The sequence below is a fragment of the Microbacterium sp. ARD31 genome (assembly GCF_031844425.1).
Window position 1 is genome coordinate 56,166 of the sequence record NZ_JAUZVE010000021.1, and the last position, 88,689, is coordinate 144,854.

Consider the following 88,689-nt stretch of genomic DNA (forward strand, 5'->3'; position numbering starts at 1 on the left):
CCGTCAACAAGATCGACCTCACCGGCTTCGACGCCGACACCTTCGCCACGGTGTCGTCCGACGCCCACCGGGTGGCCGGCGAACTGGGCATCGAAGACCTGCACGTGCTGCCGGTCTCGGCGCTCGAGGGCGACAACATCGTCGACCGGTCGCCGCGGACCCCCTGGTACGCGGGTCCGGCACTCCTCGAGCTCCTCGAGACGCTCCCCGGCGCGGACGAGCTCGACCAGGAGCACGAGCCGCTGCGCCTGCCGGTGCAGCTGGTGCTGCGTCCCCAGGGCGGTCTGTCGCCCGAGCTCGCCGCCGACCCCGTCGCCGCCGAGGGCCTGCGCGACTACCGCGCCGTCGCCGGACGCATCGCCTCGGGGACCGTGCGCGTCGGCGACCGCGTCGAGGTCTTCCCCTCGCGGGTTGCCACCACCGTGACCGGCATCCGGATCGCGGGCGAAGAGGCCGACGAGGCGGTCGCGCCGCAGTCGGTCTCGCTGGAGCTGGCCGATGATGTGGATGCCGCGCGCGGCGCCCTCGTCGTGGCGGCCGGCACCCTGCCGGACGGACGACGCGACATCGACGCCGAACTGTTCCAGCTCGACCGGCGCACGCTCGCCCCGGGAGCCCGCGTGCTCCTCAAGCACGGCACGACGACCGTGCAGGCGCTCGTCGCCGACGTCTCGTCGCGCTACGACCTCGACACGCTGACCCACGAGCCCGCCGAGGCGCTCGCGACGAACGACATCGGCCGGGTGCGACTGCGCCTGGCAGCGGACCTGCCGGTCGAGCCGTACGCCGACAACCGGCACGGCGGATCGTTCCTCGTCATCCACCCGACCGACGGCGCGACCCTCGCGGCCGGCATCGTGCGCGACAGGGTCGCCGAGGCGGGCCTGTCGGGCGGCACGGAGTGGGCGATATGACCGGCGCGACCGGCAAGGTGTGGCTCGTCGGAGCGGGTCCGGGCGACCCGGGGCTGCTCACCGTCCGCGGACTCCGCGCGCTCGAGCGGGCCGACGTCATCGTCGCCGACCGTCTCGGCGCCCGTGCCGTGCTCGACGGCCTCGCCGCCGAGGGCGTCATCCTCACCGCCGAGGTCGTCGACGTCGGCAAGCTCCCCGGTCACCACGCCGTACCCCAGGACAACATCAACGCGCTCCTGGTGCAGCTGGCCGGCGAGGGTCGCAGTGTCGTGCGCCTCAAGGGCGGCGACCCGTACATCTTCGGCCGCGGCCTCGAAGAACTGGCGTTCTGCCAGGCGGCGGGGGTCGAGGTGGAGGTCGTCGCGGGCATCACCAGCGCCATCTCCGTGCCCGCGGTGGCCGGCATCCCCCTCACGCATCGTGGTGTCGCGACCGCCTTCACCGTCGCGACGGGCCACGACCAGATCCGAGAGATCGGCGGCGGCGCCGATCACACCGTCGTCCTGCTCATGGGCGTCGGAACCCTCGCCCACTCCGCCCTGACCCTCGCGCGCGGCGAGCGCGGGGTCGACTGCCCCGTCGCCGTCGTCGAGGACGGCTTCGGCCCCGGACAGCGCGTGACCGTCGGCACCCTCGCGACCATCGCCGCGCAGGCCGCCGAGCGCGGCGTGCGTTCGCCCGCGGTCGTCGTCGTCGGCGATGTCGTGCGGCTGAGCCCGTACGCCCCGGCCGAGCTGGCCACCCTCGATCTCTCTTCGTTCGATCCGCTCGCCGCACCCGGCGGGCGCACCCCTCGAAAGGCCCCTTCGCTGTGACCCACACCCCTTCGTCCCTTGCGAATCTGCGCGTCGCGATCATCGGCGCGGGCCCTGCCGGCATCTACGCGGGCAACATCCTCTCGGGCTCCGTCGCCGAGGCCGGCGGCTCGGTCGCGATCGACCTCTTCGAGTCGCTCCCGGCGCCCTACGGCCTGATCCGCTACGGCGTCGCCCCCGACCACCCGCGCATCAAGGGCATCGTCACCTCGCTGCACGAGATGCTGGATGCCGGTTCGATCCGCTTCATCGGCAACGTCGAGGTGGGCCGGGACATCGCCCTCGACGAGCTGCGCGAACGGTACGACGCGGTCATCATCGCCACCGGCGCGATCCGCGACGCCGTCCTGGACATCCCCGGCATCGACCTGCCCGGGTCGTACGGCGCTGCGGACTTCGTCGCCTGGTTCGACGGCCACCCGGACGTGCCGCGCGAGTGGCCGCTGGATGCCCCCGAGGTCGCCGTGATCGGCAACGGCAACGTCGCCCTCGACGTCGCCCGCATGCTGGCGAAGCACCCCGAAGACCTGCGCTCGACCGAGATCGCGGACAACGTGCTCGGGGGTCTCGAGGCCTCGAACGTCACCGACGTGCACGTCTTCGGCCGCCGCGGTCCCGCCGACATCAAGTTCACGCCCATCGAGCTGCGCGAGCTCGGCGAAGTGCCGAACGTCGACATCATCGTCCACGACGAGGACTTCGGCGACGCCGACCCCGCCGACGCCAAGAACAACCAGCTGAAGGTGATGCTGCGCGTCATGAACAGCTGGCGTACGCGCGAGCGCACCGGCGCCAGCCGCCGCCTGCACCTGCACTTCTACCACTCGCCTGTCGAGGTCATCGGAGCCGACCGCGTCGAGGGTGTGCGCTTCGAGCGCACCGCGCCCACCGGCGACGGCAGCGTCATCGGCACCGGCGAGTACCGCGAGATCGCCGTGCAGCAGGTCTACCGCGCCGTGGGCTACTTCGGCACGCCCGTGCTCGGGGCGCCGTTCGACGAGGTGCGCGGCGTGGTCCCGAACGTCGAAGGCCGGGTGACCGACACCGCCTCTGCGGCGACGGCCGAGGACGGCGGCACCGCGTTGCAGGGCCTGTACGCCACCGGCTGGATCAAGCGCGGGCCCGTGGGCCTCATCGGCCACACCAAGTCCGACGCGATGGAGACCATCGCCCACCTCGTGTCCGACGCGCAGTCCGGGCTGCTCGCGGCTCCCGCCGTCGCGGGTGACGTGCTCGACCTTCTCGGCGAGCGCGACGTCGCCTACACGACGTGGGATGGCTGGCGCGCCCTCGACGCCCACGAACGCGAGCTCGGCGCGACCCACCGCCACACGCGCGAGCGCGTCAAGGTCGTGCCGCGCGACGAGCAGGTGGCGATCTCCCGTTCGGGAGCACTGATCGAGTCATGACCTACGTCATCGCCCTTCCCTGCGTCGACGTCAAGGACCGCGCCTGCATCGACGAGTGCCCCGTGGACTGCATCTACGAGGGCGAACGGTCGCTGTACATCCACCCCGACGAGTGCGTGGACTGCGGCGCCTGCGAGCCGGTCTGCCCGGTCGAGGCGATCTACTACGAAGACGACCTCCCCGATGAGTGGCAGGACTACTACAAGGCCAATGTCGAGTTCTTCGACGACATCGGCTCGCCCGGGGGCGCCGCGAAGGTCGGCGTGATCGCCAAGGACCACCCCGTCATCGCAGAGCTGCCTCCCCAGGCGGAAGGCCATGACTGACCCGCACCCCGCCGAGACCAGCACCGAGGTCGACGCGCTCATCATCGGCGGCGGCCCCGCGGGGCTCTCGGCGGCGCTGAACCTCGGTCGCGCCCGCGCGTCGGTCGTCGTGGTGGACGCCGGCCGGCCGCGCAACGCCGCGACCCTGCGGTCCCACGGCTTCCTGACCCGCGACGGCGTCTCGCCGTTGGAGCTGCGCAAGCTCGCCCGCGCCGAGCTGACGGCGTACCCGAACGTGCACGTGATCGAGCGCGCCGTCGTAGCGGGCCTGCGCCCGCACCCCGGCACCGACGGGCTGCGTTTCGTCGCCGGCATCAACGCCCGCACACCGCGCACTCCACCGGCCGTCGCCGCCCGATCGGTTCTCGTCGCCACCGGCCTGCGAGAGACGCTGCCGACGATTCCGAACCTGCGGTCGTACTACGGCATGTCGATCTTCAGCTGCGCGGCGTGCGACGCATGGGAGCTGCAGGACCGTCCGCTCGCGCTCATCGGCGAGACCCCCGACCTCGCCGCCCGCGCCCGCCTGATCGCCCGGTGGACCGACCGCCTGACGGTGTTCACGAACGGTGCCGACGTGGTGTCGACGGTCGAAGAGGCCGAGCTCGCGGCATCCGGGATCACCGTCGAACGATCCAGGATCGCGGATCTCGAGGGGGAGCGCGGCGCGGTCACCGGCGTACGCCTGGGCACCGGGCGTCTTGTGGCGATCGACGGCGGGTTCGTGCGGCCGGTGTGGCATCCGGCGCTCGACTTCCTCGGCGCGGTCGAGGCCGAGCGCGACCCCGACGGTCACCTGGTCGTCGACGGATCCGGCCGCACCACGGTGCCCGGTCTCTACGCCGCCGGCGACGCCGCCGCGCCCGGCCCGCAGCAGCTCATCGTCGCCGCCGGTCAGGGCGCTCGAGCCGCAGCGGTGCTGGTGCACGACCTGGTCGGGGTGCAGACCGCGCACTGAGCGGCATCCGGTCGGCGGGTGCCGGGCGCCCGAGGATCACAACTCCTGCACCGCGAGTGCGGCCCGGCTGGCAAGTGCCCTATTTCCCGCGAATTCCCGCCGTGCACGGCGCGCGGCGAGCCGGGACCTGCAGGAGTTGTGATCCTCGCGGGTCCTTATATGGGGCGGGAGCCGCCTGTCAAGGCCCCGATCGAGTGCTCGGCCAGTGCGAAGCTGGGTTCATGCCCGCACTCGTTACTATCCTCATCGTCGTCGGAATCGTCCTGCTGCTCCTCGGCATCTTCGTCGAGGCCGTGAAGTTCCTGCTGTGGCTGGGCCTGGTCCTGCTGGTCATCGGCGTGATCGTCTGGCTGCTGAAGTTCATCAAGCGCAAGGCCTGACACACCACTTACCGGCTGCTCGTGGGTTCGCCCACGAGCAGCCGTCTCTTTAACGCCCGTCCGGCGATGAGGCTGAGGCGGCGGAGCGGTCAGTTGCCGCGGGAACCCGCATCCGTCGAACCGACGTCGGTGCGATGGAAGTTGTGGAACGAACGTGATGCCGTCGGCCCCCGCTGTCCCTGGTAGCGGTTGCCGTACGGTCCTGAGCCGTAGGGGTTCTCGGCCGCAGACGACAGGCGGAAGAAGCAGAGCTGGCCGATCTTCATCCCGGGCCACAGCGTGATGGGCAGCGTGGCGACGTTGGACAGCTCGAGCGTCACGTGCCCGGTGAAGCCGGGGTCGATGAAGCCGGCCGTGGAGTGGGTCAGCAGGCCGAGGCGGCCGAGGGACGACTTGCCCTCGAGGCGCGCGGCGACGTCGTCCGGCAGCGACACCTGCTCGAAGGTCGAACCCAGCGCGAACTCGCCCGGGTGCAGGATGAACGGCTCGTCGGGCTCGACCTCGATGAGGCGGGTGAGCTCCGGCTGATCCTTCGCCGGGTCGATGAACGGGTACTTGTGGTTGTCGAAGAGCCGGAAGTAGCGGTCGAGGCGCACATCGACGCTCGAGGGCTGCACCATCGCCGGGTCCCACGGGTCGAGTCCGATGCGTCGCGCCTCGATCTCGGCTCGGATGTCTCTGTCGCTCAGCAGCACGCGATCAGCCTATCCGGGCGGGGCTGTTATGCTGTCCGGGCGCCGTAACGCGGCGTTCGGGGCTGTAGTTCAATGGCAGAACTTCTGCTTCCCAAGCAGACAGCGCGGGTTCGATTCCCGTCAGCCCCTCTGTGTCACTTCTCAAGTCAGGTCGGACATTCTCGAATCAGTCCGGACTGTTAGGCTTCTCGAGCACAGCAATGGGCCGACCGCAGTACGGGGATCCGTGCGGACTCATCCGCGGAGCTCGTCTCAACGGACTCGACTCCGACTCAGAGTGACGGACGCAGGTTGTGAGGACCCTCTCGATCAAGACGTGATCACTGGCTCTGCGATCGAACGGGTCAAAGTCCCGCGCACGATCGTCGATCGCAGCAGACCGGAGCGAGTGGCATTGCCCCGATTGATATCGTGCGCAGATGGCTAGCGGACGAGTGGGTGCCCCCCGGAGCGAGTCGTCGAGGAAGGCCATCCTGCGCGCGGCAGCATCGCTCATTGAGGAAAAGGGCTTCGACGCCGTGACGATCGAGGGCATCGCGGCCCGCGCAAACGTCGGTAAGCAAACGATCTACCGGTGGTATGCGACGAAAACCGCGGTGGTTGCGGAGTGCTTGATGGAAGGCCTTCTGATCGTCGACGAATTCCATCTGCCCGAGACCGGCGACGTGAGATCCGATCTCCGAACCTGGATGGTAGGTGTCTACTCGTTCCTCTCACAGGGCAGTAACGTCCACCTCCTCAATTCTCTGCTGTCCGCCGCGACGCACGATCCGGCGGTCACGAATGGGATCGGCGAACGCCTGGGTGCGGCCGGCCCGGCAATCCTCGACCGCCTCGAGCAGTCGAAGCTCAAAGGTGAGCTGCCGACAGACTTCCCCTCCGATGCGTTCCTGCATGCCCTGTTCGGCTCGATCGTGGCCCGCGCGCTGACCGGCGCTCCTTTTACGACGTCGGACGCAGTGTCGACGGTCGATCTCTTACTCGGCCGCTGAGGGGTCGCTCGCAGCCGTGGTGCTGGCTGTGGTGATTACGAGTCGCAGCGTCTAGCAATTTCTCAGCGAAGGTCCGTACATTACGAGACGCATCGGTTCGCAATGGCGCGGCAGCTCACAATCTCCGAAAGGCTTCGCTGTGGCATCACTGCTCTATCGACTTGGCGGGTTCTCGGCCCGCCGCCCCTGGATCGTCATTACCGCGTGGCTGGTCATCCTCCTCTCCGCGGTGGGTGCGTGGCTCGGCTTCCGCGGCGTGCTGACCTCCGAGATCACCGTCCCGGGCACGGCAACCGAACAGGTGCAGGACCGCCTTGTGGACATCCTCGGCGGCGGCGAGCAGGGATCGGGCACCGTTGTCGTGCACACCTCGGACGGCACAGCACTCACTTCCGACACCCAGGCGGAGATCTCGACGCTCATCTCGGAGGTTGACGCCGTCGAAGGGGTCGACTCAGTGGTCGACCCCTTCGTGACCTCGCAGCAGCGGACCGCGCAGGAACAGCAACTCTCGGATGCCGTAGCGCAGATCAGCGATGCACACACTGACCTCGACGCCGGCCAAGCACAGCTCGACGCTGCCGTTGCGCAGGCGCGAGCCGCAGGCGCCTACGAGCAGGTAGCCGAACAACTCACGCAGCAGCAGGCTGCGCTCGATGACTCCGCAGCCGAGCTGAATGACCAGGAGACTCAAATCAAGCAGGGCCAGGCCCTAGCGGCGCTTTCGGAAGACATCCGCCTGGTCTCAGAAGACTCCAGCACCGCGATCATCTCCGTGACCTTTGAGGCGACCTCCACAGAGGTCAGCGATAGCACGACTGAGGAGATTCGCACGATCTTCGACGACGCCGATCTCAGCGGAGTCGAAACGGACTACTCCGCTGAGATCGCGCCGGCCGCTGCCGCGCACGGCGCGTCGGCTGAGGCGGTCGGCATCGTCATCGCCGCAATTGTGCTCTTCATCATGCTCGGGACGATCGTCATGGCCGGATTGCCGCTGTTGACCGCGCTGATCGGCGTGGGGGTGAGCATGCTCACCGTCCTGGCCTTCTCAAGCCTGGTTGAGATGAGCGATACCACCGTTGTACTCGGGCTGATGCTCGGTCTTGCTGTCGGCATCGACTACACCCTCTTCATCGTCGATCGCCATCGCCGGCAACTACGCAGGGGTCTCGATATCAGAGAGTCGATCGCCCTGGCGAACGGTACGTCCGGCAGCGCAGTCGTCTTTGCCGGCGCCACCGTCATCATCGCGCTCATGGCTTTGTGGGTCACCGGAATCCCCTTCCTGGGCATGATGGGCACCGCGGGCGCGGCAGCCATCCTCGCTGCCGTTCTCGTCGCGGTCACCCTCACCCCAGCCGTGCTCAGTCTGATCGGACGGCGCGCACTACCCAAGCGCATCTGGACGACGCTGGCGGACGGGCACGTCACGGAACGCCCGGTAAAGGAGATGAGCACCACACGTGCGATCGTCACCACCGTCGCTGCGGTCGCCGCGCTCGGCGTGATTGCCCTGCCCGCGATCGACATGCGGTTGGGACTACCCGACGGATCATCAGAAGCCCACGATTCCACTCAGTATCGGGCATTCGCAGCGATCGAAGAGGCGTTCGGTCCGGGACAGAACAGCCCATTGTTGGTCGTGGCGGATCTGCCCTCTGCGGTCGCCGACGAAGACCTCGTCTCGACGAACATCGCGATCGCCGAAACGCTCGCGGCACAAGAGGGGGTCGCCGCCGTCGCCCCCGCAGGCGGTTCGGACGACAATGAGGTTCTGCTCTACCAGCTGCTGCCCACCGAGGGCCCCCAAGGAGAAGTCACGGAGCAGCTGGTTCACGACCTGCGCAGCCTGCAGATGACCAACAGCGACGTCGCGTTCTCCGTAGCCGGCGCCGCGAGCGGAAACATCGACATCAGCGAGAAGATCGCCGACGCATTGCCGCCTTACCTCATGATCGTGGTGGGGTTGTCGTTCCTCATCCTGATCCTGGTGTTCCGATCGTTGCTCGTGCCATTGATCGCCACCGGCGGATTCGTCCTGTCACTCCTCGCGTCACTCGGAGCGGTGACGGCGGTCTACCAGTTCGGCTGGCTCGGTTCCGTCTTCGGCGTCGAGAGCGCCAGGCCGGTGCTCAGCATCCTCCCCACCTTGCTCGTGGGCATCCTGTTCGGCCTGGCGATGGACTATCAGCTCTTCATCGGCTCCGGCATCCGTGAGGCATACGCGCACGGATCGCCCGCACGACTCGCGGTGGCCAAGGGCGTGAACGGCGGGCGAGCAGTCGTCACGGCGGCGGCAATTATCATGGCCGCGGTCTTCGCCGGCTTCATCTTCGGAGACGCGACCGTGGTGCGGCCTCTCGGCTTCGGACTGGCGTTCGGAGTACTGGTCGACGCCTTCGTCGTGAGGATGCTCCTTGTCCCCGCTGTGCTGCACCTCTGTGGCAATGCGGCCTGGTGGCTGCCGAAGTGGCTTGACCGACTGCTGCCTGATGTTGATATCGAAGGAGCCCGTCTCGGCGCGCGCGTCTCGCCCACGCCCTAGTCTCCGTCGCGCGGGGATCAGCTGACGATCGGGAGGACACCGTGCGGTGTCCTCCCGATCGTCAACTGACTCGTAGCAGTGCGCCCGCCTGGCTCGAATTCACTGACGCTGGTGGGCGTGCTACCTCTCACAAGACCGCGGCGATCTTCGTGATCGTCTTCGCGGAAGGTCGGCCGGCGAACTGTCCGCCAGCAGTGCTCCAGCTGGCATTACACCGTTTGTCGCTTCTCAGCGGTAGTCGGCCCACTCCGGGCCACCGAACAACGTCCGCTCGACCCTTGCCCAGAGACTGATCGCGCTCTCGCGAGGATCGGTGAGAGCTTGCAGCTGCACCCCATCGAGAGCGCTCAACGACGTCCGGACGAGATCCGACGTGGCACCGTCGCTCCGAAATCTCTCGGGTAAGCGCCACGGCCTGTCCCTGAAGACGGCTGTGATGCGCGCGTGCCTTTCGACGTAGTAGTCATGGGCGGGATGGTCCGCGGCGTGAGCCTCGACGGCGAGGAGCAGGTACACGGCCGTCAACTGCGGGCGCTCCGAGTTTCGCTGGACGATCGCCCGTAACAGACCCGGGAGCGACGTCGAGGGGTTCGCCACCGCCTCCGTCAGCGCCCCGCTCGGGTCGTCGTCGAACTGCGTCTCGACGATGAGGGTGAGGAGTTCGTCCCGCCCACCGACATGATGCGAGAGGCCGGGAAGCGTGAGTCCGACCGCATCGGCGACCTGCCGCATCGTCACGCCGTAGCTGCCGTACCGCGCCACGAGCTCGACACCCCGCTCCGCGATCTGGCGCCTCCGGTCAGCTATCGAGAGTCTGCGTCTCGGCTCGGCGTCGGTCATCTTGTCATCCTTGCAGGCCCTCTTTCGCGCCTTATCTTATTTTAGTAAGATAGAGCGCGAGGAAAGGCAGATCATGACGATCAAGATCGACCCGGACGCGCTCGCCCATCGGATCCCGCCTGAGTTGCACGGTCAGTTCATCGAGTATCTCGGGCAGTGCATCGACGGCGGCATCTGGGTGGGGCGCGACAGCGACATCCCCCACACCGATGGCGTTCGTCAGGGTGTGCTCGACGCACTCGTCGAACTTGCGCCGCCCGTTCTGCGCTGGCCGGGTGGCTGCTATGCCGACACGTACCACTGGCGAGATGGCATCGGGGAGGCGTCTCGACGCCCGGTCACGTTCAACGAGAACTTCGGCACGTACGAGCTCGACAATCACGCTTTCGGCACCGACGAGTACCTACGGCTGTGCGAGCAGATCGGCGCGCAGCCGTGGATCAACGTGAACATGATGAGTGGAACCGTGGCCGAGGCGACGGACTGGATGGAGTACTGCAATCGCAGCCAGCCCACCGACCTCGCTCGCGAGCGCGCGCACAACGGTCACCCGGCTCCGTACGGCGTTTCCTACTGGGGTATCGGGAACGAGCCGTGGGGTGGTGGAGGTACGACGACCGCCGGGTCCTACCTCGATGCCTACCGGGTCTTTGCCACTGCCATGCCCAGATTCACACTCGGCATCCTCGAGCAGACCTCGATGTACGCGATCGCGAGCGGGCCCGACGGCAACAAACCTCTCGAGCGCGTGCAGTGGACACGAGACTTCTTCCGCGGGCTAGCGGAGTACCGCGTACCGCCGATCAACGGCTACGACCTGCACTTCTACAACTGGAACCTCACCGAGGGTGAGACCGCGGTCTCCTTCGACGAAGCCGGGTGGGACCGAGTCATCGAATCGTCGTTGGAGCTCGAGGACGTGCTCCTCGAGCAACGGCACCTGATGGATGAGGGCATCGCCGAACTGCCGACCCCGGAGTCCGACTTCTTCGCGCCGCCGGTGTCGGTCGATCTCATCCTCGGGGAGTGGGGGAACTGGCATCGCGATGCGTTCTCGGCTCGTCCCGCTCTCTTTCAGCAGATCACCATGCGCGATGCCATCACGACTGCCCTCAGCCTGGACATCCTGCATCGCAATGGCGACTCGGTCGCGATGGCCTGCAATGCCCAGACGGTGAACGTCCTCAACGCATTGCTGCTCACGGACGGGGCGCACACGATCCGGACGCCCAACTTCGACGTGTTCATGATGTACAAGCCGCATCAAGGCGCGACGGCGGTCCACGTCGACGCAGACCTGCACGAACCCCACATCCACGTCTTCGCATCGAGGGCTGCCGACACGGTGACCATCAATCTCGTCAATACGCACATCGCGGATGAGGCGGACGTCGACCTCAGCTTCGCGACCCCCGTCCGGGTGACGGCTCGCGACGTACTGACGTCGGACTCCCCCACCCGTCACAACACTGCAGCCGAGCCCGATGTGGTCCGTCGGACGGCGGTCGAGGTCAGGCCCGATGTCGACACCGATCACCGCGTCCACCTACCGGCACGATCGGTGACGGTGCTCCGCGTGGATCTCGTCGGCGCCAGCTGACAAGTTCCACCACCTCGGGATCACGGGGCCCAGGCCGGAGATGTCTCCGACCCAGGCCCCGTGATGCGCCTAGGCCGACGCGTGCGGGGGCGGGGCCGACTGCTGGGATCGCCGCGACCAAACGATCCGTCGGACGATCCAGGCGACCAGCAGCGCTACGACGATGAGCAGCAGCACCGAGGCCGCCACCATCCCCCCCTGCCCAGGCGTGAGCGGCTCCATGGAGGAGGCGAGCGTCGACGTACCCTCGGTGAACTGCTGCGAGCCGTCGTCATAGGTCACCATCCCGTCAGACAACTGACGGGCACCGTCCGCCAATGCGGTCGTGCCGTCTGCCAACTGCGTGACGCCGTCGGCCAACACGACCCCGCCGTCGGCCAGTCGAGCGGTGCCATCCTGCAAGAGGCCTCCGCCGTCGGCGAGCTGACCCATGCCGTCGCCGAGCAGGTCGCCGCCCGAGGCGAGCTGACGGACACCGTCGTTCAGGACGTCCCCACCGTCAGCGAGCTGACCCATGCCGCCAGTGAGCTGATCGCCACCCGAGGCGAGTTGACCCACCCCCTGCGCTCAACCGACGCGAATCGCTCCTCCACTACCTCAAGACACCACTCACCGCCCCCGAACCACTCTCCGAGGACGCGACGAAAGCGGACCGCCTCGCGTGGGACCAGGCCAGGATGGACTACCTGTCCGGGGGCATCTTCCTCGCCACCACCGCCTCCAAGACCGGGATGCAGCTGCTCACACGTGCGTTCCAGGAGAACCGCGCACGGAATTCCGGGCACGCCGGCGTGATGCTCTCCGGCAACTCCACCCTCGGGAAGACGACCACCAGCGCCCGGACCAGCTGATCGACTTTGCGAGTGGACACCCCGTCGATCCACGCCTGGCAGATCACCGCGTAGAGTGCCTTGTCGACCCGGCGGCGGGGGCTGAGCAGCGACGGGAAGAACGACCCCTCGCGCAGCTTCGGGATCTGAAGGTCGACCTCGCCGGCCGGGGTCGGGCGGGTGCCGTTACGACGCGTGGTCCGCTCTGGGGTGCGCTCGTGCGGGCCCGCGCCGATCTTCACCGTCGCTTCCGCGTTGATCAGGTCCTGCAGGCCGGCCTGCAGCATCCGTCGGAACACGTCCGAGTGGGCGAGGTCGGGATCGGCGAGGACTTCGCCGATCAGGGTCGTCAGGGCAGACTGGTGGTGGGTCATCGTGGGATCTCTGCTTTGCTTCTTGCCGGAAACAACTGGTCATCCCACGGTGGCCCTTCATCGTCTACGACGACGAGACCCCCGCGGGAAGTGACACCACGCTATGGGACTCACCCCGGAATCTTCAGTCCGAACTAGCGCCATGCCCAGAGAACCTGTCTGAAGAAGATCTGGAAGTGACACTCTGAAGGCCCTCGTGCCGCCTAAGGCGATGCGACGAGCCTTTCGTGCGAGCGGTCGGGCCGGAACGGGTCGTCTCGAATACGATTCGGGGATGGTGAACCCGGCTGCGATCGACGACGTCTCCATCGGCGGCGAGGCGATACGCCTCGGGCAGTTCCTCAAGTTCGCGGGGCTTCTGGACTCCGGCGGAGATGTGAAGGAAGCGATCATCGACGGCTACGTGACCGTCAACGGCGAGGTCGATCGCCGCCGCGGTCGGCAACTGCAGCTCGGCGACGTGGTCGGCTTCGAGGGTCACCGGGTACGCGTCTGCCGGTGAGGCGTGCGCACGCTGCACGCGCGGAACGCTGCCCACGCGGCAGGCTGCACGCGCGGCTGCCGGTGAGGCGTGCGCACGTTGCCCATGCCGTCACGCCGCCAACGCGGCTGCCGGTGTAGCGTGCGCACGCGCCCCACGCGGCAGACTGCCCACGCTCTGCCGGCCGCACCCCACGGGTCGCCCGCCTCAGCGCGCCGGCGAGCTCGGCGCGACCGCCACGCGAACGATGTCGCCCACGTCTTTTCCCAGTTGCTTCCGCACCTTCGCGCTGAGCGAGATCATGTGGCCGCCTGTGCCCGTGACCATCGCTCCGACGTTCTCCAACCGGATGCCGTCGACTTCGGCGTCCACCCGGACGGACTTCCCGGTCCCGAAGAAGTCGACGGACGAAGGGATCTCCACACACGACCACATCTCGCCCTTGACGTTCGCTCCGATCGGCGCTTCGAAGCGCAGGTCTTTCGGTGTCATGCGGATCACTGTAGCGATCACCGGGATCGCCCCTGCGAGCCGTCACCGAGAATGGTCTGGTGGAGCCGTGGGAGATGCGCGAGTGGTACGCGGACTACCTCGACGCCTGCAACCGGCACGACCTCGATGCCATCCGGTCCCTCGTCGACCCCGCCGTGCGCCGCGCGCACCTGCCCGGAGGCGCCGATGCATGGATCGACGACCTGGCCGAGTTGTTCCATGCGTTCCCGGACTGGCGGTGGCGCCGCATCCAGCTCATCGTCGAAGACGACCGCGTCGCGGCGCACCTCCGCGGCAGCGGGACCCACCTCGGGCCCTTCCGCGGTATCGCGCCCACCCGCCGACGCGCGAACGTCGCCGAATGGGGCATGTACCGCATCGCGAAGGGCCGCATCGTGGAGTTCTCGGGCACCGAGCCGATCGAGCTTCTCGCGCAGCTGGAGGCGTGAGGCGTCGGCTCCTCGAGTCCGGTCAGCGCGCCTCCGCATAAGCCGCTTTGAGCCACGCTCTGACTTCCTCGTCGACGTCGTCCACCGTCTTCAGCTCCACGTGGTGCATCCAGACCCGTGCTGAAGAGTGCGCGACTTCCTTGAACCGCGGCGACGAGAGCGGCTGTCGCAAAGCGAATGAGACGACGACCGGCACCACGCTGCGCACGTACCGCCCCGGCGCCCAGGCGAAGGCGAACGCGCGTCGGGCCCGGAAGGCGACCTGGCTCTTCGTCACCCTCACGGCGACATCCTCGCCCGCCACGAGCGGCGCCGCGAGCGCCCGGTAGATGGCGACGGCGGACTCGTCCGGCGAGAAGAACTCCTCCCCCTCGACGCTTCCAGTCATGGCGTAACCCTAGGCGCGGGTCAGCACGACGTGTGCGAAGACCTTGTCCGTCCCCGCGGGAGAAAGAGAGAACACTCACGTCGGGGCTCGTGCGCGGCACGGCTGGAAGGATGAGCGGGATGACGGACGATGCGAGGGCTCTCTGGGATGCCGAAGCGGAACACTTCGACGAGGCTGCCGACCACGGGCTGCACGACCCGGAGGTCCGTCGCGCGTGGGCAGACCTGCTGCTTCCTCTGATCCACGGCCGCGGGCTTCAGGTGGCCGACCTCGGCTGCGGGACCGGCACACTGTCGATCCTGCTCGCCGACGAGGGCGGGCACGCGGTCACCGGTGTCGACTTCTCGCCCGAGATGATCCGCCGGGCGCGCGAGAAGGCCGGGACGACGAACCCGAAGCCGACGTTCATCGTGGGCGACGCCGCCCGCCCGCCATTGCCGGCGGGATCGTTCGACGTCGTGCTGTCGCGCCACGTCCTCTGGGCGATGCCGGATCCCGCCGCAGCCCTGCAGAACTGGCTCGGACTGCTCACTCCGACGGGCGTGCTGATCCTCGTCGAGGGTCGATGGCACACCGGGGTCGGGCTGACGGCCGACGAAGGCGTCGCGCTCGTCGGCGGCTTCCGGAGCCACGTGGACCTGCGGAGCCTCGACGACCCCCGCTACTGGGGCAGCCCGACCTCCGACGAGCGGTATCTGATCGTCAGCCGCACCTGACGCGCAGCATCCGAGACCGGGTGCCTTCCGCGAGACCGAGGGCCACGTCCCGCGTTTCGCGGCGGATCCCCTGCCCCACCGGATGCCGGGGCTCGCCGCGCCGCCGGTGGCCTCCACGATCCCGCGTCTCACCTACGATCCCGCGTCTCGCGGCCGATCCCCTGCCCCACCGGATGCCGGGGCTCACCGCGCCGCCGGTGGCCTCCACGATCCCGCGTCTCACCTACGATCGCGCGTCTCGCGGCGGATGCCGGGGCTCGCGGAGCCCACGTCACCGCGCACCCCCGCGCCCGAGGGTCAGGGCAGCCGGGGGTCGACCATCGTCATGCCGGCCGGGGCCGCCCGGTCGAGCAGCGGCAGCCGGGCGGCCGCTTCCTGCAGCCCGACCACCTGCTCGACGAGGTCCTGCGGGCGCAGGGCGCCGCTCTCGATGAGCGCGAGCATGCCGGGATAGTCCGCGGCGGCCATGCCGTGGCTGCCGAGGATATCGAGTTCCCACGCGATCGCCCGCGCCATCGGGATGCCGGACAGCCCGGTGGGTGAGGGCAGCAGGCCGACCTGCACATGCCGACCCCGGCGCCGCAGGCTGAGCACCGCGTCGGCCGACGTCTGCTCGCTGCCGACCGCGTCCACCGAGATGTGGCTGCCGCCGATCAGATCGTGGACCCGAGCGGGGACGTCCGCACCGTCGGCGAGCACGACATGCTCGGCTCCCAGCGCTCGCGCCGCCGAGAGGGCTGCGCCGGTGCGGTCGACAGCGACCACGTGCGCACCGAGCGCCCGCGCGATCATCACGGCGCTGAGGCCGACGCCCCCCGCGCCCACGACCGTCACCCACTCGCCGGCGCGCACCCGCGCTCGCGCCGTGAGCGCGCGGTACGCCGTCGCGAACCGGCAGCCGAGCGCCGCCGCGGCCTCGAACGACACACCGTCGGGGATGGCGACGACGTTCGTGTCCGCGGCGTGCAGCGCGACCCGCTCGGCGAACGAGCCCCAGTGCGTGAAACCGGGCTGCTCCTGATCCGGGCACACCTGCGCCTGGCCGGTGCGGCACCATTCGCACCGGCCGCAGCCGCACACGAACGGGACGGTGACCCGATCGCCGAGCGACCACCGCTCGACGCCGGCGCCGACAGCGACGACGACGCCGGCGAGCTCATGGCCGGGAACGTGCGGCAGGGCGACGTCTTCATGTCCCGCCCACGCGTGCCAGTCGCTGCGGCACAGCCCGGTAGCCCGTACCTCGACGACGACCCCGCCGGGCGGGAGGGCGGGATCGGGAACGTCGCGCACCGAGAGCGGCTGACCCACGGCATCCATCACGACGGCGCGCATCAACCGGCCGGCTGCTGCCCGATTCGCGCGTCAGTCGTGCCCGTGAGACCTCGACCCGCCGGCTCCGGCCGATACGCCTCAATGACCAGCACGGCAACGAGCGCGGCGAGTCCGACGCACAGCAGACCGAGCCCGATGGGCCAGATCGCGACGACATCCTCCACGTTCGAGGACACCACACCGCCTTCGACGGAATATTCGTCGTGCCCCACCACGATCTCGCGAACGGACGTCATTATCGTCCCGGTGATGGTCAGCCCGATGCAAAGGACCCACACAGCGGCGCGGGCGAGTCTCCGCACGGTTTTCGTCTCTGTCACGTGATCACGGTACCGAAGGGGTGCGTGGCAGACGCCAAGGGCACCACGGGGAGGTTCTGTGGCGGAACGATGGCCCTGACGTAACCCGGCCGTGGATCAGCCGTTGACGGCACCTTCGTAGTTTCGGTGTCAGGAGCTTTTCCACACCCGATGAAGAATGGACAACCCCATGAACGCCACCTCGCTCGAAGCCGCCGCCGCCAAGCCCACCCGCTCGCGAAAGCGCATCCTGGTACCGCTCGCCGGTCTCCTCGTGGCCGCGGCCATCACCGCCGGGTCCGGGGCCGACTTCGTCTCGAACTCCGTCAACACCGGCAACGCGTACAACTCGGGAACCCTGCTGCAGAGCAACTCCAAGGCCGGCACGTCGATCTTCAACCTGTCCAACGTGAAGCCCGGAGACACGGTGAACGGCAAGGTCACGATCGCCAACACCGGCACGCTGGATCAGGCGTTCACGCTCACCGAGAACGCGGTCAACGGCTTCGCCACCAAGTCGAACCTTTCTCTCGTCATCACTCAGACCGGTGTGGCCACGCCCATCTGGTCCGGCACCTTCGCGGACCTCACCGCCGCGGGCCCGCTGCCGCTCGGCGTCTTCGCCGCCGGCGAGTCGCGCGAGTACATCTTCTCCGTCACGCTCGCGCAGGCAGCGACCAACGCCGAGCAGGGCAAGTCCGCCTCGGCGACCTACACGTGGAACGGCACCCAGACCGCACCCACTGTCACAAACCAGTGACCTGAGATCGAACGAGGAACGAGCATGAGCGCCGGGAAGACGGCCCGCACCGCGGGCAACGCAATCGTCACGATCGTTGCCATCGTCGGCACGGCCATCGCGGCGCTCATGTTCGTGCCGAGCTTGTTCGGACTGGATCGGTACGTGATCACCGGCGGCTCGATGTCGGGCACCTTCGAGCGCGGAGCCCTCGTCTTCGAGCGCCAAGTACCCGTGTCGGACCTTCGCGAAGGCGACATCATCACCTATTTACCCCCGAGCGACTCGGGCATCACCGAACTGGTCACCCACCGCATCGTGTCGATCACCGCGAGCACGGACCCGCACGCCAGCCCCACGTTTCAGACGCGCGGTGACGCCAACGACAGCGTGGACCCCTGGACGTTCACTCTCGCAAGCGCGGTCCAACCCCGCGTTGACGGCTGGCTGCCGGAGGTCGGCTGGGTATTCATCGCCCTCGCCCAGCCCGGGATCCGGATGCTGGCGATCGGGGTTCCCGCAGCGCTCATCGGGCTTCTCTTCCTGAAAGACCTGATGATGGCCTGGCGCCGCCCTGACTCACCCGCCGCGGGCGCTGCCGCGGTCACCGACGGAGACGTATGGACATCCCCCGCCGGACCGCGGGCCACCGCGCCCTGACCTGGTCGGTTCCCGCCGCCCTGGTCGTCATCTCGGCAGGGCACCTCGCATCGACGGTATGCGTCGACCTTCGCCTCGACCCTTTCGCACTGCTCTCGGCCGTCCTCGGCGTCGTCGGCATCCTCACCGCCTCGCGGCTCGCCGTCGCGCGTTGCTTCGAGTCGCGCCTGGCTGCCCGGCTGATAGCGGGAGCCACCCTCCTTGGAGCGGCCCTGAGCCACACGCTCGGTCTGCCGGGATCCGACCCTCTGCCGTGGACGGGCGGGGATGTGGTGATCGTCGGTCTTTCCACCGCCGTCATCGCGGCGCTCGCGCATCGCGAGGTCACCGGCAACCCCCGCGAGTTGTAGCGCCACTGAGGCCCGACTGTGGCGCCGTTGTTGCCGGCTCGCACGTAACGTCGTACGCATCCTCTACCCGAAGGACCCACCCGATGATCGGAACGGCACTGCGAACGCTGGCGATCGCCGCGTTCATCGCCGTGCTGGGCGCCACCGGTGGCGGCGGATCACCGAAGTTCTCGTCCGCGGCGTTCGTCACGCAGTCCACCAATCTCGACAACAGGGTCACGGCCGCCGCGGATTGGACGCCCCCGACCGTGAGCGTTCAAGCCCCCGGGTCCGGCCTGAAGGACACGGTCTGGATCACTGCACTCGCGTCGGACGCCGAAACGGGGATCAAGACGGTGTCGATCTTCGCCCAGCCTGTCGGGGCTTCGACCTGGACCACGCTGTGCACCACGACGACGGAGCCGTATCGCTGCTCGTGGGACACCCGCACCCTTGCCGACGGCACCTACGACCTGCGCGCATCCGCAACGGACAACTCCAACCTCACCACCACCTCATCGGTGGTGCGCACCACGATCGCCAACGCCTTCGCGGTGCTGCTGGCAGACCCGGGCGACGCCGTACGCGGCTCCGTCGCTCTGCCCGTCACTTTGCAGAACGCCGGCACCGGCTCGTACAGCGTGCGCGTCGAGTACTACGCCAACAACAAATGGAACAGCCTGTGCGTGAACATGCCCGCACCGTACACCTGCACCTGGGTCACCACCTCCGGATTCGCCAATGACTACTACGACCTGCGAGCGGCAGCCACCCTCGGGTCGGTGACGACATACTCGGCTGTGATCCCCGAGGTCTTGGTCGACAACGTTGCGCCGACCGTCACGATGACGGACCCCGGCACACCACTGAGCGGAACGATCACCCTGGCCGCGGCCGCCAATGACACGCACTCCGGCGTCGCAACGGTGACCATCCAGTACGCCCCGAGCAGCAGCGGGGTCTGGACCACGGCCTGCACCGTCAGCGCCACACCTTTCAGCTGCCGTTTCGCCACCACAGCGCTGACAAACGGCACCTACTCGTTCCGAGCGGTGGCGACCGACGCCGCGGGCAACACAATGACCTCTTCGGTGGTCTCCAATCGGTTCGTCGACAACACTGTGACATCGATCTCGCTGGAAGACCCGGGCGCGTTCCTCACGGGATCGGTCACCCTCACCGCCAATGCCTCCTCCACCGCCGGCATCATGAGCGTCGCAATCCAGTACGCACCCGCAGGCACCTCGGCCTGGACGACCGCATGCTCCATCACCGTCTCCCCGTATCAGTGCACGTGGAACACGACGTCCGTCGGCGATGGGCTCTACGACCTGCGTGCCATCCTCACCGACGGCTCCGGTCGGCAGACCACATCGACCATCGTCGCCTCCCGTCGAGTCGACAACACACCGGTACGCGGGTTGGATGTCCAAACTGCCAACGGCGCCGGCACCGCGGGACGCCTCGATCCCGGCGACACGCTGACCTTCATCTTCAGTGAGCAGATGGCTCCGGCCAGCATCACCCAGGGCTGGAACGGCTCCGCAGTCCCGGTGACCCTGCGACTGCGGGATGGCAACCTCGTCGGCGGGGGCAATGCCGGCGACACCGTCGACATCCAGCGCTCCGGCGCTGCGGTGAACCTCGGTTCGGTGAACCTGCGCGGCGACTACATCCGCAGCAACAAGACCACGGTGTTCAACGCCACCATGGTCTCCAACGTGATCACGGTCAATGGGATGCCGGTGACCGCCGTCACGGTCACGGTGGGTACGAACGTGTCGGGGGGCTCGCTGCGGACCGTCTCGACGGGCGGAACGATGACATGGTCACCGTCTGCCTCGGCGACAGATCTCGCCGGCAACAAGAACTCCACCGCGCCGGTGAACGAGTCCGGCGCCATCGACAGGGAGTTCTGATGGACGACGCGGCGGGCGCACCGCACGGCGGCCGTGGCACGAGGGACGACCTCGCTAGCATCGACGTCGTGGGGCGACGCATCCTGATAGTCGAGGACGATGATGGCATCGCGGTGCCTCTCGAGCGCACCCTGGCGCGGGAAGGGTACGAGGTCGAGCGGGTAGCGGAGGGTGCGCGCGCGCTCGAGCGATCCGGGGACGGATTCGACCTGGTAGTGCTCGACCTGGGACTGCCGGACATGGACGGACTCGACGTCTGTCGGCGGCTGCGCGAGGACGGCTTTGTCGGCGGCATCATCATCCTCACCGCAAGGGACGGCGAGCTGGATCGGGTCGTCGGACTGGATGTGGGCGCCGACGATTACATCGCCAAGCCGTTCGCGCTGGCTGAATTGCTCGCCCGCCTGCGCGCGCTCCTCCGGCGCAGCCCCGCGGTTTCGGCCGCCGCCTCGTCCGAGCCTTCATCCGCAGACCGGTCCCTCTCGGTCGACATCGACGCCCGTCGAGCGTTCGCCTCTGGACGTGAAATCGCCCTCAGCACCAAGGAATTCGACCTGCTGGCCCAGCTCGACAAGCGGCGAGGGACCGTGGTGACGCGGGAGCAGCTGATGGACGAGGTCTGGGACGAAAACTGGTTCGGGTCAACGAAGACCCTCGACGTCACGGTGGCACGGTTGCGCCAGAAGCTTGACGACGCGGGGGCTGGGGTGAGAATCACGACGCTCCGAGGGGTGGGGTTCCGCCTCGACGAGGGGAACGGGGATGCGTGAGCGTCTGATCGCCGCATTCGTCGCCCTCGCGGTCGGCATCATCGCGCTCTACGGGATACCCCGCGCGTACATCGTGGCCGACCTCATCGAGACCAGCGAGACGCAGCGTGTGGTGCGCCTGGCGGACTTCCTCGCCGTGCTGATGGAGGAACGGGACTCTGTCGGAGACGTCACCGAAGACTTCCTTGCACCCCTCCTTCGGGAAGGTGAGCGGATCACCTACACCGCCCCCGACGGCGCGGTCGTGAGTGCGGGCGCGGCCCCGGCGCACGACGACATCGTGTCCTCGGCGGAGACTCCAGATGGAGGGATCGTGGAATTCAGCCGATCCGCCGACGTCGTATCCGGCCGCGTGGAACAGGCCGTCATGCCAGTTGTCGTCCTCGGAATCGTACTGATGGTCGCGTCCGCCTTCGTAGCGGTCCTGCTCGCGCGCCGACTCGCCCAACCGTTCGTGCGCCTCGCCGAGACGGCTCGCGATATGGGCCACGGCGGGTTGCGGTCGACCGAGGATGACCTTCGCATTCCCGAGGCCCGCGCGATCGACAGCGCCCTCCGCTCCAGCGCAGACACGCTCGAACAACGGATTCGCCGAGAGCATGAATTCGCCGCGAACGCGTCGCATCAGTTGCGGACGCCCATCACAGCCCTACGCCTCGAGCTGGAGGACCTCACGCTGTGGCCCGAGACCCCACCCTCCGTGCGCGAGCAGCTCGACCACGCGATCCACGAGATCGACCGCCTCGCCGACGCCATCGCGCATCTGCTCCAGCTCGCCCGTGGTGGTTCACCCGGCACCGATGACATGCGTCCTCTGGATGAGATGATCCTGGCAGCCGCCGAGCGCTGGTCGCCGCACGCGCGACGCGCCGGCCGACAGATCGTCATCGCAAATGCTCCGGGCGCGCTCGGCACCGTGCCCGCCCCGACAACGCAGATCCTGGACGTCCTGATTCACAATGCGCTCACGCACGGCCGTGGCGAAGTGCGACTGCGGGGAATCCCACGCGCGGGCTACGTAGCCATCCAAGTCTCGGATGAAGGTCCACGACCGCACGGCAATGCGGTATTCGAGCGCCGGGCGGAGCAGCGCACCGCGACATCGGGCGAAGGGATCGGGCTGGCCTTGTCGGCTGAACTCGCCGAATCACTCGGCGGCCACCTGCTTCTCGAAAGCGCCCCCCACACGACATTCTCGCTCATCCTCCCCGTGCGCGAAAGGACTGACGCTCCGGTCACCGAGCAGTAACGACCTCACCCGAGCGGCTCCGCCGTGCGGCGCGCAGCCCGCGTCGATGCGCGGACAGCTCCGATGCTCGCGACGATGACCAGGGCGATCCCCACCAGTTCGAGCCAGGTCAGGTGCTGGCCCAGCAGCACGAATCCCGCGAGCGCCGCGGTCGCGGGGGCCAGCGACATGAGGATCGCGAACGCCGCCGCGGGAAGGCGCCGGAGCGCGAACAGCTCCAGCGCGTACGGGATGGTCGACGAGAGCACCGCGACGGCCGCGCCCAGCGCGACGAGGTCGATCCGCAGCAGTGCGCCTCCGGCATCCATGATCCCGAAGGGCAGGGCGAGCAGCGCGCCGACCGTCATCGCCAGGGCGAGACCGTCGAGCTTCGGGAACTCCCGTCCCACGCGAGCCGACGCCAGGATGTAGAACGCCCAGCTCGCCGCGGCACCCAGGGCGAAGAGCACCCCGATCGGGTCGAGGCGATCCCACCCTCCGCCGCCGAGTGCGACGACTCCGACGAAAGCGACCACCGCCCAGACCCAGGCGGACCGTCGGCGGCTCGCGACGATCGAGAGCACGAGCGGCCCGAGCACTTCGATCGTGACGGTCACGCCCAGCGCGAGGCGCTCCAGCGCCAGATAGAACAGGCCGTTCATCACGGCCAGGACGACACCGAACCACACCACCGAACGCCAGGCGACCGCGTCGTGACCACGAAGTCGCGGCCGGGCGATGGCGAGCAGGAGGACGGACGAGAACACCAGCCGCAGCATCACCATCCCGAGCGGGCCGACCTCGGGGAACAGGAGCACGGCGAAGGACGCGCCGATCTCCTGACAGGCGAGACCGGCGACGACCAGCAGGACGGCGGGGGTGCTGCCCGCGCGCGCGCTCACTCCCGGGACGTCACTCGGACGGCGCGGAGCAGATGGCGTTCTCGGCGATGGGCTGCGCGAACTGCTCGGCAGTCCACGGCAGACCCGCGCTCGGGGTCTCCTGCCCCGACGCGGCAGGCGCCTTCGATGCGATCGCGGCGAGCTGGAGAGCCAGCCACGTCACGTGATTGGGCGTCGCTGACGAGTTGTTGAGGACGATCACGACGGTCAGGCCCGACTCGGGGTCGGCATACGCCGCTGTCATGTAACCCGGGACCGAACCGTGCTGACCGACCAGCGAACCCGCCTGGAACGCGCCGCCGGCAGCCGTGAACCACGACGACGACGACCGCGACGGCGGCCGGCCGTCCTCGAAGCGCTGAGTGCCGGTGAGCGCACCGGTGGCGAGCGCCCGGACATAGCGCGCGAGATCTGTCACGTTCGTCATGACACCGGAGTCGCTGTAGCCGGTGGTCAGCGAGACCGGCGTGACGTCGGTGGGCTCGGCGCAGTTCCACACGCCCTCGATCCGCGGCGAGCGCAGACCGTTCAGCTGGGGGGCCTCCGTGGGGCCGGCGGCGAGATAGGTGTTCTCGAGGTCGAGCGGGTCGGTCACGTACTTCTCGATGAGGGCCGGCATCCGCTCGCCCGATGCGTTCTCGAGCGCGAGGCCGAGCAGGAGATACCCGGAGTCCGAGTCGGTGTACTGCGCGCCCGGCTCGGCGACGCGGCCCTGCCCGAGACCGTAGCTCGCGAGCTCCAGCGGCACCCACGTCCGCTCGGGGTTCGACAGCCACAGCCCCAGGAGCTTGCTGGAGTAGGAGGCCAGCCCGCTGGTGTTGTCGCACAGCATCTCGAGGGTGACGTCGGTGAGGTCGGCCGCACCCGAGACCCATTCGGCCACCTCGTCGTTGCGGCCGACGACGCCTTCGTCGACGAGCTCGTAGAACACGTCGCACGTCATCGCGCGCGTGACCTTGCCCGCGCGGAACTGCATGTCGGCGGACACCTCGGCGCCGCCGGGCGTCGTCGTCCCGACGCCATCGACCCAGCTGCCGCTCCACGGCGCCCACACGCCCACGATGGCGCCCGTGGACCCCGTCGCCGTGATCGCGCGGGACACCGCATCCTGCAGCTGCGTCTGCGTCTCTTCGGGGAACGCGCCGTCGACTTGTTCGGGCACGTCGATCGACACCGACTGGTCGGGAGCGCACGCAGCGAGTCCGATCACGAGCCCGAAGGCCACGCTGATCGCCACGGCTGCCCGCCGCACTGAGGGTCGAACCGGCATATCACTCCCCGAATTGGTGCGTACCGATTCAAACACACCCCGGTCCCGCCCGGTTGCGGGGGCGCGTGCGCACGTGCCACCCCCGTGCGTGAGAATCCCGCACGCGGGGGCGGCGTGCGCACGTGCCCCCTGGGCAACGCACCCTGGTCCCGCCCGGTTGCGGGGGCGCGTGCGCACGTGCCACCGGCGTGCGTGAGAATCCCGCACGCGGGGGCGGCGTGCGCACGTGGCCCCTGGGCAACACACCCCGGTCCCGCCCGGTTGCGGGGGCGCGTGCGCACGTGCCACCGGCGTGCGTGAGAATCCCGCACGCGGGGGCGGCGTGCGCACGTGCCACCGTGGCCACGCCCCGATCCCGCGCGGTGCGCGCCCTCATAAGCTGGCAGGATGCCGCACCAGTTCGACGAGGCCACTCTGACGGGGGTCCTCCGCCACATGAACGCCGATCACGTCGGCGACAACCTGCTCATCGTGCGCGCATTCGCCGAGCCCGACGCGGTGTGGGCGACGATGACGGGATTCGACGGGGATGCCGGAAGGTGGCGCGCCCGGAGGCCCGACGGCGCGGAGTCGGACGTCTCGATCCCGTGGCCGGGGGGTCCGATCTCGGCGCGACCCGAGGTGCGGCGAGAAGTGGTCGCGCTGTACGACGAGGCCTGCCGGCGCCTGGACGTCGAGCCTCGTCCGCACGCGTGACCTTCGGCGGTCGCGCGCGGTCGCAGCGATCCGAGGCTAGGTTAGGTCGCCCTAACTCGCCTATCATGGCCCCATGAGTGACCCGACCCCGTTCTCGGCCGCGCTGCGCGAGCGATCGAGCCGCGCGCACTCCTCCAGCGAGTCGGCAGGGTTCATGTCCGACCTCGTCGAGGGCCAGGGCACCCGCGAGGACTATGTGGCTCTCGTCGCCCAGCACTGGTTCATCTACGACGCGCTCGAGCGTGCGGCATCCGAGATGAAGGACGACCCGGTCGCGCGCGTATTCATCACCGACAAGCTCACGCGCCTGCCCGCCCTCGAGGCCGACCTGGCCTACCTGGTCGGACCCGACTGGCGGGACCGCATCGAGCCGCTGCCGACCACCCGCCGCTACGTCGAGCGCATCGCCGAGGTGGGTCGCACGTGGCCCGGCGGCTTCGTCGCCCACCACTACACCCGTTACCTCGGGGACCTGTCGGGCGGGTTGTTCATCGGCCGTCTCATGGCCCGCCGGTTCGGGTTCGACACCAACGGCATCGGCTTCTACCTCTTCGACGACATCGCCGACCCGAAGGCGTTCAAGGACGTCTACCGCGAGCAGCTGGACGCCGCTCCATGGGATGCCGCCGAGCAGGAGCGCGTGATCGACGAGGTGCTGCTGGCGTACCGCTTCAACACCGAGCTCTTCGAAGACCTCGCGGCCGCCAAGCGCGTGCGCGTCGCCTGACCCGGGTCAGGATGCCGGGGGTCGCGCCGCGCGCATCTCGGCCATCCAGCGCTGGACGTCAGGGTCGACGCGGATGTCGCTGGGCCGCAGCGGCCGGGAGAGGTACAGCCCGTCCAGCGACGTGAGGCGCGACAGCGCGACGTACGTCTGACCGGGCGCGAAGGCGCCGGAGCCGAGATCGATGACCGCACGGTCGTAGGTCTTGCCCTGGGACTTGTGGATCGTCACCGCCCACGCCAGCCGGAGCGGGAACTGCGTGAACTCCGCGACGATCTCGCGGCTGAGCGACTTCGATCCGGGGTCGTAGGCGTAGCGGAATCTCTCCCACACCGCCGGTTCGACGTCGACCTCTTCACCGTCGATCTCGACGCGCACCGACTCGCCGGCGATGCGGGTGACGGTGCCGATCGTGCCGTTCACCCAGCGCGGCGGCTCGCCGAAGGACGAGGTGTCGTTGCGCAGGAACATGACCTGCGCGCCGACCTTGAGCCGCAGCTCGGCGTCGGCAGGGTAGGCGGCCTCGCCGCGTCCGAAGTCGCCGTTGACCTCGGCAGCGGCCGTCTGCAGCCGGCCCGGCAGCGCGTCGAGATGGCGCCGGTTGATCGCGTTGACGATGTCGTTGCGGGTGGCGAGCGTGATGATCGGCGGCTCGTCGTCCGCGGCATCCGGGGGCGTGCGCGCACCGGTGTCGTTGAGGATCTGCGCGATGTCGGCGGTGACGCGGCCGTAGCGCACCGCGTTGAGCATGGCCTTGAACGACTGATCGGACTGCCGGTGGATGTCGATCAGCTCACGCACCTGAAGGTCGGCGCCGTACGACCCGACATCGAGGATGCCGTCGCTGGCCGCCTCGCCGTTCCACACCTTCGCGTCGAAGAACCAGAAGGACCGGTAGTGGTCGCGGATGTACCGCAACTCGTCCCCTCGCGGCGGCACCGGAGCGAGCTGGTACGGGTCGCCGAACATCACGATCTGCACACCGCCGAACGGCTCGGAGCGCCGGCCGCGGGCCTGGCGCAGGGAGCGGTCGATGCCGTCCATGAGATCGGCGTTGACCATCGAGATCTCGTCGATGACGAGGGTGTCGATGGCGTTGAGGATCTTCCGCGTTGCGTCGGACTGGTCGAGCTGCGTGTTGGCGATGAGCCCGATCGGCAGGCGGAACAGCGAGTGGATCGTCTGCCCCTCGACGTTGAGGGCGGCCACCCCGGTCGGCGCGCACACGGCGATCTGCTTCGACGTGTTCCACGCGAGGTGCTGCAGCAGCGTGGACTTGCCCGTTCCGGCGCGTCCGGTGACGAACACGTGCTCGCGGGTGTCTTCGATGAGCCGGTAGACCGCCTCCTGTTCGGGCGAAAGCGGCGGCCTGGTCACCGGTTCATGGTAATCGGCGGTAGCACCTGCCGATTCTCAGGTGGGGTTTTCTAGACTGACCCCGTGGACCAAGGGGCGGTGGGCACTTTCTCCGCGCGCGCATCGGCGCCCGCGGGTGTCGCGCCGAGCCCGACGCCGGGCGCCTCCAGCGCCCCGACCCCCGCGCCGCGCAAGCGCCGCCTGGGGCTGGGTGCGTATCTGACGATCCTCGGCGTGCTGTTCGCCCTGCTCGCAGGCGCCGTCTGGGCGTCGGTCGGCTACCTCTACCGCGAGCTCTACAGCCCCACCGCGTTCGTCGAGCGCTACCTCGGCCTCCTCGTGGACGGCCGCGCGGCCGACGCGCTCGCGATCCCGGGCGTGGCTGTCGACTCCGCCGCTCTGGAAGAGGCGGGACTGCCGGCGACGGCATCCGAGGCACTGCTGCGTCGCGACGCCCTCGCGCAGCTGAGCGGCGTCGATGTCGTCGCCGAGACCACCGATGCCGAGACCGGAGTGACACGCGTGACCGCGGAGTACCGCGCCGCCGGCTACGACGGCACGACCACGTTCGCGGTCGAGCGCGCCGGCTCGATCGGGGTCGCACCGACATGGCGGTTCGCGACCAGCCCGCTCGCGGTGCTGGACCTCACGGTGCGCGGATCGATGAGCTTCGACGTCAACGGGTTCGCCATCGACAAGCGTCAGGTGTCGGTCGACGGGGTGGATGCCGATCCCACAGCCGCGGTTCCCCTGCTGGTGTTCTCACCCGGCGTGTACTCGGTCGCGGTCGACACCGCGATCTCGGCGACACCGGGAGTCGTCGTGCTGTCGGACAGCCCGTTCAAGAACGTGTCGGTCACCGTGCAGGCGCAGGCGACCGACCAGTTCGTCGAGGTCGTCCAGGAGCGCGTGAACGAGTTCCTCACCGACTGCGCATCGCAGGAGGTGCTGCAGCCGACCGCGTGCCCGTTCGGCTTCGTGCTGCAGGACCGCGTCGTGTCGCTGCCCGACTGGTCGATCAAGACGTATCCGAAGATCGACGTCGTGCCCGACGGCGCCGGCTGGCGCATCCCCGCGACCGAGGCCGTCGCCCACCTGGACGTCGACGTTCAATCCCTCTTCGACGGCGCGGTGTACGGGGTGTCGGAAGACGTGGGCTTCGCGGTCACGGCCGACATCACCGTTCTCCCCGACGGCACGGCGTCGATCGTGGTCAGCGGGCCCTAGCGCCGCGGTCGCCTGAGCGCGGGGCCGCGCCCGGTTCGGTTGTCGTCGCCGCGCCAGGTTCGGTTGTCGTCGCCGCGCCAAGTTCGGTTGACGTCGCCGCGCCAGGTTCGGTTGTCGTCGCCGCGCCAGGTTGCGGCATCCGCTGTACCGATCGATGGCGCGGACGCCGCAAAGTGGCGCGTCGGGGGGATCAGGCGCCGCGAGTTGGCGCGGATGCCGCGAGGTCCCGCGGCGGTGGGGTCCAGGCGCCGCGAGGTGGCGCGGGAGCGGAGTGCGCAGCGGGTTCGGGGGATATCGCCGCGCCAGGTTGCGGCATCCGCTGTACCGATCGATGGCGCGGACGCCGCGAAGTGGCGCGTCGGTGGGATCTACCCGCCGCGAGCTGGCGCAGATGCCGCAAGGTGGCGCGGTGGCGGGAACAGGCGCCGCGAGCTGGCGCGGACGCCGCGAGGTGGCGCGCCTGGTGAGGACAGGCGCCGCGAGCTGACGCGGGAGTGGAGTGCGCAGCGGGTTGTGGGATGTCGCCGCGCCACGTTGCGGCATCCGCTGTACCGATCGATGGCGCGGATGCCGCGAGGTGCCGCGGCGGCGGGGTCCAGGCGCCGGGAGATGGCGCGGACGCCGGGAGGTGGCGCGTCGGTGGGATCTACCCGCCGCGAGCTGGCGCGGACGCCGCAAAGTGGCGCGGTGGCGGGAGGGGACCTTCCGGCAGATGCCGCGGCGGCCTCGAGGTGCCGCGGTGGCCTCGAGATACCGCGGATGCCGCGAGGTGCCGCGAGGTGCTGCGGCGGGGGGACCGCCTTCCGGCGCCGTCAGCGGTGGGCGCGGGCGTCGCGCTCGGCCAGGCGCGCGAGCTGCTCGTTATAGGCCTCGAGCTCGGCGTCGCCCGTGCGGTCGGCGTGCCGGTCGCGCCGACGCGTCTCGCGGGTGTCGCTGCGCGACCACTGGATCGCCACCATCACGGCGAGGATCAGGGTGGGGATCTCGCCGATCGACCAGGCGATACCGCCGCCGGTGTACTGATCCTCGAGCGGTGTGGCACCCCAGGTGCGACCCATCGACCCGAACCAATCGGCGACCATCAGCCCCGACTGCATCATGATGGCGATGCCGAAGAACGCGTGCATCGCCATCACACCGATGAGCAGCAGCAGCCTGCCGGCGTAGGGAAGCCGCCACGGCACCGGGTCGATGCCGATCAGGGAGAGCGCGAACAGGTAGCCGGTGATGAGGAAATGCGCGATCATCCACTGGTGGCCGAGGTGGTCGTATAGCGACCAGCGGAACAGGTCGGTGTAGTAGAACACCCACAGTGATCCGATGAACAGGGCGGCCGCGACGAACGGGTTCGTCAGGATGCGGGCGACGGGCGAATGTACCGCCCACAGGATCCACTCCCGCCCGCCGCGGGTGCCGTCGTCGCGTTTGCGGATAGCCCGGGCGGCGAGCGTCACCGGGGCGCCGGCGACCAGCAGCACCGGGATCGCCATCGTGAGCAGCATGTGCCCCACCATGTGCATGCTGAACAGGTAGTCCTGGTAGACGTTGACGACGCCGCCGGTGACCCAGACCAGCAGCACCATGCCGGCGACCCACATGATCGTGCGATACACCGGCCACGCGTCGCCGCGACGGCGCAACCGCCACACCCCGGCGAGGTAGAAGAAGATCGCGAACCCGGCGAGCACCGCCCACAACATGTCCACGTTCCACGCGGTGACCCACGACGCCAGCGTGGGCTCGGGCGGCAGAGGCCCGCCGGTGAGGATCTCGGCCGGCGTCTGCTGCAGCGGAAGCCCTGCGTCGGCGGGTGGGGGCGTGCGCGCCAGGGCCGCGGCCGCGCCGCTGGCGACGCCCATGAGTGCCAGCTCGAATGCGATGAGACTCCAGAAGGCGCGCGAAGCGGCATCCTCGTGCAGGCGCGTGATGACCCGGCGGCGGTACCACGCGCCGAGGACGCCCATGGCCACGAGCGCGCCGACCTTGACCATGAGGATCAGTCCGTAGGGCGACAGCAGCGCATCCCAGACGCGCAGGCCGACCGCGGCCCGCACGACGCCCGAGACCGACACGACGACGAAGGCGGCGAGGGCCAGGCTCGAGTAGCGCGCGACGATGCGGGCGAGGCGCGAGCGTTCGAGCGCGGGTCGCACGATGACCAGCGCGAGGAGCCCGCCGAGCCACACCGCCGCGGCGATCATGTGGAGCACCAGCGCGACGACGGCGGAGTTGTGGTCGGCCTCGTCGCCGGAGTGTCCCTGCGTGCCCATCGGCACCAGCGCCGCTGCCGAGAGCAGGGCGACGAAGAACACGGCGGTGAACGAGCGGACGGCGAAGGTCAGGATCGTCAGGACCGCTCCGGCCACCGTGGTGATGAGCCACGTGCGGCCGACCTCGGTCTCGACCAGGAAGCGCGCAAGCTGCGCCCCGAATTCGGGCCCCGCGCTCACCTCGGGGTTGAAGGCGTCGACGAAGGTGAGGAACCCGGTCGCGGCGGCCGCGACGGTGAAGATCGACGCCGAGACGGATGCCGCATCCAGCGCGACGTCGAACTCGCGCTCGCCGGCGCGCAGGGCGAAGAGGGCGAGGACGAGGACGCCGACGAGCCCGGCGGCCGACAGGTTCACCAGCAGCTTCGCCACCGGCAGCCCCCAGCGCACGAGCGGCCCGGGGTCGCCGATCGCCAGCGGCTCAGCCGCGCCGCCGTACGCCAGCGCCCACGTCAGGACGACCAGCGCCGACCCGACCAGGATCAGGGGACCCGCGATGCGCAACCGGCCCGCGGATCCGGCGCGTTCCCGCCCCTCGCGCGGCCCAGCGGCGGCGGGCGAAAGGGCGGTCGGGTTCACCCTGCAAGCCTAATCGCGCAACAGAAGGGGGATGCCGCGCGGTGCGGCATCCCCCTTCTGGCGAGGCGTGGGGCGTCTTACTTGACGGCAGCCTTGAGCTTCGAGCCGGCGGTCACCTTGACGCGCTTGCCGGCCGGGATCTTGATCTCTTCACCGGTCTGCGGGTTGCGGCCGGTGCGAGCCGACGTGTCGACCTGCTCGAACGCGATCCAGCCCGGGATCGAGACCTTGTTGCCCTTGGCGACCGCGTCGGACACGGTGGAGAAGAGGGAGTCGAGCACGCCCGAGACAGCGGACTGGCTCTGGCCCGTCGCGCTGGCGATGCTCGCGACGAGTTCGGTCTTGGTGATGGACTTGTCGGCCATAGGTATGTCCTCCAAAGGCGCGGGATCCGCCGCCTTCTTCATTGCTCGGACCGGACGGCGCATGCCCTCCGGCTGGTCGGATCGACCGCCTCGACTATAGCCAGAAACCGCGGAAATTCGCGGATTTTGACCTGTTTACGGCCTTTCGCCCCGGCGTGTCGGGGTCTGGAGTGGCCAAAGGGACACGTGAGGTGAGGCGCGGCCGTACGCTGAGGCCATGGTCATCGCGAGCACCGTCGTCGGCACGGCGCTCATCCTGATCGCCCTGAACGACGTGTTCCAGACGCTCCTGCGCCCGAGCGCCACCGGTCGCCTGACGCATTTCGTCTTCCGCTTCGGGTGGGCTCTGGCGCGGCGTCGCCGCCGGTCGCTGGTCTCCAGCGGGGCACTCACCGTGCTCGCAACGATCGGGCTGTGGCTGGGACTGCTCACCGTCGGCTGGGCGCTCCTGTACCTGCCGCACGTGCCCGAGGGGTTCTCGTACTCCGGCGTGGATCCCGAGCGTTACGCGCCGTTCGTCGAAGCGCTCACCTTCTCGATGGTGGCCCTGACCACCTTGGGCCTGGGCGATGTGATCCCGGCCGAGCCGTGGATCCGCGCGCTCTCGCCACTGGAAGCGCTCACCGGGTTCGCGCTGCTGTCCGCGTCGGTGTCGTGGTTCATGCAGCTGTACCCGGCGCTCGCCCGTCGCCGCGCCTTCGCGATCGAGCTGACGGCGATGCACGAAGCCGGAGTGACCACCGAGCTCGACCGGCTCGGCTCGGCGGACGCCGTGGCCACGGTCCGGTCGGTGACCCAGTCGCTGGCCGCCGTGACCGCGGACCTCGTGCAGAACACCGAGATCTTCTACTTCGCCGAACGGGACGCCCGCCTCTCGGCGGCCCGCGCCCTGGCGTTCACGATCGATCTGCGCGACGCCGCCCTCGCGTCGCACTCGCCCGAGCTGAGGACGGCCGGCATGGTCCTCGAGCGCGTCATCGACGAACTCGTGCGCGTCCTGCGCGCCCAGTATCCGCATGTGCGGGGCGAGTCGCCGGCCGAGGTGCTCGACCACGTCGCGAGCAGCCACGGGCACTCCGCCGACGACTGAATCGTCGATGGGGGGCGCGTGCGCACGCGTCCCCGCCGGGGTGCCAGGGGGGTAGGTTTCGGGGCGCGTGCGCACGCGTCCCCGGTTGGGTGCCAGGGGGGTAGGTCTCGGGGCGCGTGCGCACGCGTCACCGCGAGACGGCGCGCTCGTCAGGTGTGCAGGCGCCGCAGCGCTGAGACGACATCGTCGTGCCAACGGCGGGCGGCGGGCAGCGCGCCGGTGAAGACCGGGGTGTCGTGGGTCACCCCCTGGTAGCGCACGACCGAGGCGTCGACGCCGGCCGTGCGCAGCGCCGCACCATAGGCGTCGCCGTCACCGCGCAGGGGGTCGTATTCGGCCGTGAGGATCACCGCCGGCGGCAGGTCGGCGTGCGAGGTGGCGCGCAGCGGCGACGCGTACGGCTCGCGAGCGAGCTCGGCCCGGGGCAGGTACGTGCGCGCAACCGAGCGCAGCTCGCGCCGGGCGAGAACGTTCGGCACCCCGAGGGCACGCGTCGCGCGCAGATCGAGCATGCGCCCGGTCAGGTCGACCACCGGCACCTCGAGCACCTGCAGTCGCAGCGGACGACGCCCGCGATCGCGGTTGAGCAGCGTGAGCGCGGCGGCGACGTTCGCGCCCGCCGACGTACCCGCCACGGCAATGCGCCCGGCGTCCACCCCGAGCGCGTCGGCGTTGTCGAACAGCCACTCCAGCGCCGCGTGCGCCTGCTCCACCTGCGTGGGGTAGCGGTGCTCAGGTGCCAGGGCGTAGTCCACGGCCACCATCGCGACTCCCGCGTCCGCGGCGCGACGCCGGAATGCGGCATCCGTGGTCGGGTAGTCGATGCCCCCGATGCGGAACGCTCCGCCGAAGAACGCCAGCACCCCCGGAACCGGCCCATCGGCGTCGGGGTGGTAGATGCGCACGCGCACGGCCGGATAGCCGGGCACGTCGACCTCGTGCTCGGTGGTCCGGATGCCGGGGCCCGGCGTCCCGACCGTCCGAAGCTCGGTGCGATCCCACGCCAGCGCCGCCCTCCGGTGCTTCGCCCGAGCTCGTGCGCGCGGCCCCGGCCCGGCCGCACGTGCGCCTGCCGCGGTGCCCGCCGGAGCCGCGCCTGCCGCGGTGCCCGTCGGAGCCGCGTGCGGCTGCCGTGATGCGGACCCCTGCCCGGAAGGCGCGGACGCGGCCGACCAGGGCAGGCGAAGCGGGTCGAGAAGGCTGCGCACGCGCGAGCGGACGGTGCCGAGCGCCTGGTCGAACAGGTAGCGGCGGTGCACGCGCAGGCGCTCCGAGAAGAACGGGTCGAGCGGCATGCGCCTATCCTCACCCGTCGCGGGGGCGTGGACCCGGTGGTTGACAATGCGAAAGGCCCGGAGTTCCGAGGAACTCCGGGCCTTCAAGCGAAACGTGCTGGCTTACCAGCTCGCCCGTGCCGTATGCGTGCTGGCTTACCAGCTCGACTTGGTCACGCCGGGCAGCTCGCCGCGGTGCGCCATGTCACGGAAGCGGACACGCGAGATGCCGAACTTCGTGAGGACACCGCGGGGGCGGCCGTCGATGACGTCGCGCGAGCGCAGGCGAACCGGCGACGCGTTCTTGGGAAGCTTCTGCAGACCGAGGCGAGCGGCTTCGCGCTCCTCGTCGGTCGACGTCGGCGAAACGAGCGCCTTCTTCAGCTCTGCGCGCTTGGCGGCGTAGCGGTCGACGACCTCCTGGCGCTGCTGGTTGCGCGCGATCTTGCTCTTCTTGGCCATGGATCAGCGCTCCTCTCGGAATTCGACGTGCTTGCGGATGACCGGGTCGTACTTCTTCAGCACGATGCGGTCGGGGTTGTTGCGGCGGTTCTTGCGCGTCACGTAGGTGTACCCCGTGCCGGCGGTCGAACGCAGCTTGATGATCGGACGGACGTCCTGAGCCTTCTTGGCCATCAGAGCTTCACACCCTTCGCGATCAGGTCCTTCACGACCGACTCGATGCCGCGGACGTCAATGACCTTGATGCCCTTGGCCGACACGTTCAGCGTGATCTTGCGACCGAGCGAAGGAACGAAGTAGGTCTTCTTCTGCACGTTCGGGTCGAAGCGACGCTTCGTCCGGCGGTGCGAGTGCGAGATGTTGTGACCGAAGCCGGGAACTGCTCCAGTCACCTGGCACACTGCTGCCATAGTGATTTCTCCCTAGTACCGTGGAGCCGGACGGCCCCACCCAAGATCCCTTGTCTGCATCTCGTCGCACACGTCACCCACGCCCGGAACACCGGTCGTGGAGCGAACGAAGAGAGACGAAACGCGAACTGCGTGCTGGAGTGCGCGCAGACAAAGAGTCAGTCTAGCACGGGAGCTGCCCCGCCCCCTGCGCCGCCTGCCCCCGACGGCCCTGCGCCCCGCCCCCAGCGGAACACCGACACGGTCGGCTCGTCCGGGATCCAGAACCGCCACGGGAACGTCTCGCCGCCGGCCACACCGGCGACCCCGACCCGAGGTCCTGTCGCGACGCGCTCCAGCGGCTCCCGCCGAAGGTGAAGGCGCGCGACGGCGCCTGCGCGCTCCTCCCCGGTGACGGCGTCGATGCCGTCGTGGATCGGATGCCGCAGGCCGACCGCGTCGCCGAGGCGACCTGGACCCCGGGCGAGGTCGATCGGACGCCGCGCCGCCGGGCGACGCCGGAAGGCGGCATCCCGGCCCTCGACGATCTCGCCCCCGCGCAGCAGCACACCGCCGGCCACCCCGTCGGGCCCGCATACGACGTTCACGCACGAATGGATGCCGTGACTCAGGTACACGTAGAGATGGCCCGGCTCGCCCCACATCGTGGCGTTGCGGGCTGTGGGTCCCATCCGCGCGTGCGACCCGGGGTCGGGCACCTCGCCGGTGCCGCGCCCGTGATATGCCTCGACCTCGGTGAGCCGCACGGTGACGTGCTCGCCGTCGACGACGGTCGACAGGTGCGCGCCCAGCAGTCGTGGTGCGACCTCGAGCGGAAGCGCGCTCAGCTGCTCCCGCGTCGCGGGCACAAGAGGCGGCGCAGACATGGCGAGCAGTCTAGAACTCCGCGGCGATAGTCTTCGCCGCCGATCGGGTCCCGCCTACTGGGGCGGGGTCTGGCACCACGAGATCGAAGAGCCGGCGAGGGCGACGACCTCATCGCCCGTCGTGAGGTCGAGCACGCGGGTCTCGAGCCGCTCGGGCAGCGGCAGCAGGTACGTGTCGTAGCGGTTGTCCACGACATCCGGGGCGACGAGGACGCTCAGATACCGCGCGCTGGGCGAGACGCACGTCTGCAGCACCGCTTCGGTGGATGCCGCCTGGTACACAACCTCGGAAGCACCGTCGGGGGCCACCACCGCGATCGCGGTCTCGCCGGTCGGGACGTCGTCCTCGAGCACGGCGGCGGAGCGGATGGTCCCGCCGTCCGGCAGCGGCGTGAGGGAGTCGAGGGGACCGAGGGACGGCTCGGCGTCGACGACGGGTTCCTCACCGGCATCCGTGAGATCGATCGCCACGAGACTCTCGAGCCGCTCGACGACCGCGACCGACGAGCCGCGCGCGATGCCCTGGATCGACAGCGCGTTCCCCAGCGACGTCGCGTTCTCACCCTCGGACCCGGTGAGCAGCAGCGATCCGTCGAACGACAGCAGCAGGATGCTGTCGGTGTCGGGCACGAACCGCCACTCCGCCACACGCGGGTCGGCGCCCGACGGAGCCACGGCCCGCGGCTCGAGCGCGTCGTCCGCGAGCGAGACCGTGAACAGCTCGCTCTCGCGTCCGCCGTCGGCACCGAGATCGGCGTCCGAGAACACGAAGCCGACGAGCTCGCCGCGGTCGGCCGATTGCAGCGCCGAGACGAAGCCGTCGCCCGGGAGCTCCACATCGCGAGCGTTCCCGCCGTCCAGATCGGTGACGATCAGTGCCGCCCGGTCGTCGTCGGTGCGCACCGACACGATCAGATGACCCGCCGTCGTGCGGAAGTCCTCGATGTGCGGATGCCGGAACACCGGCACCCCGTTCTCACCGCCGAGATCGGTCGAGAACACGACGTCCTCATCCGCGCCCCGCTGGAGCAGGTGCGTCTGCGTGGCCGGCGTGCGGAACGTGTGCTCGAGCGACGCGTCCGGACCCCCGCCCACCCCGGTGACACCGTCGATGCGCACCGTGTACTCGGTCTCGTCCCACAGCGGAAGGGTGAAGCGGATGCCGACGCTGCGACCCGAGGTGTCGACGGCGAACGGCGTCGCGGGCTCGACCGTGACCTGCGCAGGGTCGACCTCGGCGAGCGACTGCGACGTCGTGAAGATGAGACGCGAACCGGATGCCGCGACCGCCGCCTCGGCATCGACCTGCACGCTCGAGACCCGCGGCCCCTGGATCACCGTGATCACCGCGCCGATGAGGCTGAGCACCGCGAGCACACCGACCACGAGGCCGAAGCTCGCGGCGAAGGCGCGTCCGCGGCGGCTCCGTGTCTGAGCGCGCCGGGTCGAGCCGTCAGTACTCATACGGGTCCTCGGGCTCGTCGATCACCGCAAGCTCCGTCGCGTCGATCGTGAGCCGGCCGTCGGAGGTCGACCGGACGGTTCCGGTCACCGTGACCCATTGACCGGTCGAGGGCACGTCGTCGGCGCTCACCGGCACGCTCGCCGACTGGGCGTCGATGACGCAGTGGGTGATCACCAGGCGGCTGAGGTCGAAGTCGCCGTCCTCACCGGGCGTGACGAAGCCGGTGAGCTCGACCGTCTCGCCGTCGAACGCCTCGGGATTCGTCGAGGTGGCGAACACCGCCGACCACTCCCCGACCCCGAACGACGCCGTGTCGCCGGTGGAGGCCAGTGTGACGGCATCCGATCCGGCGAACAGCGGCGGTGCGCCGACGTCGCGTGAGATCGCGAGCTCGGCCGACAGCGATGCCGGCGGCAGCAGCAGGGTCAGCAGCACGACACCCGACGCGAGGGCGCCGCCGGTGACCGTGGCGACGGTGCCGAGCTTCGTCGTCGGGTACGTGTGTCCGTGGGCCTCGCCCGGCGAGTCGTCATGCGAGGCGGGCGTGCCGTGGTCGTGCCCGTGGTCTTCTTCGGCGCCGAGCGGCAGCGCGAACGACGCGACCGCGCCGACGACGACGAGGACCGACATCGAGATGGCGAACCAGGTCGAGTCCGGGTTGATGTAGAGACCGAGACGACCGGTGAGCGCGAGCGAGATCGTGACGACCGCCATGACTGTCGACAGCCCCACTCCGAGCCAGCGGGTGGCGAGCGCGTGACGCCTAGACAACGAGGTTCACCCCCGTCCCGATCGCGAATGCGGCGAGGACGACCACGACGACGATGCCCGCAAGCGTGCGCGTCGTGAAGGTCGTCCGCAGCAGCGCGAGCATCTTCACGTCGACGAGCGGCCCGACCAGCAGGAACGCCACGATCGAGCCCGGCGTGAAGGTCGATGCGAACGACAGCGCGAAGAACGAGTCGACGTTCGAGCAGATCGACACCACCATCGCCAGCGCGATCATCGCCACGATCGACAGGGCGGGGTTCGAGCCGATCGCCAGGAGCGCCTCGCGCGGCACGAGCACCTGGACCGCACCTGCGATCGCCGAGCCGATGACGAGGGCCGGCATGACCGCGCGCAGCTCGACGACGAACTGGGCGAGGGTGCGCCGCCAGCGGCTGCCCGGCTCGTGGGTGACGAGTGCGCACGTGTCACGGAAGCGGTCGGTGAGCAGGGCGTCGGGCGAGGGATGCCGGCTGTACAGCCACCCGATGAGGTTGGCGATCAGGTACCCGCCGATGAGGCGCACCACCAGGATGCCGTCGTCGAAGCCGAACGCCTGGTGGGTGGTGATGATGACGATGGGGTTGACGATGGGCGCCGCGATGAGGAACGACAGGGTCTCGGAGACGGTGAACCCGCGCATCAGGAGGCCGCGGGCGAACGGCACGTTGCCGCACTCGCAGACCGGGATGAACATGCCCAGAAGCGAGAGGACCGCGCGGCGCGCCCACGCCCGGCGCGGCATCCATCTCTCGATGACGCCCGGAGGAACCCACACCTGCACGACGATCGACAGCACCACGCCGAGCGCCACGAAGGGCAGCGACTCGATGAGCACGCTGATGGCGAGGGTGAGGCCGTCCTGCGTGCGGGTCGACAGGGGCGCTGGAAACAGTGCCGGAGCGAACGCGTCGAGCACGAACAGCACGGCGATGACCGCCGCACCGATGCCCAGTGCGGCGAACGCGCGCGCCGTCGGAGTCGGATCCAGGCGCGCGGTGCGGGGCGGGTCAGTCCGCGTCACGCTTCTCGGCCGCGTCGGTCACGGGTGCCTGGGAGCACGCGGCGCACAGCCCGAAGATGTCGACGATGTGCTCGGCGTCGCGGAAGCCGTGGGTCGCGGCGGTGCGCTGCGCCCACTCTTCGACGTCGGTCGCGGCGATCTCGACGGTGAGCCCGCAGGAGCGGCAGATCAGATGGTGATGGTGGCCGGTGCTGGTGCACGCGCGGTAGAGCGATTCGCCCTCGGGGCTCTGCAGAGAGTCGGCGTCGCCCTGTGCGGCGAGTCCGGCGAGTGCGCGGTAGACGGTGGCGAGTCCGATGCCGGTGTTCTCGTCGCGCAGTGTCGCGTGCAGAGCCTGGGCGCTGACGAACCCGGGCGCGCCGGCGAGCGCTTCGCGCACGCGTTCGCGCTGCCAGGTGTTGCGCTGAGCCATGGCGGGGAGTCTACCGGCGCGTCCTGATCAGGTTCCTGGGAGCGAGGTGGTGCTCACGCGTTCTCGGAGGCGCGCGCGTACCGGCCGCGACGCGAGCCCACCGCGCGGCAGACGAGGTAGATCGCGAACGAGATCGTCGTGATGTACGGGCTGACCGGGAGCGTGCCGGCGATCGCGAGCAGGATGCCCCCCACCGCCGAAACGAAGCCGAACAGGGCGGACAGCACGGGAACCGACACCGGGCCCGACGCGACGCGCATCGCCGCTGCGGCGGGCGTGACGAGCAGGGCCATCACCAGAAGCGCGCCGATGATGTGGACGGCGACGGCGACGATGAGCCCCAGCAGCAGCATGAACGTCAGCGAGACCGCGGTCGTGGGGACGCCGCGGGCGGCCGCGGCCTGGGGGTCGAGCGAGTCGAAGCGCAGGGGCCGCCACACGAGCACCAGCCCGAGCAGAACGACAGCGCCGATGCCGATCAGCCAGCCGAGCTGTCCGCTCTGCACCGAGACGATCTGCCCGGTGAGCAGGCTGAAGCGGTTGGCGCTGCGGCCGTCGTAGAGCGACAGGAAGAGGATGCCGAGGCCCAGACCGAAGGGCATGAGCACGCCGATGATCGAATTGCGCTCGCGGGCCCTCGCCCCGAACCAGCCGATGAGGGCGGCAGCGACGAGGGATCCGACGATGGAGCCGGTGACGACATCGAAGCCGATCAGCAGCGCGGCCGCGGCGCCGGCGAACGACAGCTCGCTGATGCCGTGCACCGCGAAGGCCATGTCCCGCTGGATGACGAACACGCCGATCAGTCCGCCGACGAGGCCGAGGACCGCGCCCGCCCACACCGAATTCGACACGAGCGCGAGGATCTCGCCGTAGACGGGGAGGCCCCCGAACATGGCGTCGCCGATCTCGTCCCAGTTCACAGGTGTCCCTCGTGGTGATGGTGGGAGGCCTCGGCGTCGGGGGCGCCCACGACGACCAGGCGGTCGCCGGCGCGCAGCACGAAGACCGGAGCGCCGTACAGGTCGGTGAGCACCTGCGAGGTGAGGACGTCCTTGGGCTTGCCGAGGGTGAACCGTCCGCCGGCGAGGTAGAGGATGCGGTCGACCTTGCCGAGGACGGGGTTGATGTCGTGGGTGACGAGCAGGACGGCCGCTCCGGTGTTCTTGCGATGGCGGTCGATGAGGTTCACGACGGCGCGCTGGTTGGCGAGGTCGAGGCTCGTGAGCGGTTCGTCGCACAGCAGCAGACGCGGGTCGTCGGCCAGGGCCTGCCCCACGCGGAGGCGCTGCTGCTCGCCGCCGGACAGCAGGCCGACCGGCCGATCGGCGAAGTCCTGCGCGCCGACCGCGGCGATGAGCTCATCGACCCGGCGGGCGTCGCCTCGACGCGGGAGCGGCGGTCCGAAGCGGTGGCCGTCGACGCCCAGGCGCACGAGATCGCGACCGCGCAGAGCGGTCTCGCGCGGCAGCGGACGCTGCTGGGGGATGTAGCCGATCCGGCGATTGCCCTTGCGGTGCACGGGCTCGCCGAGGGCGGTGATGGTTCCCGTGCTCAGCTGCTCGAGGCCGAGGATGGCGCGCAGCAGGGTCGTCTTGCCGGAGCCGCTGGGCCCCAGAACGGCGATGAGCTCGCCGGGCTCGACGGTCAGGTCGAGCCCGCTCCAGAGTTCGCGGTCCTCGCGGTGGAGTCCCGCCCCGCGGATCTCGAGGGGAGCGGCGTCCGTCACGCCTCGAGCGCTTCGCCGAGCGCTGCGATGTTCTCCTGCATCCACGAGATGTAAGTCTGGCCCTCGGGAAGGGTCTCTGCGAACTCGACGACCGGGATGGATGCGGTTTCGGCTTCGTCGAGCACCTGCGTGGTCTCGGCGCCACCGGTCTGCGCGTTGGCGATCACCACGTCCACTTCGCCGTCGCGCAGCAGGGTGAGCGCCTCGAGCAGCGTCGCGGGGGGAACGTCCTGCCCCTCCTCGACGGCCTCGCTGAACGCATCCGGCGTGACGATGTCGAGACCGGCCGCTGCGGCGAGGTACACCGACACGGGCTCGGTCACGAAGACCTGGGCGCCGCCGACGGAGGACTCGAGCTGGGCGAGCTCGGACTCGAGTCCCTCGATCTCAGCGAGGAGTGCGTCGGCGTTGGCGCTGAACGTCTCGGCGTCGTCGGGGCTCAGCTCTGCGAGCTCGGCCGCGATCTCCTCGACGACATAGCCCATGGTGTGGGGGTCGTACCAGACATGCTCATTGAAGCCCTCGACGTGGCCGTGGTCCGCGTGCGCTTCCTCAGCGTGCTCTTCCTCGGCGTGCTCGTCCTCGGCGTGCTCGTCCTCGGCGTGCTCGTCCTCGTGGCCGGCGTTCTCGGGCCACGAGTGCGAGAACTCCACCGCCGTGATGACATGGGCGTCGCTGCCGCTGGACTCCAGGAGGGCGTCGATGAAGGCGTCGTACCCGCCGCCGTTCTCGATGACGAGCTGCGCGTCGGCGACGGTCAGCTGGTCGCGGGCGCTGGGCTCGAACGAGTGCGGGTCCTGCGAGGCGGAGTCGACGATCGAGGTGACCTCGACCAGGTCGCCCCCGACCTCCTCGGCGAGCTGGCCGTACACGTTCGTCGACGCCACGACCGCGATCGCACCGTCTGCGGCGTCCCCGCTCGCGGGGCCCGTGCCGGAGGCGCATCCGGCGAGAGCGAGGGAGGCGGCGGCGGTCAAGCCGAGGATCGTCGAGACGCGATGACGTGCGGGCATGCGCCCAGAATAGCGGTATTGATAATCGTTCTCAAACCAAAGGGGGTGGTTCAGTCGAGCAGCAGCGCGGGCTCCTCGAGGATCGACGCGACGTCGGCGATGAAGCGCGACATGCCGTCACCGTCGATGACGCGGTGGTCGAACGATCCCGCGACCGTCGTCACCCAGCGCGGGCGCACCTCGCCGTCGACCACCCACGGCTTCTGACGGATGGTGCCGAGTGCGACGATGCCCGACTCTCCGGGGTTGATGATCGGGGTTCCGGCGTCCATGCCGAACACGCCGATGTTGGTGATGGTGATCGTGCCGTTCTGCTGATCGGCCGGCGAGGTCTTGCCCTCGCGCGCGGTCAGGGTGAGGCGCTCGAGCGCGCGAGCGAGGTCGCGCATCGACAGGTCCTGGGCGTCCTTGATGTTCGGGACGAGAAGGCCGCGCGGGGTCGCCGCCGCGATCCCGAGGTTGACGTAACGGCGCACGCGGATCTCGGCGCCGGCCTCGCTCTCGACCCACGCGGCGTTCACCATCGGGGTGCGCCGCGCCGCCCAGATGACCGCGCGGGCCATGATGAGCAGCGGCGAGACCTTGACGTCTGCGAAGTCGGGCGACGCCTTCAGCCGCTTGACGAGCTCCATCGTGCGCGTGGCGTCGACGTCGGTCCACACCGACACGTGCGGGGCGGTGTAGGCGGACTGCACCATCGCGGACGACGTGGCCTTGCGCACGCCCTTGACCGCGATCGTCTCCTCACGGTCGGAGTCGGCGGACGCCGGCGGACCCGACGAGACGGATGCCGCGGCGGACGGCTGTGGGGCGGCGGGCGCCGCGGGGGCGCCTCCCCGCGACGACGGCGCCCCGACCGGGATGGACTCCTCGCGGACGTCCCCCCACTCGGGTGTCTGGATGTTGCGGAACACGCTGGCCTGCGAGGCGTGGCCGAGGACGTCCGCGCGCAGCACCTCTCCTGCGGGGCCGGTGGGCGACACCGCGGCCAGGTCGACGCCGAGGTCGCGCGCGAGCTTGCGGATGGGGGGCTTCGCGATCACCCCGACCGAGGATGCGACGCGCTCGGTGGCGCTCGGAGCCGGCTTGCGGCGGCGGGACTGGACGTGTCCGCCGGTCCCGTAGCCGACCAGCACCGCCCCGTCGCCCTCGGGCGTGGCGGGCTCGGCGGGTTCACCATGCTCGCTCTGACCGATCGTCGCGGGCTGGGCCGCGGCATCCGGTGCCGATTCGATCGTGATGATCGGTGCGCCGACGTTCACCGTCTGACCTTCGGCCGCCACCAGCTCGCCCACCGTGCCGGCGAAGGGAGACGGCAGCTCGACGAGCGACTTGGCCGTCTCGATCTCGACGAGCACGTCGTTGACGGCCACCGTGTCGCCGGGCGCGACCCGCCACGACACGATCTCGGCCTCGGTGAGGCCCTCGCCGACATCGGGGAGGACGAAGGTCTGCGTGCTCATGAAGATCTCCTCTGCGGGATCGCTCTGCGGGATCGGTGGCGCATCCGGTGACGGGTTCAGTAGGCGAGCGCTCGATCGACGGCTTCGAGGACCCGGTCGGCGTCCGGCAGGTAGGTGCCCTCGAGCTTCGCGGGCGGGAACGGGGTGTCGAAGCCCGATACGCGCAGCACCGGCGCCTCGAGCGCGTAGAACGCCTGCTCCATGACCGTGGCCGAGATCTCGCTGCCCAGCGAGGTGAATCCGGGCGCCTCCTGCGCGTAGACCATGCGGCCGGTGCGCCGGACGGAGTCGAGGATCGGGCCGTAGTCGACCGGCGAGAGCGACCGCAGGTCGATGACCTCGCACGACGTGCCCTCGCCCTCGGCGACGGCGGCCGCCTGCAGCAGCGTGTGCACCATCGCGCCGTGGCCGACGAGGGTCACGTCGGTGCCGCGGCGCACGACGCGACTGGCGTGCAGCGCCAGCGCCGGCGCGGCGGTGTCGACCTCGCCCTTGAACCAGTACTTGCTCTTGGGCTCGAGGAAGATCACCGGGTCGGGCGAGGCGATGGCGTGCTGGATCATCCAGTACCCGTCGTTCGGAGTGGACGGGCTCACCACCCGCAGGCCCGGGGTGTGCGTGAAGTACGCCTCGGGGCTCTCCTGGTGATGCTCGACCGCCCCGATGTGACCGCCGTAGGGGATGCGGATGACGACAGGCATCTGCAGGGCGCCCTCGTGCCGGTACGTGATCTTGGCCAGCTGCGACGTGATCTGGTCGAAAGCGGGGAAGACGAACCCGTCGAACTGGATCTCGACGACCGGCCGGAAGCCGGTCATGGCCAGCCCGATCGCGGTGCCGACGATGCCGGACTCTGCAAGGGGCGTGTCGAGGACGCGTCGCTCGCCGAACTCCGCCTGCAGCCCCTCGGTGACGCGGAACACGCCACCCAGGCGCCCGATGTCCTCGCCCATGAGCAGGACGCGGTCGCTGTCGGCGAGGGCGGCACGCAGGCCCGCGTTGATCGCACGGCTCAGCGGCATCGTCGTGACGTCGCTCACGAGGCGCTCCCCTCGTCGAAGGACGCCTCGTACGAGGCGAGCCACGCCCGCTGCTCGTCGACGCGCGGGTGCGGCTCGGAGTAGACGTTCTCGAAGATCACGTCGCGGTCGAGTCCGCCGAGTTCGGTCGTGCGCACGCGCACATCGTCCGCCACGGCGTCGGCATCGGCATCCACCCCTGCGAAGAACGCATCGCTCGCGCCGCGCCCCCGCAGGTACGCCGCCATGCGCGCGATCGGGTCGCGGCCGGCCCAGCTCTCCTCTTCGTCCGAGGTGCGGTACTTCGTCGGGTCGTCGCTGGTCGTGTGCGCCCCCATGCGGTAGGTCATGGCCTCGATCGCGCGGGGGCCGGCACCACCGCGGGCCTCGTCGAGCGCCACGCGGGTGACGGCGTAGCTGGCGAGCACGTCGTTTCCGTCGAGGGGGATGCTGGGCATGCCGTAGCCGTCGCCGCGCCGGTACAGCGGCGAGCGCGACTGCGTGGCGACGGGCACCGAGATCGCCCACTGGTTGTTCTGCAGGAAGAACACCTCGGGGGTGTTGTAGCTGGCGGCGAAGACCATCGCCTCGTGGACGTCTCCCTGGCTGGACGCCCCGTCGCCGTAGTACACGATGACGGCTTCGTCCCGCTCGGGATCGCCGGTGCCGCAGCGTCCGTCGAACACCAGCCCCATGCCGAATCCGGTCGCATGGAGGGTCTGCGCGCCGAGGACCAGCGTGTACGGGTGCGTGTTGCCGTTCTTCGGGTCGAACGGGTTCCAGCCGCCGTGAGTGAGGCCGCGCATGAGCCGGATGATGTCGATGCCGTCGACACCCCGGATGCGCGTCACGACGTGCTCGCGGTAAGAGGGGAAGAGGTGGTCCTGCGTGCGCGCGGCCCGGGCGGAGCCGACCTGCGCGGCCTCCTGCCCGAGGCTCGGCGGCCACAGGGCCAGCTGCCCCTGCCGCTGGAGGTTCGTGGCCTGGCGGTCGAAGGCGCGGATGATCACCATGTCGCGGTACAGGCCCTCGAGCTCGGCGTCGGCGAGCCCGTCGATGACCGACAGGTAGGGCTCGGCGGCGGCGGACGGGGCGAACGAGCCGTCCGCGGCGAGCACGCGCACGAGGCGCGGGTCGTCCGAGGGTGCCGCTGCGTCGGCGGGGGCCGAGATCTCAGGCGGGGTCACCGTTCCACGCTAGCCCCTCGCCCGATGGGCCTCTGGGAGGTCGCTCACAACGGATGCCGCGATTCGTAGGACCTTGTCGACAGCCTCCTCCTCACCGACCGAGATCCGGATGCCGTCACCGGCGAACGCGCGCACGATCAGGCCCGCCTCGTCGAACGCCTGCGCGACCTCCACGGTGTCGCCGGCCGTGGGGAGCCACACGAAATTCCCCTGCGCCTCGGGCACGGCCCACCCGATGTCGCGGAGGCCCGCCGCCAGGCGATCGCGTCGCTCCGCGACGACGGCCACGCGCCCCAGCAGCTCGGACTCCGCGTCCAGGCTCGCCAAAGCCGCCGTCTCGGCCTGCCCGGTCACCGACAGCGGGATGCTCGTGCTGCGGGCGGCATCCAGCACACGGGGGTGCCCGACCGCGTAGCCGACCCGCAGACCTGCGAGCCCGAACGCCTTGGAGAAGGTGCGCAGCACCACGACGTTCGCGCGCGGGGGCCCGCCCGGCTCGCGAAGGCCGTTCACCGCGGTGGCGTCGGTCACGAACTCGGCGTAGGCCTCGTCGAGGATCACGAGCACGTCGCCCGGGACGCGCTCGACGAACGCGTCGAACTCCGCCTGCGTGACGATGGGACCGGTGGGGTTGTTCGGGGTGCAGACGATGATCGCGCGGGTGCGATCGGTGACCGCGTCGGCCATGGCGTCGAGGTCGTGACGCGCCCCCTCGGCCAGAGGCACCATCACCGGCTTCGCCCCGGCCAGCACGGCCAGCCATGGGTACGCCTCGAACGAGCGCCACGCGAAGATCACCTCGTCGCCCGGAGAACAGGTCGCCTGTACGAGCTGGGCGAGGATCGAGACGCTTCCTGCTCCGACGTGCACGCCCTCGTCCGTCACCCCGAACCGCTCGGCCAGGCGCGCCCGCAGGCGACCGGCGGTGGCGTCGGGGTAGCGATTGAACGCGGATGCCGCGGCGACGGCCTCGACGACACCGGGCAGCGGTTCGAACGGGTTCTCGTTGCTCGAGAGCTTGAACGCCTCGGCGCCGGCCTGACGGCCCTGTTTGTAGGGCGGGAGCGCGGCGATCTCGGGACGGACCCGCACGGGGATGCCGGATGCCGGACGGTCAGGGGGCACGGGGCCGGGTTGCGCGGTCACGAGCCGAGTCTACGAGCCCGGTCCCGACCCCCGCTGGCCGAAGATCTCACAACGCGGCCCCTCCGCGCGGCTGATTGCGCGGCGGCCGGGGCGCTGGGAAACTGCCCACATGGGACTCCTTCTCCGCATCGTCGTGAACGCGTTCGCGATCTGGATCGTCACCCTCATCGATCCGCTCCAGGTCTCGGTCATCCCCTTCGAGCCCGGCGACACCCTGCAGCTGGTGCTCACCCTGCTGCTGGTCGCCCTCATCTTCGCGCTGGTGAACACCCTCATCGGCACGGTGATCAAAGTGCTCGCCTTTCCGCTGTACATCCTCACGCTGGGGCTGATCGGCCTCATCATCAACGCCTTCCTGCTGTGGCTCACCGGGTGGATCACAGAGTTCTGGAGCTTCGGGCTGCGGGTTGAGGACTTCTGGTGGGGAGTCGTGGCCGCCCTCATCATCACGCTCATCAACTGGGTCTTCGGCCTGTTCCTACGTCCCAAGAAGCAGGACTGACCTACCCCCGCGTCGCGGCGTACTCCACCGCGTCGACGTCGACGGCCCGCCCGAGTTCGTCGAACACGTCGTGCACCGCGCCGACGCGCGGGTCCGCGGACGAATCGACGAGCTCGGCGGTCTCGGCGTAGCTCGCGAGACTGTGCGCCGGCACACGCAGATCGGCCGCGTCGGCCGAGGGGTGGAACTCCCGCTCGGCGATCAGGCTGCCCGGACCGCCCACACCACCCATGTGCCCGCCCCCCGCGAGGGCGCTCACCGGGTCGTCCGTGTGACGGATCGAGACGTTCAGCGTCGATGCCGACACATCGGCTTCGACAGGTGACCCGTACGACACCAGCGTGCGCACGTCGTAATCGCCCTCGAGCGCGAGATGCGACGTGATCATCGCGCCCTGCGAGTGCCCGAACGCGTGAACGGCGTCGCCGGGGCGGGCACCCGCCGCCTCGAGCGCCTCGACGGTCGCCTGGTACGACGCCGACCGCTCGCCGCGATACAGCTGCACGTTCGACTTCGCGTCCCACGGGTCCGCGCCGCCGAGCGTCGGCGACCGTGTGCCGGCGACGTACACCGCGTACTGCCGGGAGCCGTCGGCCATCGTGTACCGCTCCACCCGGACCCGCGCATCGCCGCCCTGAGGCATCCGTTCGGCCGCCGAGCGAAGGCCGGTCGGAGACGTCGCCGCGACGGCGGGCGCGGCGACGAGGGCGACCGGTGGCGGCGGACCGGTGAGTCGCGCGTCGCGCGAGATGCGGCCCCAGCCGCCGATGCCGACCGTCGCCGCCGTGCCGAGCACGAATCCGCCCACGCCCACCCCGCCGATGACGCCTCCGGCCATCCCGAAGACGCTCCCGACGTCTTGGCCGAATTCAGTGGACTGCCGCACCAGGTGGGCCGGCCACATGACCGCGCGGCCGGCCTCGAATCCGCGCGCGGCCTCCATCGCGTCGGGGTCGGCGGCCATGATCTGCGCACGCCGCGCGTCGATACGCTCCATCGCGGCCGCGTCTCCGGCGAAGAAGGCCGCCTGGTGCCGGGCGTTCAGCTCGACCAGCTCGTAGATCGCCGCCGCCGCCCGGAGCCGTTCGGCCAGCCGTGCCGCGGTGTCGCTCACTTCGCGGATGCGGAGGCCGAGCGCCGACGATGCCGCCGCCGCCGCCCAGGCGAGCCCGCGGTGTTCCAGAAGCAGCAGCTGCACGGGTCCGAGCTGAGCGCACACCGCGTCGAGCTCGCTCGCCGTCGCGTCGAATCGAGCTGCGGTGCGGCGGAGGGTCTCGGTGTCGACGGCGATCGCCCCGCCCCCGCGCAGTTCGATCCCCTCTGTCACGGGCAGCTCCAGGCGAGGAGTCCGGCGTGGTCGCGCGCCCGTCGCGCCTCGTGACGGGCCGTGTCGCCGACGCCGGTGAGCGCCACCGCGTCGTTCGCCCACACGTCGGCCTGCGCGTGGAACTCGCGGGCCGCACGCGCCTGCCAGTCCGTGTCGGCGGCGAGCGACCACGTTCCCGACACGGCGTCGAGCAGGCGGTCGAGCACCTTCTCGAGCTCGCCGAGCGCGATCTGCAGGTCGACATGAGCGGATGCCGCCGCCGACGCGGTGGACGAGCAATACGCGAGGGTCATGCACCCATCGTGTGCGCCGCGGCGGGGTGGAAAGGCCCCGGGCCGCGAACCTGTGTCGAGACAGGTCCGCGGCCCGGGTTGGGGAGGAGCCGATGCCTCCCGCACTCAGTCGGTCACTGCGGAGCGAGGAGCCCCGGCGGTGCGACCTGGACCGTGACCGTGGTGGTCGCGGTGTTGCCCGCGGCGTCCGTCGCGGTGTACTCGAAGGTGTACACCGCCTTGTTCGCCGCGACGACCTCGAAGGTCGTGTCGTCGATCTGCTCCACCGCGGCCTTCCGCGACCCCGACACCGAGGTGTCGGTCAGGGCGACGGTGACCTCGCCGCTGTCGTCCGCCGCGTCGATGTCGATCGTGACACGTCGCTCCTTGTTGTTCGGCGGGAAGATCACGCCGGGCGAAGCCGTGGCGGTGATCGTCGGATCCGTCGTGTCGGGAGCGGTCAGCTCGAGGCCCACCAGAACCGGGTCGTGGTCGCTCGATCGGTACGGATCGGGCGCGAACAGCGCGTCCTGGGCGTCCTGCTTGAACGACATGTCGTAGTCGATGAGGCTCGGCTCGTCGGCGTTGATGCGCCACACGGCCGCGCCGGTCACGTCCTCGATCAGGTCGGTGCCCGCCAGCGCGTAGTCGAGGTAGCCGAGCTGCCCGTCGAACACGTAGGAGTAGGCGTTCTCGCCCTCGTACTCGTAGATGAGGTCGGTGTACCCGGCGTCGACGAGCACGTCGATCGGGTCTTCCTTGTCGTACGAGTTGAGGTCGCCGATGATCAGCTCACGACCCGCGCCCTGACCGGTGGGGTCTCCGGCCAGCCAGTCCACCATCGCGGCGGCGGCGTCGGTGCGGACGCCGGCGCAGTTGGCCTGGCCGTCGCCGGTGTCGGGGTCGCCGACATCGGAGCACGATGATCCCTTGGACTTGAGGTGGTTGACCACGACGGTCACCGTCTCGCCCGACTCGACCTCGGCGAACGTCTGTGCGAGAGCGGGCCGGTTCTTGTCGTCGAGCCAGCGCTCGTCGACGGCCTCGGTGAGCAGGGCGAAGTCCCCGACCGGTTCCATCGTCGCGGTCTTGTAGACCAGCGCTGTGGTGATCGCGTCCGTTCCGACGAGGCCGGTGTCGACGTACCCGTAGACCTCCTCGCCGATGGCGTCGTTGAGGGCCTCGGTGAGGGTGGCGACGGCGGTGCCGTTGTTCTCGATCTCGATGAGCCCGAACACGTCGGCGTCGATCTCGCGCATCGCGGCGACGATCTTCGCCTCCTGACGCTCGAACTCCTCGGCCGTGTCGGCACCGCGGGCGTCGGAGTCCTCCGACGTCAGCGTCGTGAAGTAGTTGAGCACGTTGAAGCTCGCCACCGTCACGTCCCCGCCGACGTCGGGCACCTCGGGTCGCGGGTTCTCGACGGCGAAGTCGGCGCCCTGCGTGGGCTGGATCGCCCACGTGTCGAACCGGTAGTCGAGGATGCCGGTGACGTCGGTGACGGTGTCGCCGCCGCGGAACGAGTTCTCGAGGGTGAACTCCTCGCCGTTCGGGTGGATCGCCGGGTCGGGGTTCTGCGCGCTGCGGCCGTCGTCGATCGTGATGCGCTCGAGCAGGTTCTGCTCGGTGAGCTCGTCCGCCTCGGGCGAGCCGGGCTCGAAGACGGCGGTCGGGGTCATCTGCCGGTCGAGGCCGACATCGATCGTGCCGTAGCGGCCGAACTCGAAGTACTCGAGGATCGACAGCGTCTGGGGCAGCGTCACCCGCATGCCCTCGAGCGGCTCGTAGTCCTCGGGCGCGACGGGCAGCACCAGCTCTGTGGCCGCAGGCAGCTCCGCTCCAACGGCGCAGATCGCGACATCATCCGCGACGATCTCGGTGAGGCCGTCGAACTCGGTGACCTCGCCGATGACGTGCACGGCGTCGCCCGGGGCGACCTCGTCGCCGCCGGGAGCGTAGACGAAGATCGCGTCCGACGTCGCCGGGTCGCCGTCTCCGGCATCCTGCACGAAGTAGCCGCTGAAGCCGCCGGCCTGGAAGTCGCCGGTCACGACGCCCTCGATGCGGACGGTGGTGTCGACGACGGGCGACGTGTCACCGGGGCCCTGCACCGAGCCGATCGTCACGACGGTCGCCTCGCAGTCCGCGACGCCCGTGCCCGGGTCGGTCGAGACCTCGGTGGTGTTCGCGGCGCCGGGGGTGTTGACGGCCTCGCCGTCGACGAGGGTGCCGGTGAAACCGGGGATGCCGGCCAGGTCGAAGTCGTTGCGCACCCAGTCCGACGTCGTGTCGGTGTCGGTGCCGTCGGGGATGCGGCTGGCGCCACCCGGTGCGAAGGGCCGGCCGTCGTAGGCCACGCCGAGAGTGGTGCCGCCATAGGTGAGGTCGCCCGCGCCGCCGTCGTTCACGGCGATGGCGTCGACGACGGTGAAGCCGAAGCCTTCGTCGATGGTGCCGTCGTCGTTGGCGTCGAGGTCGGTGCCCACTGTCGGAAGGTCGCCGGTGACCAGCAGCAGGCTGATGGTGCCGTTCTCGAGCGTGTTCGCCGCGAGGTCCGCCGTCGCGCGACCGTCGGCGTCGGCGGCGCCGAACGTCGTGATGGAGTCGAGGGTGCCTATCGGCGAGGACGCGTCGCCTTCGAGCTGCAGCACCGCGTAGCCGGTGAGGTCGGCGCCTCCCGTGGCGAGGAGTTCGATGAACTCCACGTCGGTGCCGGCGGTCGAGGCCGAGAACTCGTTGATGACGACGGTCGGGTCGGTCGGGACGATGTCGCCGCACTGGGCCGCGTGGGCGCCGAGGCGGTCGAACGTGTCGGTCGCGAAGCCCTGCCACTGCGCGGCCGGGTCGAACGCGTCGCTGCCGTCGGGGTCGCCGACGCAGATGTCGGCGTTGCGACGAAGGGTGTTGTCGGCGGTGGAGGTCAGACCGCTTCCCCACTCGGTGCCGGGGTCGACGCCGATCTGGCCGATCACGTCGACGAACGCTCCGCCCTTCACGAGGGCCACCGCGTCATCGCCGTTGAACAGGCCGGAGCCCGTCGTCTGGTCGGCCTGGTCGCGGATCGCGGCGACCGCCGACGAGTGCGCCACCACGTACACGTCGCCGGGGGCGAGGGTGCCGGCGAGGTTCAGGGTGAGGCCCGCCGATGCGCTTCCGTTGGAGTACTGCCTGATCGCGTACTCCCCCGCCGCAAGGTCGATGGGCGCCGCGGTGGGGTTGTAGATCTCGATCGCCTTGTTGTTCGACGATCCTTCGATGTACTCGCTGATGAACGGTTCGACGGGCTCGGCCGCGGCAGCGGCGGGCGCGACGAGAGCCGTCACGGCGAGGGCGGCAGCTGTCGCGAGGACAGCGGCCTTTCGGGCAGGACGGTGCACGGATCCTCCTCGTGGGAACGGAGGCCGACCGACCCCCATCGGCCACGCTAGGCGAGGGCCGCGACGCGCCAGAAGAGCGCCAACATGAGAGTCTCGTGAACTTTTTCCCGCCCCGGAGTGTCCCGGCCATGATTCGACGACGGAAACCCCTGTAAACCCGGCCCGGGTGTGCACACAATGGTCCTCATGACCCTGAGCACCGTCGCACCTTTCCGCGTCGTGTTCGTCTGCACCGGCAACATCTGCCGCTCCCCCATGGCGGACGTCGTCTTCCGTGAGGTCGCGGATGCCGCGGGACTGAGTGCGCGGGTGGCGTCCACCAGCGCCGGCACGGGCGACTGGCATGTGGGCGAGCGCGCCGACGAGCGAACCCTCGACGCCCTGGTGCGGCGCGGCTACGACGGTGCGCACCACCGCGCCCGCCAGTTCACTCAGCAGGACTTCGCGCGCAACGACCTCGTGGTGGCCCTCGACCGCAGTCACGAACGGATCCTCCGCGGCTGGGCCCACGACGAATCGGATGCCGACAAGATCGCGCTCCTGCTCTCGTTCGATCCGGGCGCGGTCACCCTCGACGTCCCAGACCCCTACTACGCGGGGCCCGGGATGTTCGACGAGGTGCTCGCTATGATCGAGAGCGCGAGCCGGGCGCTCTTCCGGCAGCTCGAACCCGCGATCCGACCGGCGATGTGATGCCGGCGGCATCCTCGCGCGCACCGCGCCTCATGACGGGAGCACCGTGACCTCTCTCCCCCCGCAGCCCCTCAGCCCGCTCGACGGCCGCTACCGCGCGGCGGTCTCGCCGCTGGCCGACCACCTCTCGGAGGCGGGTCTCAACCGCGCCCGCGTCGAGGTCGAGGTCGAGTGGCTGATCGCCCTCACCGATCGGTACCTCTTCGACACGGCCCCGCTGTCGGAGTCGCAGAAGGACCAGCTTCGCGTGCTGTACCTCGACTTCGGTCAGGTCGAGATCGATTGGCTCGCCGCCAAGGAGGCGGTCACCCGCCACGATGTGAAGGCCGTCGAGTACCTCGTGCGCGACCGTCTGACGCAGATGGGGCTGGACGGCATCGCCGAGCTCACGCACTTCGCGTGCACGAGCGAGGACATCAACTCCACCGCCTACGCCCTGACCGTCAAGCGCGCGGTGCACGACGTGTGGCTGCCCAAGCTCCGCGAGGTCATCGCGACGCTCAAGAAGCTCGCCGAGAAGCACCGCGACGCACCCATGCTGTCGCGCACCCACGGGCAGCCGGCCACCCCGACGACGATGGGCAAAGAGCTCGCCGTCTTCGCCTGGCGGCTGCAGCGCGTCGCGGCGCAGGTTGCGGCATCCGATCACCTGGCCAAGTTCTCGGGGGCGACCGGCACCTGGTCGGCGCACCTCGCAGCCGACCCGACGGTGGACTGGCCGCTCGTCTCACGCGAGTTCATCGAGTCGCTGGGGCTGGGGTTCAATCCGCTGACCACGCAGATCGAGTCGCACGACTGGCAGGTCGAGCTCTACGACCGCATCCGTCACGCGGGCGGCATCCTCCACAACCTCGCCACCGACATCTGGACGTACATCTCGCTCGGGTTCTTCTCGCAGATCCCGGTCGCCGGGGCCACCGGGTCGTCGACGATGCCCCACAAGATCAACCCGATCCGGTTCGAGAACGCCGAGGCCAACCTCGAGATCGCCGGCGGGCTGCTCGCGACCCTGTCGCAGACTCTCGTGACCTCGCGTCTGCAGCGCGACCTGACCGACTCGACGACGCAGCGCAACATCGGCGTGGCGCTCGGGCACTCGCTGCTGGCCCTGGACAACCTCACGCGCGGCCTCGGGGAGATCTCCCTCGCCCAGCACGTGCTCGACGCCGATCTCGACGCCAACTGGGAAGTTCTGGCCGAGGCCATCCAGACCGTGGTGCGCGCCGAGATCACCGCCGGCCGGTCGGCCATCACCGACCCGTACGCGCTGCTGAAGGACCTCACCCGCGGCCGCCGGGTCGCAGGGCCCGAGTTGGCCGAGTTCGTGCAGGGTCTCGACATCGGCGACGACGCGAAGCGGCGCCTGCTCGCACTGACCCCCGCGGGGTACGTCGGCGTAGCCGGGTCGCTGGTCGACACGCTGCGCTGAGACGTGCGTCGGGAGCGGGCGCTGAGACGTGCTCCCGGCGGCAGATCGGCGCGCCGAAGAGCGCGCCTGCCCGGGGGACGGGTCCACAGGGTACGCCCCCTTCGCCGTGCTGGCAACGGGGGTGAGCGGCACGACCGCGGTCCCCTAGCGTCCAGATATGACCGACAACCGCACGCCCTCCTCCGATCGTCCCGACTACAACGAGCCCGTGCGCAACGAACCCGTCCGCAACGAGCCCGTCCGTGACGGGCGCGTCCATGACGAGCACTCCCGCGACGGACGGGTCCACGACGACAACGTCCGCGATCGCGACCTGCGCGACGGACGCGCGCACGACGAGCCGGTGACCCGGGCCTACGACACCGACCGGGATGCCGCGACCGCCGCCGCTGTCCAGCACGATGTCCTGCAGCGTGAACGCGAGAAGTTCGGCGGGATGAAGTTCGGATCCGCCTTCTTCGGGTGGCTCACCGCCATGGGCGCCGCCATCCTCCTCACCGCCCTGGTCGCCGCGATCGGCGGCGCGCTGGGACTCGGCAACCCCGAGGCCGTCGACGACGCGGCCGCCGCGGCCGAGGCCAACCCCACCGCCGCCACGATCATCGGCGCCATCGCGATCGCCCTCGTGCTGTTCATCGCCTACTTCGCCGGAGGCTACGTCGCCGGTCGCATGGCGCGGTTCAGCGGGGCGAAGCAGGGTGTCGCCGTCTGGCTGTGGGCGGTCGTCATCGCGATCGTGATCGCCATCATCACCGCGCTCGGCGGCAGCCAGTGGGACATCCTCGCCAACCTCGGCGGCTTCCCCCGCATCCCGGTGAGCGCCGAGACGGCCACCACCACCGGCATCCTCACCGCCATCGGCGCGGCGATCGTGACACTCGCCGCTGCGGTCCTCGGCGGCATGGCCGGCATGCGCTACCACCGTCGCGTGGACCGCGTCGGCTTCGGCGTCTGATAGCGAGTCTCGGAACCCCCGGCGTCAGCTTTTGCGGATGCCGGGGGTTCCGGCATCCGGCTCGTCGTCCTCGTCAGGAAGAAGCACCGGCTTGTCGACGGTCTTCGCGACCTGCGCGGGATCGACCGCGAGCAGCAGAAGCGCCATGATCAGCAGGACGGCGATGAACGAGATGCCGGCCACGACGAGGGCGAGGACGAGCGCGCTCTGCGCCTCGTCAGCCGTCCGCTGCTGGAAGAAGCCCATCGACACGAGGGTGACGACGCCCGCGAACGCGGCGGCGACGAAGGCGAACCCGAGCAGCTGCACGGGCTTCATGAGGTCGCGGCGGGTGGGGCGGTCGTCGGTCACGGGGTGTCCTTCGGGTCGGCGGAGGCGCGGACGCCCTCGCTCGCGGTAGCCGTCGCGGCATCCGGGTGCGCGGCGACGGTCGGGGACGCGGCGGCCGGGTCACCCGAGTCGGCGCGCGGGGTGAAGCCGGCGATCGCGAGGTAGACCGCGACGATGGCGGCGTACCCGCCGAAGACGCCGACGGCGATGGTGATCCCGGTGAGGGTGAACGACTGGCCGGCCTCGGCGATCGTGTAGTCGAGGGCGTAGCCGGCGGGGACGAACAGCAGCGCGATGCCCAGGACGAGCGAGAGGATGCCGACCGTCACCCCGTCGCGCGACTCGGCACGCGGCGCCTGCGGCGCCTCACCGGCGGCGCTCACCCACGGAGCGACCGCACCGCGACGAGGCGCGGCGTCGGCCGGGCGGGTGCGACCGCGCAGCTCGCGCCAGCCGGCGAGCGCCTCGACGAGGCCGGAGAGCAGGGCCCACGCGATGACGACGACGAAGAAGCCGGTGTCGGTGCGGAGGGTGGGGATGCCGCTCAGCATGCCCGCGACCAGCGTGAGGAGTCCGAGCAGGAGTGCCGGCGCCCGTCGTCCGGCAGGGAAGACCAGCCACAGCGACAGCATCCAGATGAGGCCCGTCGCGACGGCGAAGCCGCCGAAGACCGCCAGGCCCACCGGCGCGGAGTGATCGGGCGAGAAGGTGATCATGACCGCCGCGATCGCCGCGAAGAGGGCTCGGCCGAACTGCACGTGTCGCACGTCGAAAGTGCGAGAAGAAGGCGTTGCGGTCACGAGCGTTCCTGCGGAAGAAGACGGGAGGCCTCCAGTCTAAGTCGTGGCCGTGAAAGGCAGGTCAGAGGGGAGCTCGTCCAGCTGGACGAGCGTGGGCGGGCTGTCAACCCCGATGCGTGCGCCGCGTTGCTCGGGGTACGGTCCAGGCTTCGCAAACGTGGACGGAGGAACCGACATGTCTCAGCCGAGCCATCACGGCGCCGAGCCGGACGAGAAGCATCGACAGCGCGGGATGTACCTGCGCTTCGCAGCCGCCATCCTGACGAGCATGGTGGTGATGTACGCCGCGATGTTCCTCGGATCGTGGGAGTGGGGTCACGTGCAGTTCAGCCAGAGTCGCGTGTTCATGGCTCTCACCATGGGCGGCACGATGGGGCTGATCATGCTCGCCTGGATGCTGGGGATGTACAAGAGCACGAAGGTCAACATCGCGATCGTGGTCATCAGCATTTTGATGATCGGCGGCGGGGTGGCCTTGGACCGCAGCCAGGCGACCGTGGATTCGACCGCCTTCATGCGGGGCATGATCCCCCACCATTCCCTTGCCATCACCCGATCCGAGCGCTCTCAGCTCGCCGATGTGCGGGTGTGCGAACTCGCTCAGGAGATCAGCGCCGCTCAGCGCCGCGAGATCGCCGAGATGGAGTGGTTGATCGCCGACATCGCCGAGAACGGCGCCGTGACCTCAGCGTCCGAGGCCGCCGAGCGAGCGGTGCCGACCTTCGAGGGCGTCGCCGACCGGACGTGCGGCGCCGAGGCGGCGGGGCCCTGAGGGCTGGCGCCGGGCCCGGCATCCCGAACACGTGATGTGGCCGAGATGACACGTCCTGCACGCATGGGACGGGTGCCCTCGGCGAGAACACGTGATCCGGGCGCCCCGCGGGGCCGAGCGGCGGGGCTTGGGCTCGGGCTCGGGCTCGGGCTTGAGCTCGAGGGTCAGCCGGCCTGGAAGAACTCCACGGCCTCGGCGCGCAAGACGCGTGACCCGGGCGTGTTGAAGTGGTGACGGTCGGGGATCTCGACGAACGTGCCGTTCGGGGTCGCGGCCGCCAGGCCCCGTGAGCGCTCGAGGATGGCGTCCTCGCTGCCGGTGGCGAAGAGGATCGGCTGCAGCGGCGGATTCTCGGGATCAGGATCGGCGTCGCCCTGCCGCATCCCCTCGCCTAGCGCGACGAGCGCCCGCAGATCGTTGCTGGCAACCCGCTCGGCCAGGGTGATGTAGTTGCGGGTGACCTGATCCTCGACCGGCGTGCCGTCGTCGGCGTAGGCGCGCGCCTGCTCGAGCTGCAGCCGCGCGAGCGGACGTCCGTCCGGGATGCCGCCGAGCACAGCCCTCGTCACGCGTCCCGGCGCATCGACGGCGAACTGCCAGCCGACGCGCGCGCCGAGCGAGTATCCGGCGTAGCGGACCGCGTCGATCAGGTACGTGTCGAGGACGATGTGAAGGTCGCCGACGAGGGCGTCCATCGAGTAGTCGCGCGGGTCGTGCGGCTTGTCGCTCGCGCCGTGCCCCCGCTGGTCGACACCCACGACGCGGAAGCCGGCGCGCGTCAGGTCGCGCACCCACCCGGTGCTCACCCAGTTGTCGCGGCAGCTCGACGAGAAGCCGTGCACGCAGAGCACCGGCTCGGCGTCGGGATCCCCCCATGTGTAGGTGGCGATGCGGTGACCCTCGGGCGACATGACGAACTGCGGATCGGGCATCTCGGTCAGCAGTGAGGGCGCGGCATCCATGGCACCATCTTGGTCCTCCATCGCGTCCGGCGAGGAATATGTCGCCGACGCGACCGGTTGGCCCGACGCATGAAGGCACTCGTCTACCGCGAGTTCGGCGGCGCCGACCGCTTCGAACTCACCGACATCGACACCCCCCACATCGGACCCGACACCATGCTCGTCAGGGTCGTGGCGGCCGGCATCAATCCGGTCGACTACAAGATCCGCGAGGGCTACCTCGAGGGGCTCATCGACACCGCGCTTCCCGCCGTCCCGGGATGGGACGTGGCGGGCATCGTCGAGAAGCCCGGCCTGGACACCCCGGAGTTCCAGGAAGGCGACGCCATCCTCGCGTACGCCCGCACCGACGTCGTGCGCGGCGGCACGCTCGCCGAGTACGTCGCGGTGCCCGTGCGCACGGCGACCCGCAAACCCGAGGCTCTGTCGTTCGAAGACGCGGCCGCGATCCCGCTCACGGGCCTGACGGCCCTCCAGAGCGTCGAGCGCTCCGGCCTCGGCGAGGGCGACACGGTGCTGATCCACGGCGCGGCCGGAGGCGTCGGGTCGTTCGCCGTCCAGCTCGCGGTCCGGGCGGGCGCGCGCGTGATCGGCACCGCATCGCCGGCGAACCACGACTACCTGCGCGAACTCGGCGCCGAGCCCGTCGCCTACGGCGACGGCCTGGTGGATGCCGCGCGCGCACTCGTGCCGGACGGATACGACGTGATCCTCGACTTCGCCGGCGGCGATTCGCTCGACTCGACCGGCGCGCTGCGGCGTGACGGCGGCCACGTCGTCTCGATCGCGGACCCGCGTGCCCGCACCGACTTCGGGGGCGACTACGTGTGGGTGCGACCGAATCCGGAGCAGCTGGCGCATCTGGCAGAGCTCGCTGCCGCGGGCGAGCTCTGGTCGAGCGCAGCGCGACGTTCACCCTCGACGACGCCGCCGATGCGTACCGTTCGCTGGAAGAAGGCCACACCCGCGGCAAGATCGTCGTCCGGGTCGACTGACGCCCTCGCGAGACCGGGGATGTGCGGCGAGACCGGGCGTGCGCGGTGAGACCGGGGGAACGCGGTGAGACGGATGCCGCTGCCCCCGGTTTCGGGCCGGATCCCCGGTTGCGGCGGCGCGAACCGGGCGTGCGCGGCGCGAACTGCGGGCGCGGGGCCGTCAGCGGGCGGCGCGGTCGGCGTGCCCGAGGACGCGGCCGGGGGCGATGCGGTCGCGCACCAGGCGCTTGAGCGCCACGATGTCGGGGAAGCCGCCGTCGTCTTTGCGCGACCAGACCCGGTCGCCGTCGGCGTGCACCTCGAAGATCCCGCCGGTGCCCGGTTCCAGCGTGACACCGCCGCCGGTGAGCTCGTCCTGGAAGGTCGACAGCAGCTCCTGCGCCACCCACGCGGCGCGCAGCAGCCAGTTGCACTGCGTGCAGTAGACGATCCGTACCTCGTGGGCCACCGGCATCCTCCCGCTCGATCCGTCCGCCCATCGTAGGCCGTACCCGCTGACGAGCGGACCGTCAAGCGCCTGCACGGCGACGCCGGCGTGGGCGAGGCTGGAGCGACCGACCAGACCGGAGGACATGCCATGAACCGCGATTCCACCATCGAACCCGAAACGCCCGGCGTCGAGCCCATGGCCGCCGAGACCGACGGCATCGACGGCAGCGAGGTCCCCGCCGTCGACACCCACGCGGGCGACATCGACCAGCCCGACACGCAGGGCGAAGACCCCATCGAGGCGGAGCTCGGCGAGGCCGGGCAGGGCGACCTCGCACCCGAGGATGACCCGGCCGCCGCGTCGAGCCTCGAGGATGACGGCCCGACCGACCTCCGCACCGAGATCTGACCCACCCGGCTCGCGCGCGACCATCGCCGAACCACCCGGAGATCTCGATATGAGCGACGACGGCGCCGAACGCGTCCGCCCGGCAACCGGCCGGGAGACGGTCGTGATCGGCGCCGGGCTCGCGGGTCTGCGGTGCGCGATCCGGCTCGCCGCGAACGGATGCCGCGTGGTCGTCCTCGAGCGCGAAGAGGTCGTGGGCGGCAGACAGCGGACGGACCGGGTCGACGGTTTCCTGCTCGACCGCGGGTTCCAGGTGCTCAACCCGGCGTATCCGGCCGTCCGTCGCTGGGTGGACGTCGACGGACTGCACCTGCGGCGGTTCCCGGTCGGGGTCCGCGTGCGCCGCGAGGACCGCGTCGTCGCGCTCGCGCATCCGCTCCGGCATCCGGGCCGCCTCCCGCTCACCCTCGCGAGCGGGCTCGTCGACCCGCGCGACCTCATCGCGCTGGCGCGCTGGGCGACACCGGCCCTGCTGCAGCCCCGCCGGGTGATCGCCGGACCCGACCGCACTCTGCAGAAGGGGTGGGACCGCGCCGGCCTGCGCGGGCCGCTGCGGACCGAGGTCCTCGAGCCGTTCCTCGCGGGCGTCCTGGCAGAAGGTGTCGGCGCGTCGTCGGACACCTTCGCCAAGCTGCTCGTGCGCATGTTCGCGCTCGGCGGCCCTGGGGTGCCCGAACAGGGGATCGCCGCGCTCCCCGCTCAGCTCGAGCAGGAGGCCCGAGAACTGAGGGTCGAGTTCCGCCTCGGCGCCGGGGCCCGCGGCATCCGCGCCCCGGGCGGCCGCGTCGAGGTCGACATCGACGGCGGCGATGTCGTATCGGCCGATGCGGTCGTGGTCGCCGCGGGGCCGGATGCCGTGAGCGCGCTCGTCGACCTTCCGGCGCCTGCCACGCGCGGGCTGCAGACATGGTGGTTCGAGGCGGATGCCGGGGCTCCGGCATCCCCGTTGCTCACCGTCGACGGACGCAGAGCCGGTCCGATCGTGAACACGGTCGTGATGTCGCGGACGGCGCCGTCGTACGCACCGCCCGGACGACACCTGGTGCAGGCCACCTGCCTGCTGCCGGCCGCCGCTCGCGGGAATCCCGCGACGGCCGCGCAGGAGTCGGACGTGCGGCGCCAGCTGTCGGAACTGTGGGGTCCGACCGCCGCGTCGTGGCCGCTTCTTCGCCGCGACGACGTGTTCGATGCGCTGCCGGCGCAGCCTCCGCCGCTGCGGACGACGAGCCCGGCACGACTGACGGACGGCCTGTACGTGGCTGGCGACCACCGCGACACCGCCTCCATCCAGGGCGCGCTGGTGTCAGGCGACCGCGTCGCACGGGCGGTGCTCGCCGACCTCGCGTGAGTGCCGGTGCCCGGCGCGACGTCGACCTCGCGTGAGACAGCCGGCGCCCGGCGTCTCGTCGGCGTGCCCACCGCCTGGTGCCGACGCCGTCGGTACCGAGACGTCAGTACCGCGCCGAAAAGCCGCCGTCGCTGTGGAGCAGCTGGCCCGATACCCAGCGGCCGTCGGGCGAGATGAGGAACGACACGAACGCCGCGATGTCGGCGGGCGTGCCCATGCGACCGAGCGGATGGTGGGCGGTGAGCTGGGCGCGCGTGGCGTCGTCCATCCACCCGGTGTCGATGGGTCCAGGGTTGAGCACGTTCGCCGAGATGCCGCGGGGTCCGAGTTCGCGCGCGGCCGAGATGACGATGCGATCCAGCGCACCCTTCGACGCACCGTACGGCAGGTTCCCGGTGGTGTGATCGCTCGTGAGCGCCACGACGGCGCCGCCGTCGGGACCGATCTGCCGCGCGAAGGCCGCGATCAGCAGGAGTGAGGCGCGGGCGTTGACGGCGACGTGCCGGTCGAACTCCTCCGCGGTCGTGTCGAGGATGCCGGACTCGATGTCGTGGGCATGGCTGAGGATGAGCGCGTCGACGACCCCGTGATCGCGGACGACGGCGCCCATGAGGTCGTCGGGCCCGGGGCGCGTCGACAGGTCGCCGGCATAGTCGGCATCCGTCAGATCATTCGTGACGACCGTCCAGCCGTCGCGGCGCAGACGCGGCACGATGCCGGCGGCGATGCTGTTCGCGCGGGCGGCGCCGGTGACGAGGGCGAGAGGCATCCGTCGAGGGTACTCGACGCCCCGTCACCGGCGCGGGCTCACATCGTCAGGAGCGCCTTGATCGCGCGGCGCTCGTCCATCGCGCGGTAGGCCTCGGGCGCCTCGGCGAGCGGCACCTGCAGGTCGAACACCTTGCCCGGGTCGATCTTGCGGTCCCAGATGAGCTGGATCAGCTCGGGGAGGAACCGGCGGACGGGCGCGGGACCGCCGTGCAGGGTCACGAGCGAGAAGAACAGCTCGAAGCCGTCGAGCGACACGTCGTGCGCGACGCCGACGTACCCCACGTGCCCACCGGGGCGGGTCGCGCGGATCGCCTGCGTCATCGACTCCTGCGTGCCGACCGCCTCGATCACGCTGTCGGCGCCGAGCCCGTCGGTGAGCTCCTTGATGCGGGCCACGCCCTCGTCGCCGCGTTCCTCGACGATGTCGGTGGCGCCGAACTCGCGCGCGAGAGCCTGCCGGTCGGCGTGGCGCGACATGGCGATGATGCGCTCGGCACCCAGCTGCTTCGCGGCCAGGATGCCGAGGAGGCCCACCGCGCCGTCACCGACGACCGCGACGGTCTTGCCCGGTCCGGCTTCGGCGGCGACGGCGGCGAACCAGCCGGTGCCGAGCACGTCCGATGCGGCCAGCAGCGACGGGATCAGGTCGGGGTCGGGCTGACCGGGCGTGGCGACGAGCGTTCCATCGGCCAGCGGCACGCGCATGTACTCGGCCTGCGAGCCGCCGACGCCCTTCCGGTGCACGCAGCCGGTGTGATACCCGGCCTGACAGATCGCGCAGGTGTTGTCCGACGCGAAGAACGAGCCGACGACGAAGTCGCCGGGCTTGACCGTCGTCACCTCGGCGCCGACCTCTTCGACCGTGCCGCAGTACTCGTGGCCCATCGCCACGGGCTCGGTGACCTCGTCCGTGCCGCGATAGGGCCACAGGTCGGATCCGCACACGCACGCGGCAGCGAGCTTGATGACGGCGTCGGTCGGGTGCTGGATGCCGGGGCGGGCGCGCTCTTCGACGCGGACGTCGCGGGGACCGTACAGGATGGTTGCTTTCATCGGGGGGGCTCCTTCGTGGGGCTTCGGTTGCCGGGTTCGGGCGTTCGGGGTCGCGGGGTCCGGGGTCGTGCCGCGAGATCGGCCGACAACAAGCATCCGCCCTCTCGCCCGGTCCAGGGAGTGCCTGACGAGACGGGTACTCGCAGGGCACCCCTCGCGAGGGTACGCGGGCGCTGTGAGGAGCGCCCGGCCCGCGCACACTCGGGCGCGCCCACAACACGTGTTCTGGCCGGGCAAACTCGCCCGCGGCGTGCGCACTCACGCCCAGAACACGTGACCTGGGCGAGAAGACATGCTGCAAGCGCGCGATACGGGTGCTCTCGACGAGGACACGTGATCTGGCCCGCCCCGGCCAGCCCCGCCCCGGCCAGCCCCGCCCCGGCCCGGCCCGCCCCCTGGCTCGGCCAGCCGGTCCGGTCCGGTCCGACCGCGACGACGCCGCAGAGGGTCCACGGCGCCGCCGTCAAGCGGGAGCGGGCTTTCGCCCGATCCGCGTAGGGTGAAGGGTCGTCCGTCGCACCCGCGACGCGGACGGAGGAAGATGAGCGACCCGAACGCGAGCGAGTATCCCCCCACCGGCGAGATCCTCGACGGCCGATACCGCCTTGCCGAGCGCATCGGCGAGGGCGGCATGGCCCGGGTGTACCGCGCCGACGACACGGCGCTGGGTCGCACCGTGGCCATCAAGGTGCTGCGAGGGGCCGCCGGCGACATGCAGGTGATCGAGCGGGCGCGCTCCGAGACGACCCTGCTCGCCTCGCTGAACCACCACGCGCTCGTCACCCTGTTCGATGCCCGCATCGACGACGACGCCGTCGGCTACCTCGTGATGGAGTACGTCGACGGGATCACCCTGCGCGACCTGATCGCGCGTGGACCCGTCGACCCCGAGGAGCTCGCGGGCATCGCCGCAGACGTGGCCGAAGCACTGCACTACGCCCACGAGGCGGGCGTCGTCCACCGCGACGTCAAGCCGGGGAACGTGCTGCTCACCGCCTCGCCCCGGCCGGACCGGCGGTGGCGGGCGAAGCTCGCCGACTTCGGCATCGCCCACCTGCTCGACTCCGACCGGGTGACCACCCCTGGCCTCATCGTCGGCACCATGGCGTATCTCGCGCCCGAGCAGGCGCGCGGCGCCGCCCCCGCACCGCCCGCCGACATCTACGCGTTCGGGCTGATGCTGCTCGAGGCCCTCACCGCGACGCGCCCGTTCGGCGACGTCGAGGGGATCGCCGCCGTCACCGCGCGCTTGGCGGCGGCTCCGGTCGTCCCCGACACGCTGGCCCCCGGCTGGCAGGACCTGCTGTCTCGCATGACCGCCATGATCCCGGCCGACCGGCCGACCGCGCTGGATGTCGCCCTCGCCTCCGAACAGCTGAGATCCTCGGATGCCGCGACCGGCGCCGTGCGCGACGACACCGTCACCCGGGCGATGCCGCCGGGATTCGCGGAATCCGGGATGCCGCCTCTGCCGGCCGTGCCGGCCGCGGTCGCGGCGGGTGGACTCGCCGCAGGCGGCCTGGGTGCGGCCGCGGTCGCCGACGGCGGCGTCGCTCCCGCCCCGGATGCGGCTCCGACGGCGGTCGGCTCCGACGCGCCCACGGCTGTCCTGACGGGCGCGACCCCCGGGTCGCGGACGGGTGCCGGCGCAGCCGCGGGAGGCGGTGCGGGGGCAGCGGGCGGCGCGTTGGCGGGCGCCGGCGCCGCAGCGGGAGGTGCCGCGGCCGCTGCAGGCGGCGCAGCCACCGACTCGTCCCCCGCACGCGACGGCGGCTCGCGCGGTCGCCGAGCACTGATCATCGGCGCCGTGATCGCGGGCGCGATCCTGCTCGGCGCGGTGCTGCTCGCGGCCTGGCTCGGATCGCTCGCAGCCACGCCGACCCCGGCATCCACCTCGACCCCGACGCCCACCGCGACCTCCACCCCTACGCCCACGCCCACGCCGACACCGACGCCCGAGGAGCCCGCACCTGCGCCTCCCGCGGATGACGACGACGATGACGACGACGAGGGCAACGAGAACAGCGGTCCCGGCAACAACAGCGGGAACAACGGCGACGAGAACGGCAAGGACAAGGGCAAGAAGAAGGACGGCTGAGTCCTCGACACCCTCACCGATCTCGTCGCTGCCGCGGGCTGCCCGAAGCAGCCGCTGAAATATTGATTAACCGCTTGACCATCGTTTGAATCGCCTGCTAGCGTCTGCGTAACCGATTAACCATCCCGGTTCGGATCGGTCGCAACGACGCAGCGAAGAGGTATTCATGGACCAGCGAGGGTTCTTCCGTCCGACCGACGCATGGGTCGGCGACGTCATACCCTGGCAGGAAGACGGCGTCTTCCACCTCTTCTACCTCCACGAGTCCCGCCGCGTCCCGAAGATCGGGATGCCGTGGCACCGGGTCGTGACCGACGACCTCGTCGACTTCCGCGAAGCCGGGTCGGCGCTGGCGTCCGGCGGACCGCACGCCGACGACTTCAACGTGTACACCGGCAGCATCGTGGTCGACGAGCACGGCACGCACCACGTCTTCTACACCGGCCAGAACCCCGAGCGTCGCGGACAGGACGGCCTGCCGCTGCAGCTCGTCCTGCACGCCACCAGCCGTGACGGCATGCAGACCTGGCAGCGCCACCCCGCCGACACCTTCGGCGCGACCGCCGGCTACGAGAGCGCAGACTGGCGCGACCCGTTCGTCTTCCGCGATGAGAAGGCGGGGCTGTGGCGCATGCTCATCACGGCACGCCACGAGGCCGGGCCCGCGCGTCGCCGGGGCGTCATCGCCCAGTGCGTCTCGCGCGATCTGCGGACGTGGGAGCCGGCCGAGCCGTTCTGGGACCCGCGCCGATACATCGCGCACGAGTGCCCCGAGGTCTTCGAGTGGAACGGCTGGTGGTACCTGGTCTACTCCGAGTTCAGCGAGTCGTTCACCACCCGGTACCGCATGGCGCGTTCCCTCGAGGGCCCCTGGACGGTTCCCGTGAACGACTCGCTCGACGGGCGCGCCTACTACGCGGCGAAATCGGCCGAACGCGACGGCCGCAGGTTCTTCTTCGGCTGGATCGCGTCCCGCGAAGGCGCACGCGACGACGGCGCGTGGCAGTGGGCGGGGACGCTCTCGGTGCTCGAGGCCGAGCAGAACGCCGACGGCACGCTGCGCTTCCACCCGCCCCGCGAGCTGGCCGCCACCTTCGACCGGCCCGCGGCCGGAATCCCGGCCGGGACCGCTCTGCATGCACCCGACGGATACGCCGACGCGCTCGCGCCGGTCGAGTCGCCGCCGGCGTTCCGCCTCGTGGCACGGTTCGACATCGCGCCCGGCACCACCGAGTGCGGTGTGCTGCTGCGGGCGAGCGCCGACGGCGACGAGGGCTACGCCCTGAGACTCGAGCCGCGCCGCAACCGGCTGGTCTTCGATCGGTGGCCGCGACGGACCACCGGCGGCGAGCAGTGGCAGATCTCCGGCGACGTGCCGTATGCCGTCGAGCTCGAGAGGCCCGTCGACCTCGCGCCCGGCGCGCATCGGCTGGAGGTCATCGTCGACGGCGACCTCTGCGTCGCGACCGTCGACGACTCGACGGTGCTCAGCACCCGGCTCTACGACCGGCCGACCGGCAGGGTCGGCGCGTTCGTCGGCGAAGGCGCCCTGGTCGTCCATGAATTCACCGTCACCACCCGTGACGGATCCCCCGCCCCCGCGGTCCGCGCCGATGAACTCGTCGCAGCCCTCGGGTGACACCCCGCCCCTTCCCTCCCTCACCCGCGAAAGATCAATGGAGATTCCGATGATGACCACCACACAGCGCTCGGCGGCCCTGTTCGCCGCCACAGCCGCCGTCGCCCTCACCCTCACCGGCTGCGCCGGCGCGAGCGGCGGCGGCGACCCCACCGACGTGAACCCCGACGGCGAGATCACGGCTCGCGAGATCTCCTGGCTGCTGTCACGGCCCGCCGACGGCGGCGTCATCACCGCGATGGAGCAGATCGCCGAGGAGTACGCCGAAGAGAACCCGGGCTTCGGGCTGAACCTGATCACCACTCCGGACCGGCCGTCCTACATCCAGAAGTACGAGACCCTCGCCGCGGCGAACAAGCTGCCCGAGCTGTTCGACACCGACGCCACCCCCTTCGCGCAGAAGCTCGCGGGGCAGGGTCGCATGGTCGACATCGACCTGCTGCTCGAGGACCTCGGGCTCGACGGCGAGTTCCGCGAGGCGGCGCTGAACTACCAGCGCTTCGACGACGGCTCGCTGTACACGATCCCGTTCGAGTTCCAGCTCGAGGTGTTCTGGTACAACGCCGACCTGCTCGCCGAGGCCGGCGTCGAAATCCCGGCGACCCTCGACGATTTCGCACCGATGTGCGAGGCGCTCCGCGCGCAGGGGATCACCCCGATCGCCCTCGACGGCCAGGACGGCTGGCCGCTCGAGCGCTACATGGCCTACTACCCGTTCCGCATGGCCGGTCCCCAGTACGTGCAGGACCTCAAGAACGGCGAGGCGTCGTTCTCCGACGAGACCGGACGCGCCGCCGTCGAGTGGCTCTATGGTCTCGGGCAGGCCGGATGCTTCCAGGAGGGCTTCTCGTCGACCGGCTACGCAGATGCGCAGGCGCAGTTCACCTCGGGTCGCGCCGCCGTGTACAACATCGGCACCTGGGAGCTGGGCAACCTCGCCACCGAAGCGCTGGATCCCGCCGTGCGCGACGCGGTCGACTACTTCACCCTGCCGACCATCGACGGGGCCGTGACCGCCGACAACGAGTACGTCACCCCCTCGGGGATCGGCATGGCCGTCAATGCCGCGACGTACGACCCGCTGGTGCGCGACTTCCTCGCCTACGCTCTGGAGCGGTACCCCGAGGTCTACGCCGCCTCGGGCGCCCTGTCGCCGACGACCGGTGTCGAGACCACGATCCCCGACAACGCCACACCGCTGTACGCCCGGGCGGTGGAGCAGGCCGAGACCGTCGGCTCGGCGATCGCGATGCCGTGGGACACGCAGTTGGACCCGGCGACGAACACGCGCCTGCAGCAGGAGCTGACCCTGCTCGTGCAGGGCGACAGCACGCCCGATGAGTTCATCGAGACGATGGACGCGACCCTTGCGGAGAACGTCGGTGACTGAGATCACCCAGACCGGGGTGCGCGCGGTCCGTCCGCGCGCACCCCGGCGCCCCTCCCCCGCACGCACGCCGATGCGGACGTCGATGCTGCCTCGGCGCTCGGGACTGTCGGTCGCGATCTTCCTGCTGCCGCCGCTGGTGCTCTACGGCGCTGCCGTGCTGCTGCCCATCGTGCAGTCGCTGGTGCTCAGCGTGTTCTCGTGGGACGGCATCACCGACATGGCCTTCGTCGGCCTGGACAACTACGTCAAGATGTTCACCCGCGACGACGTGTTCTGGACCGCCTTCGGCAACGCCCTCGGCTACCTGGCCATCTGCCTCGTGCTGCAGCTCGGCGGAGCGCTGGCCGTCGCGGGCCTGCTCACCGCGGTGCCCCGGGCGCGCGAACTCGTCAAGACGCTGTACCTGCTGCCGGCGGTCATCTCGACCGTGGCGATCGCGTTCCTCTTCATCCGCATCTACTCGCTCGAGCCCGTCGGGCTGTTCAACCAGCTGCTTGCATGGGTGGGCCTCGAGAGTCTGCAGACGGCCTGGCTGTCCAATGTGCAGACGGTCCTCGCGGCCGTGTCCATCCCCGAGGGCTGGCGCTTCACCGGGCTCTACATGCTCATCATCTACGCGGCCCTCATCGCCGTGCCGCGCGAGCTGGAAGAAGCCGCCCGGCTGGACGGCGCCACGTGGTGGCAGACGTTCTGGCGCATCCGGTTCCCCTACATCCGCCCGGTGTGGATCACCACGACGGTGATGGCCACCACCTTCGCCCTGCGCGGATTCGACATCCCCTACCTCCTCACCAACGGCGGGCCCGGACAGTCCTCCGAGCTCCTGACGACGTACATGTACAAGACCGCGTTCGTCCACACCGACTACGGCTACGCCAGCGCGATCTCGGTCTTCATCGTGATCGAGTGCCTCGTCGCCGTCGGCCTCATCTTCCTGCTGCTCCGTCGGAGGGACGACGCATGACCGCCTCGCTCATCACCCGTCCGTCCGCGTCCGCGCCGACGCCGCCTCCGGCATCGCCGCCCCGCGGGACCCGGTCCCGTGCGGTCCGCTCGCCCCGTCAGCGGGTGCAGCGCACCCTGCTGACCGTCACCGTCATCCTGATCGTCATCGTCCAGGTCTATCCGCTGGCGTGGCTGTTCCTGACGAGTTTCCGCACGGCATCCGATTTCGCCGGCGGCGACCCGTTCGCCCTCCCTTCCGAGTTCACGCTCGACAACTACACGCGCGCCTTCGCCACCGGCAACCTGTGGCTGAACATCGCCAACAGCCTCATCGTGACGCTGGGCGCGAGCGCCCTGATCGTGGTGGCGGGCATGATGGCCGCGTACGCCCTGCAGGTGCTCGGGTTCCGCTTCAGCGGACTCGTGCGCTCGCTGTTCCTGCTCGGGATCATCGTGCCGGTGCAGATCGCCCTCGTGCCGCTGTTCATCGACTACTCGCAGGTGGGGCTGCTCGACACCCATCTGTCGATGATCCTGCCGCTGGCCGCCTTCTCGCTGCCGATGGCGGTCTACCTGTTCTCGTCGTTCTACGAGTACATTCCGCGCGAGATGTACGAAGCGGCATCCCTGGACGGCGCGGGTCCGTACCGAATCTTCCTGCAGATCACGTTCCCGTTGTCGGTCAACACGATCATCACCGTCGTGCTGGTCAACAGCATCTTCATCTGGAACGACTTCATCTTCGCGAACACGTTCGTCCTCTCGGACGGGCTGAAGACGATCCCGCTGGGCCTGCAAAACTACATCGGAGCGATGGGCAACACCGATTGGACGGCGACGTTCGCCGCCGTCTGCGTGACGGTGACGCCGTTGCTGCTGGTCTTCCTCGTGCTGAACAAGGCGATGATCAACGGACTCGAGAGCGGAGCCACCAAGGGATGAGTGCAATGGAGCACGGCAGAGCCACCTCGGCGGTGACGATGCGCGACGTCGCCAAGGCGGCGGGGGTGTCGGTGGCCACCGTGTCGCACGTGGTCAACGACAAGCCGGGCGCCCGCATCGGCGACGATGCCCGGCGTCGTGTGCACGAAGCCGTGGCGGCCCTCGGATACCGCCCGAACGCACTGGCGAAGACGTTGTCCGAGGGGACCTCCCGCTTCATCGGCCTGGTCGCGGACGCGATCGCCACCACCCCTTTCGCCGGGCAGATCATCCACGGCGCGCAGGATGAGGCATGGCGGCACGGGTTCGTGCTCCTGGTGGCCAACACCGAGAGCAACACCGCCGTCGAGAACGACGCGATCGCCATGATGCTCGAGCATCAGGTGCGCGGCATCCTGTACTCGACCTGGTATCACCGGCGCATCGATGTTCCGCCGCTGCTGCAGAACACCGACACCGTGCTGGTGAACTGCTTCGCCGAAGACGACGCGTTCCCCGCCGTCGTGCCCGACGAGGAGCAGGGCGGCCGCGCGGCGACCGAGGGACTGCTCGAGGCAGGGCACCGCCGCATCGCGTTCATCAACACCACGTCGCCGTCACCGGCGCAGACCGGGCGGCTCGCCGGCTACCGCGCCGCGCTCGACGCGGCCGGGATCGCGTACGACGACGCCCTCGTCTTCTCGGCCGAGCCCGCCCAGGAGGGCGGATACGGGGCTGTCGGGGCGGTCATCGAGTCCGGCGCGACAGGCGTCTTCTGCCACAACGACCGCGTGGCGATGGGTCTCTACGACGGTCTGCGCGAGCGGGGCCTGCGCATTCCCGATGACGTCGCGGTGATGGGCTTCGACAATCAGGACGTGATCGCCGCCCACCTGCGTCCGCCGCTGTCGACCGTCGCGCTGCCGCACTACGAACTCGGCGCCGCGGGGGTGCGGACGCTGCTCGGGCTCGAGCCCGCCGGCGCTCCAGACCGCCTTCTCGTCACCTGCCCGCTCGTGCCGCGGGCATCGCTCTGAGGCGCGCATGTCGGGCAGCGAGATGATGCGGCCGGTGTTCCACCTGACGCCCTCACGACACTGGATGAACGATCCCAACGGTCTCGTCCACCACGGCGGGCGCTGGCACGCCTACTTCCAGCACAACCCCGACGGGATCGACTGGGGCAACATGAGCTGGGGCCATGCGTCCAGCACCGACCTCGAGCACTGGGTCGAGCACCCCGTCGCGCTCGCTCATCGGCCCGGCGAGCAGATCTACTCGGGATCGGTCGTGGCCGAGCCCGACGGCACACTCACGGCGTTCTACACCAGTGCCTTCGACACCGGGCGACAGGCCCAGTCGCGCGCGACCAGCCGTGACGGCGGCTTCACGTGGGCGCGCGATGCCCGCAACCCCGTGCTCGACCGCGGGTCGTCGGACTTCCGCGACCCGAAGGTCATCCGGTACACCGACGACGACGGCACTCAGCGCTGGATCCTTCTCGCCGTCGAGGCGGTCGAGCGCCGCGTGCTCTTCTACGCCTCCGCCGATCTGGAGCACTGGGATCCCGTCGGATCCTTCGGCCCGGTGGGCGGCGACGGCGTCGTGTGGGAGTGCCCCGACCTCGTGCGCCTTCGCGTGGACGGCGACGATGCGCACCGCCGCTGGGTGCTGCTGCTGAGCACCAACCCGATCGGTGAGGATGCCGCTCCCGCCGGCTCTGCGATGCACTACGTCGTCGGCGACTTCGACGGCCGCAGCTTCACCGCCGACCAGCCTGTGCTCGTGCCGGCCGACCACGGGCGCGACATGTACGCCGGGGTCACGTTCGACAGCGCGCCCGACGGCGCCGCGATCATGCTCGGCTGGATGAGCAACTGGCGGTATGCGCACGCGGTGCCCAGCGCCCCGTGGAGGGGGGCCATGTCGCTGCCGCGCACGCTGTCGCTGCGCACCGTCGACGGCGCGGCGCGCCTGGTTCAGCGCCCGGCGTCGTTCGTCGACGAGTATCTGTCCGGCGCGGCATCCGTCGATCTGCTCGCCGACCGGCCCCGCACGCTGACGCTGAGCGGGCACACCCTGGTCGAGCTGAGCTGGGATCCGACCCGCACCGGCGCCCTGCGCATCCGCCTCGACGGCGAGGCGGACGACGCGGCCGAGATCGTGCATGACCCGGATGCCGGGATGCTGACCGTCTCGCGCACCGGCACGGCGGCCGCGGCCCTGCATCCGGACTTCGCGTCGACGAGCGTCGCCCCGCTCCGCGCGGACGACGCCGGACGCCTGCTCGTGAGCCTGGACGGACCCCTCCTCGAGGTCTTCGCCGGACACGGCGAAAGCGTCGTGTCGAACCTCGTGACGCTCGGCGCCGGCCCGATCTCGCTCACCGTCGACGCGGCAGCCCGGTCCCCGATCGGCGTGCGCTCGGTCGACGTCGACGTCGCACGAAGGAGCACGGCGACAGCCGCCGCCTGATGTGAACGCCGCGGTCGGCTCGCGTGTCAGTCCAGCGCGAGCTCGACCGTCGCGGATACGGGTCGTCCACAGATGAACTTTGCGCAAAACTGGCTGCATGACCGACGGTGCACGGGTGACCCTCAGCGCAGTGGCCGAGCGCGCGGGGGTGAGTGTCGCCACGGCCTCGCGGGCGCTCCGCGCGCGCGGCGAGATGGCCGCCGATACGCGAGCGCGCGTGCTCCGCGCCGCGAGCGAGCTCGGCTACCCAGGCACCACCGCGGGGCGCGGCCGGCCGCGCCGGGGCACCGCGCTGATGTTCGACCTCGTGCTCGGTCACTTCCACGACCCGTACACCGAGGAGATCACCGCCGGCGCCCGCACCACCGCTTCGTCGCTGGGCTACGACCTCGTGCTGACAGCCGAGCGGGACGACCCGGCCGACGACTGGCCAGAACGCATCCGCTCCCGCGGGTCCGCGGGCGTCGTCACCGGTCTGATCACCCCCACGAGCGCACAGATCCTCGCGATGCACCGCGCCGGGATCCCCCTGGTGCTGATGGAACCGCCGTCCGAGGCGTCCAGGCCTCTGCCGAGCGTCCGCACGACCGACCGGGCCGGAGGGTCGGCGGCCGCGGAGCACCTCATCTCGCGGGGCGCCCGTCGCTTCGTCGTCATCGGCGGCGCACCCTCGTACCGCTACGGCCGAGCGCGCGTCGATGGGTTCACCGCCGCCCTGGACGAGCTCGCGCCCGGGGCGCCCTGCGTGCGGACGAGCGCGGACTGGGGCGCGTGGGATGCTCGCCGCGCGTGCGCCCGGGCACTGTCGGAGCTCGGCGGCGAAGGCCCGGTGGGGATCTTCGCCTGCTCGGACGAGATGGCCGCCGGCGCCTACCGGGCAGTCGCCGACAGCGGGCTCGGCATCCCCCGCGATGTGCTCGTCGTCGGCTTCGACGACCTTCGGGGCGCACGGTGGCTGCATCCGTCGCTCACGACCATTCGCCAGCCGATCCGAGAGATGGCGGCGACCGCGGTGCGGCTCCTGGCCCGTTCCGCAGCCGGGGAAGAAGTGGCCCCCGACGCGATCGTCATGCCGACCGAGCTCGTCGAGCGAGGCTCGACCCGGGTCCTCGCCTGAATTCCCGCCGCGTCGGCCCCCAATGTCGGGCACGGATGCCGCGGCTCGCCGCTCGTGCCCGGTGGGAAGCGCGCTCGTCTACGCTGGAACGATGGCGCCGACCACCGATGGGGGATCATCGGAGTCTGCGACGCCCACCGACCCGAACGACGCCGCCTGGAGACGATTCCTCGCCGGCGAGCAGTCGGGAAGCGATGAGATCTGCACCCTCTACGGGCCGCTCGTGGGGGCCGCGGGCCGCGTCGCGATCGGCCAGCTCGGGCAGAGCCTCGACGGTTTCATCGCCGCGCGCACCGGCGACGCGTGCTTCGTCACGGGCGAAGAGGACCGTCGGCACCTGCACCGGCTGCGCGCCCTCGTCGACGCCGTGGTGATCGGGTGGCGGACCGTCCGCAACGACGACCCGCGGCTGACCGTCCGCGCCGTCGAGGGCGGAAACCCGGCCCGCGTCGTGCTCGACCCCGACGCGCGGATGCCGCGCACGTCGGGAATCCTCCACGACGGCGCCGCGCCGACCCTGTGGGTCGTGGATGCCGGCACCGCCGTCGACGAGCCGATCGCCGACCACGTGCAGGTCATCCGCGTCGACGACCTGCGCGAGCGGCCGCCGAGCGATCTGCTCGACCTTCTCGCGGCGCGCGGACTCGAGCGCGTGCTCATCGAGGGCGGAGGCGTGACCATCTCGCGATTCGTGCAGGCCCGCGCGCTGGACTGGCTCTACCTCACCACCGCGCCGATGCTCATCGGAGACGGCATCCCCGGCATCCGATTCGACGGCGAAGACCGCCTGGCCGACGCCCTACGTGGCCGGGTCCGCCGCTTCACGCTCGGCGACGACATCTGCACGGAGTTCGATTTCGGCTCGGCGAGCACGACGGCGTGACCGCGCCCGTCGCAGCTCGCGCACGCGCGGGGCGAAGCGCGCGGCGACGACGACCGCTCCGGGAAGCGTCGAGCACAGGGCCAGGATGCCGTACCCGACCGACACGGTGACACCGAGCCCGGGAGCCAGACCCGCCAAGCCGAACGCCCACGCCGCCGCGGCCTCGCGCGTGCCCCAGCCGCCTACGCCGATCGGCACCGACATGCCCGCGATCGCGATCGACGCCAGAGCAGGGGCCTGACCCAACGGCGCGGCCGGCGCGAGCGCGATCATCGCGACGACGAAGATGCCCGCGAACGCGGCCCAGCCCGCGATCGAGAGCAGCACGACGCGCAGAAGTTCGCCGGCGGACAGCGGCCGCAGCCACCGCCAGGCGACCCCGACCGCGGCGAGCGCGATCGCGAGGCAGACCGCGGCGCCCGGAAGAGACAGCGGCACGAGGGCGACGGTGGCGGCGGCGAAGACCACGGCGGTGCCGACGAGTCGCTCGGCGGCGATCGCGGCGAAGGCGCTGGCCAGCGCGCGGCGGCCGGCGCTCACCGTCGCGTCGCTGCTGTCGTCCGCTCCGCGGACGAGGTCGCCGGCGAGGCCCCCGGGCAGCACGCTGTTGAGGAACGCCGCCTGCCAGCAGCGGGCGATGGCGGGTCCGATGTCGATGCGGATCGCGTGGTGGCGGGCGACCGTACGCCACCGCAGCGCCTGCGCGACGACGCCGACGCTGCCGAGCGCGATGCCGAGCGGGAACGCCCACCACGGCAGCGCCGACACGGCGTGCACGATGGGGTCGGGTCCCCAGCGCCAGATGACGAAGGCGAGCAGCCCGACCGTCACCGCGACCTGCGCGAGCGACACGACGATGAGGCGCCGCCGGCCGGGGCGCGCGATGGTGTCGTCGGTCCGGCCGGTGCCGGGTCGGCGGCGGAGCCGGGGCGGCCGTTCGGCGGGCGCGGCGGTGCCGTCGGACCGTCGATCGCGGCTCGTGCGTGGGGAGGTCTCCGTCACGGCGCTGTCGTCCCCGAGTCCGCGCCGGTCGCCGCTGCACCGGGCAGGCACCGGATGTCGGCGTGCCCGACTCGCACGGTGAGGGCGCCGGCGTCGACGTCGGACTCCCGCGCCGCCAGCCACTCGGCCGCGAGGGTGGCGAGCGCGGCATCGTGCTCGACGGCCGCGGCGGCGCGGTCGGCGAGGTAGCGGCGCACGAGCGGGGCCTCACCCGTCGCGGCGAGCTGCCATGGCGTCTCGACCACATCGACTCGGCACCCGCTGCCGCGCAGAAGGTCGGCCATGTGCGCGGCGGCGTCGGGCCCGAGGATGCCGTCGCGGCGCTGGTGGGCGTCGAAGGCGTCGGTGATCGCGGCATCGCCGGGGTGCGACGGGTCGATCGCCACCTCGCCGGTGACGCTCAGGCTCAACAGGGCGACGCCGCCGGCGCGGACGATCGCGTCGGTCAGGACCGCGGCATCCTCTGGGGTCAGCAGATCGAGCAGAGCGGCGCACGTGATGAACGCGGACTCGGCGCCCGAGACCACCTCGCCCAGCTCGCCCAGCGTCGCCACCCGGCGGGTCACCTCGACCACCTCACGGGGGATGTCGGCATCGACGGCGTCGATGAGCGCGGCGTCGTGATCGACGAGCACCCACCGCTGTGCGAACGGCAGCCGCGACGCCAGCCACGCCAGGTTCGACCCGGTGCCGGCGCCCACGTCCACGACCTGCACGACCCGGCCTTCCGCCGCGAGGGCGGGGGCGAGGTCGGCGAGCAGCGGCGCACTGGCCTCTCGCGCGCGGTGGTCGGCGGCGCGGCGCAGGGTCAGCCAGTCGGCGGCGACGGGGCGGGTCACCATGCCAGCGCCGCCCGGAGCTCCTTCGCTGCGTCGGGCCATGTCCGGAGTCTAGATCGCGCCAGACGGGCCCGGCTCCGCCAGGCCTCACGCAGTTCGGGGTCGGCGAGCCATCGCGCGAGCAGCGCCGACCACGCCTCGGCGTCGCGCGGGTCGAGCACGGCGCCGGGCAGCCCGTCCGGTCCCCGCCCGGCCGACAGGGCTTCGACGGCTCCGGTTCCCGAGGGGACGAGGGCCGGGATGCCGCGCGCCAGAGCCTCGGTGACGACCATGCCGTAGGTCTCGGTCAACGACGGCAGGAGCAGCAGGTCGACCCGGCGCCACAGGCGTTCGAGGTCGTCTCCGGTCACCGCCCCGGTCACATCGGCGCGGCCCGGGCCGAGGTCGCCGGCGGCGCGGTCGACCTGCCCCGCATACCCGGGGTCGGCGTGACGAGGTCCGGCGACGGACACGCTCCACGCCAGGTCGGTGAGGGGGAGCAGCGCCTCGAGCGCCCCGACGGCGTTCTTGCGCGGGGTGAGCGAGCCCAGGATCAGCATCCGCGGCGGGATGCTGCCGGCGGCGATCGGTGCGGCGGTGACGCCGGGCGCGACGACCGCGGCCTCGACTCCGTACCGGCGGCGCAGGTCGTCGCGCGCCCACGCGCTCGTGCACACCACGGCGTCGGCGACGGTCACGGCGGCGCGCTCACCGCGCGCGAGATCGGCGGCCTCGTCGTCGCCGAGTCCGGTCTCGGCGGGGAGGGGCAGGTGCACGAGGATCGATATCCGGATGCCGTCAGCCACGGCATCCGCGATCTCGTCGGGCGCGGCGCAGGCGACGATGCCGTCGACGAGCACGTCCGGGGCGGTGCGCAGCGCTGCCGCGAGCGCTTCGGCGTCCTCCGGACGCGGCCGCGGCCATGACCCGGGCACCGCGGTTTCGGCGATGGCGAGGCCGTCGGCGCGCAGGGCCTCGAGCAGGTGCGCGTTGTAGAGGGAGCCGCCGCTCGGGCCGCCGAGGTCGCCGGGGACGATCAGCGCGCGGGCGGGGGCGGGTGCGGGCGCGGGCGGAACGTCAGCGGGAGGCGAGGTCGAGCTCATACGTCACCCAGGCGTCGGGATGCTCGCGGACGACGACGTCGATGCGGGCGATCGTAGCGGCATCCACTCGGTCGGCGAGCGCGTGGGCAATGTGCGCGGCGATGGCCTCGGTCGTGCTCAGAGTGCCGGCGAAGGAGGGGTGCTCGTCGAGGTTGGCGTAGCGCAGCGGGGCGAGCACCTCGGACAGGTGACCGCTCGCCTCGCCGATGTCGATGACGACGCTGTGGGCGTCGAGGTCGCGGCGCCGCCAGGTCGCCTCGATCACGAGCGTGGCGCCGTGCAGGCCCTGGGCGGGTCCGAAGAACTCGTCGGGAAGGCTGTGGGCGATCATGATGTGATCGCGGACGGTCAGGCCGAACATGGTGTCCTCTCGGTCGTGGTCCCAGCGTAGGGGCCGGGCTGCCGGTCGGGGCCGGGGGCGGCGCGGGGGCGGGCCGGTGAGACCGGGGATCTGCCGTCGGACCGGGGGCGACGCCCTGGGTCTCGGCGCGATCCCCCGGTCTCGGCGAACCGGGACGGCGGGCGGACGGGGCGAACGGCGGCGGGGCGGACGGCGGGGCGGCGGGCGGGCGGCGACGGGGCGGACGGCGGCCGGAGCCGGCGGTTGCGGGTGCGCGTGACGCCGCAAGCCGCCGAGACCGGGAACCTGCCGTCGGACCGGGGGCGACGCCCTGGGTCTCGGCGCGATCCCCAGCCTCGACGAACCAGGGCGGCGGGGCGGGGCTGGCGGGGCGGATGCCGCGCGGGCGGGGCGGGGCGGGTTACGCGTAGCGGATGGCGACGCATCCGGCGCCGTTGTCGAGGTCGGCGAACGCGGTGCCGATGTCGGCGAACGACGACTCGGAGGCGATGAGCGCGTCGAACGCGTCGTCGGCCAGCAGCGTCAGGGCGAACGCGAGTCGCGCGGCGGGGTCGCGGCGATGGCGGCGGGCGGCGCCGATGCGCGACACCTGGCTGGCGATGATCCGCAGGCGGCGGGAGTGGAAGTCTTCACCCAGCGGCAGGCGCGGAGCCCTCTGCCCGAACCACGACAGCTCGACAAGGTCCGCCTCGTCGCCGAGCAGCGACAGGGCGGTCGCTGCACCGGCCTCGGTGGCCGAGGCGTGGAAGACCAGGTCGCAGTCGCTTTCCGCCTGGTCGGGGGCGACGGCGTCCAGGCCGGTCCCCGCCAGGTGCGCCCGGCGGCCGGCGTCGGGTTCCACCACCTGCAGGCGGGCGAGCGGAAAGCGGCGCAGCAGCAGCGCGACCGCGCCTCCGACGAGTCCCCCACCCACGACGGCGATGCGGTCGCCGGCGCAGGGGGCGGCATCCCACATCGCGTTCAGCGCCGTCTCGACGGTGCCGGTGAGGATCGCGCGGCGGGACGGGACGTCGTCGGGCAGGGGGACGAGGCGGTCGGCGGGCACGACGAAGCGGTCCTGGTGCGGGTGCAGACAGAACACCCGTTCGCCGATCAGCGCCGCGGGGCCGTCCTCGACGACGCCGACCGCGAGGTAGCCGTACTTGACCGGGAAGGGGAAGTCGCCGACCTGGAGGGGCGCCCGCATGCGGTCGTGCTGCGACGGCGGCACCTCGCCGCGGCGCACGAGCAGTTCCGAGCCGCGGCTGATGCCGCTGTAGAGCGTGCGGACCAGCGCGTCGGCCTCGCCGAGCGCGGGGAGTGTCTCGCGGCGCAGCTCTCCGGCACCGGGGCCTGTCGCCCAGTACGCCGTCGCCTCGATCCCGGCGGTCCCGGCGCCCCCGTCGCCCCCGTCGAATTCCGCAGCCCCCGCAGTCCCGGCCGCCCCCGCAGCCCCCGCAGCCCCGGCCGGCCCGGCGCGCCCGGCCGGGCCGACAGCCCCGTCGGCCACGGTCACAGCCCCGCCGCCGTGATGCCGGTCCAGACCGAGGAGGCTCCGGAGTGTCCGAGGAGCACCGTGAACACGGTCGCGACGACACCCGCGATCGCCGCGAGCACGCCGGTCCAGCGGGCGGCCGGGCGGAGCGCGCGGTGCGGGTTCGGGCGCCGCGAGAGCAGCAGCAACGCGTACCACCCGCCGGCGAGGACGCCGAAGACGATCGCCGCGGCCAGGCCCGGGTCGGCCCACGCCATGTGCTCGTACGGGGTGCCGACGACGGCGGCGAGCGCGGTGCCGGTGCGGTGGGCGACGAAGAACGCCACCGCTCCGGCGAGCGCCATTCCGGCGCCGACCGCCCCCACCTGCACGCGCACGCGGCGCCACGACACCGCGGTGATGACCAACAGCATCGCGACCGGCACGAAGACGACCGCGGCGTGCACGACGAGGGGATGCAGGGGTGGGTTCACGATGGCTCCGTCCGGCGTTCGAGGGTGACGATGTCGCGTCCGAACGACACGAGCAGCAGCGCCAGGACGACCGCGACGACCGCGATCGCGAGCGGCACGGGCACGATCGGGATGAGCGCGAACACCAGCCCGATGCCCTGCAGCGCCGCCACCACCCGCCGGAACTGACTGAACGCGAGTTCGCCGCGCAGACGCGGCCTGATCCAGGATGCCGCGACGAACAGATACCGCAGGGCGCCGATCGAGAGCACCCACCAGCCCACGGTCGGCGCGACCAGCACCGAGAGGACCATCAGCAGCGCGGCATCCGATTCCATGTCGAGTCGGGCTCCGGCGGCGCTGGCCGTGCCCGTGCGACGTGCGACGTAGCCGTCGACGGCATCGAGGGCGAGGGCGAGACCGACCACCGCCGCGACCAGCCACGTGCGCGGGGCGAGTTCACCCGCGAGCACGAGCACGGTGGCCCCGCCGACGACGCCGGTGAGCGCGACGCGGCCGAGGGTGAACCGGTCGGCGGGGCTGACCACGGGCGGCCGACGGCGCAGCAGGGCGATCGCCGCGACGACCGGCACGATCAGGGCGACGACCACCGCGGCGACGGCCACGGGTGCGGGCGGGGCGACCGCGGCCACCCACGCGACGACCGCGGCAAGCGGCACCGCCACCACGACGGCGGCGGTCAGGCGCACGTCGGTGAGCCCGGTCCGGCTACCGGCGAGCCCCGTCGCGACGCGCGCACGCATGCTGTCACCCTAAACCGGCGGCGGGCGGCGGGCGGCGCAGCCGGTACGGTCGATCCATGACTGGGATGCCGCACCCCGACGCCCCCACCCCTGGCGCATCCACCGGCGGAGCGGCGCCCGGCACGCCGGCGCCCGCCCCCGGCACAGCCGCGCCTGCCCCTGGGGCCACCGCGCCCGCCGCCCCGCGTCGACGGGCAGACGTGCTGGGCATCGTCGCCGTGATCCTCGCGCTCGTCGGCCTGCTGCCGTCGCTGATCGTCTTCCTGATCGGGATCGCTCCCGAGATGCAGATGATCTTCTGGCTGCTGATCGTGACCCTCCCGATCCTCGGCATCGGCGGGGTGATCGCGCTCATCCTCGGCGTGATCGGCATCATCGTGGGCGTCCGGCGCGGCACGAAGATCGTGTGGTCGATCATCGGGGTCGTGCTCGGCATCCTGATGCTCGTCCCGCTGGGGATCCTGTACCTCGGCCCCTCGATGTGAGCATCCGCCTCGAGGAGGTCGCCGTCGACGACCCGAGAGCCCTCGCGATGCGCGAGCTGCTCGACGAAGATCTGCACGCCCGCTATGCCCCGCTCAACGCCGGGGAATCCGACGAACGCAGGACGAAGCGACGTGCGGCGCTGCACACGCCCGACGATCAGGTGGCCGCGACCTGGGTCGCCCTGGATGCCGGGGGTGAGCCTCTCGGCCACGTGATGCTGCGGCGGCTCGGCCCCGAGTGGGAGTTGAAGCGGCTGGTCGTGGCCCCGCACGCGCGTCGCCGCGGGGTCGGCAGGGCGCTGACCCAGGCGGTCGTGGACCGCGCACGCAGTGAGGGTGCGGGGCGGGTGATCCTGCAGACCGGCGACCCGCAGCCGGAGTCGATTGCGATGTACAGGTCAACCGGGTTCACTCCCATCCCCGTCTACGAGCCCTACGCAGAGACGATGCCGAACTCGCGCTGCTTCGAGCTCGTCCTGGATGGCGCGTCGGACAGCGCTGGCAGGATGGCGCCATGAAGAGCCAGCATGTGAGCCGCGTCGTCGCAGCGACGCCGCAGGCCGTCTACGCCTTCGCGGCCGACGTCGACAATCTGCCGCGCTGGGCTGCGGGCCTGGCGCAGGCGGACGTGCAGCGCGACGGCGACGAGCTGCTGGTCGACTCGCCGATGGGTCAGGTGCGCGTGCGCTTCGTGGAACGCAACAGCCTGGGCGTGCTCGACCACGATGTGACCCTGCCGTCCGGCACGGTCGTCGCGAATCCGCTGCGCGTCGTGCCCCACCCCGAGGGGTCCGAGGTCATCTTCACGGTGCGTCAGATCGACCTCACCGACGAGGAGTTCGAGCGCGACGTCGCGCTGGTCGCCGCCGATCTCGACCGGCTTGCCGCGCTGGTCGAGAAGTCGTCACCGTAGCGGTGGAGCCCCGCGGACCGGTAGACACGTCGTCATGACGAGAGCATCCGACTGGCTGGACGGCTACATCGCCGCGTGGGCGTCGAAGGACGAGTCCGACGTGCGCGAGATCTTCACCGACGACGCGGAGTACTGGTTCCGACCCGACGACGATCGGCCCGTGACGGGCATCGATGCCATCGTGAAGATGTGGGGTGACCCCGAGCCGAGCGACCCCGACCACGACCTGTCGGTGCTGATCGAGAACGACACCCTTGCGATCATCACCGGCACAGTGAACTACCCCGGCCACGAGAAGTACTCGAACATGTGGGAGGTGTGGTTCGCCGACGACGGCCGCGCGAAGAAGTTCGTCGAGTGGTACATGTCGCCACGGAAGCGCGGCGGGCAGGACTCCGCGGCGAGTGGCGCCTGAGGGCGGCGAAGAGGCAGGGTCCGCCGCGGCACCTCCACAGCCACTCGGGTCCGGCCCCGCTCACGAGATCGCCTTCGGATCGGTCCCCGCGGCAGCCGTCATCGCGGAATGCGTGCGTGTGCAGCGAGAGGTTCCCGTCCGCTCTGCGGCCGCGCGCTTCTTCGGCCGGTCACCGCTGTCTGAGGAATCGCGGCCCTGGTACGCCGGTGCACTCGGCGAAATCGACGTCGCACGCCGCCTCGAGCGGCTCGGTCCCGAATGGACGGTGCTGCACGCGGTGCCGATCGGCACCCGCGGCAGCGACATCGATCACCTCGTCGTCGGTCCGTCGGGTGTGTTCACGATCAACACCAAGTTCCATGAGGACGCCAAGGTGTGGGTCGGCAGTCGTCGGCTGCTCGTCAACGGTCAGCCCAAGGACCACCTCCGAAACGCTCGGTACGAAGCGGATCGCGTGAGCAAGCTTCTGACGTCCGCGATCGGTGACGAGGTACCGGTGAGAGCGGTGATCGCGATCGTCGCCGCCAAAGAGATCACCATCCGCGAGCAGCCCGCGGATGTCGCGGTCCTTCGCTCCGGCGATCTCTCGCGCTGGCTGCGTCGACACAGACCCCTCCTCCAACCGGAGCGGGTCGCGGAGATAGCCCGGACCGTCCGTCGCCGGGAGACCTGGACGTCTGCCGCGGAAACGCCCGTCGACGCGGAACGTTTCGCCGCATTGCAACGCGAGGTGTCGAAGGCGAGGGGTGTGCGAATGCTGTGGTCCCTCGGCGGACTCCTCGCCCTGCTCGGTGTCACCGTCCCGTTCGCGCTCAATGCGTTCGCGGGCATGCTCGGCACCTTAGTGCGGGATCAGTCGAGCGAGAGGGCGTCGGTTCCATCCCAGTCCCGATAGCTGACCGTGATGGTGATGGGGCGCTCCGTGATGACCGCCGGCAGGTCGAACGTGTGAGTCGTCGCCGCCATGTCGGCCGTGCACACGATCCCGCTCGGGGCGTCGAACGTCAAGTCGAGCTGGTCAACGCCCACCGGCTCGAGCCCGACGGGAGCGCGCGGACAGCTCGAGCTGCCCCATGTCACGACCGCGAAGATCTCTCCCTCGACGATCCAGCCCGCCGCCGCCCCCAGACCCTCACTCTGGTCGATGCTCAGACCGTCGGGGATGCCGGGCTCGCTCGACCGTGCGACACTCACGCTGCAGCCCGCGAGCAGTACGACCGCGGCGGCGAGCGCCACAAGTGCGGCAGCACCGCGTGTCAGCGGATTCTGCTCGTCGCCCACGCCCCCAACCTACGGGCCCCGGCGGTGCATTCGCCAGGCCGCGACGCGCCCCCCTTTCGTCGGAGGCTGGCGCGCGGCAAGGTGTAGAGCGGCCGGGACGCCGGCTCCGCAGAGGGGAAACTATGAACGAATCCGGAACCATCACCGCGGCCGAGTTCCACCGCGCGCCCGGCGTCGCGGACTGGCGCGTCACCGCGAACGGTCCCGAGGCCGTCTTCACCGCGACGTCGTTCGCGCAGGCGGCGAGCCTCGTGGCGCCGATCGTCGCCGCGGCCGACAGCCACGGCATCCTGCCCGATGTCGACCTGCGACCCGAGGGTGTGGTCGTCCGCGTCACGGACCGCAATTGGGAGGGGATCCCGTCGACCGCGGCGCCCTTCGCCGCGATCGTGTCGCAGGCGGCTCGCGAACTGGGGCTCACCCCGGATCCGTCGCTCGCACAGTTCGTCGGCATCTACGTCGCCCAGCACTCCGAGGTCGATGCGCGGCCGTTCTTCATGGCCGCGCTCGGCTACGACCCGCTCGGCGACTCAGACGCGATCGATCCCCTGCGCCGCGGACCGCAGCTCGCGTTCAACCCGATCACCGGCGACACCGCCGGCAGGGGACGCACACACGTCGACGTGTACGTTCCCGCCGATCAGGCCCAAGCGAGAGTGGATGCCGCGATCGCAGCCGGGGGCAGGCTCGCCGACGACTCACACGCACCCGCGTGGTGGTCGCTCGCATCGCCCGACAACCACGGCGTCGACATCGCCTCGTGGCCCGACACCGCCGAGTGAGGCAACCGCGGGCCTCCCGCCCATACGCCACGAGCGCAACGCGCGTCCACCCCTTTCACCCCGGGCCCGAAACCGGCCAAGGTGGAGTGTGCGATTCACGGACGATCTCGGCGCTTGGGTGGCGCAGCAGCGGTGGTACGCGGGAAAGAGCCATGCACCTCGGTTCCGGATCCTCGACGCTCAGCCCGCCCCCGGCGCGACGCGGTACCTCCTCATGGACGACGCCGGCAGGCTGCCGACGCTCTACCACGTGCCCCTCGCGCGCGTGACGCAGGCCCCCGAGCCGCAGGCCGTCGTCACCCGCGAAGGCGATGGCTACCTGGTGGATGCAGCCCGGCATCCGGAATTCGCCACCGGACTGCTCGCCGAGATGGGCGTCGACGTCAGTCGCGTGACCGGGTCGCGCATCCTCACCGGGGAGCAGTCGAACACGTCGATCGTCTTCGATGAAGACGGCAAGCCGACGATCATCCTCAAGCTCTTCCGCGCCCTGCACCACGGCGAGAACCCCGACGTGACCGTGCAGCGCGTGCTGAGCGAAGCCGGGTCGCCGTACGTGCCCCGGTTCCTCGGCAGCCTCGACGCAGAATGGCCCGACGTCGGACGCCCAGAAGGCACGGCGCACGGCACCCTGGGCTTCGCGCAGGAGTTCCTGCCGGGCGTGCGCGACGGATGGGCGGTGGCCCTCGACGCCGCGCGCGAGGGGCGCGACTTCACCGGCGCCGCGCGCGACCTCGGCACCGCCCTCGCCGGCGCGCACGCGGCCCTCGGCGAGGCGCTCGAGACGCGGGATGCCGGACCCGACGAGGTCGCCTCGACCGCCACCGCGTGGCGGCGCAGACTCGGCATCGCCGCAAATGAAGTGCCCGCGGTCGCCGACCGGGTCGACGCGATCGACGCCGTCTACCGGGCGGCGCTCGCGCGGACGTGGCCGCGACTGCAGCGGATCCACGGCGACCTGCACCTCGGCCAGGTGCTCGCCGTGCCCGACGGCGGCGGCTGGCGCATCGTCGACTTCGAAGGCGAACCGCTGCGGCCGATGGAGGAACGCGCGAACCCCGACCTTCCGCCCCGGGATGTCGCCGGCATGCTGCGGTCGTTCGACTACGCGGCCGCCGTCGCCGCAGGACCGGATGCCGCCGCGTGGGCGTCTGCCTGCCAGACCGCGTTCGTGGACGCGTACGCGGGCGCCGCGGCATCCGTCGCCCTCGACCCCGTGCTGCTGCGGGCCCTCGTGCTCGACAAGGCGGTGTACGAGTCGATCTACGAAGCCCGCAACCGCCCCGACTGGCTGCCGGTGCCGCTCGCGGGCATCGACGCGGCGCTCGCCTGATCCCCGCTCACTCGGCTTCGGGCTCCGCGGGCTTCAGCAGCAGGAACATCGCGCCGTAGGCCGGCAGCGACACCGAGAAGCTGCACAGGTCGTCGACGTGCCCGACGGTGTCTCCCGTGGCAGCGTCGATGACCTCGCTCGCGGGCACGAGCTGCTCGGAGCGCACCGTGCCCTCGGTCGGCTCGTGCGAGAAGTTCAGCACCGTGACCTGCATCGGCGCGTCTGCGTGGGGGTCACCGTCGTCGAGGCGGTGGACGAGCACCAGCATCCCGGCATGCGCGACCTCGGGAATGTCGACCTGGGACGCCGTCGCGATGCCGTGCTGCTGGCGCAGGCGCAGAATGCCCGACAGGCGCGAGGCGAAGGATGCCGGGTCTTTCAGCTGCGCCGGCAGCGCGCCGTACAGGGCGCGGCCGCGCGGCATGCCCGCCGCCGAGCGCCGAGCCTCGGGGTCGACGTCGAGCAGGTCGTGGGCGCCGCGCTCGATCCATCGGGTGTCGCCGGCCGAGATGAGGTCGGAGACCTCACTCGCGGGAACGGTCAGCATCCCGGTGAGGTCCCAGCCCGAGAGGGCGAAGACGCCGGGCTGCCAGGCGTTGTAGGCGCAGAGCAGCAGGTGGGCATCGCGAATGGCGGGCAGGTCGTCGTCGGCCACGTCGTCGAGGCGGGCGATGCCGCGCGTGGCCGCGATGAGCGACGTCGTCGTGCAGGCGATGCCGTTCTGGGTGAAGACGCGGTTGAAGTCGGCGGTGCCGGTGAGGCTCTCGGTGAGGTCGGCGCGGATCTCTTCGGCGAGCTGGCCGCCCGAGATCTCGCGGCCGCGGAAGCGGAAGGTCTCGTCGCCGTGCCGCGTCGCCCAGTGAACGAGCTCGTAGGTGAGCTCATCGTGGTTCTGCAGGCCGTGGACGAGGTGCACGGGTTCGACGCCGAGACGCAGCGACGTGGTGAGCGCGAGTCGAAGGAACTCGGTCTGCCCGGTGGCGAGCGCGTGATGGTAGCCCGGGCGGCCGATGAAGTCGTACGACAGGTCGGCTCCGACGGCGCCGGTGTCGCGGATGTCTTCGATCGTCAGGTTGAGCTCTTGGAAGGTGAACCCGCCGACCTTGCGCACCATGCCGGCGATGATGTGGTTCGCCGCGTGCGAGAGCGGATGCCCCTCTGACCAGGCGGGCAGGCCCTCGGCGCTCTTCTCCACTCCGAGGAAACCGTTCGCGTCGAGGCGCAGGGCGCTGGTGCCGAGCTCGCCGAGCGAGTGCAGGGCGTCGCCGATCACCAGGCGCATGCCCGCGAACGTGGGGTCGAGCCAGTTGATCGAGGGCTGCCCCTGCTTGAAGTAGTGCAGGTACACCCACCGACGCGTGACCCCGTCGGGGCCGAGCACGGGGGCGGTCGCGCTCCAGTTGGTCTCTTTCACCCCGGGTGTGTAGAAGATGACGCGCTGCAGGGCGCCGATGATGTACCCGCGCTCCATGAGCTCGTGCTCGGTGGCCGGGTCGAGATTGATGCTGTCGACGCCCTCGGGCACGTCGGGCAGCAGTGCCCAGTCCTCGGGCGGGATCTCGACCATGTGATAGATGCCGGGGTAGTCCTTGAACCCCATCTCGGCGAGCCGGAAGTCGGCCCCCTTGCCGGTGTGACCCGGCACGATGTCGTCGATGATGCTGCCGCCGTGGTTGTCGGCGACGTCGCACAGGGCGCGGAACTCGTCCTCGGTGCCGAAGGCGGGGTCGATCTGTGTGCTGATGCGGTCGAAGTGGCCGTCGACGCTCGGGGTGTCGAGCCACCCGGCGACGCCCCCCGCGCGCTTGACCGGACCCGTGTGCACCGCGCTGATGCCGATGCGCTCGAACGCCGCCCACAGCTCGTCGTCGCCGAGCGCCGCCAGGAACGACTGCCCGGGCCGGGTGATGAGCGAGATCGGATAGGCGGTGAACCACACGTCGCTCGTCGCGATGGCCCGGCGCGCATCAGGTCGGGCGTAGGCGTTCCGCCACATCGTGGGCTGACCCGAGAGCTGGCGCGCGAGCACGTCGGCGTCTTTGAGCATCGACTGCCGCACGAGCCACTCGACGTACGAGGGGTTGGTGCCGTTGGCGGTGCGCGGGTCGGTGCGGATGCGCCGCACACTGCTGCCGCGCAGGTGGTCGCGCGGGCGGAGGCGCCGCGGCCGCGCGGGATAGCGCTGTTCGTCGTAGCTGATCTCGGGCAGCTCGTGATCGGGCTCTTCACCTTCGATCGCCTCGATGCCGGCCAGGTCGATGGGGCCGGTGTACAGATCTTCCGGTTGCTCGTCGCGCGCCATCCCTCAACGCTAGGGTCCCCACCGGTTTGGTGCGAGAGGCTGGTGCGCGAGTTCGGCAGGGTTTATAGAGCGGATGCCGCGACCGCGGCATCCCCCCGGGATGACGCGC

At 70.6% G+C, this 88,689-nt stretch carries 91 protein-coding genes, 1 tRNA gene and 2 pseudogenes (1 of these 94 cut by a window edge); 47 read left to right on the forward strand and 47 right to left on the reverse strand.

Annotation, left to right across the window (positions count from 1 at the left end):
• From Q9S36_RS32045 to Q9S36_RS32070, 6 genes are all read left to right on the forward strand, one after another.
• On the forward strand, nt 1-914 hold the 3' portion of the coding sequence (locus Q9S36_RS32045; RefSeq protein ID WP_311288877.1) for a GTP-binding protein. Its footprint begins 445 nt before the window's first position; the window shows 914 of its 1,359 coding nt (coding positions 446-1,359); its start codon lies beyond the left edge, outside the window; the stop codon is at nt 912-914.
• Nucleotides 911-1,729: a uroporphyrinogen-III C-methyltransferase gene (cobA, locus tag Q9S36_RS32050; protein ID WP_311288878.1), complete on the forward strand. Its 819-nt coding sequence runs from the start codon at nt 911-913 to the stop codon at nt 1,727-1,729. The genes Q9S36_RS32045 and cobA overlap by 4 nt, the downstream gene beginning before the upstream one ends.
• Nucleotides 1,726-3,138 carry an FAD-dependent oxidoreductase gene (locus tag Q9S36_RS32055; RefSeq protein WP_311288879.1) on the forward strand — a complete coding sequence of 471 codons (1,413 nt, stop codon included), beginning with the start codon at nt 1,726-1,728 and terminating at the stop codon, nt 3,136-3,138. The genes cobA and Q9S36_RS32055 overlap by 4 nt, the downstream gene beginning before the upstream one ends.
• The gene (gene fdxA, locus Q9S36_RS32060) at nt 3,135-3,464 is read left to right on the forward strand and encodes a ferredoxin (protein ID WP_251452893.1); all 330 of its coding nucleotides are present in this window, start codon (nt 3,135-3,137) and stop codon (nt 3,462-3,464) included. The genes Q9S36_RS32055 and fdxA overlap by 4 nt, the downstream gene beginning before the upstream one ends.
• The gene (locus Q9S36_RS32065) at nt 3,457-4,422 is read left to right on the forward strand and encodes an NAD(P)/FAD-dependent oxidoreductase (protein WP_311288880.1); all 966 of its coding nucleotides are present in this window, start codon (nt 3,457-3,459) and stop codon (nt 4,420-4,422) included. The genes fdxA and Q9S36_RS32065 overlap by 8 nt, the downstream gene beginning before the upstream one ends.
• A gap of 221 nt (nt 4,423-4,643) precedes the next feature.
• On the forward strand, nt 4,644-4,802 hold the full coding sequence (locus Q9S36_RS32070; RefSeq protein WP_311288881.1) for a hypothetical protein: 159 nt from the start codon (nt 4,644-4,646) through the stop codon (nt 4,800-4,802).
• Between the two features lie 89 nt (nt 4,803-4,891).
• Here Q9S36_RS32070 and dcd read toward each other — a convergent pair whose 3' ends face one another.
• On the reverse strand, nt 4,892-5,497 hold the full coding sequence (gene dcd, locus Q9S36_RS32075; RefSeq protein ID WP_251452902.1) for a dCTP deaminase: 606 nt from the start codon (nt 5,495-5,497) through the stop codon (nt 4,892-4,894).
• Nucleotides 5,498-5,555: 58 nt separating this feature from the next.
• Between dcd and Q9S36_RS32080 the strand changes: the two genes are divergently transcribed.
• From Q9S36_RS32080 to Q9S36_RS32090, 3 genes are all read left to right on the forward strand, one after another.
• Nucleotides 5,556-5,626 (forward strand) — tRNA-Gly (locus Q9S36_RS32080).
• A gap of 290 nt (nt 5,627-5,916) precedes the next feature.
• Nucleotides 5,917-6,489, forward strand: a complete 573-nt coding sequence (locus Q9S36_RS32085; protein WP_311288882.1) for a TetR/AcrR family transcriptional regulator — start codon at nt 5,917-5,919, stop codon at nt 6,487-6,489.
• Nucleotides 6,490-6,628: 139 nt separating this feature from the next.
• Nucleotides 6,629-9,037, forward strand: a complete 2,409-nt coding sequence (locus Q9S36_RS32090; RefSeq protein ID WP_311288883.1) for an MMPL family transporter — start codon at nt 6,629-6,631, stop codon at nt 9,035-9,037.
• A gap of 228 nt (nt 9,038-9,265) precedes the next feature.
• Here Q9S36_RS32090 and Q9S36_RS32095 read toward each other — a convergent pair whose 3' ends face one another.
• Complete coding sequence (locus Q9S36_RS32095) at nt 9,266-9,877, reverse strand: TetR/AcrR family transcriptional regulator (RefSeq protein WP_311288884.1); 612 nt, start codon at nt 9,875-9,877, stop codon at nt 9,266-9,268.
• 73 nt (nt 9,878-9,950) lie between these two features.
• Between Q9S36_RS32095 and Q9S36_RS32100 the strand changes: the two genes are divergently transcribed.
• On the forward strand, nt 9,951-11,477 hold the full coding sequence (locus tag Q9S36_RS32100; RefSeq protein WP_311288885.1) for an alpha-L-arabinofuranosidase C-terminal domain-containing protein: 1,527 nt from the start codon (nt 9,951-9,953) through the stop codon (nt 11,475-11,477).
• Nucleotides 11,478-11,546: 69 nt separating this feature from the next.
• Here the strand turns inward: Q9S36_RS32100 and Q9S36_RS32105 are convergent, their stop codons facing one another.
• Nucleotides 11,547-12,035: a hypothetical protein gene (locus tag Q9S36_RS32105; RefSeq protein WP_311288886.1), complete on the reverse strand. Its 489-nt coding sequence runs from the start codon at nt 12,033-12,035 to the stop codon at nt 11,547-11,549.
• A 274-nt stretch (nt 12,036-12,309) separates the two neighbouring features.
• Nucleotides 12,310-12,681, reverse strand: a pseudogene (locus Q9S36_RS32110) (transposase); the annotation flags it as partial.
• A gap of 274 nt (nt 12,682-12,955) precedes the next feature.
• Between Q9S36_RS32110 and Q9S36_RS32115 the strand changes: the two are divergent.
• A complete protein-coding gene (locus Q9S36_RS32115; RefSeq protein WP_251452905.1) occupies nt 12,956-13,183 on the forward strand; it encodes an RNA-binding S4 domain-containing protein in 228 nt (75 codons plus the stop codon).
• A 186-nt stretch (nt 13,184-13,369) separates the two neighbouring features.
• Here Q9S36_RS32115 and Q9S36_RS32120 read toward each other — a convergent pair whose 3' ends face one another.
• Entirely contained in the window at nt 13,370-13,654 is a 285-nt protein-coding gene (locus Q9S36_RS32120; protein ID WP_311288887.1) for a DUF1905 domain-containing protein, read from the reverse strand.
• 59 nt (nt 13,655-13,713) lie between these two features.
• On the opposite strand from Q9S36_RS32120, the gene Q9S36_RS32125 reads away from it, so the two are divergent.
• On the forward strand, nt 13,714-14,103 hold the full coding sequence (locus Q9S36_RS32125; RefSeq protein WP_311288888.1) for an ester cyclase: 390 nt from the start codon (nt 13,714-13,716) through the stop codon (nt 14,101-14,103).
• Between the two features lie 22 nt (nt 14,104-14,125).
• On the opposite strand, the gene Q9S36_RS32130 is transcribed toward Q9S36_RS32125, so the two are convergent.
• Nucleotides 14,126-14,491, reverse strand: coding sequence for a DUF5655 domain-containing protein (locus Q9S36_RS32130; protein WP_311288889.1), 366 nt, complete (start codon nt 14,489-14,491; stop codon nt 14,126-14,128).
• Between the two features lie 119 nt (nt 14,492-14,610).
• On the opposite strand from Q9S36_RS32130, the gene Q9S36_RS32135 reads away from it, so the two are divergent.
• Entirely contained in the window at nt 14,611-15,207 is a 597-nt protein-coding gene (locus tag Q9S36_RS32135; protein WP_311288890.1) for a class I SAM-dependent methyltransferase, read from the forward strand.
• A 297-nt stretch (nt 15,208-15,504) separates the two neighbouring features.
• On the opposite strand, the gene Q9S36_RS32140 is transcribed toward Q9S36_RS32135, so the two are convergent.
• Nucleotides 15,505-16,542, reverse strand: a complete 1,038-nt coding sequence (locus Q9S36_RS32140) for an alcohol dehydrogenase catalytic domain-containing protein (protein WP_311288891.1) — start codon at nt 16,540-16,542, stop codon at nt 15,505-15,507.
• Nucleotides 16,542-16,862 carry a hypothetical protein gene (locus Q9S36_RS32145; protein ID WP_311288892.1) on the reverse strand — a complete coding sequence of 107 codons (321 nt, stop codon included), beginning with the start codon at nt 16,860-16,862 and terminating at the stop codon, nt 16,542-16,544. The genes Q9S36_RS32140 and Q9S36_RS32145 overlap by 1 nt, the downstream gene beginning before the upstream one ends.
• A 169-nt stretch (nt 16,863-17,031) precedes the next feature.
• On the opposite strand from Q9S36_RS32145, the gene Q9S36_RS32150 reads away from it, so the two are divergent.
• The 6 genes from Q9S36_RS32150 (at nt 17,032) to Q9S36_RS32175 (ending at nt 22,507) form a co-directional block, all read left to right on the forward strand.
• Nucleotides 17,032-17,601 carry a TasA family protein gene (locus Q9S36_RS32150; RefSeq protein WP_311288893.1) on the forward strand — a complete coding sequence of 190 codons (570 nt, stop codon included), beginning with the start codon at nt 17,032-17,034 and terminating at the stop codon, nt 17,599-17,601.
• A 24-nt stretch (nt 17,602-17,625) separates the two neighbouring features.
• Nucleotides 17,626-18,240 (forward strand): signal peptidase I, encoded by a 615-nt coding sequence (locus tag Q9S36_RS32155; protein WP_311288894.1) that lies wholly within the window; start codon nt 17,626-17,628, stop codon nt 18,238-18,240.
• A complete protein-coding gene (locus Q9S36_RS32160; protein ID WP_311288895.1) occupies nt 18,201-18,590 on the forward strand; it encodes a hypothetical protein in 390 nt (129 codons plus the stop codon). The genes Q9S36_RS32155 and Q9S36_RS32160 overlap by 40 nt, the downstream gene beginning before the upstream one ends.
• An 83-nt stretch (nt 18,591-18,673) precedes the next feature.
• Nucleotides 18,674-20,488 (forward strand): Ig-like domain-containing protein, encoded by a 1,815-nt coding sequence (locus tag Q9S36_RS32165; RefSeq protein ID WP_311288896.1) that lies wholly within the window; start codon nt 18,674-18,676, stop codon nt 20,486-20,488.
• On the forward strand, nt 20,488-21,258 hold the full coding sequence (locus Q9S36_RS32170; RefSeq protein WP_311288897.1) for a response regulator transcription factor: 771 nt from the start codon (nt 20,488-20,490) through the stop codon (nt 21,256-21,258). The genes Q9S36_RS32165 and Q9S36_RS32170 overlap by 1 nt, the downstream gene beginning before the upstream one ends.
• Nucleotides 21,251-22,507: a HAMP domain-containing sensor histidine kinase gene (locus Q9S36_RS32175; protein ID WP_311288898.1), complete on the forward strand. Its 1,257-nt coding sequence runs from the start codon at nt 21,251-21,253 to the stop codon at nt 22,505-22,507. The genes Q9S36_RS32170 and Q9S36_RS32175 overlap by 8 nt, the downstream gene beginning before the upstream one ends.
• Nucleotides 22,508-22,512: 5 nt before the next feature.
• Here the strand turns inward: Q9S36_RS32175 and Q9S36_RS32180 are convergent, their stop codons facing one another.
• Complete coding sequence (locus Q9S36_RS32180; RefSeq protein ID WP_311288899.1) at nt 22,513-23,388, reverse strand: EamA family transporter; 876 nt, start codon at nt 23,386-23,388, stop codon at nt 22,513-22,515.
• Nucleotides 23,389-23,398: 10 nt separating this feature from the next.
• On the reverse strand, nt 23,399-24,625 hold the full coding sequence (locus tag Q9S36_RS32185; protein WP_311288900.1) for a serine hydrolase domain-containing protein: 1,227 nt from the start codon (nt 24,623-24,625) through the stop codon (nt 23,399-23,401).
• Nucleotides 24,626-25,045: 420 nt separating this feature from the next.
• Between Q9S36_RS32185 and Q9S36_RS32190 the strand changes: the two genes are divergently transcribed.
• Nucleotides 25,046-25,354 (forward strand): DUF2470 domain-containing protein, encoded by a 309-nt coding sequence (locus Q9S36_RS32190; RefSeq protein ID WP_311288901.1) that lies wholly within the window; start codon nt 25,046-25,048, stop codon nt 25,352-25,354.
• Nucleotides 25,355-25,427: 73 nt separating this feature from the next.
• On the forward strand, nt 25,428-26,081 hold the full coding sequence (locus Q9S36_RS32195; protein WP_311288902.1) for a biliverdin-producing heme oxygenase: 654 nt from the start codon (nt 25,428-25,430) through the stop codon (nt 26,079-26,081).
• A gap of 6 nt (nt 26,082-26,087) precedes the next feature.
• On the opposite strand, the gene Q9S36_RS32200 is transcribed toward Q9S36_RS32195, so the two are convergent.
• Nucleotides 26,088-27,455: an ATP-dependent RecD-like DNA helicase gene (locus tag Q9S36_RS32200; protein ID WP_251452931.1), complete on the reverse strand. Its 1,368-nt coding sequence runs from the start codon at nt 27,453-27,455 to the stop codon at nt 26,088-26,090.
• Between the two features lie 63 nt (nt 27,456-27,518).
• Between Q9S36_RS32200 and Q9S36_RS32205 the strand changes: the two genes are divergently transcribed.
• Nucleotides 27,519-28,661 (forward strand): hypothetical protein, encoded by a 1,143-nt coding sequence (locus Q9S36_RS32205; protein WP_311288903.1) that lies wholly within the window; start codon nt 27,519-27,521, stop codon nt 28,659-28,661.
• 812 nt (nt 28,662-29,473) lie between these two features.
• Here Q9S36_RS32205 and Q9S36_RS32210 read toward each other — a convergent pair.
• Entirely contained in the window at nt 29,474-31,417 is a 1,944-nt protein-coding gene (locus Q9S36_RS32210) for a cytochrome c oxidase assembly protein (protein WP_311288955.1), read from the reverse strand.
• Nucleotides 31,418-31,587: 170 nt separating this feature from the next.
• On the reverse strand, nt 31,588-31,875 hold the full coding sequence (locus Q9S36_RS32215; RefSeq protein ID WP_251454669.1) for an HU family DNA-binding protein: 288 nt from the start codon (nt 31,873-31,875) through the stop codon (nt 31,588-31,590).
• Nucleotides 31,876-32,092: 217 nt separating this feature from the next.
• On the opposite strand from Q9S36_RS32215, the gene Q9S36_RS32220 reads away from it, so the two are divergent.
• Nucleotides 32,093-32,965 carry a potassium channel family protein gene (locus Q9S36_RS32220; RefSeq protein ID WP_311288904.1) on the forward strand — a complete coding sequence of 291 codons (873 nt, stop codon included), beginning with the start codon at nt 32,093-32,095 and terminating at the stop codon, nt 32,963-32,965.
• A 149-nt stretch (nt 32,966-33,114) separates the two neighbouring features.
• Here Q9S36_RS32220 and Q9S36_RS32225 read toward each other — a convergent pair whose 3' ends face one another.
• From Q9S36_RS32225 to Q9S36_RS32300, 16 genes are all read right to left on the reverse strand, one after another.
• Nucleotides 33,115-34,260, reverse strand: a complete 1,146-nt coding sequence (locus Q9S36_RS32225; protein WP_311288905.1) for an alpha/beta hydrolase — start codon at nt 34,258-34,260, stop codon at nt 33,115-33,117.
• Between the two features lie 135 nt (nt 34,261-34,395).
• Nucleotides 34,396-34,701, reverse strand: coding sequence for a 30S ribosomal protein S14 (rpsN, locus tag Q9S36_RS32230; protein ID WP_251454687.1), 306 nt, complete (start codon nt 34,699-34,701; stop codon nt 34,396-34,398).
• A gap of 3 nt (nt 34,702-34,704) precedes the next feature.
• Nucleotides 34,705-34,875, reverse strand: coding sequence for a 50S ribosomal protein L33 (rpmG, locus tag Q9S36_RS32235; RefSeq protein ID WP_005051772.1), 171 nt, complete (start codon nt 34,873-34,875; stop codon nt 34,705-34,707).
• On the reverse strand, nt 34,875-35,111 hold the full coding sequence (gene rpmB, locus Q9S36_RS32240; RefSeq protein WP_251454689.1) for a 50S ribosomal protein L28: 237 nt from the start codon (nt 35,109-35,111) through the stop codon (nt 34,875-34,877). Before rpmB ends, rpmG begins: the two co-directional genes overlap by 1 nt.
• Before the next feature lie 158 nt (nt 35,112-35,269).
• Nucleotides 35,270-35,977 (reverse strand): DNA-3-methyladenine glycosylase, encoded by a 708-nt coding sequence (locus tag Q9S36_RS32245; RefSeq protein ID WP_311288906.1) that lies wholly within the window; start codon nt 35,975-35,977, stop codon nt 35,270-35,272.
• Nucleotides 35,978-36,031: 54 nt separating this feature from the next.
• Nucleotides 36,032-37,441 carry a hypothetical protein gene (locus Q9S36_RS32250; RefSeq protein ID WP_311288907.1) on the reverse strand — a complete coding sequence of 470 codons (1,410 nt, stop codon included), beginning with the start codon at nt 37,439-37,441 and terminating at the stop codon, nt 36,032-36,034.
• The gene (locus Q9S36_RS32255) at nt 37,431-38,156 is read right to left on the reverse strand and encodes a TIGR03943 family putative permease subunit (RefSeq protein ID WP_311288908.1); all 726 of its coding nucleotides are present in this window, start codon (nt 38,154-38,156) and stop codon (nt 37,431-37,433) included. The genes Q9S36_RS32250 and Q9S36_RS32255 overlap by 11 nt, the downstream gene beginning before the upstream one ends.
• A 49-nt stretch (nt 38,157-38,205) precedes the next feature.
• Nucleotides 38,206-39,234, reverse strand: coding sequence for a permease (locus Q9S36_RS32260; RefSeq protein ID WP_251454694.1), 1,029 nt, complete (start codon nt 39,232-39,234; stop codon nt 38,206-38,208).
• Nucleotides 39,221-39,646 carry a transcriptional repressor gene (locus tag Q9S36_RS32265; protein ID WP_311288909.1) on the reverse strand — a complete coding sequence of 142 codons (426 nt, stop codon included), beginning with the start codon at nt 39,644-39,646 and terminating at the stop codon, nt 39,221-39,223. The genes Q9S36_RS32260 and Q9S36_RS32265 overlap by 14 nt, the downstream gene beginning before the upstream one ends.
• A 53-nt stretch (nt 39,647-39,699) precedes the next feature.
• Nucleotides 39,700-40,569 carry a metal ABC transporter permease gene (locus Q9S36_RS32270; protein ID WP_311288910.1) on the reverse strand — a complete coding sequence of 290 codons (870 nt, stop codon included), beginning with the start codon at nt 40,567-40,569 and terminating at the stop codon, nt 39,700-39,702.
• The gene (locus tag Q9S36_RS32275) at nt 40,566-41,375 is read right to left on the reverse strand and encodes a metal ABC transporter ATP-binding protein (RefSeq protein WP_311288911.1); all 810 of its coding nucleotides are present in this window, start codon (nt 41,373-41,375) and stop codon (nt 40,566-40,568) included. Before Q9S36_RS32275 ends, Q9S36_RS32270 begins: the two co-directional genes overlap by 4 nt.
• Nucleotides 41,372-42,388 carry a metal ABC transporter solute-binding protein, Zn/Mn family gene (locus tag Q9S36_RS32280; RefSeq protein WP_311288912.1) on the reverse strand — a complete coding sequence of 339 codons (1,017 nt, stop codon included), beginning with the start codon at nt 42,386-42,388 and terminating at the stop codon, nt 41,372-41,374. Before Q9S36_RS32280 ends, Q9S36_RS32275 begins: the two co-directional genes overlap by 4 nt.
• A 50-nt stretch (nt 42,389-42,438) precedes the next feature.
• A complete protein-coding gene (locus Q9S36_RS32285) occupies nt 42,439-43,851 on the reverse strand; it encodes a dihydrolipoamide acetyltransferase family protein (protein ID WP_311288913.1) in 1,413 nt (470 codons plus the stop codon).
• Between the two features lie 56 nt (nt 43,852-43,907).
• Complete coding sequence (locus Q9S36_RS32290) at nt 43,908-44,873, reverse strand: alpha-ketoacid dehydrogenase subunit beta (protein ID WP_311288956.1); 966 nt, start codon at nt 44,871-44,873, stop codon at nt 43,908-43,910.
• Between the two features lie 14 nt (nt 44,874-44,887).
• Nucleotides 44,888-46,057: a thiamine pyrophosphate-dependent enzyme gene (locus tag Q9S36_RS32295; RefSeq protein WP_396653889.1), complete on the reverse strand. Its 1,170-nt coding sequence runs from the start codon at nt 46,055-46,057 to the stop codon at nt 44,888-44,890.
• 9 nt (nt 46,058-46,066) lie between these two features.
• Nucleotides 46,067-47,203, reverse strand: coding sequence for a histidinol-phosphate transaminase (locus Q9S36_RS32300; RefSeq protein WP_311288914.1), 1,137 nt, complete (start codon nt 47,201-47,203; stop codon nt 46,067-46,069).
• A gap of 109 nt (nt 47,204-47,312) precedes the next feature.
• Here Q9S36_RS32300 and Q9S36_RS32305 point away from each other — a divergent pair, with 109 nt between their 5' ends.
• On the forward strand, nt 47,313-47,705 hold the full coding sequence (locus Q9S36_RS32305) for a phage holin family protein (protein WP_251454728.1): 393 nt from the start codon (nt 47,313-47,315) through the stop codon (nt 47,703-47,705).
• Nucleotide 47,706: 1 nt separating this feature from the next.
• Here Q9S36_RS32305 and Q9S36_RS32310 read toward each other — a convergent pair whose 3' ends face one another.
• The 3 genes from Q9S36_RS32310 to Q9S36_RS32320 all read right to left on the reverse strand — a co-directional run bounded on the left by Q9S36_RS32310 (nt 47,707) and on the right by Q9S36_RS32320 (nt 52,681).
• A complete protein-coding gene (locus Q9S36_RS32310) occupies nt 47,707-49,032 on the reverse strand; it encodes an alpha/beta hydrolase (RefSeq protein ID WP_311288915.1) in 1,326 nt (441 codons plus the stop codon).
• Nucleotides 49,029-49,325: a hypothetical protein gene (locus Q9S36_RS32315; RefSeq protein ID WP_311288916.1), complete on the reverse strand. Its 297-nt coding sequence runs from the start codon at nt 49,323-49,325 to the stop codon at nt 49,029-49,031. Before Q9S36_RS32315 ends, Q9S36_RS32310 begins: the two co-directional genes overlap by 4 nt.
• A gap of 113 nt (nt 49,326-49,438) precedes the next feature.
• A complete protein-coding gene (locus Q9S36_RS32320; protein ID WP_311288917.1) occupies nt 49,439-52,681 on the reverse strand; it encodes an ExeM/NucH family extracellular endonuclease in 3,243 nt (1,080 codons plus the stop codon).
• A gap of 186 nt (nt 52,682-52,867) precedes the next feature.
• Between Q9S36_RS32320 and Q9S36_RS32325 the strand changes: the two genes are divergently transcribed.
• The 3 genes from Q9S36_RS32325 to Q9S36_RS32335 all read left to right on the forward strand — a co-directional run bounded on the left by Q9S36_RS32325 (nt 52,868) and on the right by Q9S36_RS32335 (nt 55,758).
• Nucleotides 52,868-53,374: a low molecular weight protein-tyrosine-phosphatase gene (locus Q9S36_RS32325; RefSeq protein ID WP_311288918.1), complete on the forward strand. Its 507-nt coding sequence runs from the start codon at nt 52,868-52,870 to the stop codon at nt 53,372-53,374.
• 46 nt (nt 53,375-53,420) lie between these two features.
• Nucleotides 53,421-54,803: an adenylosuccinate lyase gene (gene purB, locus Q9S36_RS32330; protein WP_311288919.1), complete on the forward strand. Its 1,383-nt coding sequence runs from the start codon at nt 53,421-53,423 to the stop codon at nt 54,801-54,803.
• A gap of 157 nt (nt 54,804-54,960) precedes the next feature.
• The gene (locus Q9S36_RS32335; protein WP_311288920.1) at nt 54,961-55,758 is read left to right on the forward strand and encodes a hypothetical protein; all 798 of its coding nucleotides are present in this window, start codon (nt 54,961-54,963) and stop codon (nt 55,756-55,758) included.
• 24 nt (nt 55,759-55,782) lie between these two features.
• Here Q9S36_RS32335 and Q9S36_RS32340 read toward each other — a convergent pair whose 3' ends face one another.
• Complete coding sequence (locus tag Q9S36_RS32340) at nt 55,783-56,109, reverse strand: amino acid transporter (protein WP_311288921.1); 327 nt, start codon at nt 56,107-56,109, stop codon at nt 55,783-55,785.
• Nucleotides 56,106-56,855 carry an acyl-CoA synthetase gene (locus Q9S36_RS32345; protein WP_311288922.1) on the reverse strand — a complete coding sequence of 250 codons (750 nt, stop codon included), beginning with the start codon at nt 56,853-56,855 and terminating at the stop codon, nt 56,106-56,108. Before Q9S36_RS32345 ends, Q9S36_RS32340 begins: the two co-directional genes overlap by 4 nt.
• Nucleotides 56,856-57,063: 208 nt before the next feature.
• Here Q9S36_RS32345 and Q9S36_RS32350 point away from each other — a divergent pair, with 208 nt between their 5' ends.
• Nucleotides 57,064-57,660 carry a DUF305 domain-containing protein gene (locus tag Q9S36_RS32350; protein WP_311288923.1) on the forward strand — a complete coding sequence of 199 codons (597 nt, stop codon included), beginning with the start codon at nt 57,064-57,066 and terminating at the stop codon, nt 57,658-57,660.
• 164 nt (nt 57,661-57,824) lie between these two features.
• Here the strand turns inward: Q9S36_RS32350 and Q9S36_RS32355 are convergent, their stop codons facing one another.
• Nucleotides 57,825-58,622 carry an alpha/beta fold hydrolase gene (locus Q9S36_RS32355; RefSeq protein ID WP_311288924.1) on the reverse strand — a complete coding sequence of 266 codons (798 nt, stop codon included), beginning with the start codon at nt 58,620-58,622 and terminating at the stop codon, nt 57,825-57,827.
• Between the two features lie 69 nt (nt 58,623-58,691).
• Between Q9S36_RS32355 and Q9S36_RS32360 the strand changes: the two are divergent.
• Nucleotides 58,692-59,617: pseudogene (locus Q9S36_RS32360) on the forward strand (NADP-dependent oxidoreductase).
• 160 nt (nt 59,618-59,777) lie between these two features.
• Here Q9S36_RS32360 and Q9S36_RS32370 read toward each other — a convergent pair.
• Nucleotides 59,778-60,191, reverse strand: a complete 414-nt coding sequence (locus Q9S36_RS32370) for a SelT/SelW/SelH family protein (RefSeq protein ID WP_311288925.1) — start codon at nt 60,189-60,191, stop codon at nt 59,778-59,780.
• A gap of 3 nt (nt 60,192-60,194) precedes the next feature.
• Between Q9S36_RS32370 and Q9S36_RS32375 the strand changes: the two genes are divergently transcribed.
• Nucleotides 60,195-60,455, forward strand: a complete 261-nt coding sequence (locus Q9S36_RS32375) for a hypothetical protein (protein ID WP_311288926.1) — start codon at nt 60,195-60,197, stop codon at nt 60,453-60,455.
• Nucleotides 60,456-60,504: 49 nt separating this feature from the next.
• Nucleotides 60,505-61,803: an FAD-dependent oxidoreductase gene (locus Q9S36_RS32380; RefSeq protein WP_311288927.1), complete on the forward strand. Its 1,299-nt coding sequence runs from the start codon at nt 60,505-60,507 to the stop codon at nt 61,801-61,803.
• 103 nt (nt 61,804-61,906) lie between these two features.
• Here Q9S36_RS32380 and Q9S36_RS32385 read toward each other — a convergent pair whose 3' ends face one another.
• Both Q9S36_RS32385 and Q9S36_RS32390 read right to left on the reverse strand, forming a co-directional pair.
• Nucleotides 61,907-62,572, reverse strand: coding sequence for an SDR family oxidoreductase (locus Q9S36_RS32385; RefSeq protein WP_311288928.1), 666 nt, complete (start codon nt 62,570-62,572; stop codon nt 61,907-61,909).
• Nucleotides 62,573-62,610: 38 nt separating this feature from the next.
• Nucleotides 62,611-63,627, reverse strand: coding sequence for a zinc-dependent alcohol dehydrogenase family protein (locus Q9S36_RS32390; protein ID WP_311288929.1), 1,017 nt, complete (start codon nt 63,625-63,627; stop codon nt 62,611-62,613).
• Nucleotides 63,628-64,168: 541 nt separating this feature from the next.
• On the opposite strand from Q9S36_RS32390, the gene Q9S36_RS32395 reads away from it, so the two are divergent.
• The 9 genes from Q9S36_RS32395 (at nt 64,169) to Q9S36_RS32435 (ending at nt 75,095) form a co-directional block, all read left to right on the forward strand.
• A complete protein-coding gene (locus Q9S36_RS32395) occupies nt 64,169-65,725 on the forward strand; it encodes a serine/threonine-protein kinase (RefSeq protein WP_311288930.1) in 1,557 nt (518 codons plus the stop codon).
• 166 nt (nt 65,726-65,891) lie between these two features.
• Nucleotides 65,892-67,364: a glycoside hydrolase family 32 protein gene (locus tag Q9S36_RS32400; RefSeq protein WP_311288931.1), complete on the forward strand. Its 1,473-nt coding sequence runs from the start codon at nt 65,892-65,894 to the stop codon at nt 67,362-67,364.
• A gap of 52 nt (nt 67,365-67,416) precedes the next feature.
• Entirely contained in the window at nt 67,417-68,754 is a 1,338-nt protein-coding gene (locus Q9S36_RS32405; protein WP_396653890.1) for an ABC transporter substrate-binding protein, read from the forward strand.
• A gap of 82 nt (nt 68,755-68,836) precedes the next feature.
• Nucleotides 68,837-69,718, forward strand: coding sequence for a sugar ABC transporter permease (locus Q9S36_RS32410; RefSeq protein ID WP_311288959.1), 882 nt, complete (start codon nt 68,837-68,839; stop codon nt 69,716-69,718).
• Nucleotides 69,715-70,641, forward strand: a complete 927-nt coding sequence (locus tag Q9S36_RS32415; protein ID WP_311288933.1) for a carbohydrate ABC transporter permease — start codon at nt 69,715-69,717, stop codon at nt 70,639-70,641. The genes Q9S36_RS32410 and Q9S36_RS32415 overlap by 4 nt, the downstream gene beginning before the upstream one ends.
• Nucleotides 70,642-70,646: 5 nt before the next feature.
• Complete coding sequence (locus Q9S36_RS32420; protein WP_311288934.1) at nt 70,647-71,657, forward strand: LacI family DNA-binding transcriptional regulator; 1,011 nt, start codon at nt 70,647-70,649, stop codon at nt 71,655-71,657.
• 25 nt (nt 71,658-71,682) lie between these two features.
• Complete coding sequence (locus Q9S36_RS32425; RefSeq protein ID WP_311288960.1) at nt 71,683-73,095, forward strand: glycoside hydrolase family 32 protein; 1,413 nt, start codon at nt 71,683-71,685, stop codon at nt 73,093-73,095.
• Between the two features lie 97 nt (nt 73,096-73,192).
• Nucleotides 73,193-74,212 (forward strand): LacI family DNA-binding transcriptional regulator, encoded by a 1,020-nt coding sequence (locus Q9S36_RS32430; RefSeq protein WP_311288935.1) that lies wholly within the window; start codon nt 73,193-73,195, stop codon nt 74,210-74,212.
• Nucleotides 74,213-74,303: 91 nt separating this feature from the next.
• Nucleotides 74,304-75,095, forward strand: a complete 792-nt coding sequence (locus Q9S36_RS32435) for a RibD family protein (protein WP_311288936.1) — start codon at nt 74,304-74,306, stop codon at nt 75,093-75,095.
• Here the strand turns inward: Q9S36_RS32435 and Q9S36_RS32440 are convergent.
• The 7 genes from Q9S36_RS32440 to Q9S36_RS32470 form a co-directional block, all read right to left on the reverse strand.
• Nucleotides 75,012-76,097, reverse strand: a complete 1,086-nt coding sequence (locus Q9S36_RS32440) for a lysylphosphatidylglycerol synthase transmembrane domain-containing protein (protein WP_311288937.1) — start codon at nt 76,095-76,097, stop codon at nt 75,012-75,014. The genes Q9S36_RS32435 and Q9S36_RS32440 overlap by 84 nt on opposite strands.
• Nucleotides 76,094-76,978 (reverse strand): class I SAM-dependent methyltransferase, encoded by an 885-nt coding sequence (locus Q9S36_RS32445; RefSeq protein WP_311288938.1) that lies wholly within the window; start codon nt 76,976-76,978, stop codon nt 76,094-76,096. The genes Q9S36_RS32440 and Q9S36_RS32445 overlap by 4 nt, the downstream gene beginning before the upstream one ends.
• Entirely contained in the window at nt 76,933-78,018 is a 1,086-nt protein-coding gene (locus tag Q9S36_RS32450; protein WP_311288939.1) for a glycosyltransferase family 4 protein, read from the reverse strand. Before Q9S36_RS32450 ends, Q9S36_RS32445 begins: the two co-directional genes overlap by 46 nt.
• Entirely contained in the window at nt 77,993-78,379 is a 387-nt protein-coding gene (locus Q9S36_RS32455) for a 6-carboxytetrahydropterin synthase (protein ID WP_311288940.1), read from the reverse strand. The genes Q9S36_RS32450 and Q9S36_RS32455 overlap by 26 nt, the downstream gene beginning before the upstream one ends.
• A gap of 400 nt (nt 78,380-78,779) precedes the next feature.
• Nucleotides 78,780-79,868, reverse strand: a complete 1,089-nt coding sequence (locus tag Q9S36_RS32460) for a zinc-binding alcohol dehydrogenase (RefSeq protein ID WP_311288941.1) — start codon at nt 79,866-79,868, stop codon at nt 78,780-78,782.
• A 2-nt stretch (nt 79,869-79,870) separates the two neighbouring features.
• Nucleotides 79,871-80,326, reverse strand: a complete 456-nt coding sequence (locus Q9S36_RS32465; RefSeq protein ID WP_311288942.1) for a hypothetical protein — start codon at nt 80,324-80,326, stop codon at nt 79,871-79,873.
• Complete coding sequence (locus tag Q9S36_RS32470) at nt 80,323-81,069, reverse strand: CDP-alcohol phosphatidyltransferase family protein (protein WP_311288943.1); 747 nt, start codon at nt 81,067-81,069, stop codon at nt 80,323-80,325. The genes Q9S36_RS32465 and Q9S36_RS32470 overlap by 4 nt, the downstream gene beginning before the upstream one ends.
• 56 nt (nt 81,070-81,125) lie before the next feature.
• On the opposite strand from Q9S36_RS32470, the gene Q9S36_RS32475 reads away from it, so the two are divergent.
• From Q9S36_RS32475 to Q9S36_RS32495, 5 genes are all read left to right on the forward strand, one after another.
• A complete protein-coding gene (locus tag Q9S36_RS32475; protein WP_311288944.1) occupies nt 81,126-81,554 on the forward strand; it encodes a hypothetical protein in 429 nt (142 codons plus the stop codon).
• Between the two features lie 47 nt (nt 81,555-81,601).
• Nucleotides 81,602-82,072 carry a GNAT family N-acetyltransferase gene (locus Q9S36_RS32480; RefSeq protein ID WP_396653892.1) on the forward strand — a complete coding sequence of 157 codons (471 nt, stop codon included), beginning with the start codon at nt 81,602-81,604 and terminating at the stop codon, nt 82,070-82,072.
• The gene (locus Q9S36_RS32485; protein ID WP_311288946.1) at nt 82,069-82,467 is read left to right on the forward strand and encodes an SRPBCC family protein; all 399 of its coding nucleotides are present in this window, start codon (nt 82,069-82,071) and stop codon (nt 82,465-82,467) included. Before Q9S36_RS32480 ends, Q9S36_RS32485 begins: the two co-directional genes overlap by 4 nt.
• A gap of 34 nt (nt 82,468-82,501) precedes the next feature.
• Nucleotides 82,502-82,882 (forward strand): nuclear transport factor 2 family protein, encoded by a 381-nt coding sequence (locus Q9S36_RS32490; protein ID WP_311288947.1) that lies wholly within the window; start codon nt 82,502-82,504, stop codon nt 82,880-82,882.
• 118 nt (nt 82,883-83,000) lie between these two features.
• Nucleotides 83,001-83,777, forward strand: coding sequence for a nuclease-related domain-containing protein (locus Q9S36_RS32495; protein ID WP_311288961.1), 777 nt, complete (start codon nt 83,001-83,003; stop codon nt 83,775-83,777).
• Here the strand turns inward: Q9S36_RS32495 and Q9S36_RS32500 are convergent.
• Nucleotides 83,735-84,163 carry a hypothetical protein gene (locus Q9S36_RS32500; RefSeq protein WP_311288948.1) on the reverse strand — a complete coding sequence of 143 codons (429 nt, stop codon included), beginning with the start codon at nt 84,161-84,163 and terminating at the stop codon, nt 83,735-83,737. The genes Q9S36_RS32495 and Q9S36_RS32500 overlap by 43 nt on opposite strands.
• Before the next feature lie 122 nt (nt 84,164-84,285).
• Here Q9S36_RS32500 and Q9S36_RS32505 point away from each other — a divergent pair, with 122 nt between their 5' ends.
• Nucleotides 84,286-84,945: a VOC family protein gene (locus Q9S36_RS32505; protein WP_251454887.1), complete on the forward strand. Its 660-nt coding sequence runs from the start codon at nt 84,286-84,288 to the stop codon at nt 84,943-84,945.
• 88 nt (nt 84,946-85,033) lie between these two features.
• Nucleotides 85,034-86,278: a phosphotransferase gene (locus tag Q9S36_RS32510; RefSeq protein WP_311288949.1), complete on the forward strand. Its 1,245-nt coding sequence runs from the start codon at nt 85,034-85,036 to the stop codon at nt 86,276-86,278.
• Nucleotides 86,279-86,285: 7 nt separating this feature from the next.
• Here the strand turns inward: Q9S36_RS32510 and treS are convergent, their stop codons facing one another.
• A complete protein-coding gene (gene treS, locus Q9S36_RS32515; protein ID WP_311288950.1) occupies nt 86,286-88,580 on the reverse strand; it encodes a maltose alpha-D-glucosyltransferase in 2,295 nt (764 codons plus the stop codon).
• Nucleotides 88,581-88,689 lie beyond the last annotated feature (109 nt).

Coding starts and splice junctions, on each gene's coding strand:
- cobA (WP_311288878.1), top strand. CDS start 911: ATGACCGGCGCGACCGGCAAGGTGTGGCTCGTCGGAGCGGGTCCGGGC.
- fdxA (WP_251452893.1), top strand. CDS start 3,135: ATGACCTACGTCATCGCCCTTCCCTGCGTCGACGTCAAGGACCGCGCC.
- Q9S36_RS32065 (WP_311288880.1), top strand. CDS start 3,457: ATGACTGACCCGCACCCCGCCGAGACCAGCACCGAGGTCGACGCGCTC.
- Q9S36_RS32070 (WP_311288881.1), top strand. CDS start 4,644: ATGCCCGCACTCGTTACTATCCTCATCGTCGTCGGAATCGTCCTGCTG.
- Q9S36_RS32085 (WP_311288882.1), top strand. CDS start 5,917: ATGGCTAGCGGACGAGTGGGTGCCCCCCGGAGCGAGTCGTCGAGGAAG.
- Q9S36_RS32095 (WP_311288884.1), bottom strand. CDS start 9,877: ATGACCGACGCCGAGCCGAGACGCAGACTCTCGATAGCTGACCGGAGG.
- Q9S36_RS32100 (WP_311288885.1), top strand. CDS start 9,951: ATGACGATCAAGATCGACCCGGACGCGCTCGCCCATCGGATCCCGCCT.
- Q9S36_RS32115 (WP_251452905.1), top strand. CDS start 12,956: ATGGTGAACCCGGCTGCGATCGACGACGTCTCCATCGGCGGCGAGGCG.
- Q9S36_RS32120 (WP_311288887.1), bottom strand. CDS start 13,654: ATGACACCGAAAGACCTGCGCTTCGAAGCGCCGATCGGAGCGAACGTC.
- Q9S36_RS32130 (WP_311288889.1), bottom strand. CDS start 14,491: ATGACTGGAAGCGTCGAGGGGGAGGAGTTCTTCTCGCCGGACGAGTCC.
- Q9S36_RS32135 (WP_311288890.1), top strand. CDS start 14,611: ATGACGGACGATGCGAGGGCTCTCTGGGATGCCGAAGCGGAACACTTC.
- Q9S36_RS32140 (WP_311288891.1), bottom strand. CDS start 16,542: ATGCGCGCCGTCGTGATGGATGCCGTGGGTCAGCCGCTCTCGGTGCGC.
- Q9S36_RS32150 (WP_311288893.1), top strand. CDS start 17,032: ATGAACGCCACCTCGCTCGAAGCCGCCGCCGCCAAGCCCACCCGCTCG.
- Q9S36_RS32155 (WP_311288894.1), top strand. CDS start 17,626: ATGAGCGCCGGGAAGACGGCCCGCACCGCGGGCAACGCAATCGTCACG.
- Q9S36_RS32160 (WP_311288895.1), top strand. CDS start 18,201: ATGGACATCCCCCGCCGGACCGCGGGCCACCGCGCCCTGACCTGGTCG.
- Q9S36_RS32165 (WP_311288896.1), top strand. CDS start 18,674: ATGATCGGAACGGCACTGCGAACGCTGGCGATCGCCGCGTTCATCGCC.
- Q9S36_RS32170 (WP_311288897.1), top strand. CDS start 20,488: ATGGACGACGCGGCGGGCGCACCGCACGGCGGCCGTGGCACGAGGGAC.
- Q9S36_RS32175 (WP_311288898.1), top strand. CDS start 21,251: ATGCGTGAGCGTCTGATCGCCGCATTCGTCGCCCTCGCGGTCGGCATC.
- Q9S36_RS32190 (WP_311288901.1), top strand. CDS start 25,046: ATGCCGCACCAGTTCGACGAGGCCACTCTGACGGGGGTCCTCCGCCAC.
- Q9S36_RS32195 (WP_311288902.1), top strand. CDS start 25,428: ATGAGTGACCCGACCCCGTTCTCGGCCGCGCTGCGCGAGCGATCGAGC.
- Q9S36_RS32215 (WP_251454669.1), bottom strand. CDS start 31,875: ATGGCCGACAAGTCCATCACCAAGACCGAACTCGTCGCGAGCATCGCC.
- Q9S36_RS32220 (WP_311288904.1), top strand. CDS start 32,093: ATGGTCATCGCGAGCACCGTCGTCGGCACGGCGCTCATCCTGATCGCC.
- Q9S36_RS32225 (WP_311288905.1), bottom strand. CDS start 34,260: ATGCCGCTCGACCCGTTCTTCTCGGAGCGCCTGCGCGTGCACCGCCGC.
- rpsN (WP_251454687.1), bottom strand. CDS start 34,701: ATGGCCAAGAAGAGCAAGATCGCGCGCAACCAGCAGCGCCAGGAGGTC.
- rpmG (WP_005051772.1), bottom strand. CDS start 34,875: ATGGCCAAGAAGGCTCAGGACGTCCGTCCGATCATCAAGCTGCGTTCG.
- rpmB (WP_251454689.1), bottom strand. CDS start 35,111: ATGGCAGCAGTGTGCCAGGTGACTGGAGCAGTTCCCGGCTTCGGTCAC.
- Q9S36_RS32245 (WP_311288906.1), bottom strand. CDS start 35,977: ATGTCTGCGCCGCCTCTTGTGCCCGCGACGCGGGAGCAGCTGAGCGCG.
- Q9S36_RS32250 (WP_311288907.1), bottom strand. CDS start 37,441: ATGAGTACTGACGGCTCGACCCGGCGCGCTCAGACACGGAGCCGCCGC.
- Q9S36_RS32255 (WP_311288908.1), bottom strand. CDS start 38,156: ATGGCGGTCGTCACGATCTCGCTCGCGCTCACCGGTCGTCTCGGTCTC.
- Q9S36_RS32265 (WP_311288909.1), bottom strand. CDS start 39,646: ATGGCTCAGCGCAACACCTGGCAGCGCGAACGCGTGCGCGAAGCGCTC.
- Q9S36_RS32280 (WP_311288912.1), bottom strand. CDS start 42,388: ATGCCCGCACGTCATCGCGTCTCGACGATCCTCGGCTTGACCGCCGCC.
- Q9S36_RS32285 (WP_311288913.1), bottom strand. CDS start 43,851: ATGAGCACGCAGACCTTCGTCCTCCCCGATGTCGGCGAGGGCCTCACC.
- Q9S36_RS32290 (WP_311288956.1), bottom strand. CDS start 44,873: ATGCCGCTGAGCCGTGCGATCAACGCGGGCCTGCGTGCCGCCCTCGCC.
- Q9S36_RS32305 (WP_251454728.1), top strand. CDS start 47,313: ATGGGACTCCTTCTCCGCATCGTCGTGAACGCGTTCGCGATCTGGATC.
- Q9S36_RS32315 (WP_311288916.1), bottom strand. CDS start 49,325: ATGACCCTCGCGTATTGCTCGTCCACCGCGTCGGCGGCGGCATCCGCT.
- Q9S36_RS32325 (WP_311288918.1), top strand. CDS start 52,868: ATGACCCTGAGCACCGTCGCACCTTTCCGCGTCGTGTTCGTCTGCACC.
- Q9S36_RS32335 (WP_311288920.1), top strand. CDS start 54,961: ATGACCGACAACCGCACGCCCTCCTCCGATCGTCCCGACTACAACGAG.
- Q9S36_RS32350 (WP_311288923.1), top strand. CDS start 57,064: ATGTCTCAGCCGAGCCATCACGGCGCCGAGCCGGACGAGAAGCATCGA.
- Q9S36_RS32355 (WP_311288924.1), bottom strand. CDS start 58,622: ATGGATGCCGCGCCCTCACTGCTGACCGAGATGCCCGATCCGCAGTTC.
- Q9S36_RS32370 (WP_311288925.1), bottom strand. CDS start 60,191: ATGTCCTCCGGTCTGGTCGGTCGCTCCAGCCTCGCCCACGCCGGCGTC.
- Q9S36_RS32375 (WP_311288926.1), top strand. CDS start 60,195: ATGAACCGCGATTCCACCATCGAACCCGAAACGCCCGGCGTCGAGCCC.
- Q9S36_RS32380 (WP_311288927.1), top strand. CDS start 60,505: ATGAGCGACGACGGCGCCGAACGCGTCCGCCCGGCAACCGGCCGGGAG.
- Q9S36_RS32385 (WP_311288928.1), bottom strand. CDS start 62,572: ATGCCTCTCGCCCTCGTCACCGGCGCCGCCCGCGCGAACAGCATCGCC.
- Q9S36_RS32390 (WP_311288929.1), bottom strand. CDS start 63,627: ATGAAAGCAACCATCCTGTACGGTCCCCGCGACGTCCGCGTCGAAGAG.
- Q9S36_RS32395 (WP_311288930.1), top strand. CDS start 64,169: ATGAGCGACCCGAACGCGAGCGAGTATCCCCCCACCGGCGAGATCCTC.
- Q9S36_RS32400 (WP_311288931.1), top strand. CDS start 65,892: ATGGACCAGCGAGGGTTCTTCCGTCCGACCGACGCATGGGTCGGCGAC.
- Q9S36_RS32405 (WP_396653890.1), top strand. CDS start 67,417: ATGACCACCACACAGCGCTCGGCGGCCCTGTTCGCCGCCACAGCCGCC.
- Q9S36_RS32410 (WP_311288959.1), top strand. CDS start 68,837: ATGCTGCCTCGGCGCTCGGGACTGTCGGTCGCGATCTTCCTGCTGCCG.
- Q9S36_RS32415 (WP_311288933.1), top strand. CDS start 69,715: ATGACCGCCTCGCTCATCACCCGTCCGTCCGCGTCCGCGCCGACGCCG.
- Q9S36_RS32420 (WP_311288934.1), top strand. CDS start 70,647: ATGGAGCACGGCAGAGCCACCTCGGCGGTGACGATGCGCGACGTCGCC.
- Q9S36_RS32425 (WP_311288960.1), top strand. CDS start 71,683: ATGCGGCCGGTGTTCCACCTGACGCCCTCACGACACTGGATGAACGAT.
- Q9S36_RS32430 (WP_311288935.1), top strand. CDS start 73,193: ATGACCGACGGTGCACGGGTGACCCTCAGCGCAGTGGCCGAGCGCGCG.
- Q9S36_RS32435 (WP_311288936.1), top strand. CDS start 74,304: ATGGCGCCGACCACCGATGGGGGATCATCGGAGTCTGCGACGCCCACC.
- Q9S36_RS32445 (WP_311288938.1), bottom strand. CDS start 76,978: ATGGCCCGACGCAGCGAAGGAGCTCCGGGCGGCGCTGGCATGGTGACC.
- Q9S36_RS32450 (WP_311288939.1), bottom strand. CDS start 78,018: ATGAGCTCGACCTCGCCTCCCGCTGACGTTCCGCCCGCGCCCGCACCC.
- Q9S36_RS32455 (WP_311288940.1), bottom strand. CDS start 78,379: ATGTTCGGCCTGACCGTCCGCGATCACATCATGATCGCCCACAGCCTT.
- Q9S36_RS32470 (WP_311288943.1), bottom strand. CDS start 81,069: ATGCGTGCGCGCGTCGCGACGGGGCTCGCCGGTAGCCGGACCGGGCTC.
- Q9S36_RS32475 (WP_311288944.1), top strand. CDS start 81,126: ATGACTGGGATGCCGCACCCCGACGCCCCCACCCCTGGCGCATCCACC.
- Q9S36_RS32480 (WP_396653892.1), top strand. CDS start 81,602: ATGCGCGAGCTGCTCGACGAAGATCTGCACGCCCGCTATGCCCCGCTC.
- Q9S36_RS32485 (WP_311288946.1), top strand. CDS start 82,069: ATGAAGAGCCAGCATGTGAGCCGCGTCGTCGCAGCGACGCCGCAGGCC.
- Q9S36_RS32490 (WP_311288947.1), top strand. CDS start 82,502: ATGACGAGAGCATCCGACTGGCTGGACGGCTACATCGCCGCGTGGGCG.
- Q9S36_RS32505 (WP_251454887.1), top strand. CDS start 84,286: ATGAACGAATCCGGAACCATCACCGCGGCCGAGTTCCACCGCGCGCCC.
- treS (WP_311288950.1), bottom strand. CDS start 88,580: ATGGCGCGCGACGAGCAACCGGAAGATCTGTACACCGGCCCCATCGAC.